Origin of the sequence: Archangium lipolyticum, from assembly GCF_024623785.1 — a bacterium.
Classification (GTDB): Bacteria; Myxococcota; Myxococcia; order Myxococcales; family Myxococcaceae; genus Archangium; species Archangium lipolyticum.
On sequence record NZ_JANKBZ010000026.1, the window covers coordinates 1 to 113666 of the forward strand.

Annotated in this window: 103 protein-coding genes and 1 other RNA gene (1 of these 104 running past the window's edge); 40 read left to right on the forward strand and 64 right to left on the reverse strand. The window is 69.3% G+C overall.

Annotated features, from left to right (window positions below):
• The 14 genes from NR810_RS37755 to NR810_RS37820 form a co-directional block, all read right to left on the reverse strand.
• On the reverse strand, positions 1–774 hold a 774-nt coding region (locus NR810_RS37755), incomplete at its 3' end, for a serine/threonine protein kinase (RefSeq protein ID WP_257459698.1).
• Positions 775–859: 85 nt separating this feature from the next.
• Positions 860–1651, reverse strand: a complete 792-nt coding sequence (locus tag NR810_RS37760; protein WP_257459700.1) for a hypothetical protein — start codon at positions 1649–1651, stop codon at positions 860–862.
• On the reverse strand, positions 1648–2931 hold the full coding sequence (locus tag NR810_RS37765; protein ID WP_257459703.1) for an ABC transporter permease: 1284 nt from the start codon (positions 2929–2931) through the stop codon (positions 1648–1650). The genes NR810_RS37760 and NR810_RS37765 overlap by 4 nt, the downstream gene beginning before the upstream one ends.
• On the reverse strand, positions 2928–3623 hold the full coding sequence (locus NR810_RS37770; RefSeq protein ID WP_257459704.1) for an ABC transporter ATP-binding protein: 696 nt from the start codon (positions 3621–3623) through the stop codon (positions 2928–2930). Before NR810_RS37770 ends, NR810_RS37765 begins: the two co-directional genes overlap by 4 nt.
• On the reverse strand, positions 3620–5230 hold the full coding sequence (locus NR810_RS37775) for a hypothetical protein (protein ID WP_257459706.1): 1611 nt from the start codon (positions 5228–5230) through the stop codon (positions 3620–3622). Before NR810_RS37775 ends, NR810_RS37770 begins: the two co-directional genes overlap by 4 nt.
• Positions 5231–5424: 194 nt before the next feature.
• Positions 5425–6483 (reverse strand): YkgJ family cysteine cluster protein, encoded by a 1059-nt coding sequence (locus NR810_RS37780; protein WP_257459708.1) that lies wholly within the window; start codon positions 6481–6483, stop codon positions 5425–5427.
• 63 nt (positions 6484–6546) lie between these two features.
• A complete protein-coding gene (locus NR810_RS37785) occupies positions 6547–7125 on the reverse strand; it encodes a hypothetical protein (RefSeq protein WP_257459710.1) in 579 nt (192 codons plus the stop codon).
• A gap of 12 nt (positions 7126–7137) precedes the next feature.
• A complete protein-coding gene (locus NR810_RS37790) occupies positions 7138–7452 on the reverse strand; it encodes a hypothetical protein (RefSeq protein WP_257459711.1) in 315 nt (104 codons plus the stop codon).
• 330 nt (positions 7453–7782) lie between these two features.
• Positions 7783–8061 (reverse strand): hypothetical protein, encoded by a 279-nt coding sequence (locus NR810_RS37795; RefSeq protein ID WP_257459713.1) that lies wholly within the window; start codon positions 8059–8061, stop codon positions 7783–7785.
• 313 nt (positions 8062–8374) lie between these two features.
• On the reverse strand, positions 8375–8821 hold the full coding sequence (locus NR810_RS37800) for a hypothetical protein (RefSeq protein WP_257459715.1): 447 nt from the start codon (positions 8819–8821) through the stop codon (positions 8375–8377).
• Positions 8822–8930: 109 nt separating this feature from the next.
• A complete protein-coding gene (locus tag NR810_RS37805) occupies positions 8931–9740 on the reverse strand; it encodes a hypothetical protein (RefSeq protein WP_257459716.1) in 810 nt (269 codons plus the stop codon).
• Between the two features lie 40 nt (positions 9741–9780).
• Positions 9781–10968: an ABC transporter substrate-binding protein gene (locus NR810_RS37810; RefSeq protein WP_257459718.1), complete on the reverse strand. Its 1188-nt coding sequence runs from the start codon at positions 10966–10968 to the stop codon at positions 9781–9783.
• A 27-nt stretch (positions 10969–10995) separates the two neighbouring features.
• Positions 10996–11730 (reverse strand): PspA/IM30 family protein, encoded by a 735-nt coding sequence (locus NR810_RS37815; protein ID WP_257459720.1) that lies wholly within the window; start codon positions 11728–11730, stop codon positions 10996–10998.
• Positions 11731–11915: 185 nt separating this feature from the next.
• Positions 11916–13247, reverse strand: a complete 1332-nt coding sequence (locus NR810_RS37820) for a 5'-deoxyadenosine deaminase (protein WP_257459721.1) — start codon at positions 13245–13247, stop codon at positions 11916–11918.
• A gap of 187 nt (positions 13248–13434) precedes the next feature.
• Between NR810_RS37820 and NR810_RS37825 the strand changes: the two genes are divergently transcribed.
• Positions 13435–15039, forward strand: coding sequence for a carbohydrate-binding module family 20 domain-containing protein (locus tag NR810_RS37825; RefSeq protein WP_257459722.1), 1605 nt, complete (start codon positions 13435–13437; stop codon positions 15037–15039).
• A gap of 156 nt (positions 15040–15195) precedes the next feature.
• On the forward strand, positions 15196–16230 hold the full coding sequence (locus NR810_RS37830; protein WP_257459723.1) for an aldo/keto reductase: 1035 nt from the start codon (positions 15196–15198) through the stop codon (positions 16228–16230).
• A 2-nt stretch (positions 16231–16232) separates the two neighbouring features.
• On the opposite strand, the gene NR810_RS37835 is transcribed toward NR810_RS37830, so the two are convergent.
• From NR810_RS37835 to NR810_RS37850, 4 genes are read right to left on the reverse strand one after another with little or no spacing between them, the layout of a single operon-like run.
• Positions 16233–16637 (reverse strand): cytidine deaminase, encoded by a 405-nt coding sequence (locus NR810_RS37835; protein WP_257459724.1) that lies wholly within the window; start codon positions 16635–16637, stop codon positions 16233–16235.
• The gene (locus NR810_RS37840; RefSeq protein ID WP_257459725.1) at positions 16634–17014 is read right to left on the reverse strand and encodes a PilZ domain-containing protein; all 381 of its coding nucleotides are present in this window, start codon (positions 17012–17014) and stop codon (positions 16634–16636) included. Before NR810_RS37840 ends, NR810_RS37835 begins: the two co-directional genes overlap by 4 nt.
• Positions 17011–17856: a purine-nucleoside phosphorylase gene (locus tag NR810_RS37845; RefSeq protein ID WP_257459726.1), complete on the reverse strand. Its 846-nt coding sequence runs from the start codon at positions 17854–17856 to the stop codon at positions 17011–17013. The genes NR810_RS37840 and NR810_RS37845 overlap by 4 nt, the downstream gene beginning before the upstream one ends.
• A 14-nt stretch (positions 17857–17870) precedes the next feature.
• Positions 17871–19175 (reverse strand): thymidine phosphorylase, encoded by a 1305-nt coding sequence (locus NR810_RS37850; protein ID WP_257459727.1) that lies wholly within the window; start codon positions 19173–19175, stop codon positions 17871–17873.
• Positions 19176–19321: 146 nt separating this feature from the next.
• On the opposite strand from NR810_RS37850, the gene NR810_RS37855 reads away from it, so the two are divergent.
• The 4 genes from NR810_RS37855 to NR810_RS37870 all read left to right on the forward strand — a co-directional run bounded on the left by NR810_RS37855 (position 19322) and on the right by NR810_RS37870 (position 23810).
• Positions 19322–20788 (forward strand): ABC transporter ATP-binding protein, encoded by a 1467-nt coding sequence (locus NR810_RS37855; protein ID WP_257459926.1) that lies wholly within the window; start codon positions 19322–19324, stop codon positions 20786–20788.
• A complete protein-coding gene (locus NR810_RS37860) occupies positions 20781–21917 on the forward strand; it encodes an ABC transporter permease (protein ID WP_257459728.1) in 1137 nt (378 codons plus the stop codon). Before NR810_RS37855 ends, NR810_RS37860 begins: the two co-directional genes overlap by 8 nt.
• Positions 21910–22839 (forward strand): ABC transporter permease, encoded by a 930-nt coding sequence (locus tag NR810_RS37865; RefSeq protein WP_257459729.1) that lies wholly within the window; start codon positions 21910–21912, stop codon positions 22837–22839. The genes NR810_RS37860 and NR810_RS37865 overlap by 8 nt, the downstream gene beginning before the upstream one ends.
• A 374-nt stretch (positions 22840–23213) precedes the next feature.
• Positions 23214–23810: a sensor histidine kinase gene (locus NR810_RS37870; protein ID WP_257459730.1), complete on the forward strand. Its 597-nt coding sequence runs from the start codon at positions 23214–23216 to the stop codon at positions 23808–23810.
• Between the two features lie 24 nt (positions 23811–23834).
• Here NR810_RS37870 and NR810_RS37875 read toward each other — a convergent pair whose 3' ends face one another.
• The 4 genes from NR810_RS37875 to deoC all read right to left on the reverse strand — a co-directional run bounded on the left by NR810_RS37875 (position 23835) and on the right by deoC (position 27550).
• Positions 23835–24506 carry a hypothetical protein gene (locus tag NR810_RS37875; RefSeq protein ID WP_257459732.1) on the reverse strand — a complete coding sequence of 224 codons (672 nt, stop codon included), beginning with the start codon at positions 24504–24506 and terminating at the stop codon, positions 23835–23837.
• Entirely contained in the window at positions 24503–26239 is a 1737-nt protein-coding gene (locus NR810_RS37880; protein WP_257459733.1) for a phospho-sugar mutase, read from the reverse strand. The genes NR810_RS37875 and NR810_RS37880 overlap by 4 nt, the downstream gene beginning before the upstream one ends.
• Positions 26240–26324: 85 nt before the next feature.
• On the reverse strand, positions 26325–26717 hold the full coding sequence (locus tag NR810_RS37885) for a TraR/DksA family transcriptional regulator (protein ID WP_257459734.1): 393 nt from the start codon (positions 26715–26717) through the stop codon (positions 26325–26327).
• Between the two features lie 20 nt (positions 26718–26737).
• Complete coding sequence (gene deoC / locus NR810_RS37890; RefSeq protein ID WP_257459735.1) at positions 26738–27550, reverse strand: deoxyribose-phosphate aldolase; 813 nt, start codon at positions 27548–27550, stop codon at positions 26738–26740.
• Between the two features lie 103 nt (positions 27551–27653).
• On the opposite strand from deoC, the gene NR810_RS37895 reads away from it, so the two are divergent.
• Genes NR810_RS37895 through NR810_RS37905 form a run of 3 tightly spaced genes read left to right on the forward strand, consistent with a single transcriptional unit; the run spans position 27654 to position 30487 of the window.
• On the forward strand, positions 27654–28901 hold the full coding sequence (locus NR810_RS37895) for a ComEC/Rec2 family competence protein (RefSeq protein ID WP_257459736.1): 1248 nt from the start codon (positions 27654–27656) through the stop codon (positions 28899–28901).
• A complete protein-coding gene (locus NR810_RS37900) occupies positions 28898–30229 on the forward strand; it encodes a ComEC/Rec2 family competence protein (RefSeq protein ID WP_257459737.1) in 1332 nt (443 codons plus the stop codon). The genes NR810_RS37895 and NR810_RS37900 overlap by 4 nt, the downstream gene beginning before the upstream one ends.
• A gap of 18 nt (positions 30230–30247) precedes the next feature.
• Positions 30248–30487 (forward strand): DUF3006 domain-containing protein, encoded by a 240-nt coding sequence (locus tag NR810_RS37905; RefSeq protein WP_257459738.1) that lies wholly within the window; start codon positions 30248–30250, stop codon positions 30485–30487.
• A gap of 25 nt (positions 30488–30512) precedes the next feature.
• Here the strand turns inward: NR810_RS37905 and NR810_RS37910 are convergent, their stop codons facing one another.
• On the reverse strand, positions 30513–31367 hold the full coding sequence (locus NR810_RS37910; RefSeq protein WP_257459740.1) for an alpha/beta fold hydrolase: 855 nt from the start codon (positions 31365–31367) through the stop codon (positions 30513–30515).
• Between the two features lie 152 nt (positions 31368–31519).
• Positions 31520–32467 (reverse strand): NAD(P)-dependent oxidoreductase, encoded by a 948-nt coding sequence (locus NR810_RS37915; RefSeq protein WP_257459742.1) that lies wholly within the window; start codon positions 32465–32467, stop codon positions 31520–31522.
• A 167-nt stretch (positions 32468–32634) separates the two neighbouring features.
• Here NR810_RS37915 and NR810_RS37920 point away from each other — a divergent pair, with 167 nt between their 5' ends.
• Complete coding sequence (locus tag NR810_RS37920) at positions 32635–33483, forward strand: AraC family transcriptional regulator (protein ID WP_257459743.1); 849 nt, start codon at positions 32635–32637, stop codon at positions 33481–33483.
• 48 nt (positions 33484–33531) lie between these two features.
• Here NR810_RS37920 and NR810_RS37925 read toward each other — a convergent pair whose 3' ends face one another.
• The gene (locus tag NR810_RS37925) at positions 33532–34725 is read right to left on the reverse strand and encodes an MFS transporter (RefSeq protein ID WP_257459745.1); all 1194 of its coding nucleotides are present in this window, start codon (positions 34723–34725) and stop codon (positions 33532–33534) included.
• Between the two features lie 20 nt (positions 34726–34745).
• Positions 34746–36404, reverse strand: coding sequence for an AgmX/PglI C-terminal domain-containing protein (locus NR810_RS37930; protein ID WP_257459747.1), 1659 nt, complete (start codon positions 36402–36404; stop codon positions 34746–34748).
• 144 nt (positions 36405–36548) lie between these two features.
• On the opposite strand from NR810_RS37930, the gene NR810_RS37935 reads away from it, so the two are divergent.
• The gene (locus NR810_RS37935; protein WP_257459750.1) at positions 36549–36839 is read left to right on the forward strand and encodes an FYDLN acid domain-containing protein; all 291 of its coding nucleotides are present in this window, start codon (positions 36549–36551) and stop codon (positions 36837–36839) included.
• A gap of 49 nt (positions 36840–36888) precedes the next feature.
• Here the strand turns inward: NR810_RS37935 and NR810_RS37940 are convergent, their stop codons facing one another.
• Complete coding sequence (locus NR810_RS37940) at positions 36889–37053, reverse strand: hypothetical protein (protein ID WP_257459752.1); 165 nt, start codon at positions 37051–37053, stop codon at positions 36889–36891.
• A 108-nt stretch (positions 37054–37161) separates the two neighbouring features.
• On the reverse strand, positions 37162–37986 hold the full coding sequence (locus NR810_RS37945) for a carboxypeptidase regulatory-like domain-containing protein (RefSeq protein WP_257459753.1): 825 nt from the start codon (positions 37984–37986) through the stop codon (positions 37162–37164).
• A gap of 160 nt (positions 37987–38146) precedes the next feature.
• Here NR810_RS37945 and NR810_RS37950 point away from each other — a divergent pair, with 160 nt between their 5' ends.
• The 3 genes from NR810_RS37950 to rnpB all read left to right on the forward strand — a co-directional run bounded on the left by NR810_RS37950 (position 38147) and on the right by rnpB (position 39944).
• Positions 38147–38872 carry a zinc ribbon domain-containing protein gene (locus tag NR810_RS37950; protein WP_257459754.1) on the forward strand — a complete coding sequence of 242 codons (726 nt, stop codon included), beginning with the start codon at positions 38147–38149 and terminating at the stop codon, positions 38870–38872.
• A gap of 12 nt (positions 38873–38884) precedes the next feature.
• Positions 38885–39493 carry a ribonuclease HI family protein gene (locus tag NR810_RS37955; protein WP_257459755.1) on the forward strand — a complete coding sequence of 203 codons (609 nt, stop codon included), beginning with the start codon at positions 38885–38887 and terminating at the stop codon, positions 39491–39493.
• A gap of 59 nt (positions 39494–39552) precedes the next feature.
• An RNA gene (rnpB, locus tag NR810_RS37960) (RNase P RNA component class A) lies at positions 39553–39944 on the forward strand.
• A gap of 14 nt (positions 39945–39958) precedes the next feature.
• On the opposite strand, the gene NR810_RS37965 is transcribed toward rnpB, so the two are convergent.
• The 3 genes from NR810_RS37965 to NR810_RS37975 are packed head-to-tail and all read right to left on the reverse strand — an operon-like array spanning position 39959 to position 41817.
• The gene (locus tag NR810_RS37965) at positions 39959–40516 is read right to left on the reverse strand and encodes a hypothetical protein (RefSeq protein ID WP_257459757.1); all 558 of its coding nucleotides are present in this window, start codon (positions 40514–40516) and stop codon (positions 39959–39961) included.
• Between the two features lie 44 nt (positions 40517–40560).
• Positions 40561–41184, reverse strand: a complete 624-nt coding sequence (locus NR810_RS37970) for an ankyrin repeat domain-containing protein (RefSeq protein ID WP_257459758.1) — start codon at positions 41182–41184, stop codon at positions 40561–40563.
• Between the two features lie 3 nt (positions 41185–41187).
• Positions 41188–41817: a hypothetical protein gene (locus tag NR810_RS37975; RefSeq protein ID WP_257459760.1), complete on the reverse strand. Its 630-nt coding sequence runs from the start codon at positions 41815–41817 to the stop codon at positions 41188–41190.
• 298 nt (positions 41818–42115) lie between these two features.
• Between NR810_RS37975 and ftsY the strand changes: the two genes are divergently transcribed.
• Positions 42116–43696 (forward strand): signal recognition particle-docking protein FtsY, encoded by a 1581-nt coding sequence (ftsY, locus tag NR810_RS37980; RefSeq protein WP_257459761.1) that lies wholly within the window; start codon positions 42116–42118, stop codon positions 43694–43696.
• Positions 43697–43702: 6 nt separating this feature from the next.
• Here the strand turns inward: ftsY and NR810_RS37985 are convergent, their stop codons facing one another.
• Positions 43703–45475, reverse strand: a complete 1773-nt coding sequence (locus tag NR810_RS37985; protein ID WP_257459764.1) for a M1 family aminopeptidase — start codon at positions 45473–45475, stop codon at positions 43703–43705.
• 18 nt (positions 45476–45493) lie between these two features.
• Here NR810_RS37985 and NR810_RS37990 point away from each other — a divergent pair, with 18 nt between their 5' ends.
• Positions 45494–46078 (forward strand): hypothetical protein, encoded by a 585-nt coding sequence (locus NR810_RS37990; protein ID WP_257459765.1) that lies wholly within the window; start codon positions 45494–45496, stop codon positions 46076–46078.
• A 10-nt stretch (positions 46079–46088) separates the two neighbouring features.
• Here NR810_RS37990 and NR810_RS37995 read toward each other — a convergent pair whose 3' ends face one another.
• On the reverse strand, positions 46089–47054 hold the full coding sequence (locus NR810_RS37995; RefSeq protein ID WP_257459767.1) for a PEGA domain-containing protein: 966 nt from the start codon (positions 47052–47054) through the stop codon (positions 46089–46091).
• A gap of 83 nt (positions 47055–47137) precedes the next feature.
• On the opposite strand from NR810_RS37995, the gene NR810_RS38000 reads away from it, so the two are divergent.
• Positions 47138–47677 carry a hypothetical protein gene (locus NR810_RS38000; protein WP_257459768.1) on the forward strand — a complete coding sequence of 180 codons (540 nt, stop codon included), beginning with the start codon at positions 47138–47140 and terminating at the stop codon, positions 47675–47677.
• Positions 47678–47681: 4 nt separating this feature from the next.
• On the opposite strand, the gene NR810_RS38005 is transcribed toward NR810_RS38000, so the two are convergent.
• The 3 genes from NR810_RS38005 to NR810_RS38015 form a co-directional block, all read right to left on the reverse strand.
• Positions 47682–49199, reverse strand: a complete 1518-nt coding sequence (locus NR810_RS38005) for a cellulose synthase family protein (protein ID WP_257459771.1) — start codon at positions 49197–49199, stop codon at positions 47682–47684.
• 283 nt (positions 49200–49482) lie between these two features.
• Positions 49483–50457: a D-alanine--D-alanine ligase gene (locus NR810_RS38010; RefSeq protein ID WP_257459772.1), complete on the reverse strand. Its 975-nt coding sequence runs from the start codon at positions 50455–50457 to the stop codon at positions 49483–49485.
• A 261-nt stretch (positions 50458–50718) separates the two neighbouring features.
• Entirely contained in the window at positions 50719–51567 is an 849-nt protein-coding gene (locus NR810_RS38015; RefSeq protein WP_257459774.1) for an MBL fold metallo-hydrolase, read from the reverse strand.
• Between the two features lie 190 nt (positions 51568–51757).
• Here NR810_RS38015 and gspC point away from each other — a divergent pair, with 190 nt between their 5' ends.
• Complete coding sequence (gene gspC, locus NR810_RS38020) at positions 51758–52639, forward strand: type II secretion system protein GspC (RefSeq protein WP_257459775.1); 882 nt, start codon at positions 51758–51760, stop codon at positions 52637–52639.
• On the opposite strand, the gene NR810_RS38025 is transcribed toward gspC, so the two are convergent.
• Complete coding sequence (locus NR810_RS38025) at positions 52636–53565, reverse strand: LysR substrate-binding domain-containing protein (protein ID WP_257459776.1); 930 nt, start codon at positions 53563–53565, stop codon at positions 52636–52638. The genes gspC and NR810_RS38025 overlap by 4 nt on opposite strands.
• Before the next feature lie 126 nt (positions 53566–53691).
• Here NR810_RS38025 and NR810_RS38030 point away from each other — a divergent pair, with 126 nt between their 5' ends.
• The 4 genes from NR810_RS38030 to NR810_RS38045 all read left to right on the forward strand — a co-directional run bounded on the left by NR810_RS38030 (position 53692) and on the right by NR810_RS38045 (position 58349).
• Positions 53692–55164: a catalase gene (locus tag NR810_RS38030; RefSeq protein ID WP_257459777.1), complete on the forward strand. Its 1473-nt coding sequence runs from the start codon at positions 53692–53694 to the stop codon at positions 55162–55164.
• 36 nt (positions 55165–55200) lie between these two features.
• Complete coding sequence (locus NR810_RS38035) at positions 55201–55752, forward strand: ankyrin repeat domain-containing protein (RefSeq protein ID WP_257459778.1); 552 nt, start codon at positions 55201–55203, stop codon at positions 55750–55752.
• 281 nt (positions 55753–56033) lie between these two features.
• Positions 56034–57239, forward strand: coding sequence for a threonine--tRNA ligase (gene thrS / locus NR810_RS38040; RefSeq protein WP_257459780.1), 1206 nt, complete (start codon positions 56034–56036; stop codon positions 57237–57239).
• 159 nt (positions 57240–57398) lie between these two features.
• The gene (locus tag NR810_RS38045) at positions 57399–58349 is read left to right on the forward strand and encodes an L-lactate dehydrogenase (protein WP_257459781.1); all 951 of its coding nucleotides are present in this window, start codon (positions 57399–57401) and stop codon (positions 58347–58349) included.
• Between the two features lie 3 nt (positions 58350–58352).
• Here the strand turns inward: NR810_RS38045 and NR810_RS38050 are convergent, their stop codons facing one another.
• Positions 58353–59075: a hypothetical protein gene (locus NR810_RS38050; RefSeq protein ID WP_257459783.1), complete on the reverse strand. Its 723-nt coding sequence runs from the start codon at positions 59073–59075 to the stop codon at positions 58353–58355.
• Positions 59076–59195: 120 nt separating this feature from the next.
• Here NR810_RS38050 and NR810_RS38055 point away from each other — a divergent pair, with 120 nt between their 5' ends.
• Entirely contained in the window at positions 59196–59984 is a 789-nt protein-coding gene (locus tag NR810_RS38055; protein ID WP_257459785.1) for a glutaminyl-peptide cyclotransferase, read from the forward strand.
• Positions 59985–60002: 18 nt separating this feature from the next.
• Here the strand turns inward: NR810_RS38055 and NR810_RS38060 are convergent, their stop codons facing one another.
• From NR810_RS38060 to NR810_RS38105, 10 genes are all read right to left on the reverse strand, one after another.
• Complete coding sequence (locus NR810_RS38060; RefSeq protein ID WP_257459787.1) at positions 60003–61319, reverse strand: M24 family metallopeptidase; 1317 nt, start codon at positions 61317–61319, stop codon at positions 60003–60005.
• 48 nt (positions 61320–61367) lie between these two features.
• Complete coding sequence (gene trxA / locus NR810_RS38065) at positions 61368–61694, reverse strand: thioredoxin (protein WP_257459788.1); 327 nt, start codon at positions 61692–61694, stop codon at positions 61368–61370.
• 138 nt (positions 61695–61832) lie between these two features.
• A complete protein-coding gene (locus tag NR810_RS38070) occupies positions 61833–62789 on the reverse strand; it encodes a LysR family transcriptional regulator (RefSeq protein WP_257459789.1) in 957 nt (318 codons plus the stop codon).
• Between the two features lie 94 nt (positions 62790–62883).
• The gene (locus NR810_RS38075; RefSeq protein WP_257459791.1) at positions 62884–64236 is read right to left on the reverse strand and encodes a S41 family peptidase; all 1353 of its coding nucleotides are present in this window, start codon (positions 64234–64236) and stop codon (positions 62884–62886) included.
• A 38-nt stretch (positions 64237–64274) separates the two neighbouring features.
• Positions 64275–65135, reverse strand: a complete 861-nt coding sequence (locus NR810_RS38080; protein ID WP_257459930.1) for an alpha/beta fold hydrolase — start codon at positions 65133–65135, stop codon at positions 64275–64277.
• Between the two features lie 113 nt (positions 65136–65248).
• Positions 65249–66298, reverse strand: a complete 1050-nt coding sequence (locus NR810_RS38085) for an oxidoreductase (RefSeq protein WP_257459793.1) — start codon at positions 66296–66298, stop codon at positions 65249–65251.
• Positions 66299–66522: 224 nt separating this feature from the next.
• Entirely contained in the window at positions 66523–67656 is a 1134-nt protein-coding gene (locus NR810_RS38090) for a murein hydrolase activator EnvC family protein (RefSeq protein ID WP_257459796.1), read from the reverse strand.
• On the reverse strand, positions 67653–68555 hold the full coding sequence (locus NR810_RS38095; protein ID WP_257459799.1) for a cell division protein FtsX: 903 nt from the start codon (positions 68553–68555) through the stop codon (positions 67653–67655). The genes NR810_RS38090 and NR810_RS38095 overlap by 4 nt, the downstream gene beginning before the upstream one ends.
• Positions 68552–69247, reverse strand: a complete 696-nt coding sequence (ftsE, locus tag NR810_RS38100) for a cell division ATP-binding protein FtsE (protein WP_204228913.1) — start codon at positions 69245–69247, stop codon at positions 68552–68554. The genes NR810_RS38095 and ftsE overlap by 4 nt, the downstream gene beginning before the upstream one ends.
• A gap of 63 nt (positions 69248–69310) precedes the next feature.
• Positions 69311–69874: a hypothetical protein gene (locus NR810_RS38105; protein ID WP_257459800.1), complete on the reverse strand. Its 564-nt coding sequence runs from the start codon at positions 69872–69874 to the stop codon at positions 69311–69313.
• A 214-nt stretch (positions 69875–70088) separates the two neighbouring features.
• On the opposite strand from NR810_RS38105, the gene carF reads away from it, so the two are divergent.
• The 3 genes from carF (at position 70089) to NR810_RS38120 (ending at position 74036) form a co-directional block, all read left to right on the forward strand.
• Complete coding sequence (gene carF / locus NR810_RS38110) at positions 70089–70940, forward strand: plasmanylethanolamine desaturase (protein ID WP_257459803.1); 852 nt, start codon at positions 70089–70091, stop codon at positions 70938–70940.
• A gap of 123 nt (positions 70941–71063) precedes the next feature.
• On the forward strand, positions 71064–73241 hold the full coding sequence (locus tag NR810_RS38115) for a sensor histidine kinase (protein ID WP_257459804.1): 2178 nt from the start codon (positions 71064–71066) through the stop codon (positions 73239–73241).
• 30 nt (positions 73242–73271) lie between these two features.
• The gene (locus NR810_RS38120) at positions 73272–74036 is read left to right on the forward strand and encodes a hypothetical protein (RefSeq protein WP_257459806.1); all 765 of its coding nucleotides are present in this window, start codon (positions 73272–73274) and stop codon (positions 74034–74036) included.
• A gap of 21 nt (positions 74037–74057) precedes the next feature.
• On the opposite strand, the gene murI is transcribed toward NR810_RS38120, so the two are convergent.
• Positions 74058–74876 (reverse strand): glutamate racemase, encoded by an 819-nt coding sequence (murI, locus tag NR810_RS38125; protein WP_257459808.1) that lies wholly within the window; start codon positions 74874–74876, stop codon positions 74058–74060.
• Positions 74877–74986: 110 nt separating this feature from the next.
• Positions 74987–76039, reverse strand: a complete 1053-nt coding sequence (locus tag NR810_RS38130; protein WP_257459810.1) for a hypothetical protein — start codon at positions 76037–76039, stop codon at positions 74987–74989.
• A 181-nt stretch (positions 76040–76220) separates the two neighbouring features.
• Between NR810_RS38130 and NR810_RS38135 the strand changes: the two genes are divergently transcribed.
• From NR810_RS38135 to NR810_RS38190, 12 genes are all read left to right on the forward strand, one after another.
• Entirely contained in the window at positions 76221–76928 is a 708-nt protein-coding gene (locus NR810_RS38135) for a MotA/TolQ/ExbB proton channel family protein (protein WP_257459933.1), read from the forward strand.
• A gap of 12 nt (positions 76929–76940) precedes the next feature.
• Positions 76941–77396 carry a protein TolR gene (tolR, locus tag NR810_RS38140; protein ID WP_257459812.1) on the forward strand — a complete coding sequence of 152 codons (456 nt, stop codon included), beginning with the start codon at positions 76941–76943 and terminating at the stop codon, positions 77394–77396.
• A 3-nt stretch (positions 77397–77399) separates the two neighbouring features.
• Entirely contained in the window at positions 77400–78176 is a 777-nt protein-coding gene (locus NR810_RS38145) for an energy transducer TonB (protein ID WP_257459814.1), read from the forward strand.
• Positions 78177–78178: 2 nt separating this feature from the next.
• Complete coding sequence (locus NR810_RS38150; RefSeq protein ID WP_257459816.1) at positions 78179–79459, forward strand: DPP IV N-terminal domain-containing protein; 1281 nt, start codon at positions 78179–78181, stop codon at positions 79457–79459.
• A gap of 136 nt (positions 79460–79595) precedes the next feature.
• On the forward strand, positions 79596–79925 hold the full coding sequence (locus tag NR810_RS38155) for a hypothetical protein (RefSeq protein ID WP_257459819.1): 330 nt from the start codon (positions 79596–79598) through the stop codon (positions 79923–79925).
• A 144-nt stretch (positions 79926–80069) separates the two neighbouring features.
• A complete protein-coding gene (locus tag NR810_RS38160; RefSeq protein WP_257459820.1) occupies positions 80070–80402 on the forward strand; it encodes a hypothetical protein in 333 nt (110 codons plus the stop codon).
• 70 nt (positions 80403–80472) lie between these two features.
• A complete protein-coding gene (locus NR810_RS38165) occupies positions 80473–81657 on the forward strand; it encodes an aminotransferase class V-fold PLP-dependent enzyme (protein WP_257459935.1) in 1185 nt (394 codons plus the stop codon).
• A 220-nt stretch (positions 81658–81877) separates the two neighbouring features.
• Positions 81878–83662: a two-component system sensor histidine kinase NtrB gene (locus tag NR810_RS38170; protein WP_257459821.1), complete on the forward strand. Its 1785-nt coding sequence runs from the start codon at positions 81878–81880 to the stop codon at positions 83660–83662.
• A gap of 81 nt (positions 83663–83743) precedes the next feature.
• Entirely contained in the window at positions 83744–84673 is a 930-nt protein-coding gene (locus NR810_RS38175; protein WP_257459822.1) for a Ppx/GppA phosphatase family protein, read from the forward strand.
• Positions 84670–85929, forward strand: coding sequence for a spinster family MFS transporter (locus NR810_RS38180; RefSeq protein WP_257459824.1), 1260 nt, complete (start codon positions 84670–84672; stop codon positions 85927–85929). Before NR810_RS38175 ends, NR810_RS38180 begins: the two co-directional genes overlap by 4 nt.
• A gap of 128 nt (positions 85930–86057) precedes the next feature.
• Positions 86058–87128 (forward strand): NADH:flavin oxidoreductase/NADH oxidase, encoded by a 1071-nt coding sequence (locus tag NR810_RS38185; RefSeq protein ID WP_257459826.1) that lies wholly within the window; start codon positions 86058–86060, stop codon positions 87126–87128.
• 78 nt (positions 87129–87206) lie between these two features.
• Positions 87207–88307, forward strand: a complete 1101-nt coding sequence (locus NR810_RS38190) for a Kelch repeat-containing protein (protein WP_257459828.1) — start codon at positions 87207–87209, stop codon at positions 88305–88307.
• Here NR810_RS38190 and NR810_RS38195 read toward each other — a convergent pair.
• The 3 genes from NR810_RS38195 to NR810_RS38205 are packed head-to-tail and all read right to left on the reverse strand — an operon-like array spanning position 88260 to position 92698.
• Positions 88260–89072 carry an arylamine N-acetyltransferase family protein gene (locus NR810_RS38195; protein ID WP_257459830.1) on the reverse strand — a complete coding sequence of 271 codons (813 nt, stop codon included), beginning with the start codon at positions 89070–89072 and terminating at the stop codon, positions 88260–88262. The two genes, NR810_RS38190 and NR810_RS38195, sit on opposite strands and share 48 nt — an antisense overlap.
• The gene (locus NR810_RS38200; RefSeq protein WP_257459832.1) at positions 89072–91330 is read right to left on the reverse strand and encodes a hypothetical protein; all 2259 of its coding nucleotides are present in this window, start codon (positions 91328–91330) and stop codon (positions 89072–89074) included. The genes NR810_RS38195 and NR810_RS38200 overlap by 1 nt, the downstream gene beginning before the upstream one ends.
• 30 nt (positions 91331–91360) lie before the next feature.
• Entirely contained in the window at positions 91361–92698 is a 1338-nt protein-coding gene (locus NR810_RS38205) for a lysophospholipid acyltransferase family protein (protein ID WP_257459936.1), read from the reverse strand.
• A gap of 83 nt (positions 92699–92781) precedes the next feature.
• On the opposite strand from NR810_RS38205, the gene NR810_RS38210 reads away from it, so the two are divergent.
• The gene (locus NR810_RS38210) at positions 92782–94161 is read left to right on the forward strand and encodes an amidohydrolase family protein (RefSeq protein WP_257459834.1); all 1380 of its coding nucleotides are present in this window, start codon (positions 92782–92784) and stop codon (positions 94159–94161) included.
• A gap of 21 nt (positions 94162–94182) precedes the next feature.
• On the opposite strand, the gene NR810_RS38215 is transcribed toward NR810_RS38210, so the two are convergent.
• Both NR810_RS38215 and NR810_RS38220 read right to left on the reverse strand, forming a co-directional pair.
• Complete coding sequence (locus NR810_RS38215; RefSeq protein ID WP_257459836.1) at positions 94183–95277, reverse strand: glycoside hydrolase family 5 protein; 1095 nt, start codon at positions 95275–95277, stop codon at positions 94183–94185.
• A gap of 331 nt (positions 95278–95608) precedes the next feature.
• The gene (locus NR810_RS38220; protein WP_257459838.1) at positions 95609–96982 is read right to left on the reverse strand and encodes an alpha-amylase family glycosyl hydrolase; all 1374 of its coding nucleotides are present in this window, start codon (positions 96980–96982) and stop codon (positions 95609–95611) included.
• A gap of 315 nt (positions 96983–97297) precedes the next feature.
• On the opposite strand from NR810_RS38220, the gene NR810_RS38225 reads away from it, so the two are divergent.
• Positions 97298–98368 carry a glycerophosphodiester phosphodiesterase gene (locus tag NR810_RS38225; protein WP_257459840.1) on the forward strand — a complete coding sequence of 357 codons (1071 nt, stop codon included), beginning with the start codon at positions 97298–97300 and terminating at the stop codon, positions 98366–98368.
• 77 nt (positions 98369–98445) lie between these two features.
• On the opposite strand, the gene NR810_RS38230 is transcribed toward NR810_RS38225, so the two are convergent.
• The 9 genes from NR810_RS38230 to NR810_RS38270 all read right to left on the reverse strand — a co-directional run.
• Positions 98446–99045: a LysM peptidoglycan-binding domain-containing protein gene (locus tag NR810_RS38230; protein ID WP_257459841.1), complete on the reverse strand. Its 600-nt coding sequence runs from the start codon at positions 99043–99045 to the stop codon at positions 98446–98448.
• Between the two features lie 281 nt (positions 99046–99326).
• A complete protein-coding gene (locus NR810_RS38235) occupies positions 99327–102398 on the reverse strand; it encodes a POTRA domain-containing protein (RefSeq protein WP_257459845.1) in 3072 nt (1023 codons plus the stop codon).
• A gap of 59 nt (positions 102399–102457) precedes the next feature.
• On the reverse strand, positions 102458–106378 hold the full coding sequence (locus NR810_RS38240; RefSeq protein ID WP_257459847.1) for a translocation/assembly module TamB domain-containing protein: 3921 nt from the start codon (positions 106376–106378) through the stop codon (positions 102458–102460).
• Positions 106379–106383: 5 nt separating this feature from the next.
• Complete coding sequence (locus NR810_RS38245) at positions 106384–107334, reverse strand: ExeA family protein (RefSeq protein WP_257459850.1); 951 nt, start codon at positions 107332–107334, stop codon at positions 106384–106386.
• Between the two features lie 24 nt (positions 107335–107358).
• Positions 107359–110568, reverse strand: a complete 3210-nt coding sequence (locus NR810_RS38250) for a tetratricopeptide repeat protein (RefSeq protein ID WP_257459852.1) — start codon at positions 110566–110568, stop codon at positions 107359–107361.
• A gap of 179 nt (positions 110569–110747) precedes the next feature.
• Positions 110748–112133 (reverse strand): acetyl-CoA carboxylase biotin carboxylase subunit, encoded by a 1386-nt coding sequence (accC, locus tag NR810_RS38255; protein ID WP_257459854.1) that lies wholly within the window; start codon positions 112131–112133, stop codon positions 110748–110750.
• A 39-nt stretch (positions 112134–112172) separates the two neighbouring features.
• Positions 112173–112763, reverse strand: a complete 591-nt coding sequence (gene accB, locus NR810_RS38260) for an acetyl-CoA carboxylase biotin carboxyl carrier protein (protein WP_257459857.1) — start codon at positions 112761–112763, stop codon at positions 112173–112175.
• A 36-nt stretch (positions 112764–112799) separates the two neighbouring features.
• Complete coding sequence (efp, locus tag NR810_RS38265; protein ID WP_257459859.1) at positions 112800–113378, reverse strand: elongation factor P; 579 nt, start codon at positions 113376–113378, stop codon at positions 112800–112802.
• 105 nt (positions 113379–113483) lie between these two features.
• On the reverse strand, positions 113484–113666 hold the 3' portion of the coding sequence (locus NR810_RS38270) for a roadblock/LC7 domain-containing protein (RefSeq protein WP_257459860.1). Its footprint extends 180 nt past the window's final position; 183 of the gene's 363 nt are visible here — the last part of the coding sequence; its start codon lies off the right edge, out of view — the gene reads right to left on this strand; its stop codon occupies positions 113484–113486.

The window sequence follows — 113666 nt, forward strand, 5'->3', positions numbered from 1 at the left end:
GGGGATGCGCCGGTTGTAGGTGGAGGGCGGCGGCACCTCGGCCTTGCGCACCTTCTCCAGCACGCTGAAGTCGCTGTCGCCCACGAAGAGCCGCTCGCCGGTGAGCATCTCGTAGAGACACACGCCGATGGCGAAGATGTCGGAGCGGCGGTCCAGCGGCATGCCGCGGATCTGCTCCGGGCTCATGTAGCCGAACTTGCCCTTGAGGATGCCGGCCTGCGTCTTGGTCGCCTTGCCCGCCGCCTTGGCGATACCGAAGTCGATGACCTTGACCTCGCCCTCGAAGGAGATGAGGACGTTCTGGGGCGAGATGTCGCGGTGGACGATGTTCAGGTCCCTGCCCAGGTTGTCCTTCTTACGGTGGGCGTAGTCGAGGCCCTCGCACATCTTGGCCACCACGAAGGCCACCAGCGGCACGGGAGCGGGCTCACCCTTCTTCCGGCACCGGTCGAAGATGGCCCGCATGTCCTTGCCGGGGATGTACTCCATCGCGATGAAGTAGCTGTTGGAGATCTGCCCCAGCTCGTAGATCTGCGCGACGTTGGCGTGGTTCAGCTGGACGCTGATCTTCGCCTCGTCGATGAACATCGAGATGAACTCGTCGTCCTCGGCGATGTTGGGGAGGATGCGCTTGATGGCGACGAGGCGCTCGAAACCTCCCGCGCCGAACATCTTTCCGCGCCACACCTCCGCCATACCGCCGATGTTGATGCGGTCGAGGAGGAGGTATTTCCCAAACGGAATGGGCTGCCGCTTCGGTTGAGTGGTCGTCACGGGCGTACGTGGCTCGGTGTTTGGAGGCCGAGCCTATCGACCGCCCCTCCATAGGGTCAACCATGGGGTCGTTCCCCGGGGGTCCTCAGGGGCTGGGGGCCGGAGCCAACTCCCCAGCGTCCGTAGCCTGAGGAGCAACATCGGCGGCCGGTGCACCCGATGGCTCCCGGAAGGGCTCCGGCGCCTCCCCTTCCTCTGGCGGTATGGGTTGGACGATCGCCACGTGCGGCTCCCCCTCGCCGGACACCACCGAGGGAAGGCCGAAGCGCTCGCCCGCCGGCAAGCCGACCAGGGTGATCCAGGCCAGCTCGCCCCCGGGGGCCACGCAGTAGATGAACGTTCCCACCGCCAGACCCGGGGCCTCCCGGACGGGACCCTGGCACCCTTGACGAACCTGGAGAGACCAGGACGGCGCGCGAGTCCCCCGCACGAGGTAGGGAGGCTGGCCCATGTCGGCCACCAGGGGCCGCAGCACCTCCGGCTCCGAGGGCACGGTACGGCCATGGCTCAGGGCCTGGGCCTGCTCCTGGAGGTGACGCAGGGACAGGGTGGCCACGTCCTCGGAGCGCAGCGGGACCTGGCTCTCCATGAGCACCAGGTCGAGAAAGAGCGCGCCCACCAGGACGATGGGCAACAGCCGGTAGCCCTTGAAGCCCTCGCCCCGTCCACGCAGGACGCCCCAGACGACCACCCCGAGCACCACCCCCGTGGCGGCCAGCACCACGGCGGGCCACACCAGCGGAGGGGGCGCGAGGAAGGCGGAGACCTCGGCGCTCCGGGCGCGCAGGGCGTCGCTCAGGTCTCCCCCGTAGAGCCACGCGAGGACCAGCAGGCAGACGACGTTGGCGAGGAGCGTCCTGGTCTTGGGCAGCGTCATCCGGCGAGCGTGCGTGCGGGGTCGGTGGCGGCGGCGCGGTGACTGGGGAACCAGGCGCCGGCCACCGCGGCCAGCAGGCCGAGCACCACGCCTCCGACCACCACCGGCCAGGGGAAGGAGAAGAAGCTGTCGGGCTTGAAGGGGAACTGCGGGAGGTAGGAGGACGCGAGCCGATCCACGAGCACCGCCAGCAGGAGCGCGGCGAGCGTGCCCAGCAGGCCTCCGGCCAGCCCCACCACGCCCGCCTCGGCGAGGACGATGTTGCGCACGTCCGAGCGCGAGGCCCCCACCGCTTGCATGACACCGATCTCCTTGGCCCGGGCGCGTACCGAGGCACTCAACGCGTGGGCGATGTTCACCGCCGCGAGCACGCAGATGAGGATGGACAGCAGCGCCAGCGCGGACGTGGTGAGGGCCACCGCCGCGCCCACGTTCTCCGCGAGCCGCCGCTCCTGGTCGTCGATCTCCAGGCCCATCTCCTTCACCGCCTCGATCAGGCCCGGCACGGCACCGGGGCTGGAGGCCACCAGGGTGACACCGGAGTACGTCTCCGTGTCCTGGCCCAGCTCGCGGTTGAGGCGGATGGCCGAGTCCAGGGGAATGGTGACGCCCGCGAGCAGCGCCCGGTCGGAGGCGCCCACCACCTGCACCTGGGAGGAGATGACCGGGGCTCCCGGCAGTGGGGCGGACACGAAGGAGCGGTTGAAGTCCACCGGCAGGGTGAAGCCGACGAGCATGTCCGGCGCGAGCCTCGGCAGCTTGCGGGCCGGGGCGAAGGTGTTGTTGTAGATCTCCAACAGCCGCGTGGAGATGACGGCCGGGAGGGGCTGACCGGGCCCGGGGTCCACGAACTTGTTCATCCGCACATCGCCCTCGACGAGGCCGGGGTCCACCCCCATCGCGAGGACGTCCACGCCCATGCGCAGCTTGCGGCCGAAGAAGTCGCCGTCGTAGCGGCTCGCCGCGGGGGCGCGCACGTTCATCTTCCGGTACAGCTTCTCCACGTCGGGCAGTGCCTGGAGGCGCTCCACCATGACGGTGTCCAGCTTGCCACCCCCGAGGAACGAGCCGAGCGACACCGCCGGGGGCACCACGTCCACCAGCCGCGCGTCCGAGGGGAAGATGCGCTCGCGGATGACGCGGCCCACCCCCAGACCCAGGCCCAGGAAGAAGACGAGCGCCCCCACGCCCATGGCCACGCCGAAGGCGGAGAAGAACGCGCCCCGCCGCTCGCGCACGAGGCTCTGCCGTACCAGGTGGGACAGCGCCGCCAACCTCATGACGCACCTCCCGCGAGCGCCGCCTGGGGCTCCTCGACGAGCCGGCCCTCCTTGAGGCGGAGCACGCGCCTGGCCGCCGAGCTCATCCGCTCCTCGTGGGTGACGGCGAGCAGGGTGAGGCCCTCGCGGTGCAGCTCCTGGAAGAGCGAGATGACCCCAGCGCCCGTGGCGGCGTCGAGGTTGCCGGTGGGCTCGTCACACAGGAGGAGCCTGGGTCCGGTGAAGAGGGCACGGGCGATGGCCACGCGCTGGCGCTCGCCGCCGGAGAGCCGTATCGGAGCGCGATCCTTCTTGGCCAGCAGTCCCACCCTGTCGAGCAGGGCCTCGGCGCGCCTGCGGGCCTCGACGGTCACGGGGCCGAAGTGCGAGGGCATCAGCACGTTCTCCACCGCGGACAGGTTGGGGATGAGGTGGAAGGACTGGAAGACGAAGCCCACGTGCTGGTTGCGGAAGCGCGCGAGCTCCTTGTCCTCGAGGCCGGACAACTTCACGCCGGCCACCTCGGCCTCGCCCTGGTAGTGCACGTCCAGCCCGCCCAGCAGGTGCAGCAACGTGGACTTGCCACTGCCGGAAGGGCCGACGACCGCGACGAAGTCACCGTCCGCCACGTCGAGCGAGAGGCCATCGAGGACGCGCACCTCGGTGCCGTCCCCATCCCTGTACTGTTTGACGATGTCGCGTGCGCGTATCAATGGGGTGCCAACCAGAGGGTGAGCTCGGCTTGCAGGGCCTTCTCCTTCTCGGAGAGGCCCAGCGTCACCGCGCGTAGGTCATCCGTGGCGTCCAGCCAGCGCACCGTGGTCGCCTTGATGGCGAAGCCACCGATGCCCCAGGCCTCGGAGGGGAGCGCCTTCACCGCGTCGGCGAGGCGCCGCAGGTCCACCACCGCGCCCAGCACGGGACCCTGGAGCACACCGCGCAGGTCCTCGGCCACGGGGATGTTGCCGGCGGGGCCCTCGAGCTTCGTGAGCGCGGCCTCGAGGCGGGACTGGGGCGCGGCGAGCGTCAGCTTGTCCCCCACTGCGGCGAAGTGAGCGCCCTCCCCTTGCCGGTAGGACGTCAGGTAGACGCGCTGGCCGGCGAGGTCCGCGGACTTCACCTCGGCGCCGAAACGCGGGGCGATGGCGGGCAGCTTCTCCAGGGTGGCGGGGAAGCTGGTGGTGTCCTTGGCCTCGCCCACCGCCACGAGGTGCACGTAGCGGAAGGGGTTGGTGCGCCGCGGATCCAACGAGGGCAGGCCCCCGGTGAGTTGCACGGTGGGAGCCAGGGCCACGCCCGCGACGAGGCCCGGCTTCAGCTTGTCGAGCACCTCGCCCTTGACGTCGAAGCCGCTCTCCTGCACCGCGCGGGTGACGTAGGAGCCGGCGAGGTAGGGCCAGATGCCGTTGAGCTGCGAGGGGTCTCCCCGGTAGCGCGCCACGAGGAAGCTGTCCTCCGGCAGATAACCGAGCAGCTCCGGGGCCTGCTGCGGGACGAGCGCGGAGAGCGAGGCCTGGGTGTCCGGCCACGGCGAGTCCATGCGCAGCGTCACGGCGCGCTCGCCGAGCGAGCCCGTCACGGTGACGGACTGGGTGGTGCCAGCCGGGACGAGGAAGCCGACGCCTCCGGGGAGGAAGGCGTAGAAGTCGCGCTCGGCGGGAAGCCGCTCGAGGGAGGCGGAGAGGAGCGGCTCCTGCGCGAGCGACTTGTCCGCGGGCAGCGTGGCGTAGCCGGAGAGCTGGGCCACCATGGGGCCCGCGCCCAGCAGGGCATAACCCTCGGAGAAGAGGAGGCCCAGGGAGGGCTGCTGCGCGCCGGGCCGGCTGAAGCTGACGAGGGTACCACCGGGGCTCTTCTGCTCGGCGCGCTGAGAGGCCCCGAGACGGTCACGAGCGAGCTTGGAGAAGGTCTCGGTGAGGGTCTTCTCATCCTTCACGCCGAGCACGGAGAAGGCCTGGCCGCCGCTGAGCAGGGCCACACCGGCGCCGCGGGAGGGGTCGATGCCAGCGGCCTCCATGGCCTGACGGTTGCGCAGGTCCACCCCCACCTGACGCATGACGCTGGAGACATAGGCCTCGGCGGACTGGGCGTTCTGGAGCTGGGCGACGAAGTTGGCCAGCTTGAGGTTCTGGAAGCGGGCGAGCTTCTCACCGAGGGCGCCGAGATCGGGGACGACGAGGGCGGCCTGGGCAGCGCGAGGAAGGAAGCGGGCAGGGTCTCTCGTCTTGGTCCCGAGCGCGCCCTGCTTCTCGCCGCAACGGGAGCAGCCGGCGAACACGAGCAAGAGGAGCAGGAGCCAGGGTGAGGCGCGGCGGAGCATAGGAGCGGGAGTGCAGACGGCCCGGGGCCCGGAGTCAAATTCATTCGTGCGGAGGGCACGGGCAACCCGTCCAGGGGCCGACCAAGCCGCCACCCCACGCCCTTCGGGAGGGGAAAAGGGAGTCCTCGGGTTCAGCCCTCTCCCTCTGGGAGAGGGACGGGGTGAGGGTCTGGCGGATCCAGGGTTGAACCCCACTACTCGCCCTGAACATCCCGTCGCAGGTCCGGAGCCACGTCCTGTCCGGCCAGGGCGACCTGCACGGCGGCGCGCTCGTGCTCGGAACCCCGGGACATCTCCATGACGAACTCCTTGAGCGCGGCGTTCGGGCGGAGGTGCTTGCGGTGGAGGGAGAACCCCTTCACGAACCAGAGGGCCGCGTTGCTGGCGTCCCCCTGCTGACGAGCGACCTTCCCGAGCTGAGTCATGGCGCGAACCCGTGAGCCCTCGGGGAGACGGGGGAAGACGGCCTCGAGCCGATTCCGAGCCTCATCCAGACGGCCGTCGAGGCGGTCGAGCCAGGCCAACTCGAGCGAAGCATCCAGGAGCGGACTGGCCTCCAGCAGCCGGCGGGCCTCATCCCGCCTGCCCAGCTCGGCGAGAACGACGGCACGCTCCAGGCGCAGGTCCTCCCGGTCGGGAGTCTGCGCGATCAGCTCATCCAGGACGGCGAGGGCCTCCGCCCAGCGGGCGCGGTAGAGGAACGATTGCAGGAGGTACTCGCGCCGCCTGCGGGGCTCCAGGTCCGAGACGTAGCGGATGTCGAAGCGCCGCTCCGCGTAGTGGAAGGCGACGGAGTATCCCGCGCCACAAGCGATGCACACGGCGAGCCCATCACACGAGGCCGCGCACCCCATCACCAAGGTCAGCCCGGCCCCGCAGCATTCACAGGTGCGCGGCTCGTCGGAGACGAAGCGGGCCTCGGGCGGGTTGACATGGTCACGGACCATGGACGCTCGAAAACCATCATCGCGGCAGTCATAGGAGCGGCAGACGAGGGGACGCTTGTCCCAGGCTCCACAGGCGGTGGTCTTCTCGTCGAAGTAGAAGCAGTGGCCCGAGGGAGCCTTCTTGAGGACATCGAGGAAGGGAGGCTGGGGAAGGAGCCCCTCGTCGAGGTCCTCCTGGGCCATCATCACGAGGAAGTGGCGGCAGCACAGCTCGTTGCAGGCCACCTGCTGCTTGAGCGCCATGCACGGCGTGCACGAGTTCGTGTACTCGCGCTTCGGCTTGTCTCCCATATAGCGGCGCAGCATCGGGTCCCCTTCGACGAGACGGAAAGGCGCACAGCCTACCAGGAGAGCCCGCCGCGGGGAGGCTCACCAGATGTTATCGGTGAAGAGGCAGTGGAGGAGTTGCACCTTCCCGAAGTCGGTGTTGCCGACCTGGAGGTCCGGCACGGGGGTGAAAAGAATCTCGTTGGGCAACCGGACGGTCCCGAACGAGTCACGCACGAGCGCGTCCAGCTTCGCCTCGAGCGACTGGAACTCGGGAGGAAGCGGAGGGAACCAGGCATGAGATGTCGACCGTTCCTCGTCCAAATCCACCTCCTGAGAGGCGTGGAGGAGATGGACAGGGGCCAGGAGGCTCGTGCTCACCACGACGGCTTTGTGCTCGCCCGTCGGCACCAGGGAGTCCGGTAGATAAACGCGGACACGGCGGCTCGGATCATAGGGAGGACCAGGCAAATCCCACAGGATGCACTCGGGAACCAGCTCGTGAACACGCTGGAGAAAGCTCTTCCAATTCCTCGTGTCTTCCAACGCTGCCCGGCGCACTGCATCCAACCGCCGATACTCCTCACTCTGCCTGTGTCTCGGGTCATCCCCATGAATCCCGGATGGGTAGTAGTGACGCACGAGCTTGATGAGGGCCTCCGCGGAAAAACGCTCGTCCATGCCGTCTGACTCTCAATCCTCAGGGAAGGATTTTGGCTCGATTCCCTGCGTGATGAACTTCGTCACGGTGGCGCCCTTGATGGAAACCAATAGCACCCGCAGCATTTCCTCCCTGAAATGCTTGCAGGCGAGGGCCGAGATCGTCTCATTCCCGAGCAGAATCACCTGAGCAGCCTCGTCCGCGGCTTCTGATGACCGCTTCTGCGCAACAGTGTTGGAGATGGAGCGCTTTTTGTTGGTGATGGGAACTCCGACCTCGACATCACACCAGGCCTGCAACGGCCTGTACTCGGAAATCCGAGCCAACAAGATGTTCACCTGGGCCACCTTCCACCCTCCTGGCCCCGCTCCCTCCTTGGACACAACCTCGTGGAACTCGAAAGCAGACGGTGGAATGTGTCCGCCGGAAGCCGTCGCGCACGCCTCCAGGAGGAGCGCCATTGCCCCGGCGAGAAGCAATCGTCCCAGGACCCTCCCCTGCATGGTGCCTCCGTGAGCCGGAACTCCCGGAAGCCAGTATGCGGAGAACCGCCGAGGCTTTGAAACGGCCCATGTCGTGCGGTGTCCCCTACCGTACGCGCGTGCCGTGCGGCAGCGGGCCCGTCGCGCGTCAGCAGCATCAGGTCCTCCTACCAGGAGAGCCCGCCGCGGGGAGGCTCACCAGATGTTATCGGTGAAGAGACAGTGGAGGAGTTGCACCTTTCCGAAGTCGGTGTTGCCGACCTGGAGGTCCGGCACGGGGGTGAAGAGAATCTCGTTGGGCAACCGGACGGTCCCGAACGAGTCACGCACGAGCGCGTCCAGCTTCGCCTCGAGCGACTGGAACTCGGGTGGCAAAGGGGCAAAGAAAGCACGGGACTCCGAGGTCTCCTCGCCCGTGCTGACGGTATGAGAAGCGTAGATGAGATGCACCGGAGCAAGGATGCTCGTGAGCACAGCGACATCCTTATGCTCGCCCTCCGACACCTGGGAAAGCGGCAGGTGGACGCGGAGGCGGCGACTCGGGTCGTAGAGAAGGCCCGGCAACTCCCACTGTCTGCATTCGGGAAGCTGCTCGCGAACACGCCGCCGGAACTCCTTCCAAGCTCCGTCATCCTTCTGTGCCGCCAGACGCGCCGCGGTCAACCGTTTGTATTCTTCGCTCTCTCTGTGCCGGGGGTCATCTCCATGAATCCCCGCTGGGTAGTAACGGTGCACGAGATCGACGAGAGCCTTCGCGGAGAAACGCGCATCCATACCGTCCGACCTCTCAATCCTCTGGGAAGGATTTGGGCTTGATGCCCAGCGTCATGAACTTCGTCACCCTGACGCCCTTGATGCTCACATCCAGCAGACGCCTTGTTTCGTTTCTGAACTCCCGACAAGCAATGGCGGAGAACGTCACACTCCCGCGCAGGACGATTTGCGCCGCTTCGTCCGAGGCTTCCGCGGCCTGCGTCTGAGCAAGCGAATCCGAGATGGAGCGCTCCCAATTCGTGATGGGAATTCCCACCTCGACATCACACCAGGTATTCAAGGGCCTGAGCCTGGAGACACGAGCCAACAGGATGTTCACCTGGGCAATCTTCCACCCTCCCGCCTCCCGGCCCTCCTTGGACACAACCTCGTGGAACTCGAAAGCAGACGGTGGAATGTGCCCACCGGAAGCCGTCGCGCACGCCTCCAGGAGGAGCGCCATTGCCCCGGCGAGAAGCAATCGCCCCAGGACCCTCCCCTGCATGGTGCCTCAGTGAGCCGGAACTCCCGGAAGCCAGTATGCGGAGAACCACCGAGGCCCTGAAACGGCTCACGCCGCGCGGTGTCCCCTACCGCACGCGCGTGCCGTGCGGCATCGGGCCCGAGGTCTCCTCGGTGAAGTCGAGGAAGCGCTCCATCTCGCGCACCGTCTCGTCCGTGGCGTGCGCCTCGGCGCTGAGCGCATCCAGCTGCCGGTTGACGGTCTCCGGATCTCGAATGGCGATGGACTGCTCGTGCGTCAGCCGCATCAAATCCTCGATGCTCGCCAGCTGGTGGCTCACCACCTCGCGGCTCTCACTCGCCTGCTCGAAGCGCGCCAGCCTCCGCTTCAGGATGTCCAGCCGCTTCTCCTTCACATCCTTCAGCCGCGGGTTCGCCTCCTGCGCCACCTCCGCCTCCAGCAGGCGGACCTCCTTCTCCAGCGACTGCCGCTCCGCCGAGTTGAGATAGTTGCGGTACTGGTTCAGCGTGGAGATGAGCCGCAGGAACGACGTCAGCAGCGTGTCCAGCCGCTGCTCGCTGCTCGCCGACAGCACCCGCCCGCCGGGCAGCTTCGCGTAGTTGGCGAGGATCTTCTCCTTCAGCCCCACCAGCACCTGGTAGTGCTCGCGCTGCGAGGGGGCCAGCTCCGCCAGCAGCGCCTCCATCTGCTGCCGCGCCGCCGCCTCTTCCTTCGCTCCCGGCTGGCTCGCGCGCACCGCGCGCCGGAAGCGCTTCGAGGAGAGAGCCACCCCCAGGTACACCCCCTCCACCCCGAGCGCCACCAACGACGGCAGCAGCTCTCCCGTCATGGCCGAGGACGCTCCAGCGGTCAGCAGTCCCACCAGGTTGGCGGGCATCAAGAAGGCGGCCTTCAGGAAGTTCGGAGTGCGGGCCACGGAAGTCCTCGCCAGGGGAGGCGCCTCGCGGACAGAGGGCTCAGGGCCCTCGCGCCTCCGACACGTATTTCAGCGCTCCGAGGTCGCGGGTGTCCTCGGCCGGCGGAACCGCCGCCGTGCGCTTGATCTTCCGGTAGAGCGCCGAGGCACTCTGGAAAAGCTCGTCATAGGTGACGGGCGCCTCGCCGGAAAGCCCGAAGAAGGCCCGATTGTCCGCCAGTGTCGCCGGAGGCGCGCTGCGGATGGCCTCGGTGGGGTCTCCCAGGTAGGGCGCCACCTCTCCCAACAGCCGCGCGCCGGGCCCCGGCTCCTTCAGGACGGCGCCGCCCGTGTCCAGCAGCCCGCGGATGATCCGGCGCACCGCGTCCGGATAGCGCGCGGCGTAGTCGCCCCGCGTCACCAGCACCGTGGCCACCAGATGCGGCGCATCCGCCGTGGTGGCCAGCACCGCGCCGCCCCTGTCCCGCGCCGCCAGCTCCACGTCACCCCACAGCCCCGCCACCGCGTCCGCCCGGCCCTCGCGCAACGCCCGGCCCGCGTCCAGCGTGGAGGGCAGATCCACCCACCGCACGTCCGCCATGCGCAGGCCCGCGCGCGACAGCACCCACAGCGTGAAGTAGTACGAGGAGCTCGTGGGGTACACCCCCAGCCGCTTGCCTCGCAGCGAGGCCAGGTCGGGCACGCCCACCGCCGCCAGCGCCTCCTGCCCGCGGCTGCGTCCCAGCAACATCACCGTGCGTGGCGCCGCGTCCCGCAGCGACGGCATCCACGCCGCCAGCCGGTCCACCGAGATGGCCGCCATGTCCACGCCACCGTTCTCGGCACCCACCGACAGCGCCTGCCGCAGCTCCTCCTCGGTGGGGAAGATGACGGCGCGCGCGTCCATGGCGTACGCCGTCTTCAACACGCCCTGCGCCGCGCCCGGCGGTGGCCCGGGGTTGTCCAGCGTCGAGGCCCCTCCGGTGGCCAGCAGCAGCGCCGCCGACGAGCCACGCGCGGTGAAGCCGATGAGCGTGGGCCTCAGCGGCACCGAGGCCACGTCCGCCACCGGTGCCGCCACTCCCGCGGGGAAGTCTCCCGGAGACAGGCGCACGGCCTCCTTCGCCGCCGGGAAGAAGCGCGCCTGCAGCCGGTCCAGGTACCCCAGCCGCGAGGCCACCAGGTACCCCACCGCCAGGACACACAGGGCGATGAACGGGGTGAGGCCGGGTCCGCGTTGCACTGCCATCAGAGCGGCCTCCTCCGTCCCACGGGACTACTTGATCTCCACCTTCTTGCCGATCGTCTTCTCGGTGCCACCACCCACCTCGGACACCGGCGCGGGGCTGTCCAGGCCCATCTCCATCTTCATCTGCTTGACCAGATCCATGGCCTGGAGGCGCTCGGCGTCCTCCTCGATCTGCACGGCCTGGTGGTCCACCGACTCGAGCGCCATCTGCATGCGCGCCTCGTTGACGGCGGCCTTCTCCTGGACCTTGCGCAGCATCTCGTCGTGCGTCTGGTCGATGCCGGCGACGGTGAAGGACTCCATCGCGTCGGCCACCTTGGACTGCCACTGGGCGCGGCGCGCATCGCGGATGGCGTTCATCGCCTCCTGCGTCTTCTTCTCCTTCTCGCGCATGAAGACCTTCTTCAGGTTCAGCGCCTTCTCGTACGCCTGCTTCGCCGTGGCCAGCTGCTGCTCGTTGCGCTCCAGCGCCGCCTTCTCCGTCTGCAGCTTGGTGGCGTACTGCGCCGCCAGGTCGTCACGTCCCGCCTGGATGGCCGCCTTCACCTTGGCCGTCAGCTCCCGGATGTCCTGGTTGTACTTCGCGTTCTCCTTCTCCAGCAGCGTCACGTTCGCCCGCACCATGGCGATGGACTCGTTCATCTTCGGAACCTGATCGTTCAGGTCACGAACGTTCTGCTCGAGAATGAGCTCAGGGTCCTCGATGGAGGAGACGAAGAAACCGAAGAAGCTCCGCATTGCCCTTCTGAACCGATGCCACATGGCGGCTGACTACCTCCTCCCAAAACCGAGTCCCGACGACCTTACACCAACCCACCGTCTTTCCACGTATGGCGTGTGCCTCGGATCTACGCTCGGCGAACGGCGGTGATTGCCAGCCGACGCCCGGAGGCCCCCCAGGCTCGCTCGGAGTGCGAGCAACCCCCACCCACAAGGTGGCTACGGCCTCACCGGCGGGTCCGGGAGGCGATACGCCCGGCGTGCTGGCGGGCGCTGGAGGCCACGGAGGCCGCATCCAGGGTGCGCAGGACGCGGTCCTTGAGGACGAGCTTCCCGTCGATGACCACGTGCACCACGTCACGGGACTGGGCGGAGTAGACGAGCGGCGAGAGCACGTCCCGGGGATCTGACGGGGTGGTGTGGAGCTCGGAGAGGTCCACCACGGTGATGTCCGCGCGCTTGCCCTCCTCCAGCGAGCCCACCTCCGCCTCCAGGCCCAGCGCACGGGCGCCGCCGAGCGTGGCCATCTCCAGCACGCGCTCGGGAGGCATGCCCCGGGGCCCCACCCGTGGCTTGTGTAGCAGCGCCGCCAGCCGCATCTCCACGAACATGTCCAGGTTGTTGTTGCAGGGCGCGCCGTCCGCGCCGAGGCACACCGTCACCCCCGCGTCCAGCAGTTCGGGCACCGGGGCGATGCCCGAGGCCAGCTTGAGGTTGGAGCCGGGGCAGTGACACACCACCGTGCGCGAGTCCCGTAGCAGGCCCCGCTCCTCCTCGGTGGGCCACACGCAGTGGGCCAGCGTCACATGCGGGCCGGTGAGGCCCAGCTCGTGGAAGTACGCGATGTTGTCCCGGCCCACCCGCTCGCGCACCACGTCGCACTCGGTGCGGTTCTCGCTGGCGTGGGTGTGGATGCGCACGCCCTTCTCCCGGGACAGGCGCGCCACCTCCTTGAGCAGCTTCTCCGTGCAGGAGAGCACGAAGCGCGGCGCGAAGGCGTAGCGCAGCCGGCCCCCGTGGGTGCCGTGCCAGCGCTCCAGCAGCGCCAGACTCTCCGCCAGCGAGGCCTCCGTGGACTCGTGCAGGCCGGTGGGCACGTCGGGCGCGTCCATCATCGCCTTGCCGCCGGTGAGCCGGAAGCCGCAGTCCCGGGCGGACTCGAAGACGGCGTCGTAGTGGCGCACCGTGCCCATGTCGAGCGCGGCCGTGGCCCCGGAGCGGATGAGCTCCGCGAAGGTGAGGTCCGCCGAGGCCCTCAGGGAGTCCGCGTCGTGCCCGGCCTCGAAGGGCCAGATGCGCTCGCGCAGCCAGTCCAGCAGCTCCAGCCCGTCCGCGCGGTTGCGGAAGAGCGTCTGACAGGCGTGCAGGTGCCCATGGATGAAGCCGGGCAGCACCACCTTGCCGGTGACGTCCAGCACGCGCAGGCCCGCGCCTCGCGTGCGGATGTTCCGCCCCAACCGGGCGATCCGCCCATCCTGGATGAGGACATCGGCTTCCGCGAGCACCTCGCGCTCGCGGTTCATGGTCACGATCAGGCCGTTGGTCAGGAGCAGGTCCACGGTCCCCCGGGTCTTATCACGGACCGCCTCCCCCACCCGCCCGGGGCTTCGTTCTGCATCCGACAGGACATCTCCCAAAGGCCCGTCATATCCGTAAATAAATTACTTTCTGAAAAACTTGACAGACCGTTTCTCGCTCAGCAAAACGCACCCGCAGTAGTAAATCTTTACCCCGGGAGCAGTTTGCATGAAGAGAGTCATCCCCTGTCTTGTCACGGTTGCATGTACCGCGGTGCTGACGGAGGCCACCCCGGTCCAGGCCGCCACGCAGCAAGCCCAGGCCAGCACCGCCATCCTCGTGCAGGGCTTCCACTGGAACTCAGCCAGTGCCGCGAACCCCAACTGGTACGGCACCCTCTCCAGCAAGGCGTCGGACCTGGGCTCCATGGGCTTCACGCACGTGTGGTTCCCGCCACCGAGCGACTCGGCGGCCAAGGAAGGCTATCTGCCCCGGCAGCTCAACGTCCTCAACTCGAGCTATGGCAGCGAGACCGACCTGAAGAACGCCATCACCGCCTTCAACAACAGTGGGGTGAAGGCTGTCGCGGATGTCGTCATCAACCACCGGGTGGGCACCGCCAACTGGGCCGACTTCACCAACCCCAGCTGGGGCAGCTACGCGGTGACGTCCAACGATGAGTGGGGCCAGGGCACGGGCGCCCCGGACTCGGGGGATGGCTACGGCGCCGCGCGTGACCTGGATCACAGCAACCAGGTGGTGCAGGGAGACATCAAGAACTGGCTGACCAGCCGGCTCAAGGGCGTGGGCTTCAGCGGCATCCGCTACGACTACTCCAAGGGCTACGCGCCGGGCTACGCGAAGATCTACCACGACGCCATGGCGCCGGACTTCTGCGTGGGCGAGGTGTGGACCGACCTCAACTACGGCAACGTGGACGCCCACCGGCAGCTGCTGATCAACTACGTCGATGGGACGGGCGGGGCGTGCGGCGTGTTCGACTTCACGACCAAGGGCCTGCTCAACCAGGCGCTGTCCGCCAACGAGTACGGACGGCTGAGGGACGGCGCGGGCAAGCCGGCGGGTGGTATCGGCTGGTGGGCGCAGAAGATGGTGACGTTCGTGGACAACCACGACACGGGGCCGAGCGAGAACTGCACCGTCGGGCAGCGCCACTGGCCGGTGCCCTGCGACAAGGTGATGCAGGGCTACGCCTACGTGCTCACCCACCCCGGCATCCCCGCCGTGTACTACCCGCACATCTATAACTGGAACCTCAAGGCGGAGATCAAGGCGCTGATGGACGTGCGCAAGGCGCAGGGCATCACCTCGACGTCGGCGGTGTCCATCCAGCGGGCCGAGAACGGCCTGTACGCGGCCATCATCAACGGCAACACGGCGATGAAGATCGGCGGCACGGACTGGAACCCTGGCACCGGCTGGACGATCGCCGCGTCCGGGAGCGGCTACGCGGTGTGGACGAAGGGCAGTGGTGGCGGGACGTGCACCACGGTGCCGGTGACCTTCAGCATCGCCAACGCCAACACCACCCTCGGCCAGAATCTCTACGTGGTGGGCAACCAGACAGTGCTGGGCAACTGGACCCCGGCCAATGGCTTCAAGCTGACCATCCAGGGCACCGGCGCCAACGCCACCTGGAGCGGCACGGCGAACCTCCCGCCCTCCACCGCCACCCAGTACAAGTACGTGAAGTGGAATGGTTCCACCGCGGCCTGGGAGAGCAATCAGACCACCAGCAGTGGCAACCGCGAGTTCACCACTCCGGCCTGTGGCGGCACCGCCACGCGCAGCGACGGTAACTTCAAGTTCTGAACCACCGACGTGCCCCACGGCCACTCGTCCCCGGGTGGCCGTGAGCTCCTCCGCGCGCTCCCTCCTATACGCCACCCGACACAGGCGCATGCGAGGGGGTGCCGCGCCGCGCCACCCTGCACCAGCATGGGCCGCGGCTCGTCACCGGAGGAGAGAATGGATTCGTCGCGCAGGGAGTTCTTGCAGCTGGCCGGGATGGCGGCGCTCGCCGCGGGAGCTGGAGTCGCGGAGGAGGCCGAGGCCCAGCAGGGCAGCGCCGCCCCGGCGCCGGATGCCATCCCCATGCGGCCGTTCGGAAAGACGGGCGTGAAGGTCTCGGCGCTCGGCATCGGCGGCTTCCACATCGGCGCACCGAAGGACGAGCAGGTCGGCATCCGCATCATCCAGGAGGCGCTCGACGCGGGCATCAACTTCCTGGACAACGCCTGGGACTACAACAAGGGCCGCTCCGAGGAGATCATGGGCAAGGCCCTCCAGGGCGGCCGGCGCGACAAGGCGTTCCTGATGACCAAGGTCTGCACGCATGGCCGTGGCAAGGACGTGGCCATGAAGCAGCTGGAGGACTCGCTGCGGCGGCTCCAGACGGACCACCTGGACCTCTGGCAGATCCACGAGGTCGTCTACGCCAACGACCCGGAGCTCCACTTCAAGAAGGGCGGAGTGGTGGAGGCGCTGGAGCTGGCCAAGAAGCAGGGCAAGGTCCGCTTCGTGGGCTTCACCGGGCACAAGCACCCGGATCTGCACCTCGAGATGCTCAAGCACGGCTTCCCGTTCGACGCGGTGCAGATGCCGCTCAACGTGTTCGACGGCACCTTCCGCAGCTTCGAGCAGCGCGTCCTCCCCGAGGTCCTCCGGCGGAAGATGGCGCCCCTGGGGATGAAGAGCCTGAGCGGCAATGCCGAGCCGGTGAAGAAGGGCGTGGTGACCCCCCAGGAGGCCATCCGCTACGCCATGAGCCTGCCGGTGGCCGTCACCATCAGCGGAATCGACTCCCCCGAGGTGCTCCAGCAGAACCTGGCCATCGCGCGCGGCTTCAAGCCCATGACGAAGCAGGAGATGGCGGACCTGCGCAACCGGGTGGCGCCGCTCGCCGCCGACGGACGCTTCGAGCTGTTCAAGACGTCGATGCAGTACGACGGAAACGAGGGGCGGGAGCAGCACGGCTTCCCACCCCAGGGCCAGCTCGGGTAGCTTTAGAGGAAGTCGCTCGTGAAGGCGTGCGGCAGCAGCTCGCCCAGCGTGTAGCGCGCCTCGTCCCCCTTGAGGTTGCGGCTGCGCACCGGCATTTCCTTCGGGGCGAACTCCAGCATCACCTGCCGGCACATGCCACACGGTGGGCACGGGGTGGGCGTATCCACCACGATGGCCACCGCCACCGGCCGGCTACGCCCCTGCGCCACACCGGCCGCCAACGCACCACGCTCGGCGCACACGGAGAGCCCATAGGAGGAGTTCTCCACGTTGCAGCCCGTCACCACCGAGCCGTCCGCGTAGAGCACCGCCGCCCCCACCGGAAACCGGGAGTACGGCGCGTGCGCGCGCTCGCGCACCTTCGTGGCCGCCTCGAACAGCTGCTCCCAGGGAATCTCCGCGCTCATGCACCACCTCCTGGAGTGGACTCCGCCATTTCGAGGTCGTCGAGGTAGCGGGCAATGCGCATCTCCGTCTCCACCGGCAGCTCCAGGAAGCGCGCGTGCGCGGACGAGCCCTTCGAGCCATGCCCCACGTTCAGCACCTCGCCCCGGAGGTGGAACTCGTCGATGGAACCAGGCAACGTGAAGCGGACCTCCACCTTCGAGCCCACCGGCAGGGCCGCGCCGAACCAGGCGAAGCCCCCGAGCGACAGGTTGCCCTCCCGGGACTCGAACATGTCCGCCGTGTCCGCCCGCCTCACGAGGAAGCGCATGGACACGCGGGGAGATTCCCGCCGCTCGTCATCCGACACCCGGACTCTGTCATTGGACTGCTCGTTCATGTGTTGCTCGCTCCGGCGCGGGCCACCGTGGGAAGAAAGTCCTCGAGGAGCCGGGTGAAGAGATCCTTCACCCGGTGGGCCGTCTCGGCCACTTCTTCATGCGTCAGGGGCTTGCCGCCGATACCCGCCGCCAGGTTGGTGATGCAGCTCACGCCCGCCACGCGCACTCCCATGTGGTTGGCGGCGATGACCTCGGGCACGGTACTCATGCCCACCGCGTCCGCGCCCAGGTGGCGCAGCATGCGGATCTCGGCCGGCGTCTCGTAGGCCGGGCCGGCGAGGATGGCGTAGACCCCCTGCTTGAGCTCCACGCCCATGCGCCGCCCCGACTCGCGCAGCTGGGACTGGAGGACCACCGGGTAGGCCGTGGTCATGTCCGGGAAGCGGGGCCCCAGCCGATCGTCGTTGGGTCCGGTCAGCGGGTTGTATCCCGAGAGGTTGAGGTGGTCGGTGATGACCATCAGGTCCCCCGGCCTGAAGTCCAGGTTCACCCCGCCCGCGGCGTTGGTCACCACCAGCGTGTGGATGCCGAGCGCGCACAGCACCCGGGCGGGAAAGGCTACCTGGGCCGGGGTATAGCCCTCGTAGGCGTGCACGCGGCCCTGCATGGCGACGATCGGCTCACCGCGCACGCGGCCCAGCACGAGCCGGCCCGCGTGGCCCGGCACCGACGAGTGGGGGAAGTGCGGGAGGTCCACGTACGGGAGGACCACCTTGTCCTCGAGGCCATCGGCGAATCCACCCAGCCCGCTGCCGAGGATGATGCCCACCTTGGGCGAGAGGCCGCCGGCCCGCGCCCGGATGGCCCCTACCGTCTCCTGCACCTGTTCGTAGAGCCCCATCGTCGCTCCGGATCCTACTCCAACCGCTCCACCACCAGCGGCCGGGGCGCGGGGGCCTGGGGCCCGAAGTGATAGGCCGCGAGCAGTCGCTCCTTCACCTCCTTCACCGGGCCCTCCTCGTTGAAGTGGATGCGCACGAGCGGCTCTCCCGCCTTCACGGGCTCGCCCACCTTGCGCAGCAGGGTGAAGCCCACGGCCGGATCGATGATGCTGTCCACCCGCTGGCGCCCCGCCCCGAGCACCACCGCCGCCATGCCCACCGCCTCCGTGTCGATGGCGGTGACGAAGCCCCCCTGCGACGCCAACACGTCCACGGTGGAGCGCGCCCGGGGCAGCAGTCCGTAGTCGTCGATGGCCCGAGGGTCTCCCCCCTGCGCCTGGACGATCTCCTTGAGCTTGCGCACCGCGCTCCCATCCTGGATGGCCCGCGCCAGCTTTTGACGCGCCTCGTCGATGGAGGCCGCCTTGCGCCCCAGCACCAGCATCTCCGCGGTGAGGGCCAGCGTCACCTCCGTGTAGTCCTCCGGCGCCCGGCCGCGCAGCATCTCCACGGCCTCCACCACCTCCAGCGCGTTGCCCACCGCGCGGCCCAGCGGCTGATCCATGTCCGTGAGCAGCGCCGTCACCTTGCGGCCCATCTCCGCGCCAATGCCAATCATCGTCCGGGCCAGGGTGCGCGCGTCCTCCACCTTCTTCATGAAGGCCCCGCTGCCCACCTTCACGTCCAGCACCAGCGCGTCGATGCCCTCCGCCAGCTTCTTGCTCATGATGGAGCTGGCGATGAGCGGGATGCAGTCCACCGTGGCCGTCACGTCCCGCAGCGCGTAGAGCTTCTTGTCCGCCGGCGCGATGGAGGCCGTCTGGCTGATGAGGCAGCACCCCACCTCACGCACCAGCCGGCGGTACTCGGACACCGGCACGTCCATCCGGAAGCCGGGAATGGACTCCAGCTTGTCCACCGTCCCGCCCGTATGCCCCAGGCCCCGGCCCGAAATCATCGGCACCGGCACCCCGCAGGCCGCAGCCAGGGGCGCCAGGCTCAGGGACACCTTGTCCCCCACCCCACCCGTGGAGTGCTTGTCCACCTTCACACCCGGTGTGTCCGACAGGTCCACCACCTCGCCGGACTCGAGCATCGCCCGCGCCCAGGCGCCGAGCTCCACCGCGTCCAGTCCCCGGAAGAAGACCGCCATGCAGAGGGCGGACATCTGGTAGTCCGGTACCGCCCCCGAGGTGTACGCCTCGATGAACGCCCGGATGTCCTCGGGCGCCAGCCGCTTTCCATCCCGCTTGGCCTTGATGAGCTCGTAGGGTCTCACGGCCACAGGCCATAGCAGGAGGCGGCCGGGCATGCACCGGGAGAAAGGCACGCCGTCACCCACCTCCCATCTGATAAGGGTGGACTGTGTTGATCTCCCTCCAGCACATCCACAAGCGCTTCGGCGCCGTGACGGCCCTGGACGACGTGTCCCTGGACATCGGCGCCGGGGAGGTACTCGCCCTGGTCGGCGAGAACGGCGCCGGTAAGTCCACCCTGATGAACGTACTCTACGGGCTCTACCAGGCCGACTCCGGTGACATCCTCGTCAAAGGACAGCCGGTGCGCCTGCGCAGCCCCAGGGACGCCATCGCCCTGGGCATCGGCATGGTGCACCAGCACTTCATGCTCGTCCCCACCCTGACGGTGGCGGAGAACGTGGTGCTCGGCCGCGAGCCCTCGCGCTGGGGACGGATGGACATGGACCGCGCCTGCGCGGAGGTGGCCGCCACCTGCGAGCGCTTCGGCTTCAAGCTGGATCCGCGCGCCCGGGTGGACACCCTCACGGTGGGCTCGCAGCAGAAGGTGGAGATCGTCAAGGCGCTCCACCGGGGCGCCCAGGTGCTCATCCTCGACGAGCCCACCGCCGTGCTCACCCCCCAGGAGGCGGATGACCTCTTCCGGGTGGCGCGCGGTCTGGCGGCGGGCGGGCGCACGGTGGTCTTCATCAGCCACAAGCTGCGCGAGGTGCTGAGCGTGGCCGAGCGGGTGGCGGTGATGCGGCGCGGCAAGCTCGTGGCCGAGGTGCGCGCCGCCAACACCAACAGCCAGGAGCTGGCCGCCCTGATGGTGGGCGAGTCGCGCGTCCCGCCCACCGAGGCCCAGGCGTACCACCCGCCCCAGGGAGAGAAGTTGCTGGAGGCCAGGGAGCTCCAGGCACGAGGGGCCGACGGGCGGCAGGCGCTGCGCGGGGTGTCCCTGGAGGTGCACGCGGGGGAGATCGTGGGCATCGCCGGGGTGGACGGAAACGGCCAGCGCGAGCTCGCCGAGGTGCTCACGGGCCTGCGCCACCTGGACGAGGGGAGCGGCAACCTGTTGGGCGCGCCGCTCACGGGACTGACGCCCGCCGGGGCCCGGCACCGGGGCGTGGGGCACATCCCCGAGGACCGGCTGTGGCGCGCGGTGGTGAAGGCCATGACGGTGGAGGAGAACGTGGCCCTGGGGAGGCAGGACCGGGCCCCCTTCGCCCAGGGGCTCCGGGTGGACTTCGAGGGCCGGCGCGAGCGGACCCAGGCGCTGCTGAAGGCCTATGACGTGCGGCCCCCGGACCCGGAGGTGCCGCTGCAGGCGCTGTCCGGTGGCAACCAGCAGAAGGTGGTGGTGGCGCGCGAGCTGGACGCGGCGCCGAAGCTGCTGGTGGTGGTGCAGCCCACGCGCGGCCTGGACATCGGCGCCGTGGCACAGGTGCAGGCGAAGCTGCGCGAGGCGCGCGACCGGGGCGCGGGGGTCCTGCTCGTTTCGTTGGATCTGGAGGAGGTCCTGGCCCTGTCCGACCGCATCTACGTCTTCTTCGAGGGGCGCATCACCGGCACCTTCACCCGCCCCGAGTTCGATGAGCGGGAGATCGGCCGCCGCATGCTCGGCGGAAACGGCCAGGAGGTGGCCCATGGGTGACCGGCTGCGCGCGGTGCTCCCCTCCGTCCTCTCCGTGCTCCTGGCCCTGGCGGTGTGCTGGGTGTTCATCGCCCTCACGCGCGACGCGGAGACGGCCACCGGGGCCTACCTCCACATGCTCCGCGGCGGCCTGGGTGACTGGTCGGCGTACCTCGATGGGGGCCGCGTCACCCTGCTGACCCGGCCCCTGGGCGAGGCCGCCATCAAGGCCGCCCTGCTCCTCTTCACCGGGCTGTCCGTGGCGGTGGCCTTCAAGGTGGGCCTCTTCAACATCGGCGCCCAGGGGCAGATGCTGGTGGGCGCGCTCGCGGCGGCGGTGGTGGGCGCGCAACTGACGCTGCCCTCCGCGCTGCACATCCCGGCGGCGCTGCTCGCGGCCGGCCTGGCCGGTGGCCTGTGGGCCCTCATCGCGGCGGTGCTCAAGCTCACCCGCGGCGTCCACGAGGTCATCTCCACCATCATGCTCAACTGGGTGGCGGTGAGCCTGGTGGACAACTGGCTGGCGGTGGGCCCCCTGCGGGCCGGAGCCGGCACCAACCTCTCCACCACGGGCACCGAGCAGATCGCCCCCACCGCCCAGCTTCCCCGGCTGATGGAGGACCTGTCCCGCCTGCACCTGGGCTTCCCGCTGGCGCTGGCGGTGGCACTGGCCGTCTGGGTGTGGCTCGCGCGGCTGCGCCAGGGCTTCGAGACACGCGCGGTGGGTCTGGGGGCCGAGGCGGCCCGGGCCGCGGGGATTCCCGTGGGCCGCCGCACCCTCGAGGCCATGGGACTGGCGGGCGCGCTCGCGGGCCTGGCCGGCGCGGTGCTGGTGCTGGGCACCGAGTTCCGGTACCCGGGCTCGCTGGGCGCCCCCTACGGCTTCGACGGCATCGCCATCTCGCTCATCGGTGGCAACCACCCGCTGGGCGTGGCGCTGTCCGCCCTCTTCTTCGGAGTGCTGCGCGCGGGCGGCACGCGCATGCAGCTGCTGGGCGTGCACAAGAGCTACCCCGAGCTCATCCAGGGTCTGGCCCTGCTCTTCGTGGCGGGCCGGCTGATATGGCTCGCCCTGCTGCGCCGGCGGCGGCTGGCGCCCCCGGCTCCCCACAAACAGCCGGAGCCCAGCCCGGAGGTGCCCCGTGCTTGAAATCATCGAAGCCCTCCTGGCCTCGACGCTCGAGTACTTCCCCGCGCTCCTCTTCGGCGCCCTGGGGGCCACGCTCTCCGAGCGCTCCGGCGTGGTGAACGTGGGCGTGGAGGGGATGATGCGCGCGGGCGCCTTCTGCGCGGCCGTGGCGGCCATCACCGTCCCCACCCCCGTGGGCGTACTGGCCGGCATGGCCGCCGGTGGCGCCCTGGCCGCCGTGCACGGCTACCTGAGCATCCGCTGGCGCTCGGACCAGGTGGTGTCCGGAATGGCCCTCAACCTCGTGGCGCTCGCGGGCGGCACCTACCTCCTCGAGGCCCTCTTCGGGCCCAACGGCACGACCCCCATCCAGCAGCTCACCCGCTGGCACCTGCCCTTCCTGTCCCAGGTGCCCCTGCTGCGCGCCTTCTCCGGCCACTCGGCCCTCACGTGGCTCGCCCTGACGCTGCCCTTCGCCTTCCACCTGATGCTGTACCACACGCCGCTGGGCCTGCGGCTGCGCGCCGTGGGCGACAAGCCCCACGCGGTGGCCACCCTCGGGCTGTCCGTGCCGGGGCTGCGCTGGTTGGCCGTGGTGGGCGGCGGAATGTTCGCCGGGCTGGGCGGAGCCGCCCTCTCCACCGCCGTGCTGGACCGCTTCGAGCAGCACACCCCGGCCGGCCTCGGCTTCATGGCCCTGGCCGCCACGGTGTTCGGCCGGTGGACGCCCCTGGGCGCCTTCTTCGCCTCGCTCTTCTTCGCCGCCGGCAACGCACTGCGCATCGGCCTGGCCTCCAGCGCCCCGGGCCTCGCCGAGGTGGTACCCCAGGGCTTCCTCCTCGCCCTTCCCTACCTCCTGACGCTGGTGCTGCTCGCCTTCCAGGGCAAGCGCACCCACTCCCCCGCCGCCCTCGGCACCCCCTACGAGCAGGAGTCCCGCTGAGGACGGGACACGGCTCCCCGGTCCGGGTCCCACGGGACCCGGGTCACCCGAGCCTGGGAGTCAGCCCTCACCCACCCCCCTTCTCATGGGCTTGGATGGGTAGGTCGGGCGTTACGACGCGCGACGCCTCAAGCGCGTGAATTTCCAATCAAAGGCATCCAACCGTCTTCCGCCAGACGTACGAGGCGTGGAGACAATCCAGACGGCACGCGCATCGCATGAAATGTGTGGCACGCCAGGGGGGTGAGTTCGCGGCGAGGCCGAGGGGAGTCGTGAAGGGCCCTCGGCACGGCGACTGGCGTTGGGACGCTGGGTGGCGGGGACGGGGACGGAGGAGAGAGGTCGGCGTCCTGGGACGAGGGAGGGGGCCCGACGTGAAACCAGACACACACGAGACACGAGGTGACGCGATGAGCGCGGTGGCGATGGCCCATGGGCCGCGGCGGATGATGGCGACGAACGGCGAGAGCCACGGTCATCTCAGCGCGGCGGGCGCGCTGAACGGCACCGACGTGCAGCACCTGGATGTCTGCGCGCTGACGCGGCACGCGGTGGCCCTGCTCCAGGCCACCGGGCACGTGGAGACCCGCGAGGTGCAGTTGGAGCTGCCGGAGGAGCCGGTGTTCGCGCGGGTGAGCCGGCAGCGGCTGGAGCAGGTGCTGCTCCACCTCATCGCCGACGCCGTGGATGCACGCAGGAGCGGTGCGGACAACGCCCGCGCCGTCCGGCTGACGGTGGAGCCGCAGGACGACTTCGGGGACTACGGCCCCACCTTCCGCGTGCACTACCCGGCGAGGGAGCTGCCGGGGCCCGAGGCGACCGCACTCGCGCGGGAGGCTCCCCAGGCGGGCCTGAAGATGGCGCGCGAGCTGGTGGAGACCCTGGGCGGATGCTTCAGGGTGAGGAGCGTGGGGCTGACGAGCACCACCGTCACGGTGGAGCTGCCGGACCCGGGCACCGCGAGCTGGTAGCGCTCGCGGGCCCGGAGATGACGGCTACAGCCGGTAGGCGATGCCGAACATCGCCTCCATGGTGAAGCGGGCCCGGCCCCGGTAGCGGAAGTCGTCGTAGGGGAAGATGGACGGCCCCATCCGCACGTTGAAGGTGACGGCGAGGTTGCGGTCGACGAAGTACTCCAGCCCGACGCCCGCGAGGATGGGGACGACGGCGCCGCCACCCGAGCCGAAGATGACGTAGAACGGAATGTCCAGGCCCGCGTTGAGCATGAGCGCGCTGCCCACGGGGATGCCCAGGGTGAAGGCGATGGGCAGCGACAGGCCCACGTCGGTGTAGCGCTCGTAGAAGTAGAAGAAGGGACCGGGGGCGAAGCTCACGCCCAGGTTCACCCGCGACGACTCCAGCAGCATCAGCCGCAACCAGGCCTGCAGCTTCAGCCCCGGCACCACACTGGTGACGATGCCCTCGCGGCCGTAGTTGAAGCTGAGCTTGCCGCCGATGTCGAACTTGTTCGTGGCCCCGTGCAGCAGGCCCAGCGACAGGCCCGGCCAGCCCACCTGGCCCACCAGCGCGGTGCCATTGCCCAACGTCTGGCCCGACAGCACGGACCAGCCCTGCCCACGGCCGTACGACACACCCTCCTGCGCCACCGCGGCGCTCGAGACACACAGCAGGCCCAACAACACACCCATCGAAATACCGCGTTTCACGCACCCACCTCCGGCTGCCCCCGCTCGCGCGCCAGCGCGATGAAGGCGTCGATGAACTGTCGGAGCCGGGACTCTCCCCGGGCGCGCGCGGCTTCCACCGGCTCGCCGGAGCCCAGGGTCTCCTTCAGCTCGAAGTAGTATTTGATCTTCGGCTCCGTCCCGGACGGACGCGCCGTCACCCGGCCACCGCCCTCCAGCTCGAAGGCGAGCACGTTGGATGGAGGCAGCTTCTCGCCCTTCTTGTAGTCGAGCACGGAGCGCACCGGGAGCTCACCCACGCGCGTGGGAGGAGAGCGGCGGAAGCCCTCCATGATGCGCGAGATGACCTGGGCCCCCTCGGCGCCCGGGAAGGTGAAGTTGCGCTGGGCGCTGACGTAGAGGCCGAAGCGGCGTTGGATCTCCTCCAGGTAGCCGGGCACCGTCGTCCCGCGCGACTCGCACCACGCGGCCAGGTCCGCGAACACCAGCGCCGCGCCAATGCCGTCCTTGTCCCGCGTCACGGTGCCCACCGTGTAGCCGAGCGCCTCCTCGTAGCCGAAGACGAACTGCGTGCCCTCGGCCTTCTCGCGCTCCAGGGCCCGGTTGGCGATCCACTTGAAGCCGGTGAGCACCTCGTCGTACGCGACACCCAGCTCCTGGGCGATGGCGCCGAGCTGCGTCGAGGACACGATGGTGGTGATGACGTTCGGCCGGCCCCGCCGCGTGGGCCCCTGCACCAGGACGTAGTGGCCCAGCAGCACGCCCACCTCGTTGCCGGTGAGCATGCGCAGCTTGCCCGCCCCGTCTCGCACCATCACCGCCAGCCGGTCCGCGTCCGGGTCATTGGCCAGCACCAGCTCCGCCTTCACCCGCTCGGCGGTGGCCGTGGACAGGTCCATGGCCCCGGGCTCCTCGGGGTTGGGGAAGCGCACGGTGGGGAAGGCGCCGTCCGGCTGCTGCTGCTCGGCCACCACGTGGAAGTTCGTGAAGCCCGCCCGCTTCATGGCCCGCTCCATCCACACGCCACCCACGCCATGCATGGCCGTGTAGACGATAGAGAGCGACTCGGAGCCGCGCCCGTGCACGCGCAGCTTGAGGATGGCGTCCAGGTACGCGTCCCCCAGCGAGTCCGGCACGTCCCGCCACAGCCCGCGCGCGTGCGCCTCCGAGGCGGACAGCAGCTCCACCTGGTTGGCGGGCTCCACCTTCGAGATGAACGAGGCGATGCCCTTGTCTTGAGGCGGAATGATTTGAGCGCCGTTGCCCCAGTACACCTTGTAGCCGTTGTACTCGGGCGGGTTGTGGCTGGCCGTCACCATCACCGCCGCCGCGGCGTTGAGGTGCAGACAGGCGAAGGCGGTGAGCGGCGTGGGCGCCAGCTGGGGGAAGACGTGCGCGGGGATGCCCTCGGCGGCGAACACACAGGCGGTGTCCTCGGCGAGCTCGGCGCTCAGCCGGCGGCCATCGCGGCCCACCACCACGCCCCGGGTGGTGACGTCCGGAACGGTGGCCTTGAGGTAGCGCGCCAGGCCCGCCGTGGTGCGCCGCACCACCGCGCGGTTCATCCGGTTGGGCCCCGCGCCCAGCACGCCGCGCAGGCCCGCGGTGCCGAACTCCAGGTCGCCCGCGAAGCGGTCCGCCACGTCCGCCCAGTCACCGCGCGCGAGCACGCCCCGCAGCTCCTCCACGGTGGCCGGGTCCGGGTCCGCCCGCAGCCACGCCTCCGCCTTCTCCTTCAATCCCGTCACGTCCATGTGCACCCCTCCATAAGGCCGGTCACGCGTGGTTCCGTGTGCCGCCTTCCCCGTCTGTTCAGCGATGGTCAGACCCGGCGTGGCTTCAGGTGTAATCGGTGAGCTTGCGTCGGGTAGGACCCCCTTTGGGGGCATCCTTCTGACCCTGGCAGTTCACGCAGAACTCCACGTAGGGCATGGCCTCCATGCGGCCGGGGGGAATCTCGTCTCCGCACTCCTCGCACTCGCCGAAGGAGTCCGGGTCATCGCGCAGCTTGCCCAGCGCCTTCATCACGCGCTGCAACATGCCATCCAGGTTCCGGTTCCGGCTGGAGGCGATGGCCTGCATCATCTCGTTGAGCGGCTGCTCGTCCTCGTCCCCGCCCACGCGCGACTCGTCCGTGCGGTTGGGTTCGATCTTCGCTGGCGCCCTGCCCGTCAGCTCCGCGTGGAGCGCCAGCAGCTTCTGCTTGAACTTCTCGCGCTGTGCCTCGGTCACGAGCCCTCTCCACCCGGTGGCTAGTACTTCGCGGTGGACCTCTCGCCCGACACAATGGCCACGGACGCCGAGGCTCCCAGGCGGTTGGCCCCCGCCTGAATCATCTTCAGGGCGTCCTCCGCCGAGCGGATGCCGCCGGAGGCCTTCACCCCCACGTCCTCGCCCACCACCTGGCGCATGAGCGCCACGTCCTCCACGCTGGCCCCACCGGTGCTGAAGCCCGTGGACGTCTTCACGAACGCCGCGCCCGCCGCCTTGGACAACACACAGGCGGCGATCTTCTCGTCCCGGGAGAGCAGGCTCGTCTCGAGGATGACCTTCACCGGGTAGGGCCGGCTGGCCTCCACCACCTGGGAGATGTCCTCCAGCACGAGCGTGTAGTCCCGGGCCTTGAGGGCGCCGACATGGACGACCATGTCGATTTCCCGAGCCCCGGCGGCGATGGCCTCGCGGGCCTCGAAGGCCTTGGCGCTGGAGAGGGCCGCGCCCAGCGGGAAGCCCACCACGGCGATGGGCACCGAGCGCGAGCCGGCCAGGATGGCCGCCACCATGGCCACGTGGGACGAGTTCACGCACACCGTAGCGAAGCCGTGCTCCACCGCCTCGCGCGCCACCCGGGCCACGTCCTCGCGGGTGGCCTCGGGCTTGAGGAGCGTGTGGTCGATGTACGGCGCCAGGTCGGCGTTGCTCCGGATGGACTCGGGTGCGACGCGGGCGGTACGAACGGAGGGAGCCTCCCGAGCCTGCCTGCCCGCCTGGGAAGCCGGCGGGTTGCGGCGGACGTGGTCGGCGATCTCCTCGACGAGACGCTGGATGTCTTGAGCCTCGGCCATGGGGCGCGGTCTAACCCAGTCCGAGCCGCTCGGGAAGCGCCGAGACGGCCACGTGCAGGTCACGCAACGGATGTCCTCCCCATGGGGTAGAGTCCCGCCCACCATGGCCTTCGTGAGGCTCCTCCTCGCTCTCGTCGTCCTGCTCGGCGCCCTGCCGGGCCTGGCGGCCACCACCTCCGCGCCTCGAACCGGTCCCCTCACCGTCTATTTCTTCGACGTGGGCCAGGGGGACGCGGCGCTCGTCGTCTCCCCCACCGGAAAGACGGTCCTCATCGACGGCGGCACGCCCGAGTCCGATGACAGGCTGGTGGCCCGCGTGCGCGAGCTCGTCCAGGGGCCGCTGGACCTGGTCATCCTCACCCACCCCCACCTGGACCACCTGGGAGGCATGGCCAAGGTCATCCAGGCGGTGGGGGCGAAGCGCTACATGGACCCGGACTTCGTCCACCCGAGCGAGGCCTACGTCAAGCTGCTGAAGGTGGTGGAAGAGGAGGTGGGCAAGAGGGAGAAAAGGGAGAAGAGGGAGAAGGAGGGCAAGGTGATGAAGCCCGAGCCCAACCCGAACGCGCCCGAGACGCTCCTCACCATCGGCCTGGGCGAGGGCGCGACGCTCACCATCCTCTCGCCGCGCGCGCCGCAGGAGCCGTTCCTCACGCATACGCGCTCGGACGTCAACGCCAACTCCATCGTCGCCAAGCTGACGTACGGGAAGACGGCCTTCCTCTTCGTGGGGGACGCGGAGCCGGAGACGGAGGAGGACCTGCTGCGCAAGCCCATCGACTTCACCTCCACGGTGCTGAAGGTGGCGCACCACGGAGGGCGCTACTCGTCCACGGCGCCCTTCCTCGCGGCGGTGAAGCCCCAGGCGGCCGTCATCTCCTGCGGCGCGGGCAACGACTACGGGCACCCCGCCAACGAGACCCTCCAGCGGCTCGGTGCCACGGGCGCGCACATCTTCCGCACGGACCTCCAGGGCGAGGTGGTCGCGGTGAGCAACGGCACCACCGTCACCCTCACCCCGAGCAAGGGGAAGGTCTCGCCCACCGTCGTCCCCGGCCGGGTGGAAGGCCCCGTCGCCACCGGCCCCATGCCCACCAAAGCCTCGCGCGCCCCCGGGGCCCTCCAGCCCCAGGTGGTCCCCGCCCGGGGCACCCTCCCGGAGCGCTCGACCACGGTCGCGGCCTCGGCCCGGAGCTCGGGGCCGGGCTACGTGAGCCTCAAGGGCAGCAAGGTGTTCCACCGCGAGGACTGCTCCACGCTCAAGCGCGCGAAGACGAAGGAGCGCAAGGAGTACTCGACCCGCGAAGAAGCCATGCGTGAGCGCCGCGCCGCCGAGGATTGCGACCCATGAGCCGATACGTCCGTACCCTGGCGGCCCTGCTCGGGGTGCTGCTCGCGAGCGCCTGCGAGCAGCCGTCCGCTCCTTCCGCCGGAGCGAAGCCCCCGCCCCCCGTGGCCCGGCGCTACTTCGGCAGGCCCGCCGACGGAAAGCTGCACGTCTACTTCTTCGACGTGGGCCATGGAGACGCCACCCTCATCGTCTCGCCCACCGGGCGCACGGTGCTCGTCGACGCCGGCCCCGCCACCGCCGGCACGCACCTGGCCAACCGGCTGCCCGAGCTGCTCACCGACAAGCTGGACCTGGTCGTCCTCACCCACCCACGCTCGGAGCACTACAAGGGGCTCGCGGCGGCCGTGAGCGCGGTGGGGGCGCGCAAGCTGCTCGAGCCCCAGCTGCCCAACACCCCCTCGGACTACGACGCGCTGCTCACCTCGCTGGCGGGCAACGGGGTGGAGGTCTTCTCGCCCTCTCCGCCCTCCTCCGACGAGCCCCTGCGCCTGCCACTCGGGGGTGACACGGAGCTGACCGTCCTCTGGCCCCGCGCGCCCACCGAGCCGCTGCTCGTCGGGGAGCACGCCCAGGAGATCAACTCCATCGTCCTGCGGCTCACCTACAAGGACACCGCCGTCCTGCTGATGGGCGATGCGCGGGAGCAGACCGAGCGCCACCTGATCGAACGCAAGGCTCCGCTGCGCGCCACGCTGCTGAAGGTGGGCGCACATGGCGACGGCGCGGCCTCCAGCGCGCCCTTCCTCGATGCGGTGCACCCCGGGGCGGCCATCATCTCCGCGAACGTGAACTCACGGGGCACCCCGGCGAAGGCGATGCTGGATCGGATGGTGGTCCAGAAGATCCGCGTCTTCCGCACCGACCGGGATGGAGAGGTCCACGCCATCAGTGACGGCCAGCGCTTCACCCTCACCACGCAGCGGCATCCCGCGGGTACGCCCGCGGGCGCCAGCGAGGCCTTCGCGGGTCTCGATGACTCCGCGCCGGTGCCGCAGCCCGCCCTGGTGGCCCTGAAGCCCGCGACGGCGAAGGGCAAGGAGGCCGAGGCTCCACGCACGGCCGTGGAGCTCGTCAGGGGCAAGGGCAGCGTGGACATCGACCTGGACGATGGCTCCACACCGGCCCCGAAGCCGGTCCGGAATGAGCGCCCCGTCCCGGCGAAGAAGAGCGGGAAGACGCAGTACGTCGCCAGCCGCAACCGCAAGCTCTTCCACCTGCCGGAATGCCGCTCCGCCAAACGCATCAAGGAGAAGAACCTGGTCTCCTTCCCCTCCCGGGAGGAGGCCCTCGCCCAGCACTACGAGCCAGCCAAGGACTGCAATCCCTGAGGAGGAGCATCCCGCGCCATGCCCAAGGTCACCCTGGACCGATTCGAGGAAGAGCTCGCCGTGCTCATCGTGGACGGACGCGAGGTGACGCGCCCGCGCGAGGAGCTGCCGCCCGACGCCCGTGAAGGCGACGTGCTGGACCTGGACACGCTGAAGGTGGATCCAGCAGCCACGGAGCGCCTGCGCAACGAGGTGCGCCAGGCCCGCAAGCGCGCCACGAAGAAGAAGACGCCGCCGCCCGGGAATTTCGACCTGTAGCCCGGGGTCGCGGAGGGTGTTGCGCCTATCGCGGCTCCGCCGCCACGGAGGCTCTCACCGCGTCGGCAACCTGCCTCGGGTCCTGCAGCTGGAGCCCATGGCCGACACCCGTGAGGCGAATCGTGGTGACGTCCCCCAGGGCTCGCGCTGCCAGGTCGATGTCTTCCCGCGTCAGCAGCCCACCCGCGGCCGGGTCCGCCTGGAGCAACACGAGCCGGCACCGCAGTCTCGCGAGAAGAGACGCGCCCTCCAGGGCGGCATAGGTGTCGTCGAAACGGTCGAGGATCGCGTCCAGGAAGTCGCCATCATGGCAAGCCAGGGACCGGCTCAGCTCGAGGATGTAGGGGTGACCCGGGCCGAAGAGTTCCCTGAAGCGGACGCTCCGGTTCGGCTCCGGCCGGATTTCGAGCTCGAGCAGCCGTTCCGCGACCTGCTCCGGGGAGAGCCCCCTGCCCGTGAGCGCTCTCCAGGCAAGCGTGAGCTCTCGCGACTTCGCCTGATGTGCGCGCATACGTTCCCGGTCCAGCGGCGCATCTCCATTGATGACACCGGTGACCAGGCTCGGAGAATCCGCCGCGAGCACCAGGCTCACATGCGCGCCATGAGAGTGTCCGAACAGCCACGCCGGGCCGACGGCGACGTGGTCCAGGACTCTCTTCACGAACTCCGCGGTGTCCTGGAGGCGATAGGCCCCCGGCGTGTGGCGCGACTCACCATGCCCCGGAAGATCGATGAGCACGAGTCGATGGTCGTCCTGGAGCAGCGGAACCATGGAGGAGAACCACTGCCGTCGACCGGAACCTCCATGCAACAGGACGATGGGCTGTCCCTGTCCCACGACCTCGAAAGCAATGCCGTCACTGGTCCTGTTCGTTCCCACCGTTTCTTCATCTCCTACGGAAGCCACATGGAGGCAACTGAAGCCCGAGAGGGCTGACAGGATAACATCCGGGCATCTTCGAGCCCCTCGCCGATTGTGCACGGTCGTGGCGTGGACGTGACAAACACCTGCCACGCCCACGCCGTGCCCGCTCAGCGCATGAACCGGGTCAGCACGGCGAAGTCGTCCTGCCCGTGTCCCGCCTGGACGGCCTTCTGGAAGAGCCGGTCGAAGGCCTCCGGCACCTCGCGGTGCAGGCCGCGCGCCCTGCACAGCTCCAGCAGGTGCCGCAGCGCCCCGTGGTGGATTTCGAGCGTCGCGAGCGTCGTCGCATCGCCGCCGAATCGGCCCTGCTGCACGCGCGTCAGCACATCCATCACCGCGCCCTCCACCACGGGGGTGGTGGCCTTCACGTACCCCATGAAGGTCTCCAGCGGCACCTGCTCCGCCTCACAGACGGCCACGCCCTGGAGCGTCCCGAACAGCGCGCCCCACATATAGATGAGCAGCGCACTGTCCAACGCGGAGGCCAGCCCCACGTCGCTGCCCACGTACTGGGTATTGCCTCCGAGCACGAGGAGCACGGGCCTGCACAGCTCGAACAGCTCGGCGGGGCCCGAGTACAACACGGTGCACCCCGGCTGCCCGATGAAGTCCGGCGTCGCCATGATGGCCCCATCCAGGTATCGGACGTCGTGCTGCCGGGCCCACGCGGCCTGCTCCCGCGCCTGGCCTGGTGAGCCGGACGTCAGTTGCACCAGCAGCTTCCCGCGCAGCGCCCGCGTCACCTCGTCCGGCCGGAGCAGCCCGTCGCTCGTGCCGTAGTCATTCACGTTCACCACGACGATGTCCGCGGCCGCCACCGCGTCCCGTACCGTCGCCGCGATACGGGCCCCCTGAGCGGCCAAAGGCTCGCACTTCGCCCGCGTGCGATTCCAGATGTCGACACCGTACCCCTGCTTCAGAAAGGCACTCACGAGCGCGGAGCCCATACGGCCCACGCCCAGCACCGCGATGGCTGGCTTCTCCTTCACGGTGGCCAGTCCCATTCCCATCGTCCCGCCAGTGACGACTGCCTTCTTGCCTGCGTACCCGCTCATGGACTTCTCCTTGGTGACGCGGCAATGAATAGGGAGGAGGCCCCCTCGCGGTCGCACACGTTCGGACGCGCGGAGAGCACGTTCGGACGGTGGCGAGGACGGGCTCCCGGCGCTATGTCCCGGGTGGGCGGCGTGGCGCGGGTGGCCACGGGTGTGGAGGAGCAGGCATGGACAGGCAGAAGCAGGCGGTGGACTTCGGCGGCCCCCTGACGTTACCCGGCGGCGCGCCACGTCCAAGGATCGGTCTGCGGGTGGACCTCCAGACGGCCGCGCCCGGGTTGATGACGCTGGAGTCGCTGCCCGACCACCGCCTCAAGGTCCACGCCGGTCCGCCCGTCCGGGGAGCGTGCAGCTTCCAGCGCTTCGTCTATACGCATGGGGACGTGGACCTCATCCCGGCTGGCGTATCGGACTCATGGGAGAACGATGATGAGAGCTCCGCGGTCGTCGTGAGGCTCTCCCCGTCACTCCTGAGGCGCGCCGCGGAGGACATGGGGCTGGACCCCGACCGCGCGGGGCTGGAGCCCCGGCACCAGTTCAGGGACCCGCAGATCGAGCACATCGCCTGGGCGCTCGAAGCGGACCGCCGGGCCGGCCATCCGGGCGGGCTGCTCTACACGGAGAGTCTGGGCCTGGCGCTGTCGGTCCACCTGCTGGGCCACTACCCGGCGCCGCTCGGGCGCGGGCGCGGGCTGTCGAAGCCGCAGTTGCGCCGCGTGACGGAGTACATCGAGGACCACCTGGACCAGAACCTCTCCCTGACCCGGCTGGCCGTGGTCGCCGGCGTCAGCGCGTCGCACCTGAAGACGCTGTTCAAGCGCTCGACGGGGCTGCCGGTGCACGAGTACGTCGTGCAGCGCCGGGTGGAGCGAGCCAGGACGCTGCTGCAACGGGGCGGGCTGTCCGTGGGGGAGGTAGCGCTCGAAGCGGGCTTCTCGCACCAGAGCCATCTGGCGCGGTGCATGCGGCGCGTGCTCGGGGTGACGCCCACGGAGGTCGTGCGCGGCTCACGGTGAGCCTCGGAACCGTCCCCGCGGCCCGAAGCGGCTCCCCGGTGCGTGCTCTCAAACCACCTCGGGAGGACGCGCGCGCGGCAGCAGCACCACGAGCAGCGCCGCGCTCAGCCCGGCGAGCACTCCCGCGGTGATGAAGGCGGTGGTGCTCCCCAGCTTCGTCCACAACGCGCCGAAGAGCAGCCCCGCGGCGAGCGACGCGCCCCCAACCAGGCCGTTGTACAGGCCGAAGGCGCGCCCGCGAGCCTCCGCCGGTACCAGCGCGGTGAGCAGCGACTTCTCCGCCCCCTCCGCCATCGCGTGGTACAGCCCGTAGATGGCGATGACGATCATCGTGAGCGTCACCCCCCGGGCCCACGCCAGCGCGAGGTAGCTCAGCGCATAGAGGGACCAGCCCGTGAGCACGAGCCGCGAGGCCCCGAGCCGATCCGCGAGCCGGCCCGCCGGGAACGACACGGCCGACTTCACCGCCTGCAGCAGCAGCCACGCCAGGGGCAGGAACTCGGGCTTCGCGCCCTCCTCGGTCAGCTTCAGCAGGAGGAAGGCATCCGTCGAGTTGGCCACGCCGAACAGGGTGACGGGCACGAGGTAGTACGCGAGCCGCCGGGGCACCGGTGCGAGCGCGCGGGTAGCGCCCGGAGCCGAAGCTTGGGGAACCGGGCGCTCGGGCTCGCGCACGAGCAGCAGGGCCAGCACCCCGAGCAGCCCCGGCACCGCGGCGATGAAGAACACCTGCTCCACGCGCAGGCCCACGGCCACCAGCAACAGGGCGGCGAGTGAACCCACGGCGGCGCCCGCATGGTCCATGCCCCGGTGGAAGCCGAAGGCCCGGCCGCGCGAGCCCGCGTCCACGGAGTGGGCGATGAGCGCGTCACGCGGGCTGGAGCGCACCCCCTTGCCCACCCGGTCCAGCGCGCGAATGGCGATGGGGTGCCAGGCCGCGGTGACGACGGCCATCAACGGGCGCATCAGGCTGGACAGGCCATAGCCCAGCAACACCAGGGGCTTGAGGCGCCGGGCCCGGTCCGCCCATACCCCGGACTGGTACTTGAGGAGGGCGGAGACCAGGTCCGCCAGCCCCTCCATCGTCCCGAGCAGCAGGGGCGCCGCCGGCAACCTCGCGGCGAGGAAGGCCGGCAGCAGCGGGAAGATCATGTCGCTGCTGACGTCCGTGAGCAGGCTCACCACGCCGAGCACCACCACGGTGCGCGGCAGGCGGCCCGCGTGAGGAGGAGGGGCGTCCACGTCCTGCCCTCCTCGCACTCCTACATGGACTTCGTGAGGACGAGCGGAATCTCGACCTCGACGTCATCCCCCGCGAAGGCGGGGAACACCATGCGCCGGGCCCGGACCTTGATGCAGTCCCCCATGGGCGAGCCGTCGATGTCCTTGCGGTCGAACGACACCTTCTTCACCGTGCCGGACTTGCCCACGGTGGCGGTGAGCAGCAGCTTGCCGTCGCGCAGCCGCGGGTTCTTGCGCAGCGCCTGCTCGATGCAGGACTTGAAGGCGGACTGCGACTGCGCCACCACGCGGGCGATCTCCTCCTGGGGCGGGCCCCCCTGCTCGGACGAGTCCGCGGCGGCCACCTCGGTGTCCTCGGCCACTTCGGGGGCCACGTCCTTCTTGTCGCCCTCGGCGTAGAGGGCGGCCACGTCCTTCTGCTCCTCACCCAGCGGCTGGATGGCGGCCTCCTCCTGCGCCTCCGGCTTCGGCTCGCTGGGGCGCGCCGCCTTGGGCTCGGGCTTCGGCTCGGGCGTGGGCGCCGGAGGCGGCGGCGGGGGCGGCCTGGTCCGGCCGAGCATGAGATCCCTCAGCTCGCCCATGCCCTCGGCCGAGAAGACGGACACGGGCTGCTGCACCGCGTTGCCCCGCGCGTCCACACGGGTGACACGCAGGGGCACCACCTGCAGCTCGGTCAGCGCGTACAGCAGGCCCACTGGCACCGCCAGCAACAGGAAGATGAAGAGGGCGATCTTCCAGGGCGGGTTGCGCCGGTCCACCCCCGCCTTCTTCACGAAGTACTGGGTGTTCTCCGCCTTCGCGCGCGACTTCTCGGGCTCCTTGCCCAGCGAGGCGAGCGGATCCTCCTGCCGCCCTCCTTCGAGTCCGCCCATCCCCTCCAGGCCCACCTCGGCCTGCTGCTCGGACTGGGGCAGGTCCAGGTCGGAGAACAACTCACCCAGGGGCGCCGAGTTGGCCTCATTGCCACCGGAGGCCACCGGCTCGGGCTCGGGCATCCACGGGGTGGAGGCCTCTTCCTGGGGAGCGGGGGCGGCCTTGCGCGCCGCGCGCGGCTCGGGCTTGGGCTGCCACGTCGTCTGCGAGGGCGCGGGCGGCTCGGGCTGCCACGAGGTGGCGGAAGGCTCCGGCATCGCCTCGGGCTCCGCCATCATCACCGGGGGCGGCAGGGGGCGCGCCGGGGCGGGAGGAGGCGCGGGCTGCGGGGCGGCGGGGGCGAAGAGGTCGGCCAGCTCGGGGATGTCCTGGCCCCGCTTCCAGTCCGGCATTCCCTGCTGCCAGAAGTAGCTGCGCGCGGAAATGGAGCCCGCGGCCACCAGCTCGCGCAACGCCCCCTCGTCCAGGGGGCCCTCCTGCTTGCTCTTCACCATCACGAACCAGGGCGAGCGGGTGTCGCGCAGGGGCATGGTCCGCGTGGGCTCGTCCTCCCAGGACACCGTGGAGGGCGTGGCGGCGGCGACGGAGGCCGCTGCCTCCTCCTCGGCGAGCGAGCGATCCTGCTCCCGCAGGCGCTCCACGTCCGCCAGGGACACGACGCGCGTGCTCTCCTCCACCTCGGCGGGTGGGCCCTCCACCGAGATGACGTTCTGGCAGTTCTTACAGCGGACCTTGACGGTCTTTCCCCGGACCTTGTCGTCCGAAATGGAGTACCGCCGCTGACACTTGTTGCAGGAGAAGTTCAAGGGGGCTGTTCCCGCGCGCGCACACAAGGCGAGCGGCCGGAATGCTAGCGCCCTGGCGATGGAGTGCAAACCATCGGGTTGACTCCGCCTGCCGGCCCAACTAAGAGCCGCCTCCCCCTACCCTCTTGACACAGAAGGTGGCGCATGCCCGCGAAGGACCTCGGGACCAAGTACGTCTGCTTCAAGTGCTCCACGAAGTTCTACGATATGAAGAAGCCGGACCCCCTGTGCCCGAAGTGCGGCGCGGATCAGCGGGAGAGCCCGGCCCTCAAGCCACCCTCCGAGGGACGGCGTAGCCGCCTGTCCTCCATTCCCAAGGTCATCGAGCCCATCGAGCCCGAGGCGGAGCCCGAGGCCGAGGAATCCGACGAGGAGCTGGGCGAGTTCGGCGAGGAGGAGGCCGAGATCCCCGGCGAAGAGGACGAGGAGATCTGAGCCTCGAACAGAGGGGGCGCCGCCAGACGGCGGTGCCCTCTCGCCGTTTTCAGCGGCCCGCCGCTCCGCCCAGCAGCAGGAGCGCGCGGCGCAGTTGCTCGTAGCCCAGGGTCCCCATGGCCTGCATGCCCACCGGACGCCGGGGGCCCTGGCCCTTGCCCAACGTCGTGGAGCTCATCCCTCCCCGCGTGCCGGGTCGCTTCTTCTGCTGCATGGGTCGTCCCCCTGTTTCCATGGGTTCAACCTGTAGCAAGTTTTCCACCAGGGCCGCAACTTTTCGCCCGGACTCTCTTTTCTGGGGCTTGGAAACCGAGACCCAGAGTCAGGGCGGATGGGACTCCAGGAGTGAAGCGGCATCTGGCGCGGACAGGCCGCGCACCTCGCCCACGGCCCAGGTGTAGTCGAGGCGGACGGTCTGCCCGGCCCGCACGGACACGGTGCGGGAGACCCCCGGCAGGCGGGGGTGCCAGAGGATGACGGAGTGGGTTCCCGCGGGCACCTCCAGGCGGAAGTGGCCGGAGGCGTCGGTGGTGGTGAACCAGGGGTGCTCGAAGGTGCGCACGGCGGCGCTCATCCAGGGGTGGAGGTCGCACCGCACCTGGAGGATGCCCGGCGCGGTGGGCAACTGCCGGCGCACGCGGGAGCCCTCGAGGGGCAGGGCCACGTTGAGGACGGGCTGCTGCGAGCCCGCCAGGGCGTTGACGTTGTGCAGGAGGGGGTCCAGGTTGCGCACCTCCAGCGAGGTGCCCGCGCGGGCGGCGAGCACCGGCGGCTCGAAGGCGCACCGTCTCTGGTCCAGAAGGGCCGACGGTGCGTCCGGGTCTGGCTCCGGCCCCACGGTGCCATCGGCGAGCGCCACCACCACGTAGGACAAGGCGCCGCGCGGGTCCACGACGAGGGAGCGGTCTGGCATCGTCGCCCCACACAGGGCGGCCACGGAGGGGCTGGTGGGGAGGGCGGGAAGGGCCGGCACGGGACCCGAGAGGCGGATCTCCCCCTCGATGACGCCCGGAGGACCGGAGGGCGGGCGGGCGCTCGGGGCATTGCTCGGGGCCTTCGAGGAGGTGGGCGTACAGGCGACCTGCTGACAGCCCGGAGACAGGGCGAGGAGCGGGAGGACGAGCGAGGGGAGGACGGTACGGCGCACGGCGCCCGTCTAACTTGGACCGTGGAGATATTTCAAACCCCGCCTGCCCGTCCGCGATGCAAGGGATGACACTGGGTCCATTTGGACGTTGGACCGTGCAAATCCTTGTTGGTAGAAGGGCGCGGGCTCCGCGGTAGGGCCCCCATTGGAGGCAGCGAATTTGCGGGAGAAACTGAAGGCGCTGGCGGAGCTGCAGAAGGTGGACCTCGAGGTCGCCTCGCTCCGGAAGGCCGCGGACGTGCATCCCCGGCAGTTGGCGGAACTGGAGCGGGACCTGGGTGCCGCGCGCAGCGCCATCGAGGCGGAACGCAACCGGGTGGCCGACATCGAGCGGCAGAAGACGTCACTCGAGCAGAACATCACGGACGAGAAGGACAAGGTGAAGAAGTGGGAGGCGCGGCTGGCCGAGCAGCGCTCCACCCGCGAATACTCCGCCCTCGCCCGGGAAATCGACATCGCCAAGAAGGCCAACCAGACGATGTCGGACGAGCTGGTGGAGCTGTCCAAGACACTCGCGGCGGCTCGCGAGGCGGTGAAGGCGAAGGAGGCCGAGTTCGCCACGCGCCAGGAGCAGCTCACCAGCCGGATGACGGAGCTGAGGGGCAAGCAGAGCCAGGCCGAGGGCCAGGTGAAGGCGCTGGAGGGCAAGCGCACCCAGGTGGCCGCCGCCGTGGACTCCACCCTGCTGCGCCGCTACGAGACGGTGCGCAAGAAGAAGCTGCCGGCGATGGTGGGCGTGGTGGCTGGAACCTGCCAGGGCTGCAACATGAACGTGCCCCCGCAGCTCTACAACCAGCTGCGCGTGTCGCTGGGGACGGACGTGTGCCCGTCCTGCAACCGCATCATCTACGCCATCGAGGCGCTCGAAACGCCGGCGGCGAAGTAGTCCCCGCGCGACATGGCCCCGCCGAACCTCGTCGACATCCTCCGCCACATCGCGCGTGAGGAGCCGCTCACGGGGACGGTGCGGGCCTTCCCCGGCCTCACCCGCGAGGACGTGGGGCGTCTGTTGGAGACCGCCGCCGAGCGGCTCGCCCCCGCTGCGCCCCGGCCGGCCCCCACGCCCCCTCCCCTCGAAGAACCCGCGAGACAGGCGGAGACGCCCGCGCGCATGCGGCTCTTCTCGGATGGAGCGGCTCGGGGCAACCCCGGGCCCGCTGGCGCCGGCGCGGTGCTGATGGACACCGAGGGACGGGTGGTGGCCCGGCTCGGCAGGTTCCTCGGCATCCAGACGAACAACTACGCCGAGTACATGGGGCTGCTGCTGGGCTTGAAGCATGCCCGGAGCCTGGGCGTGAAGGAGCTTGAGGTCCTGGCCGACAGCGAGCTGCTCATCCGCCAGCTCCAGGGGCGCTACCAGGTGAAGAGCCCCACCCTCCGCCCGCTCTACGAGGAGGCGGCCGGACTGTTGAAGGAGTTCTCCCAGGTGAAGCTCGTCCACGTGCCGCGCGAGAAGAACAAGGCGGCCGATGAGATGAGCAACCGGGCCATCGATGAACGGATGTGAGCCCCGGCGCCTCGTCCGGAGTGACCTCGGCCCCCCGTCCGTTGTATGAGGCATGGGCCGGAGTGGTCCGGGTGAACGCTGGTCACTGCTGGAACGGGTGACGGGAGGAAAGTCCGAGCTCCACAGGGCAGGGTGCTGGCTAACGGCCAGTCGAGGTGACTCGCAGGAAAGTGCCACAGAAAACAAACCGCCGGTTCCGCGAGGGGCCGGTAAGGGTGAAACGGTGCGGTAAGAGCGCACCGCGCCCGGGGTGACTCGGGCGGCACGGCAAACCCCACCTGGAGCAAGAGCCAATAGGAGCGCGTCCCCGAAAGGGGACAGGGGTTGCCCGCCCCATGCGCTCGGGTTGCTCGCTGATGAGGCCCCTGGGCAACCAGGGCCCTAGATGAATGTTCACCGCCCATCCCGAAAGGGGTGGGGACAGGACTCGGCTTACAGGGCCACTCCGGTTTTTTTTCCCTGGGCCTACCGCTGCTCCACGGGCACCTGCACGAGCAGGATGCGGTTGCGCCCGTCGTTGCGCACCGCGTCCGGGTTCTTGAGCTGCAGGCGCGCGTCCGTCTCCGGGTGCCAGAAGCCCATCCACAGGTTGAGGGCACGGGAGGAGGCGCCGGAGGGGAGCAGGATGTTGAACTCGTCCTTCACGGTCTCGCCGGGCTTCCACTGCGTGGTGGGATAGAGGCCCCCGGCCGGCTTGTGGTCGGCGTTGAGGCGCTCCATGCGGCCCTCGGCGTCCTCGACGTGGACGAAGATCATGTAGTCCTCCTCCAGGGGCTTGAGCACCTTGAAGTAGGCGGTGACGCGGGCGGCCTCGCCGGGAGCGATGCGGCCCGGCTGCACGGTGGCGCCCACCAGCTCCACCTTGTCCTCGAAGTTGGCGCTGCTCTTGACCGAGAGCGGAGGCACCTGGGTCACGACGGCCTGGCGCCGCTCGTTGGGATTGGAGCCACCGGGCGCCTCGACGATGCAGGCACCGAGGAGGGACGCGGGGACGAGGAGGGCGAGGAGCAGGGGACGGCGCATGGCGCCCCGGTTCTACCGGCTTCCCGGCACGGCATCCAGCACGGTCACCCGTGCGAACGGCCAGCGAGCAGGGCCGCCGCGGCGTCCCACGCCTCCTGATTGTCGGGCCCACGGGGAGGGAGATGCTCCCGCGCGGTCTGCCGGTCGGTATCGAGCACCTCTGGATCCGCGCCGGCCCCCAGCAAGAGCTCGATCATGGGGATGTCGAGCCGGCTGGCCGCTCGCCCGAGTGCGGTCATCCCACTCATCCCGCCAGCATCGTCGAGGGACTGGGTGGCTCCGCAGCGCAGGAGCAGGGCCGCCATCTCGAGAGCCCCCTGCTCCACGCACACGCGGAGGGGCGAGTCGCCCTCGCCGCCCCTGAAGTTGGGGTCCGCCCCCGCGGCGAGGAGTATCCGTGCCGCCTCCGGTTGCTTGCGAAAGAGGGCCAAGAGCAACGGTGTCGCATCGCGGTCGGCGTCCAATCCGTCGACGTGGGCCCCATGCCTGAGGAGAAGGATCAGCGCTTCGATCGGTCCCCCGTCCTCGAGCTCATTGACGGCGGCATGTAGCGGGAGCCACCTCGGCCCGTCAGCCTTGACGGCATTCGGATCCGCACCGCCGTCCAACAGGGCCGCCAATCGCGCCAGGTCGTACGTCTCGATGGCTTCGAACAGTTCTGTCGACATGACTCAAAGGTCCGCCATGGGGTGACCGGGAGCGCAGTTCACCGCCTCCAGTGTCAGACAGTGCGTAAGCCCCTTCTCGTAATCCTCCCAGGCGCTCTGGTGCCGGGCGTCGGGCAAGCCGCCGAAACACTCTTCCTGGATGAACTGGCGGATGTTCATGCAGTTGCGCAACGCCTGGATGCGCAGCCGGATCGCGGAGCATGGCATCCTGGCGAGCCGCTTGGGGTTGGTCTTGCTACTGCCGCAGCTCTCTCCCGGAATGGAACCACATATCCGATTCTTCTCGGCCTGAAGGTGGTCGAGGACCGTGTCATCACACGTCTGATTCGGATGGCGCCGCGAGGCCGTCCGCGCGGGCACCCCAGGTCTGGAATCGGGTGAAGCTCCAGTGTTCGAGCCCGCCATGATGTTCCGGCGCTCCTGGATGAGCCGCTCACGCTCTAACTGGGGGAGTTGCCAGAACCGGTCGTACTCTTGCTGGCTACTCCACGGCAGGAGGGTCACCGGGTCGAGCGTGTTCTTCCAGTCCCTGGGGAAGGTGTCGCCCCCCAGGTCGCTCGGCCACAGAAGTATCGCCGCAATCGCCACGGGGATGTTCAACAGACGAGCGGCGGCTCCCGTGGGGATGCGCACGCCAGGGTCAGGCGCCGCGGGTGCTAGCGGCGCCGGGGGGTGCGCGAGAGGTAATGCCGAAGGGAGATTCGCGGGCTGGGAACTGGGTATGGACACCTGCCCGCTCCTGACGGCGTACTCGTCCGGGGAAGTTGTCGTAGCGCACCCGGAGAGCAGAACCAGGAGCATGAACCCCCCCAGACGCTGACTCATGTCAGTCGGCATGGGAACAAGCTCCCGTTTCAACCCTACGTTCCTGGCCATTTCAGGACAAGAGGGCTGGGACTCACGAAGCATCTTGAGGTATGCGGTGCGCGCCATGAAGACGCCCACCGCCCTCCCCTTCGTCCTCGCGCAGGCGCCCTCGCCGCAGCCCACGCCTCCGCCCCAGCAGCCGACGCAGCCCGGGGTACCGGAGACGGGCACGCCTCCGACAGCACCCGAGGCCGGTGGCCCCTATGGGCAGATCATTGGCGTCACCGCGCTGGTGCTGCTCGCGGCGTTGATGGTGGCCGCGGCACGCAAGCTCTTCTTCAAGCGCCGCCCCGAGCTGCCCGGCAAACCGCCGGCCGGCCCCCCCACCAAGGAGAAGCCCGCCCTCCCCGAGGAGCGTCCGGAGCTGCGCGTGGAGCTGCCGCCCACCGAGGCGGAGCTCGCCATGCGCCGCGAGGCGGAGGAGATCCACGCCCGCGCCGAGGCGCTCGCCCGCCAGCGCGAGGAGGCCACCCGCGCCGCGAAGACGGCCACGGATGCCACCGAGCGCGCCCGGCTGGAGGCCGAGGCCCGTGCCCTCAAGGAGCGCGAGGAGGAGGAGAAGCGCGCCGAGTACCGCGCGAAGAAGGCCGCCGAGGACGAGGCGAAGGAGCGGCGCAAGCGCGAGCGCGAGGAGGCCGAGCGCCTCGTGGCCGAGCAGAAGGCCCGTGAGGCGGCGGCCGCCGAGGAGGCCCGTCGCGCCGAGGAGGCGGCGGCACGCGCCAAGATCGAAGCCGAGGCCGGCCGGACGCTGGCGCAGGGCCTGGACAAGACGCGCAGCCAGGGCTTCATGGCGCGGCTCAACGGCCTCTTCGGCTCGAACCGCAAGGTGGACGAGTCCATCCTGGCGGAGATGGAGGAGATCCTCTTCACCGCGGACATCGGCGTGCGCACCGCGTCCAACCTGGTGGAGGTGGCGCGCGACAAGCTCAAGCGCAACGAGCTGAGCGACGCCGACCGCATCAAGGGCCTCATCCGCGAGGAGGTGACGCGCATCGTGGACCTGCCGGTGCCTCGCACGCTGGAGGGCGGAGGCCCTCCGCACGTGGTGATGGTGGTGGGCGTCAACGGCGCGGGCAAGACGACCACCATCGGCAAGCTGGCGGCGAAGCTCACCGGCCAGGGCAAGAAGGTGATGCTGGCCGCGGGCGACACCTTCCGCGCCGCCGCCACCGAGCAGCTCGACGTCTGGGCGGATCGCGCGAAGGCGGAGCTGGTGAAGGGGGCCGAGGGCGCCGACCCCAGCTCGGTCATCTTCGAGGCCATCAAGAAGGCGAAGGACTCGGGCGCCGACGTGGTCATCGCGGACACGGCGGGCCGGCTCCACACCAAGGTGAACCTGATGGACGAGCTCAAGAAGGTGAAGCGCGTCATCGACAAGGCGCTTCCCGGGGCTCCCCACGAGGTGCTGCTGGTGCTGGACTCCACCAACGGGCAGAACGCCATCCAGCAGGCCAAGCAGTTCCACGAGGCGGTGGGCGTCACCGCCATCGCGCTCACCAAGCTCGACGGCACCGCCAAGGGCGGCGTCATCATCGGCATCTGCGACGAGCTGAAGCTCCCCGTGGTGTGGGTGGGCGTCGGCGAGAAGGTCGCCGACCTGCGCCGCTTCGAGCCCCGCGAGTTCGTCCAGGCGCTGTTCGACTAGGCGGGCCTACTCCTCCCCGAGCAGGCCCGGCAGCAGCTCCTCCATGAGCTTCAGCGTCTCCGGGTCCAACGCCTTGCCATCCGCGCCGGCGCCCAGCAGGGCGCCCATGTTCGGCTTGCCGAGATCCTCGTCGCCGTGGGTCTCCTTCCACCACCGCACGCGCAGGCGCTCGAGCTCCTTGGCGTGCGGGGGGCTCGCCTTGGCCAGCTCGCGGGTGAGGCAGTCCGTGCACGTCCACTTGAAGCGGTACGTGTCCACGTAGGAGCGCAGGCCCTTGAAGAAGGCCTCGTCCCCGATGAGCTTGCGCGAGAAGTGGTGCAGCAGCGGCGCCTTGCCGTAGACGATCGCGCCGTACTGTAGCGAGTCCTGGAAGTCGTGGGTGGGCCGGTCCGCCGGGGCGTCCTTGCCGCCCGAGAGCCGGAGCATGTGGTAGGCGGAGACGAGCGCCTCCTGCCGCATCTGATCGGCCATCTCGCGCCCGTACTTCCACTCCATGTAGAGCAGCGCCGTGTATTGGGCGAGCGACTCGTCCACCACCGGCGAGTGGATGGGGTCCGAGCCCACCAGCCCCGCGAAGTACTGGTGCGCCACCTCGTGGGCCACGGTGAACTCGAGCGTGCGCTCCAGCGTCTTGCCGAGCTGCGCGAGCGGCGCGGTGTCCCCGCCCATGGCCTGGAGGAGCTGCTGCATCTGCTCCATGCCCGGCATGCCCTCGAGGGCACTGTTGGGGTCCGCCACGCCGCGGTAGAGCGACGTGCCCACGGTGATGAGGCCGGGGAACTCCATGCCTCCGGCGCCGCCCGACAGCGGGGCCTCCACCACGCGGAAGTACTTGAACGGCAGGGGCCCCAGGCGCCGCTCCATCTCCGTCAGGGAGTCACTGGCGTACTGCAGCACGCGCTTGCCCACCACGGCGTCGCGGGCGGCGAAGTGGCTCTCCACGGTGACACCCTTCACCGTCGTGGTGAGGCTCTGGTAGCCGCGCGAGGCGAACACGGGAAAGTCGCGCACCGCGCCCGCGGCGAAGCTGAAGCGCACGCGGCCATCGCGCTGGGGCACCTCGCCCATGGGGACGCCGGTGACGTGTACCTTCCAGCCCGCCGGGACGATGACGTTGGCGAGCACGTTCGAGGGATCGTACAGCGCCAGGTCGCCGACGCCCGAGGGCCCGGTCCAGGGGTCGCCGCTCGCGTCCTGGGGAGGCACCAGCGGCACCACGCCCACCAGGCTCATGAAGTCATCCGCCGCGGAGAAGGCGCCATAGTCCCCTCCTCCCCCGCCCGAGGCGCCGAGCGCGCCCAGCAACGAGTTGGCGCTGGGGCTCGCGCGAGGCACCTGGGCCTCCAGGTCGAGCTCCACCACCACCGAGCCGCCCGGGGCGACGGGAGTGGCCAGCGGCACGAAGTAGAGGCTGTTGTCCTCGAGGTGCTGGGGCTTCGCGGGCTTCCCGTTCGCCTTCACGTCCGAGAGCGTCACCCGGGGATCGAAGGCGTTGGGGGTGACGCGCAGGTGGACCCCCTCCATCGGGCGGTTGCGCACGCGCAGTTCCACCCGCAGGTGGCCCGTCACCCGCCGCGTCTTCGGATCCAACTCCAGCTGCACCTGGTAGCGCGGCAGCTCCTCCAGTGGCCCGAGCGCCTGCGCGGCGCGGGCCTTCTCCTCGGGCCGCAGGTGCTGCAGGGAGAACTGCACCTCCGGGGGAACGAAGTCTCCGGCGGGAGCGGCCCCGGGGACGAGCAGCAGGGCGAGCAGCGGCCAGCGGCGCAGGGATGCGGACATGGGGATATGTTACCGGCGATGACCCTTCGAAAGCTCGCCCTGGCCGCCGTGGCCACCACCGCGCTGTCGTGCGTGAAGCAGCTCGCACCCACGCCCCCGGGACAGCCCCGGCCCTACCCGCTGCTGAAGGAGACGGAGGAGCGGGAAACTTCCGAGCTCACTGTGAAGCGCGAGGACGTGGAGATCGACACGCGCGAATTCGAGCGGACGCCTCGGGTGGTGGCCACCGGAGAGACGCCGCTGGTGCAGCTGTCCGGGGCACGAGCCCGGCTCTACGGGGACGCGGCGGGCACCAAGGGCTTCAAGGTGGACAACTTCATCCTCCTCGAGGTGCTGGATGCCTCGGGCCGGGTGCTCAACCGGAGCGCGGTGGGCTTCTCCGAGAACGTGCACATGGGCCGCGAGGTGGTGGACAGCGTCGGCCCGCGCTCCTTCCACTTCGAGCCGGGCCAGGTGGACCTCACGACCCGGCTCCCGGAGAGCGAGCCCTTCCAGGTGCGCGCGACGGTGCTGGACTACTCGGGCGTGGGCCGGGTGACGGATGTCTTCCTGGTGCTCGAGCCGGGAGGCGAGCGCCAGGAAGACGACCTGCGGGGCCAGTGACCCCGGCGGCTCAGAACCGCACCAGGCCTCCGCTGGCGCTGGCACCCGAGGGGCCGTTGATGACGGCGTCACAACTGGGGGCGGGAGCGCAGACGTCGGCCGCATTCAGCGGCCTGGGCTGCGTGGCGACCACGGTGCCCACGGCGGCGCCGACGACCACGGCGCCCACGCCGGCCCAGAAGTACCAGCGCTTGGTGAGCGGCGTGTCGGTGGAGACCTCCGGCACCTCCTGGGTCAGCGGCGAGGTCTCCGTGGGGCCCGGCGTGAGGACCGGGTTGCGCGGCTCGTCGGCGGCGACGAGCGGACGCAGGTTGACCTCGACGTTGTACTCCTTGCCGGCGCGCACGGCGATGCGCTGCGTCTCGGGGCGGTAGCCGTCGCGCTGGACGACGATCTCATGGGAGCCCGCCGAGAGCATGATGCCCTCGAGCGGCGCCACGCCCTTGTCCTCGCCATCGATGAGGACGCGGGCCCCCTCGACGTCCGCCTTCACGGAGACGAAGCCCGTGACGGCCTCGAGCATCACGCTCACCTCGGTGAGCTCCCCCTCCTTGGCGGTGATGCGCCGGGAGAAGTCGCGGTAGCCGCTGCGCCGCACGGCGACGGTGTGCTCGCCGGGGGTCACCTCGATGGGGCCCTTGGGGATGGCGCCGATCTCCTTGTCATCGAGGAACAGGCGCGCGCCCCGGACGACGCCGGTCATCTTCACGGCCAGCTCGGTCTTCCGGATGAGGGGCGCGAGGATCTCCGAGTCCTGGACGGGAGCCGGCGCCGGTTCCGCGACCGGCTGCGACTTCGCGCCCTTCTTCGGGGGCTTCGCGGCCTTGGGCGGCCGGGTCTTCTTGGCCTTCCCCTTGCCCTTGGAGGGCTGGAGGGGCGCCAACGGGGCGAGATCATCGCTCAAGTCCTGCGCGAGCGCAGGAGGGGCGGCGAAGCAGAGGACCAACGCGATCAGGAAGGCGCGACGCAGGACCATGAGGGTCCAAAGGTTAAAGAGTCGCGGGGTATGGGTCAAACAGGAGTCCACCCGAGGAGCCCGTTGGGGGAAGATCGCCTCCCATGTCACGAAAGATTGCCTGGATCGCAGCGGGTGGCCTCGCCGCCACCCTCACGGCCTGTCCGGCCCGGACGCCCCCCCTCCCCAACAGCCCCGCTCCCATACATGTGCCCCCGGGGTGCGAGAAGAACCAGACGGGCGAGTACCACCACGCGGACAACCCCGCGTTCCGCTACTTCGGCGAGGACGACGGCGGCACGCTGACGCTGGGGGTGGCGCGCGCACGCGAGGGCCTGGAGGGCCCCGGGGACGCGGGGACGACGGTCAACATCGTGCTGCAACGCACGCCGGACGGCTTCGTGGGGGAGACCCGGTCCACGACGTTCACCCCCTCGGGCACGGCGTGTCCGGTGCGCTTCCCCACCGAGGCGACGGCCTGTGACGACAAGGGCCTGACCCTGCGCTCGGTGGCGGCGACGTCGATCGACGAGAACTGCCGCCCGGCCCCCACCGGCCCCAAGCCCCAGTGGAAGGAGCAGCGGCTGGTGAGGGGAGTGCCGGACACGGGCGCGCCCGATGCGGGCACGCCCGACGCGGGCTGAGCGGCTAGGCGGCGCGGCGGGTCTGCTCCTCGGCCACCTTCACGGGGGCGGGAGCGGACTCGCTGAACTTCAGGCGGCCCTGCAGCAGGCTGGACACGCCCACGTACAGGAAGCCACCGAGGAACAGCATGATGAAGGGCACCGAGGTGTAGATGCGCTTCTCGATGGCGAACCACAGCGCGCCGGCGAAGTAGAGCGCGAAGGACAGCTCGATGATGGGCATCAGCGTCTTGTCACCGCGGTAGCTCTTCTTCACGGCGGCGACCTTCTTGCCCTCGGCGCCGGTCTTCGGAGTACGGGTGAAGCCGGACTGCTGGCCCAGCAGCGCCTCGAGCACCGCACGGGCGTTGTTGATGGCCAGACCGATGCCCAGGCTCATCAGGAAGGGCAGGTACTTGACGCGCTCCCAGCCCTTGGCACCGCGCTCGCGCTGGGCGGCCACGTAGAAGGCGCAGACGCTGGCGGTGGCGCTCAGGAAGAAGGGCAGGTCCAGGAAGAGCGTGCCGTAGAGGCCGTGCTGGAAGCGCACCACCATGGACAGCGGCATGAGCGCGCTGAGCACCACCATCAACAGGTAGGCCATGTTGTTGGTGAGGTGGAAGAAGGCCTCGCGCTTGACGGCGAAGGGCAGGTCGCTCTTGAGGATCATCGGCAGCAGCTTGCGCGCCGTCTGGATGGAGCCCTTGGCCCAGCGGTGCTGCTGGCTCTTGAAGGCGTTCATCTCCACGGGCACCTCGGCCGGGGAGATGACCTCGGGCAGGAAGATGAACTGCCAGCCCTTCACCTGGGCGCGGTAGCTCAGGTCCAGGTCCTCGGTGAGCGTGTCGTGCTGCCAGCCGCCCGCGTCCGAGATGGTGACGCGCCGCCAGATGCCGGCCGTCCCGTTGAAGTTGAAGAAGCAGCCCGAGCGGTTGCGCGCGGTGTGCTCGATGATGAAGTGGCCGTCGAGGAAGATGCTCTGGGCCTGGGTGAGGATGGAGAACTCGCGGTTGAGGTGGCCCCAGCGCACCTGCACCATGCCCACCTTGGAGTCGGCGAAGAAGGGCACCGTGCGCAGCAGGAAGTCCGGGCTGGGCACGAAGTCCGCGTCGAACACCGCCACGAACTCGCCCTTGGCCGTCAGCAGGCCGTTCTCCAGCGCGCCCGCCTTGAAGCCCTGGCGGTTCTCGCGGTGGATGTAGACGATGTCGTGGCCCTGCTGCCGGTGGCGCTCCACGCACGCGCGGGCGATGCCACACGTCTCGTCCGTGGAGTCATCCAGGACCTGGATCTCCAGCAGCTCGCGCGGGTAGTCGATGCGGCACACCGACTCCACCAGGCGCTCGACCACGTACATCTCGTTGAAGATGGGCAGCTGGATGGTGACCCGCGGCAACGCCGGCAGCACGCCCTTGGGCGTGGGCAGCTTGAACTTGTGGCGGTAGTACAGGAACGCCATCCGGTAGCGGTGTGATCCGTAGACCGCCAGCACGCAGAGGACGCTGAAGTACACGCCCAAGAAAAGGATCTCGACGGTGGTCATCTGACCTGGCCCCTACCGCGGGTGAAGTCGCCGCGGTCTTTACCCTGCTCGGCGGAGATGAAAGACCGACCCTCGCCGACCGCCGCATCCGGTTCAGCGGAGCCCCCCCGCCTTGTATGTGCCCGGAATGACAAGGTTTTGTCTATTCCGGGCAGTAACGAGCGCCGGACAATAGGGACGCGTCAAGTGACTGTCAAATAGATACCCGGACCGGGACGTGCAGTGGAGCCCGGAGAGGGCGCGCAACCCCGCGACCTCTCAACGCCTTTCACGCGTTGGCGCCTCAGCCGGCCACGCGCTGGGCCACGGCGGGCGCGGGGACTGCAAGGGGCGCATCGGCCACATCCGCTTCGTCTCGGGCGGCGAGAGAAAGGATGCGCTCCACCAGCGCGGGGAAGTCGAGTCCGCGCGCGGCGGCGATTTTCGGCAGCAGGCTGACGGGGGTGAGGCCCGGGAGGGTGTTCACCTCGAGGATGACGTCGTTCTCATCCTCCGAGCAGATGAGATCCACCCGGCCGTAGCCGCGGCAGCCCAGGGCGCGGTAGGCGGCGAGCGCGAGGGACTCCACGTTGGCCAGGCGCGTGGGGGACAGGCGCGCGGGGAGGAAGTAGCGCGAGCCGCCCTTGTACTTGGCGTCATAGTCGAGACTCTCGCGCGGGGAGACGACCTCGCAGTTGCCGAGCACCTGCTCGTCGAGGATGCCGACGGTCACCTCGCGGCCGTGGGCCATGCGCTCCACGAGGGCCTCGCCCCCGAAGCGGCAGGCCAGGGCCACGGCGGAGGCGAGCGCCTCGGGCTGGCGCACCACGGAGAGGCCCACCGACGAGCCGCCACACGCGGGCTTCACCACACAGGGAAAACCCAGGTCACCGTGGAGCTCCAGGGCGCGAGGGGCATCGGCGCGGCCCACGCGGTAGCCCTGGGGCGTGGGGAGGTTGTGGAGCCGGAAGAGCTTCTTGGCCATGGGCTTGTTCATGGCGAGCGCGGAGGCCAGCACGCCCGAGCCCGTATAAGGAAGACCCATCAGCTCCAACAGACCTTGCACCTTGCCGTCCTCGCCCATGCGGCCGTGGAGGGCGAGGAAGGCGACATCGAGCTCGGCCGAGCGAAGGGCGCGGTCCAGACCGGGGCCGGCGAAGATGCGGCTGACCGAGTGACCCCGGGACTCCAGGGCCGCCACCACGGCCTCACCGGTCTTCAACGAAATCTCCCGCTCCTCACCCCAACCACCCATCAGCACACCGACGCGCTTGCCCATGACTTTGAATTCCTCCTTGTCAGGGGTCTAGAGCACACGGGATGCCAACCGGGGAGGTGCAGCCGAGATGGAATCCTGCCCACCGGCCCGCTTCAGAACCCCGTCTTTCCAGCACATCGGGACAAGGAGCGTGTGGTGCCACACGGAGCGAGCGTGTCCATCAAACCACGCCGTGGCCGAGTGGCCGCGCCGCGCCCACCTCCCCTCTCCCTCTGGGAGAGGGACGGGGTGAGGGTATCCGCGCCCGGCTTCCCCACTCCGTCACCCGAACCAGCGGCCCGAAGCGGGAGCGAAGATCCGGAGCCGGTCGCGCAGCCGTGCGGGGGCGCGAGCCTGGATGGTGGAATGAACCTCCTCCGGACCATAGGCCTGACTGAAGTGCATCAACACGAGAGCCTCGTTCTGGAAGAGCTCGGCGCGCGCGAAGATCTCATCGAGGTGGATGTGTGAGCGCTCCTGAGCATCCTGCACGGTGCGCTTCGAATCGATGAAGGTGCACTCGAGAATCAGCACCCGGCTGTCGAGCAGCGAGGGAGCGGTCTCCAGCACGCGCGAGAGGGTATCGGTGGCATAGGCCAGCTCGAGGTGTTCGACCTCGTCGAAGAGGTCCTCGCCCGCCTTGCGCCTGCGAGCGATCTCCTGGGGAGGCAGCGACTGATGCTCGGGCCTGAGCTTCGAGACGCGGCGGAGGAACTGGTAGCAGAGCGAGGGGACGGTGTGGTGCGTGCGGAAGGCGCGAACCCACAACCCATGTCCCAGGTGGTGCGTATCACCCGGGCGCATCGGGACGGTCTCGACATCGGTCTCGGTGCGGTGCAGCCGGCCTTGAACGGAGAGGGCCTCGCGCACGGGGGCTTCGATCTCCGCGGGCAGGAAGACCTGGGGAGGCGCCTTGCCGATGAGGGTGCGGATGCCGAGCAACGAGCCGAGCGCGCTGGCGTGATCGGAGTGGCCGTGGCTCAAGAAGATGCGATCGGTCCCGGCGAAGGAGCGGATGGGAACACCGGCATCGAGCACGACCCCCAGCTCTGGCACCTGGAGCGAGGTGTAGACGCCTCCGACCGAAATGCCTCGAACCGTATAGGGACCCGCGCTGACCTCGGTGAGCATCCGGAGAGGCTAGCGGAAGGGGACGCGCTGTCACGTCCCGCGAGACACCTCTGACAGCTTGTCGTGCCATGGGCGCGGTCCACGCGGTGGACAGAGACCGTCTTCCCTCTGAAGAGGCCCATGGCGCGGCCGTTGGTCCCGGCCTTGCTCAGGGAACCGGGCATCCACGACACCTCACAGGAGACGTCCGATGTCCACCCTCGTCCGCCCCTCGTTCCGCGCACTCACCCTGCTCTGCTCGGCCTGCCTGGGCCTGACGGCCGCGCACGCCGTGAACTCGGTGGTGGAGGTATGGCTCCTGCCATTCCCCTCCTTCGAGCAGACGGCACCGCCCCCGCCGAAGAAGGAGGAGCTGCCCACCCCGCTCGCCCTGGCGCCGCTCGCCCGGTACACAGGCTTGCCAGACAAGCTGCGTGATCAGGTCATCCCCACGGACACGGGAGACGGGCCCATGCCGACCGTGCTGGAGCTGAAGCTGCTGGGAACGATGATGGCGTCCCCTCCGGCCATCTCCCTCGCGTCCGTGTACGAGGGACCCGCGCGCCGCACGCGCTCGGTATGGACGGGTGGGGAGGTCCTCGGAGCGGAGGTGATCGCCATCGAGCGCACACGGGTGCTCATCCTGAACGCGGGGCGGCTGGAGTACATCGGCTCCGACTCCGGAAAGGACACCGGGAGCACGGAACCGCGTGCCTCCAGTCCTCCGGCCCCGGCGGAAGCGACGTCCGGCATCGCCATCCGGCAGGTGGGGCCACAGGTCTACGAGCTCTCACGCCAGGAAGTGGACACCCTGCTCGCCAACCCCAGCGACCTGCTGATGCAGGCGCGCATCGCCCCCGCCTTCAGGGACGGCAAGCCGCAAGGATTCAAGATGTTCGCCATCCGGCCCGGCTCGCTCTACGTCCGGCTGGGCCTCCAGAACGGGGACACACTGCGGCGCATCAACGGGCTCTCACTCGAGAGCGTGGAGCAGGGGCTCGAGGCCTTCCACCAGCTGCGCGATGCCTCGCGCATCGAGCTGGAAGTGGAGCGCAACGGACAACCCGTCCGCTACACCTATTCGATGCGTTAGGAACGCTTCGCCGGATTCTTGAGCCCGGGCCACACGGAGCGGAGCGTGCCGGCGAGTTCCCGGAGCGCATCGGCCCGGGGGTAGCCCGGCCGCCAGACGAGGACGAGGGTGCGGCTCGGCACCGGGTCCGAGAAGGGACGCACCACGAGCTGGCCCAGCCGGTTCTCGATGGGCACCGAGAGCGAGGGCAACAGCGTGATGCCGCTGACACCCGCCATCACCATCTGAGCCAGGGTGGTGAGGCTGGTGGCGCGGAAGTCCACCTCGCGAGCCCCCACCCGCGTGCACAGGGCGAGCGCCTGTCCCCGGAAGCAATGGCCATCCTCCAGCAGGAGCACGTTCTCCTCGTCCAGGTCCCGGAGCTGCACCTGCTTCTTCTTCGCCAACGGGTGCCCCGGGGGCGCGGCGACGACGAACGGGTCCTCCGCGATGACGGCGTGCTCCAGATCACCCAGGTCGGCCTCGAGCGCCAACAACGCCGCGTCCAGCCGCCCCTCTCCCAGGGCCCGCACGAGCAACTCCGTCTTCTCCTCGCGCAGCCGGAGCTGGAGCCGGGGGTATTGCTTCGTCAGCGCGGGCACCACCTCGGGCAGCACATAGGGCGCGATGGTGGGGATGACCCCCAGGTGCAGACTGCCCGCGAAGGGGTCGGACAGCCGGGCCGCCGCGGACAGGATGTCTCCCGCCTCGGTGAGCACCCGGCGCGCCCTCGCCACCAGGTCCTCCCCGGCGGCGGTCAGCATCACCCTGCGCTTGTCCCGCTCGAAGAGCTTCACCCCCAACACGTCCTCGAGCTGCTGGATCTGCGCACTCAGGGCCGGCTGGGAGACGTGGCAGTGCTCGGCCGCCCGCCGGAAACCGAGCAGGTCCGCGACGGCGACCACGTACTCCAACTGCCTCAGGGAGATGTCGTTGATGGAAGGCATGGGTCTGGAGAACCGATAGCCCCAGCCTATCAATCCCATCGGAACGATGTCTTGGGCAACTCAGCACGAACTCTCTACTTTTCTCCTCGTCACGAACGCCGTGACACCACCCAGGAGAGAGTTCACGTGTCCAATCGTCCCCATCTGACCACCGAGGCCGGCGCTCCCGTCGCCAACAACCAGCACTCGCAGACGGCCGGCGCCACGGGCCCGGTGCTGCTGCAGGACCACCACCTCCTGGAGAAGCTCGCCCGCTTCAACCGCGAGCGCATCCCGGAGCGCGTGGTGCACGCGGTGGGCTCGGGCGCCTACGGCTACTTCGAGGTCACCAACCCCGACATCTCGCGCTTCACGCGCATGAAGCTCTTCAACGCCCAGGGCAAGCGCACCGAGGTCTTCCTGCGCTTCTCCACCGTGGCCGGCTCCAAGGGCGCCCCCGACACCGCTCGCGACCCGCGCGGCTTCGCGGTCCGCTTCTACACCGAGGACGGCAACTGGGACCTGGTGGGCAACAACACCCCCGTCTTCTTCCTGCGCGACGGCATCAAGTTCCCGGACTTCATCCACTCGCAGAAGTACGACCCGTTCACCAACTGCCAGGAGCCCGACAACCAGTGGGACTTCTTCTCGCACTCGCCCGAGGCCACGCACCAGTTCACCTGGCTCTTCGGTGACCGCGGCATCCCCGCGACGCTGCGGCACATGGATGGCTTCGGCTCGCACACCTTCCAGTGGGTGAACGCCCAGGGCGAGCGCTTCTGGGTGAAGTTCCACTTCAAGACCAACCAGGGCATCCGCACCCTCTCCTCCGAGGAGGCCGCGGCCATCGGCGGGAGGGATCCGCAGTACCACCAGCGCGACCTCTACGCGGCGCTCGAGCGCGGCGACTTCCCCTCGTGGACGCTCAAGGTTCAGGTCATGCCCGAGGCCGACGCGCCCACCTACCGCTTCAACCCCTTCGACCTCACCAAGGTGTGGCCCTACAAGGACTACCCCCTCATCGAGGTGGGCCAGCTGGTGCTCAACCGGGCTCCGGACAACTACTTCGCCGACGTGGAGCAGGCGGCGCTCGACCCGTCCAACTTCGTGCCGGGCATCGGCCCCTCGCCAGACCGCATGCTCCAGGCGCGCCTCTTCGCCTACGGCGACGCGCACCGCTACCGGCTCGGCATCAACCACACCCGGCTGCCGGTGAACTCGCCCAGGGGCGTGCAGGGCGGCGCGCGCAACTACGGCCGTGACGGCGCCATGAGCTTCGACGGCAACGGTGGGCGCGCCAAGAACTACGAGCCGAACAGCTTCGACGGCCCCGCGCAGACGAACGAGGACCCGGGCCTCGGCGTCTCCCTTAGTGGCTCCACGGGCACCTACGTCCCCGTGCGGCACGCCGAGGACAACGACTTCGTGCAGGCCGGCGCCCTGTACCGGGTGATGAGCGAGGAGGAGCGCGTGCGGCTGGTGAACAACATCGCGGGCAGCCTCTCACAGGTGAGCCGCGAGGACATCATCGCGCGCAGCATCGCCCACTTCCGCAACGCCGACGAGGAGTACGGCTCGCGCATCGCGAAGGCCGTCCACGAGCGCCGCCGCTCGCGCTGAACCCACTTCCCTCCCCCACTCTTCGAGGACTTTCCCATGAAGGCACAGACCCCTGATTCGCGACCGATGGTGACGGACAACGACGTGTTGGAGCTGGCGCGCACGGCCTTCCAGCACGCGAGGGCCGGGGAGACGGCCCTCCTGGGGAGGCTCCTCGAGGCGGGGCTGCCCGCCAACCTCACCAACGAGCGGGGAGACACCCTGCTGATGCTCTCGAGCTACCTCGGCCACGAGGAGACCACCCGGCTCCTCCTGAAGCACGGGGCCGATCCGGAGCGGCTCAACGATCGTGGCCAGACGCCGCTGGCCGGTGCCGCCTTCAAGGGCAACCTCGACATCGCACGGCTGCTGCTGGACCACGGCGCGCGCGTCGACGGTACGGGGCCGGACGGCAAGACGGCCCTCATGTTCGCGGCGATGTTCGACCGGAAGAACGTGCTCGAGCTGCTGGTCGCGTACGGCGCGGATCCGGAGCGCAAGGACGCCGACGGGCGCACGGCACTCGATTACGCCCGTGCCATGGGCGCCCGGGGCACCGCGGAGCGGCTCGAGAAATTGCAGGGGACGCGCGAGCAACGCGCGTCCTGACAAAGCCTCACACGGGCCACCGTGCGCCGTACGGTGGCCAGACAGTCGCCGGAACCCGGCTTGACAAAAAACGCGTGCACACGCACCTTGCGTGACGTGAGCTTCGTTTCCGCCATCACCACCACGACCACCACCGCCACTCTCTTCGGCGGGAGTGGATTCGTGCGCGCGTGATGAGCTGACGAACGCACGGTTCCCTGCCCCGCCTCTCCGGCCGGGGCGTCCGTGCAAGCGCTCAGTGCTCCGACCGGAAGGCCTCTTTTCCTGATTCGGAGTCTGAAATGCTCGAAGAACACGATCACCGCTCCCTCGGCCAGCGCCTGGACCTCTTCCACATGCAGGAGGAGGCGCCCGGCATGGTCTTCTGGCACCCGCGCGGCTACCTGCTGTACCGCCTCATCGAGAACCGCGTCCGGCAACAGATGCAACGCGATGGCTTCCTCGAGGTGAGGACGCCTCAAATCCTCGCCCAGCCCCTCTGGGAGCGCAGCGGCCACTGGGACAACTTCCGCGAGAACATGTTCCTGCTCGCCGAGGACGGCGGGCGGCACATGGCGGTCAAGCCAGTGAACTGCCCCGGTCACATCCAGCTCGTCCAGCGCATGTCCCCCAGCTACCGGGACCTGCCCGTGAAGCTGGGGGAGTTCGGGCTCGTGCACCGCAACGAGCCGGGTGGAGCGCTCCACGGCCTGTTCCGCCTGCGCCAGTTCACGCAGGATGACGGCCACGTCTTCTGTGCCGAGGAGCAGATGCGAGAGGAGGTCTCCCGCTTCTGCCGCTCGCTCCACGCCTTCTACGCCGACTTCGGCTTCGAGGACGTGGAGGTGGCCTTCTCCAGCCGTCCCGCCCAGCGCGCCGGAAGTGACGAGATGTGGGATCTCGCCGAGTCGCTCCTGCTCGAATCCGCGAAACAGGCGGGGCTCGAGTGCGTCATGCAGCCCGGCCAGGGGGCCTTCTACGCGCCCAAGCTGGAGTTCGTCCTGAAGGACCGGCTTGGCCGCAGCTGGCAGTGCGGGACGATCCAACTCGACCTGGTGCTGCCGGAGCGGTTCGACATCCACTACGTGGACGCCTCGGGACAGAAGCGCCGGCCGATGATGCTCCACCGAGCGATTCTCGGAAGCCTGGAGCGCTTCATGGGCATGCTGCTGGAGCACCACGGAGGCGCCCTGCCCGCGTGGCTCGCACCGGAGCAGGTCGTCGTGGCGTCCGTGGCCGAGGCGGCCGCGGGCTACGCCGAGCGCTTCGCCGCGAAGCTGCGCGAGGTGGGCTGCCGCGCGAGCGTGGATGCGCGGGGTGAGTCGCTTTCACGGAAGATCGTCGACTCACACCAGGCTGGAGTGCCGTGGCTGGTGGTGGTGGGTAACCGGGAGGTGGAGAAGAACGCCGTCCGGCTGCGGCGGAGGGACGGCGAGCAGCGCGACCTGCCCTGGGACGAGGCGGTGGCGGCGCTCGTCGCTGAGTGCCGGCCGGCAGCCGCGGCGTGAGTGAAGACGGTGGAGGCGCCCACGCGCCCGTGTCGTGTCGGGCGTGTCACGACGCCTCCACCGTGGGTTCACATTCTTCGTCCACCCCGTTCGCGGCTTGACGGGCCGCGCTCATGAACCTGGAGCCCCCACGTGCGGGTGTGGTTGGCTGCGCCGCCTATGCCTGAGCGTGTAAGCAAGATCGCAATCATCGGAGCCGGTTCAGTAGGGGCCACCATCGCCTATGCCAGCATGATCCGGGGGGTGGCCAAGCAGCTCGCCCTCTACGACATCAGCCGGGACAAGGTGAACGCGGAGGTGCTGGACCTGAACCATGGGCTTCAATTCGTCCCCATGGCCACGCTGGAGGGATCGGACGACATCGGCGTGTGCGCGGGAGCGGATGTGATCGTCATCACCGCGGGGGCCAAGCAGAAGCCCGGTCAGACGCGGATGGAGCTGGCGGGTGCGAACGTGGAGCTGTGCCGCACGCTCGTGCCGAAGCTGCTGTCGGTGGCCCCCAACGCGCTGCTGCTCGTGGTGACCAACCCGGTGGATGTGCTGACGTACGTGGTGCAGAAGCTGAGCGGCCTGCCGTCGAAGCGGGTCTTCGGCAGTGGGACGGTGCTGGACTCCTCGCGCTTCCGCTTCCTGATCGCGCGCCAGCTGAACGTGGCGGTGCAGAACGTGCACGCCTTCATCGCCGGCGAGCACGGAGATTCGGAGCTCCCGCTGTGGAGCTCGGCCACGGTGGGCGGCGTGCCGCTGCTCCAGTGGTCGGCCCCGGGACACGCGAAGCTGACGGAGGAGGACCGCACCCACATCTTCGACAACGTGCGCAATGCCGCGTACCACATCATCCGGGGCAAGGGCGCCACCAACTACGCCATCGGTCTGGCCACGGCGCAAATCCTGGAGGCGGTGCTGTACGACGAGCAACGCGTGCTGCCCGTGAGCTCCCGGTTGGACGGGTACCTCGGCATCAGCGACGTGTGCATGAGCGTGCCGAGCATCGTCAACCGCACCGGCGTGGAGACGGCCCTGGAGATACCCATGAGCGAATCGGAGCGCGAGGGCCTGCGCCGGAGCGCGGATACCATCCGCCACGCCATCCGCACGCTGGGGTTCTGAGGCTCACCCGCCCAGCAGGCGCTGGTACTCCTTTTGACTCAGCCGGCGCAGCATACAGGCGTAGCGATCCCGCCGTCCCCAGGCGGCCTTGAGTTCCCCCTTCCGGCCGCCCAGGTTGAGGACATGTTTCCTCAAGACGATGTCATATGCGTCGCGCCTCTCCTGGATGGAGGCCGGCACGGGCGCGAACCGCACGAGGTGCCAGCTGCCGTTGATCTTCCGGACGTCGTGCCACTCGTCGAGCTCCCGGCCCGGGAACCTCGGCACCCAGGGCTTGCGCTCGTAGGCCCGGAGCAGACCGGTGCGCGGGCAGACGTACAGACGACCCCATCTGGAGCCCGGCTCGAGCTCGACCGGTCTGCCGTAGGAGTCGATCGCCTCGTAGATCCCGCCGTCGCTCTCCCGGACCTGCCGGTACACGAACTGGTCGAGGTGCTCGAGGATGTGTTTCTTGACGGCGCTGTCGAGGGAGACGTGCTCGCAGATCTCCGAGTACACGTCATTCCACGGACGGCCGACGCACGAGCGAAGGAAACGACGAAGCGGCGCCAGGTTCTCGTTGAGGTACTTGTAGCCGTAGCCCCGGCCCATGCCCTCGCGCTTCGGGGCCTCCTCGAAATCGCCCCGGTCAATCTTCAAGCGGCCTCGCGGGTAGTGGCTCCCATTGCGCTTCGGAATGCGCATCCGCGGCCGCTCGACGATGACCTTGAACATGTCCTCGCGCATGAAACCTCCCGTGAGCACGCCGCCAGGGACGATCGCGCGGCCTGGGCCTGACAAGCGCCCCCTCGCGGTCGGACACGGGCGGGTGCTAATCAAGTCCCCTCCTCCCAGGAGCCCTTCCTCGTGACGACCCGATGCACCGTGTTCGCGCGGCTCTGCTTCCTCGTACCCCTCACCGTGCTCGCCTGCGCGGGAGAGCGCCTCCCCTCGAAGCACGCGCCAACGTCTGGATTCGAGGTCGTCCACAGCTGGCCACATGACCCCCAGGCCTTCACGCAGGGACTCGTCTACCGGGATGGCAGGCTGTACGAGAGCACGGGCATCCGAGGGGAGTCCGACGTCCGCGAGGTGGAGCTCGACACGGGCCGCGTCCTGCGTGCACACGCGCTCGCGCGGCAGTATTTCGGCGAGGGGCTCGCGCTCCTCGATGGCAGGCTCTACCAACTCACCTGGGATTCGCGTGTGGGCTTCATCTACGACGCCGCGACGTTCCAGGAGTTGGGCCGGTTCAGCTACTCCACCGAGGGCTGGGGGCTCACCGACGACGGCACCTCCCTCATCCTGAGCGACGGCACCAGCACGCTGCGCTTCCTGGACCCCGCCACGTTCGAGGTGCGGCGCACCGTCAAGGTGACCGACGGCGGCGCCGAGGTCTGGCAGCTCAACGAGCTGGAGTACGTGAACGGCGAGGTCTACGCGAACGTGTGGAAGCGCGACGTCATCGCCCAGATCGACCCGGCCACGGGACACGTGACCGGGTGGATCGATCTCACGGGGCTCCTCCCGCCAGAAGACCAGGTCGGGCGCGAGGACGTGTTGAACGGCATTGCCTACGACGCGGCCAACGACCGGCTCCTCGTCACCGGGAAGCGCTGGCCGAAGCTGTTCCAGATTCGCGTCGTGCCCCGGTAGGACGCCCCGGCGGCGGGTCTACGGGGCCGGTGCCGGCGAGGGGATGAGGAGGAGCTCCTCCTGCGGTGGAATGAGGTACTCCGCGCCCTTCTCCGTCACCACCGCCATCTCCTCGACGGAGAGCGTCTTCGTCTCGCCGGGAGTCGCGAGCTTCCAGGCGAAGAAGCCATCGAAGGCGAAGACCTGCCCGGGACGGATGGGCCTCAAGGCCCACCCCTCGGGCGGCTTGCCCATCTGCGCCCCCGAGAGCGCCGGGCCCACGTCGTGCGCCCAGTAGCCCACCGGATGCCCCGTCCCCCAGGGCACCGGCTCCGAGCCCACCTCGCGCATCCAGTCCCGCTGGGCCTTGTCCACGTCGTAGCCACGCACTCCCGGCTTCAACGCCGCGAGCGCCACCCGGCTCCCCTTCTTGGACTTCTCCCACTTCTCCAGCGCCTCCTTCGGAGGCTGCTTCTCGCCCGGGGCGAGCACGTAGGCGAAGCGCTGGATGTCCGTCACCCACATGCCCTCGACTTGGATGCCGAAGTCCGTCTGGATGAAGTCGCCCGGCTGGATGACCCGGTCCGTGGCGTGCGAGTGGCCCCGGTCCGGGCCGGAGTTCACGTTGGGGTTCTGGTCCGGCTGCCAGCCGTCCTCCACGCCCAGCTCCGCCATGCGCTTCTTGAGGAAGCGCGCCACGTCCGAGTCCCGCGTCTTCCCCGGCACCACCGTGCGGTAGGCCTCCTCCTGGAGCGAGGCCGTCAGCGCCGCCGCCTTGCGCATGATCTCCACCTCCTCGGGCAGCTTCACGGACAACCACTCGAAGACGAGCTCCTCGGAGGAGGTGAGGCGGCCGCGCAGCGCGGCGGGCAGTGCCTCCACGAGCCGCTCGCGCTGCGTGGCCGACAGCCCGTCCGCCACCGTCAACTTGCGCGAGGAGTTCACCGCGATGCGCCGCGGCTTCGCCTCGGAGAGCCGCGCCGCGACCCGGGTGTAGAGGTCCACGCCCCGCTCCAGGGAGACCACCTCGTCGTGGGTGCCCACGTCCTGGAGCGCCCGGGCCTCGCCCGAGGGAGACAGCGCGATGGAGCGCACTCCCCCCTTCTGCTTCAGGAAGAGGAACGCGGCCGGCGAGCCCGCGTTCTCACAGCCGATGTGCGCGGCCAGGGGATCGTTGTCGTTCTCCCGGCACAGCACGACCCAGGCGTCCACCTGGGCGCGCTCCATCGCGGCCGGGAGCAGTTGCTGGATGCGGGCCTTGCGGATTCGCTGCCAGGCCCGTTGAGGCGATGGCTCGGCGGCGTTCGCGGGAAGGGTCGTCAGAAGAAGGAGGGCCGGAAGCAGGGCACGACGCATCAGGATGGGGGCCTCGGTGGAAGAAAGAGGCCCGCATCCTCCCACAGCTCAGACCACCTGTTGGAACGCGTTCTCCAGGCGCGCTCGCGGCACCGCCCCGACGATCTGTCCCACCACCTTGCCCTGCTTGAAGAAGAGCAGGGTGGGCACAGACCGGATGCCGTACTGCTGCGCCGTCGCCTGGTTGTCGTCGATGTCGAGCTTGGCCACCTTCACGCGGCCCTTGTACTCGGTGGCGAGCGCCTCCACCGTCGGTGAGATGGCCCGGCACGGTGCGCACCAGGACGCCGTGAAGTCGACCAGCACGGGCTCCTCCGCCTCCAGCACCTCGCGGCGGAAGTCCGAGTCGTTCAAGTGGATGATGTCCTTGGCCATGGTGTGCTCCTCGTCTCCTGGGGGTCGGGGGTGCGGCCTCCGTGACCGCCGCCCGGCCTCACACGGCAAGACTTAACGGCGGCACCCCATGCGGACGAGAGCCCGGGGCGCAATGGATTGTTCCGCGAAGAGCCCCATTCAGCGCGTGCGCCGCTCGGTGCGTCCTGGCACCGGAGCGGGCGCGGCGCTCTCCTCCCAGGGCAGCGCGGCGCTGCGCTGGGCGAGCATCTCGAGGAAGGCTCGCACCTTGGGGGGAAGCTGCCGGCTGCTCGGAAAGACGGCGTAGATGGGGAGGCCCGGCGGGGACACCTCCTCCAACACCGGGACGAGCACGCCGGCACGCACGTCGTCCGCCACGAGCACCGTGGGCAGGCGCACCAGGCCCAGCCCGGCACGGGCCGCCGCGTGGCCGGCGCGCACGCTCGGCACCTGCAAACGGCCGTGCACCGGCACCGTGCGCGCGCCGCGTGGGCCCGCGAAGAACCACACCTCGTCCGTCCCCGGGTCCGCGACCAGCACGCACTCGTGGTCCTCGAGGTCATCCGGGGTTCGGGGCGTTCCACGCCGGCTGAGATAGGCCGGGCTCGCGTAGTAGCCGGTACGCACGTGGCCCAGCCGACGCGCCACCAGAGAGGAGTCCGTCAGCGGCCCCGTACGCAGGGACAGGTCGTACTCCTCGGCCACGAGGTCCACGTGCGCCTGCGCCAGTGACACCTCCACGCGCACCTGCGGATGGCGCAGGAGGAACTCCGCGATGACCGGCGCGAGGAGCTCGCCCAGCAGCGAGAACGTGGCCACTCGCAGTGTTCCCCGGGGCGTGCCTCGTGATTCGCTCAACGCACGGTTCACCTCTCGTGCTTCGGCGACGAGCCGCGCACAGTGCGCGTGGTACTCGCGCCCTGATTCGGTGAGCCGCACCCGCCGCGTGTTGCGCTCCAGCAGCCTCGTGCCCAGCCTCTCTTCCAGGGCCGACAGGCGCCGGCTCACCGTGGACTTGCGCAGTCCCAGTCGTGTCGCCGCCGCGGTGATTCCTCCCGCGCTCACCACCTCGGCGAAGACGAGCATGTCATCGAGTAGTGGGGGCGTGGGGGACATGGACGGGGAACCTATGGGTTCTGCTCGGGTTCAACCTGGGAGGCGGATACCCTCACCCCGTCCCTCTCCCAGAGGGAGAGGGGAGATGGGGGAATCAGCGGGTCTCGGTGCTGGCCTTCGCTGGCGCGCGCGCTCCGCCGTTCACCACTCCGTTCAGGTACGTCAGCGCCATCTTCAACTGATGGTCCGCCAGCTTCGCCGCTACCTCCCAGTCCTTCATCTCGGGCAGCGACTTCGGCTTCGGCGTCCCCACGGGCTCGCTCACCACCGCCGGCTCCGCCTTGAAGTGCCTCTCCAGGTCCTTCTCCCTGGGCTGGTCCTTCTCCCCCTTCCCTCCCGGCTTTTCCGGCACCTGGTAGTCCGGGGTGATTCCCTTCTCCTGGATGCTCCGCCCCTTCGGCGTGTAGTAGCGCGCGATCGTCAGCTTCAGTCCCGAGCCGTCCTCCAGCTCGATCACCGTCTGCACGCTCCCCTTCCCGAACGTCTGTGTCCCCAGGATCGTCGCGCGCCCGTGGTCCTGCAGCGCCCCCGCCACGATCTCCGATGCCGACGCGCTCCCCGCGTTCACCAGCACCACCAGCGGGTAGTCCGGCTCCGTGTCCCGATCCTTGCTCCGCTCCTCGCTCCCCCCAGCCCCGTTGCGCCCCCGCGTGCTCACGATGGGCAGGTTCCCCGGCAGCCACAGGTCGCTCACCGCCACCGCCTGGTCCAGCAGCCCTCCCGGGTTGTTGCGCAGGTCCAACACCACCCCGCGCAACGGCTTGCCCCCATTCAGCCCTCGCAGCCGCTCCAGCTCCTTGCGCAGGTACTGCGCCGTGCGGTCCTGGAAGTTCTTCACCTTCAGGTGCGCGATGCCCCCGTGCAGCGCCCCCTCCACCGAGATGATGCGCACGTGGTCCCGGATGATGGCCAGCTCGCGCGGCGCGCTGAAGCCCTCGCGCATGATCGTCATCAGCACCCGCTTCCCCGCCGGACCCCTCATCCGCTGCAGCACATCCGCCAGGTCCATCCCCTGCGTGCTCTCGCCGTCGATGGCGACGATCTCATCCCCCGCCCGGATGCCCGCGCGCGCCGCTGGTGCGTCGTCGATGGGCGCCACCACCACGATGCCATCCCCCTTGCGCGCCACGTCGATGCCCAGCCCTCCGAACTCGCCGGAGGTGTCGATCTTCATCTCCTTGAAGACCTCGGGCGGCATGTAGAGGGTGTGCGGATCCAACGTCTCCAGCATCCCCCGGATGGCCCCGTGCATCAGCTTCTTGCCGTCCACCGGCTCCACGTAGTTGTTCTCCACGTACGAGAGCACCCGGGCGAACACCTCGAGCTGCTCGTACGTGGTGGTATGGGAGGTGGCGGTGGAGGGCTCGCGTCCGTCGGCCCGCGCCGCGGGAGCCAGGAGCAGCAGGCCCGCGGCGAGCGCCGCGCGCCAGGAGTGCAGGGAGCGCATGGTCCCCGACTCTAACACCCGGCCCGCTCCCGGGCCCTCTACAGCCCCGTGGCGTTGGCGAACTGGATCAGCTCCGACACCAGCTCGTCTGGCCGCTCCACCTGCGGGATGTGGCCGAAGCGCTCCACCACCCGGACCCTCGCGTGCGCCGGCAGGTGCGAGCGGAAGAAATCCAGGCTTTGGTGGGGCAGCAATTTCTCACTCCCACCCCATACGAACAGCACGGGCATGGGGAGCCCCTTGAGCACCTCGGGCTTGAGGTACTCGCCCGTGGCCAGCGCGTCCGCGCTCAGGGCCCGCACCGCCGGTGTGGAGTAGATGCCGCGCAGCATGTCCGCGAACAGCATCATCACCCACGGTGGACGGTGGAAGAGTCGTTTGGTGAGCGCACGCGACTGCTCGGCGGTGCGCACGTCCATGGACTCCAGCACCTCGCGGATGAGCTCGTGGCCCACGTCCGCGCCCGCCGGCGCCACCAGCCCCAGCGCGCACACCAGCTCCGGGTGCTCCGCCGCCAGCTGTACCGACATGGCCCCGCCCAGCGAGTTGCCCACCACGAACGACGGCCCGCCCACCACCTTCCGGAGGTACTCCACCAGCATGCCGTACTGTCCGCGCACGCACGTGGGGCCCAGGCAGTACTCCGGCGAGAAGCCGTGCCCCGGCAGATCCACCGCCAGCACCCGCTCGAAGCGCTTCGCCAGTCCGAAGAAGACGCGCGCGAAGCCGTTGGCCGTCCCGCCCAGCCCGTGCACCAGGACGATCGTCGGTCCCTTGCCGCTTCCCTTCAGCTCGTAGTGGTGGAGGCGCTGTCCGCCCACGTCCACCATCTCCGACCGCACCCCGCGCGCCACCAGCATGCGCCGGGTGACTTCCTGTAGTCCTGAAATGAGATCCACGGCCGGGAAACTAACCGCCCTCATGCCGCACCGCATCATCCAATGCTCGCCCACCCGCCAGGGCGCCGGGTCCAGGACAGGTTCCCTGGCGGATCGTGAACGAAGGGAGCCCCCTACCCCGGCGAGCCCCCGAGCGGGATGCGCCGCCCCTCCGCGTCGCTGCGCAACGCCGCCTCGATGACCCGGATGACCTGGCCGGCGCTCTCCGCCGTGACCGGCACCGGCCCCTCACCGGCGATGGCCCGGGCCAGCTGACGGTAGAAGTGCCCGTAATCGCCCGGGAGGGTGGGCACGGCTCCCCCGCGACCCAGCCGGCCGTACCGCTCCGCCGGCTCCAGGCCCCAGCCGGCGAGGCCCGGCCGCAGCCCCGCCTTGAGCTGCTCCTCCTGCGGGTCGAGCCCGTACTTGCTCCAGGCGTCCGCCTCGCCCTGCAACACGAAGCGTGGCCAGGGATCGTGCACCACCGAGCCCGAGTGCAAGAGGACGCGCAGCTCGCCATAGCGCAGCACCAGGTGGAACCAGTCCGTGGCCCGCGCGCCCGAGCGCTGCCGGCCCAGGTCGGCGCTGATGGACTCGGGCAGACCGAACAGCTGCAGGGTTTGATCGATCAGATGGGCACCCAGGTCCCACAGCGTGCCACCGCCGGGGACGTCGTCCTCCTTCCAGCGCTGCTTCACCTGGGGCCGGAAGCGATCGAAGTGGCTCTCGAAGCTGAACAACCGGCCGAGGCGCCCCTGCTCCAGTAACTGGCGCACGGTCAGGAAGTCGCCATCCCAGCGCCGGTTGTGGAAGACGGTCAGACACAGGCCGCGCTCGCGGGCCAGCGCATCCAGGCGCCAGGCCTCGGCCGAATCCAGTGTGAAGGGCTTCTCCACGACCACGTGCTTGCCCGCCAGGAGTGCCCGCTCCGCCAGCGCCCCGTGCGTGTCGTTGGGCGAGGCGATGATGATCAGCTCCAGCGCCGGGTCCGCCAGCAGCTCGTCCTGGGAGAGCACGCGCACGCCGGGCCAGTCGCGAGTCACGTCCTGGGCTCGGCGGGAGGCGACGGCGGCCAGGGTGAAGGCGGGTTCCGCGGCGAGCAGTGGCGCGTGGAACTGCGCACCGGACAGGCCATAGCCGATCAGCCCCGCCCGGATGGGGGAACGAGTGGAAGTCGCGGTCATGAGCCTCGTTCTACTGGAGTGTTCACGAAATTCGTGGATGGAGTCGTGTTGCGCATGCACCCTCTCCCTCTGGGAGAGGGCGGGGGGTGAGGGTCTTCACTCCTGTATTCCTCGCCCCGGATCATCTCGCGGCATCGAAATACCCTCACCCTAGCCCTCTCCCAGAGGGAGAGGGGACATCCACGGGCTCGCGGACCCTGGCCAGTGACTTCGTGGACCCTCCACTAGCGCGCGGAGGAGAGCCAGGGGGCGGGATCCACTGCCTGTCCGGCCCGGCGGATCTCGAAATAGAGGTAGGCACCCTTGAGCGAGCCCGTATCCCCCACCTCGCCCACTACGTCACCCGAGGCCACCCGGGCGCCCACCTGCGGCACCACCGTGCCCAGGTGCGCCATCAGCGAGTGGTAGCCGCCGCCGTGGTCCAGGATGAGCAGGTTGCCATAGCCGCGCATCCACCCCGCGTAGGCCACGGTGCCCTCGGCCACCGCCTTCACGGGCGTGCCCGAGGCGGCGCGGATGTCCACGCCCTTCTGCACGGTGACGGTGTTGAAGCGCGGGTTCACCACCTTGCCGAAGCCCACCTCGATGGTGCCCGAGGTGGGGAATGGCAGCTTCCCCTTGAGCGCCCCGAAACCGGAGGCGGCCGGCCCCTCGTTCATCTCCTGGATGACCCGGGTCAGGTCCGCGTCCGCCAGCTCCAGCTCGCGCACCATGCGCCGCGCCAGCTCGGCCTCGCCCTTGATGGCGCCCACCACCTCCTCCAGCGCCTCCTGCTGCGCCCTCGCCAGCGTCGCCTGCTCCCGGAGGAAGCCCAGCCGCACGTCCAGCGAGCCCTGCAACCGGCGCAGCTCGGCCGCCGCCTGCCGCCGCAGCCGAGCCACCCGCTGCACCGTGCGCAGCAGCTTCAGGTCCTCCTCCAACGTCGCCCGCAGCGCGCGCGAGCGCCACACCATGGCGGAGAAGTCCTTCGCGCTCAGCAACACCTCCAGCGGCCGGCGCCGCATCAGCCGGTACATCCCCCACAACCGGGGAGAGAGCCGGCGCATCTGCGCGCGCAGCATCTCCTGCGTCACCGCGTCCTCGTGCTCGGCCACGGCCAGCCGCCTGCGGAAGACGGCCACGTCCCGCTCCAGCGTCTTCACCCGCTGTGAGCTGGTGGCCGCCCGCTGCTCCACCATCTCCAACACGTCCAGCGCGGACACCTTGCGGGACTCGATGAGCGCGAGCGCCGCCCGCTGCGTGGCCAGCCTCTCGCGCACCGCTCCCCGCTGGGACTCCTCGTCCGCCGTGGCCGCCTCGTCCTGCGCGAGGGCCGCCGCACCGCACAGCAGCAGCGAGAGGAGGATGAGCCGGCTCATACGCGAAGGAAGCGCCCCACCGCGATGAAGCTTCCACCCAGCCCCAGTCCACAGCCCGCCGCCAGCAGTTGCAGCGCCGTGCGCGGATCCAACAGCGCCACCATGCCGCCGGGCCCCACCAGGAAGGAGAAGAGCGAGGCCAGCCCCGGTCCCACCAGCCGCTCGAAGGTGAGCAGTCCCGCCAGCGCCACCGCGGCCCCGAGCAGCCCCTGCAACAGCCCCTCGATGAGGAAGGGCGCCTTGACGAAGCGATCCGTCGCCCCCACCAGCTTCTGGATTTCGATCTCCCCGCGCCGCGCGTAGATGGCGAGCTGTAGCGTCGCGGACACGATGACCACCGTGGCCAGCAGCACCACCGCGAAGGCCACCCACCCGCCATAGCGCAGGGCCTTCGAGATGGCCGAGAGCCGCTCCACCGCCTCCTCGCCGTAGTCCACGCCGGTGACTCCGGGCAGCGCGCGCAGCTCCTGCGCCAGCGCCTTCAGCGCGCCGGGGGTGCGCCGCTCCTGGGGAACCTCCAGCTCCAGCGAGGGCGGCAGCGGATTCTCCGGCATCTGCGCCAGCGCCTCGCCCAGGTCGCCCAGTTCCCGGCTCAACCGCTCGAGCGCGGCCTGGGGCGGAACCAGCGTGGCCCGGCCTCCGCTGGAGGCCTCCATGCGCTCGCGCAGCACCGTGGCCCCCTCCTCGTCCAGCTCGGGGGACAGGTACACCGTCACCTGCACCTCTCCGCCCAGCGAGCCGATGAGCCCCTCCACCATCCGCCCCAGCGCCTGGGCCAGCCCCGCGGAGAAGAGGGCGATGGCGATGGTGATGACGGCGATGAAGTGGATGAAGGGCGCGTGCCGCAGGCCCGAGGCCGCCGAGCGCCAGAAGTAGGCCGCCTTCGCCAGCGCGCTCATCCCGCCGCCATCCTCCGGGCGGCCTTCACGCCATCCTCGTCCGACACGATGAAGCCCCCTTCCAGCCGCAGCGTGCGCTTCTGGTAGCGGGTGATGAGGCTCGTGTCGTGGGTGGCCACCATCACCGTGGTGCCCCGCACGTTCACGTCCATGAGCAGGTCCATGATCTCCAGCGTGAGCGCCGGGTCCAGGTTGCCGGTGGGCTCGTCGGCCAGGAGGATGGTGGGATCGTTGACGAGCGCCCGGGCGATGACCACGCGCTGCTGCTCACCACCGGAGAGCTTCAGCGGCATCGAGTCCGCCTTGTGCCGCAGGCCCACCAGCTTGAGCATCCGCTCCACGCGCTCGCGCGCCTGGGCCCGGGGCACGCCCAGCACGTCCAGGGCGAAGGCCACGTTGTCGGCCACCGTCCGGTGCGGCAGCAGCTTGAAGTCCTGGAACACCACGCCGATGTTGCGCCGCAGGTAGGGGATGGCCGACTCGCGGATGCGCGCGATGTTGCGCCCGCCCACGAGCACCTGCCCCTTGGTGGCTTTCTCCGCGCAGAAGATGAGCTTCATGAGCGTCGTCTTCCCGGCGCCCGAGGGCCCCGTGAGGAAGACGAACTCGCCCTTCTGCACGTGGAGGTTGATGTCCGAGAGGACCGGCGGGTCCCCGGGATACGCCTTGTAGACGTGGAACATCTGGATCATCGGCGGGGCGATCATGTCCCCCGGACTCACGGAGGGCAAACGCACGGCCACCGAAGTCCGGGACTACTGGTTGTTGTCCTCGCCCGCCAGGTAGCTGAGGATGACCTCGTCCAGGCTCTTCTCGGAGATGAGATCCTCTCCGAAGAGCGTCTCCACGCCCACCTCGTTGATCTTCGGCGCGACCTTCAAGGCGCGCGCGGCGGCGATCTCCGGGGGGACGTAGGCGGCGGGAGGCACGGCGGGAGCGGCGGGCTTGCTGACCGGCGGAACCTGGCCCGGCTGCAGCCGGGTGGCGGCGGCGTCCTCGGCCGAGCCGAGCTGGCCCGGCTGGTAGTGGCGAACCCCCGTCGTGTCGAAGCCGTCGTACACGCCGTTGATGAGGTTGCGCAGCATCTCCTTGTGCTGCTCCTCCATCAACTCGCGCACGACCTCGGCGAGGTTCTCCGCATTGAGGATGTCGGCGTACGACGTCTTCTTCGACGCGAGGATGTTACCGCCCACGAACAGATGGGTGATGATGTGGGGGTTGTTGACGCCCGAGTCCTCGGTCTGGACGTGGTAGACCTTCCCCTTGTACTTGATGTTGTGGTTGAAGCCTGTGACGGCTTTTTCGAAGGTTTTCGCCATGCCCGAGTGGGCGGAACCGTACCAGCGGGGGATGGGCGAGACAAGGAACGCGTCAGCCGGACGTGACTGAATGCCTGCTGGCCTCCCAGCTGGAAGGCCGGACACCTGCACAGTCCACCAGACGACTTCGTCGAAAATCCCACTGCGGGTACACTGCGCGCGCCACCGGGGGGAAGGCAGCCGCCGGAGCCAACAACCGCGACGGGAAACGACGATGAAGAACGAGCTCAAGAACCAGCTGCGCCAGCAGGACGCCACGGCGTTGGCCCAGGGCTATTCGCCCGCCATCCGCGCCATGGAGATCGCCAGCATCGTCACCTTCGTGGGCCTGGAGTCGGCCCTCGTCTGGCGGCTGTGGGGCGGCGCCCACACGGGTCCCTGGCTGGTGCTCAGCGCCCTGCTGCTGGGCTACCTGGCGGCCGACTTCGTCTCCGGCATCGTCCATTGGATGGGCGACACCTGGGGCTCCACGGAGATGCCCGTGCTGGGCAAGGCCTTCATCCGGCCCTTCCGTGAGCACCACGTGGACGAGAAGGCCATCACCCGCCACGACTTCGTGGAGACCAACGGGAACAACTGCCTGGTCTCCATCCCCGTGGCCATCCTCGCGGTGGTCCTCCCCCACTCCAATGCGGGCTGGGTGTTCGTCTCCACCTTCCTCGGGGCGATGATCTTCTGGGTGATGGCGACCAACCAGTTCCACAAGTGGTCGCACATGGACGAGCCGCCCGCGTTCATCGGCTTCCTGCAGCGCGTGCACCTCATCCTGCCGCCGGCCCACCATCAGGTCCACCACACGGCGCCCTACAACAAGTACTACTGCATCACCGTGGGCTGGATGAACAAGCCGCTGGCGATGATCGGCTTCTTCCCCACCATGGAGCGCCTCATCACGTGGGCCACCGGAGCCATCCCCCGCAAGGATGACATCGGCACGGAGGCCGCCCTGGAGCTCTTCGAGGCCACCGCCGCCGCCGAGCCCCCCGTCGTCCAGGCCGCCAAGGAGCTGCTCGAGGCCACCACGGCCGAGGAGCCCAAGCCGGTGTCTCCCGCGCGGCCGTCCTGACGCACCGCGTTTCCGGGGGGCCGGCCTGTCGAGCCCTCCACTACTCCGGGTTGCCCCGAGGAATTCCCGGAACGGGTTCCGTGTCGAGAGCGTCACCGCCGACCTCCCGGCCGGCACGCAGACATGCCTGAATCCCCCAGCTCTCGAGCCCCCCTGGCCCGTTCGACGCTCATCCACATGGGCGTGCGCATCGCGGTCATCATCGCGCTGACGACCTTCTTCAGCTACCTGCACATGTTCCACACACTGCGCACCGAGGCCCTCGGGCAGCTGGAGCGGCATGTCGCGGAGCGCGGCCAGCGCGAGCAGGCCATCTTCGTCCTGGCGGAGGACAATCACGTCGTCTTCAAGAACACCCTGGAGCGGAGGTTCCAGGAGCTCACGCCGGAGGAGGTGAGCTCGCGCTTCGAGCGGCTCTTCGTCCAGCTGCCCGATGGCTCGCTCCGCACCCGCGCCGAGGGCTTCGACAGCGCGACGATGACGGCCGTCTTCATCCCCCGGGGCGTGAACATGGATCCGGACATGCGCCGGCTGATCCTCGCCTCGTACGACGTGGTTTCCTGGTTCGGGCCCGCCTTCGGGACCCGCTTCACGAATACCTACGTCACACTGCCCGAGGGGCCACTCATCCTCTATTGGCCGAAGGGCTCCTCCTGGTGCCATGAAGCCCCGCCGGACTTCCAGATCACCGAATTCGGCCACTTCCCCATCAGCCTCCCCCAGAACAACCCGAAGAGGGTGACGAGCTGGTCCGGCGTCTACGAGGATCCGCTCAGCCACAAGCCGATGACCTCGATCTCCACGCCGCTGGACAAGGGGGGGCGCCACGTCGCGACCCTCAGCCACGACGTGCTCCTCGAGGAGTTGATGGCCCGCACCATCAACGACCACCTGCCCGGCGCGTACAACGTCATCTTCCGCCATGATGGAGAGCCCATCGCCGCCGGACAGACGCCCCTGCAACAGCCCGGCTCGTCCGAGGAGCGGGCCCACCTGCGGGACATCATCGAGCGGGTGAGGAACCGCCCCCCCGGCGAGACCGTGCTGGAGCTCCCGCGGCATGACGAGTACCTCGCCACGGCCCAGCTCGAGGGTCCCGGATGGAACTTCGTCACCGTACTGCCCGAGAGCGTGGTGACCCGGCCCGCCCTCCAGGCCGCCCGCACCGTCCTGCTCCTCGGCGTGCTCTCGCTCATCCTCGAGCTGGTCATCCTGTACTGGGTGCTCCAGCGGCAGGTCGCCCGTCCGCTGCTCACCTTCACCCAGGCGACCGACCGGGTGGCCTCCGGTGAGTTCCACGTCGAGCTGGACACCTCGCGTGGCGACGAGCTGGGACAGCTGGCCCGCTCCTTCCGGCTCATGGCCGACCAGGTGCAACGGCGCGAGGCGGAGCTGCGTCAGGCCAACGAGGGACTCGAGCAGCGCGTCGAGGAGCGCACCCGCGAGCTCAAGGACGTCCACATGCAGTTGGTGCAGACGGCCCGCCGCGCCGGCATGGCGGAGATCGCCACCAACGTGCTGCACAACGTGGGCAACGTGCTCAACAGCGTCTACACCTCCGCCCAGCTCGCCAAGGAGCGCATGGTGGGCATGCGCCTGGAGCACGTGGGCCGTGTCGCCCACATGCTCCAGGAGCGCCAGTCCGACGTCGGAACCTTCCTCACCCAGGACGAGCGCGGGCGCAACGTGATTCCCTTCCTGGGCAAGCTGGGACAGAACCTGCTCGATGAGCGCGAGGAGCTCGTCGAGCTGCTCGACGACGTGGGGCGCTACACCGAGCACGTCGGCGACATCGTCAAGGTGCAGCAGAACTACGCGCGCACGCCCCGGCTGCACGAGCCCGTCCAGCTGACGGAGCTGGTGGAGGACGCGCTGCGCATCAACGCGGCCGGACTCACCCGTCACCAGGTGAAGGTGGCGCGCAACCTGGAGGCCCTGCCTCCGGTGCTCACCGACAAGCACAAGACGCTGATGATCCTGGTCAACCTGGTGAGCAACGCCAAGTACGCCATGGATGGAGTTCCCCCCGCCGAGCGGCTCCTGTCCGTGAAGATGGAGCGCGCCGGCACCGACCGCGTCCGCATCGAGGTCCACGACAACGGCATGGGCATCGCGCCGGAGATGCTCACCCGCATCTTCCAGTACGGCTTCACCACCCGGGATGAGGGGCATGGCTTCGGTCTGCACTCCAGCGCCCTGGCGGCGCAGGAGCTGGGGGGCTCGCTGACCGTCCACAGCAAAGGACCCGGGCACGGAGCCACCTTCACGTTGGACCTCCCCTATGTGGAGTCGAACGGGTAGCGTGCCGGTCCCACCGCCCGGTCCGCGCCCATGCTCCACCACCTGCTGCGTCTCTCCAGACACACCCCCGCGGTCCAGATGGAGACCGTGCGGCGGGAGGCGCTCTCGGATGGGCTCACCCGGGAGCTGCACGCGGTCGCCAACGTCTTGATGGCCGAGGACCTGGAGCACTTCCGCGTGCACGCCCAGGCCAATGATCTCGTCCACGTCTTCCGCCGCGCGGATACGGGGAAGATCATCGGCTTCCAGTTCTGGCGGACGGCGCCCATCGCGCTGCCCGGGGGCCGCGTCATCCTCGGAGGCAAGCTGCGAATCCTGCCCGAGTTCCGCAATCGCGGCCTGCACCTGCTCTCCGGCCTGACGTTCTACCTGCAGGACAAGCTGCGGCATCCACGGAGCCGGCACTACCGCCTGTCCATCGCCAGCCTGTTCGGCTTCGTGTCCATCACCGAGGCCCTGGCCCGGTACCACCTCTTCGAGCCCCAAGCGCGGACCGGTGAGACGCGCGCCCTCCGGGAGGTCTTCCTCTCCCTGGCCGAGGAGAGCCACTTCCGTGTCGACGAGGAACGCGGGCTCTTCTTCGTGGACATCTTCATGACGCCCGAGACGCTGGGCCGCTACCCGGCGGACTACTTCGAGAGACCCGCGGCCAGGGCCTATGCCGCCGTCAATCCGGAGTTCCGGACCAACGGAAGCTACGTCGGCTTCTGGTTCCGGTTCACTCCCGACAACCTGGCGTCGCTGACACGCGCCACCCTGCGCAAGCTGCTGCGGAGCGGGTCCCCGGCGAAATGAAGCCAGGGCCCCAGGGCCGACTCAGAAGGACAGGTCCACCTGCTCCGCGGAGTGGATGGGACGCCCCAGGAAGCGCGCCCCCACCTCCACGAAGCGCTCCGGCACGTCCGTGACGAAGTAATGGTGCGTAGGCGGATCGCCCGCCGCCGCCAGCAGCCCCTGCTCCGTGAGCAGCTCCGTCACCACCTCGGCGGTGGCCTCGGCCGAGTCCACCAGGGACACCTGTGGCCCCACGGCCGCGGCGATGACGTCCCTGAGCAGCGGGTAGTGGGTGCAGCCCAACACCAGGGTGTCCACACCGCTCCGGGCGAAGTCCGCCAGGTACTCGCGCGCCACCAGTTGGGGCACGTCTCCCGCCAGCCAGCCCTCCTCCGCCAGCGGCACGAAGAGCGGGCACGCCCTCGCCTTCACCCGCACCCCTTCTGGCCCCGCCGCCGCCTCCAGCTCGCGCTGGTAGGCCCCGGAGCGGATGGTGCCCGGCGTCCCGATGACGCCCACCCCGCCCCCACGCGTCCGCCGCAGTGCGGCCCTCGCGCCCGGAGCAATCACCCCCACCACCGGTACCGGCAGCGCCGCCGACAGCGCCGGCAGCGCCACCGCCGAGGCCGTGTTGCACGCCACCACCAACAGCTTGATGCCGCGCTCCAGCAGGAACTCCGCGTTCTTCAAGGAGTAGCGCGTCACCACCTCGCCGGACTTCGTGCCGTAGGGCACCCGCGCGGTGTCGCCCAGGTACAGTGTGCTCTCGTGTGGGAGGTGGGACATCAGCGACTTGAGGACGGTGAGCCCTCCGACGCCTGAATCGAAAACCCCGATGGGACCGTGGCTGTTCTGCCGCATACCCGGCCTCCCTATCACGATTGATGCCAACGCCAGGCGCCCGCTCGAAAAGCAAGGAGGGCCGAGGCGGATGCCCCGGCCCTCCGGAAGGCAGTCGAGCTGCCCGCTGCTCAGTACCGGCGCGGCAGGAAGAGGGTGTAGGCCTCTCCCTCCGTCTCCTGCTCGAAGGCCGTCACCGTCCGCGTGGGCGGGCTGGTGTACCGGTTGGTGTAGACGATGCCTCCAGGACCCGTGCCATCCATGAAGATCGTGTAATTCCCGGGCCGCAGGAAGTGGTAGATGATGGGGGCTCCGTTGCACGGGTGCACGTCACCGACATCGCCGTAGACGTACTGCTGCCGCGTCTCGTCATAGAGGTGGATCGTCACCTGCGTGACGCCCGACTGGGCGCAGGTCTTGGAGACGGAGCCGTCGATGAGCTCCCACCGCAGCGACAGACCACCCACCGCCCAGAGGCCGTACGAGACCGAGATGGGGCTACCGGCCTGCGTGGTCAGCGTGCCCGTGCGATGGTAGAAAGGCTCCTCGCCCGCGTTGGTGACACGCACGCCGACGAACTCGATGGTGTGCAGGCCGGGCGCCAGGAAGGGCGACTGGACCTGTGCGCCGCCCATGCCTTCCGCGCACGAGAAGCGCTCCCACGGGCCATTGTCGATGCGCGCATCCACGTGCGTCACACCGGCCTGGTAGCAGGTGGGGTTCTGGCTGGAGATGTTGCCCTCGAAGGACCAGGAGATGTACGCGAAGGAGCCAGGGCTGCCATTCGGGGTGAGGTTGGTGTTGATCCGTACGTCCCCGTTCACCGTGAAGGAGCCATTGGACTGGTAGAGGACCTGGTCGGTGTAGCTGAGGGCCTCGATCCTGTAGCTGTAGTTGCCGGGCACGAAGTCGTGCAGGACGATGCCGTCCACGCCCGCGGTGTTGCACGCGTAGATGCCCCCGTTGATGAGCGTCTCGCCGGGGATGGAGATGCGGACCTTCTTGACGTCCGGCGTGTCCGCGCACCGGCCCGCGCCCGCGCTGGCGAAGGTCCACAGGAAGGTGACGTCACCCGGATGGCCCTGGGGGACGTTGCAGCAGTCGTCATCGTCGTGGTCGACGAAGACGCAGCCCGTACCGGCGACGGTGAGACAGAGGAATGCCGCGAGGAGTCTGGCGTTCATGGGGTGCCCTCGAAAGGGTGGGTTCGGGGTAGGGGGGACAGGCATGCGGCCCGTCACACAGACCCTCGGACGCCGCCTCTCGGGAATTATTCAATCCTCTGCGTCAGCAGCCAGACAACCCCCCTCCCCTCCGGGTTTGTTTGACCACCCCCAACCCAGGTGTTACGGCCAGACCCCCATGTTGATGCCCCGTTTCCCCCTGGCGCTCGGCGCCATGAACTACCTGCAGATCCTCCGTGACGCCTCCCTCCTGGAGCTGGGCGTGCTGGGCCTGCTGATGGTCGTCTCGGTGGCGTCCTGGGCGCTCATCGCACTCAAGCACACCCAGTTGTCGCGCGCCCGGACCCAGTCCCTGGCCTTCCTGGATACCTTCTGGAAGTCCTCCCGCCTGGAGGCCATCTACCAGGACGCCCAGAAGCTCGATGGCTCGCCCCTGTCCAAGGTGTTCTGCGCCGGTTACGAGGAGCTGAGCAAGCTGGCCCAGGCCAAGGAAGGGGCCGAGGGAGCGATGGCCGAGCGGCTCGGCGGTATCGAGAACGTGGAGCGGGCGCTCAACCGGGCGTCCACCACCCAGCTCACGGACCTGGAGTCCCGGGTGTCGTTCCTGGGCACGGTGGGCGCGGCGTCCCCGTTCGTGGGCCTGTTCGGCACGGTCATCGGCATCCTGAACGCCTTCAACTCCATTGCCGAGCAGGGCAACGCCACGCTGGCCACGGTGGCGGCGCCGGTGGGCAACGCGCTCTTCGCCACGGCGGCCGGCCTGTTCGCGGCCATTCCCGCGGTGGTCGCCTACAACTCGTTCATCAGCCGCATCAAGGTGTTCGACACGGAGATGGCCAACTTCTCCGCGGACTTCCTCAACATCATCAAGCGGCACTTCTTCCGCTAGGAGACGCACGCCATGGGCATGGGCTCCAATCGCGGGGGTGGCCGCGTCACCATGAGCGAGATCAACGTCACGCCCATGGTGGACGTGATGCTGGTGCTGCTCATCATCTTCATGGTGACGGCGCCCCTCATCCAGCAGGGCGTCAAGGTGAACCTGCCGGAGGCGAAGGCCGCCCCGGTGGAGGCCGCCGAGAAGAAGCTGGTGCTGTCCATCGACGCCCAGCGGCGCATCTACATCGGCGAGGCCGAGGTACCGGTGGACGAGCTGGAGAAGAAGCTGGCCAGCAACGCCAAGGCGCAGGCGGACAAGGAGCTGTACCTGCACGCGGACCGGGACGTGCCCTACGGCGTGGTGGTGGACGTCATGGCCGCCGCGCAGCGCGCCGGCATCACCAACGTGGGGATGATCACGGACCCCGGGGCCGGGGGACGAACGTCCAACAAGGGCAAGAAGGAGGCACGGCGCTAGCCCATGCACCCGGCCAATCAGTACAGCCTGCTCGTCCCGAGGCGCTCGCGCCTGGGACGTTTCATCGTCGTGTCGCTCGTGGCCCATGCGGTGGTGCTGCTCGCCATGGGGCTGTACGCCACCTTCTTCTCGGGCCCCCGGGTGCAGCTGGACCAGAAGCCCATCCGCGCCACGCTGGTGCGCCTGGGCAAGCCGCGTGACGAGAAGTTGCTGCCTCGCAAGGAGCAGCCGCGTCCGCCCCCACCCAAGAAGGTGGAGTCCCCCGCCGCGCCCACACCCGCCGCGCCCGAGCCGGCCAAGGTGGCAGTGCCCGTGCCCGGGATGAAGCCGGAGCCCGCCCCCAAGCCCGCGCCCCAGAAGGGGGAGACCCAGGGCGAGGACCGGCGCAACCGGCTCTTCGGCGCCTTCGACAAGCTCGCAAAGCCCTCGAAGCAGGAGGAGGATCCGGAGGGTGCCGAGGACGGCGATCCGAACGGCGACTCCGCCACCGCCGAGGGCGAGCGCTACTTCGGCCTGCTGACGTCTCAGGTGACCCGCAACTACAACGTTGCGGACACCATCCCCGAGGACGAGCGCATGCGCCTCAGGGCCCTGGTCTTCATGCGCCTGAGCCGCACCGGCGAGGTCATCGAGGCCCGGCTGACCAAGACCAGCGGCAACACCCTCTTCGACTCGGCCGTGGTGGCCGCGGTGAAGAAGGCCTCTCCCTTCTCCCCTCCTCCCGACCATCTGCGGGACTCGCTGCAGAAGAACGGCATCAACCTGGAGTTCAGCCCGTGAACGTGAAAGCCCTTCTCCTCTCGCTCGTCCTCCTGCCGCTGGCGGCGCTCGCCCAGGCGCCCGTCATCCAGATCTCCGGCGCCAACTTCCGGCCGCTGCCCCTGGCCGTCACCCCGCCACTGGTGCAGGGCGAAACGGGCAAAGAGCCCGCCCAGGACGTGGACGAGGCGCTCATGTACGACCTGCGCGCCTCCGGCCTCTTCCAGGTGCTGGACCGGGCCAGCTTCCTGGCGGACCCGAAGGAAGGCATGGTGGCGGGCAGCATCAACTTCTCGCGCTGGGCGGACGTGGGCGCCGAGTCGCTGGTGAAGTACTCGCTGGCCCGGGACGGCGGCGAGCTGAAGGCCGAGGCGCGCGTGTTCAGCGTGGGCAGCGGCCGCGAGGAGTTCAAGACGGCCCAGAGCGCGCCCGCCGCGCAGCCGAGCCTGCTGGCCCACAAGGTCGCGGACGCCATCTACCGCCACTACACCCGCGAGCCGAGCCCGTTCCTCTCGCGCATCACCTACGTGCGCAAGAGTGGCGCCAACCGGGACGTGTGGGTGGCGGACTGGGACGGGCGCAACGCGAAGCAGGTGACGCGCGGTGGCATCAACGTGCTGCCGACGCTCGGGCCGGACGGGTCGGTGGGCTACACCTCGTACCAGCAGGGCAAGCCGGACCTGTACATCCAGAAGCCGGACGGCGACACGGTGCGCATCAAGACGTCCGAGGGGCAGATGGCCACGGGCATCGCCTTCTCGCCGGACGGCAAGCGCATCGCGTACGCGCTGGCCGATGGGGAGAGCGCGCAGATCTGGGTGGCGGAGGCGGATGGGGACAACGCGAAGCAGCTCACCGACACGCGCTTCGGCATCAACACCAGCCCCGCGTGGTCACCGGACGGCAAGCGGCTGGCGTTCGTGTCCAACCGGGGCGGCTCGCCGCAGGTGTACGTGATGAACGCGGACGGCTCGGCGGTGCGCCGGCTCACCTTCCAGGGCAACTACAACCAGACGCCGGACTGGTCGCCCCGGGGAGATCTGATCACCTTCACGGCACGCGACGAGCGCAACGCCTTCGATCTCTTCACGGTCAACGTGGAGAACGGGAAGATCACCCGCCTCACGCAGGATCAGGCGAACAACGAGGAGCCGAGTTTCTCGCCCAATGGGAGGCTGATCCTGTTCACCTCCACGCGCAACGGAGGGTCGAAGCTCTTCGTCATGACGGCGGACGGAAACAACCAGGTGGCGCTGCCAGCGCAGGACAAGTCCGCGATCACCACGCCCGACTGGGGCCGCTGAGACCAAAATCCCTCCCTCTCCCTCTGGGAGAGGGTTGGGGTGAGGGTATTCGGAACCAAAGCTGGCTCCAGCCGTTTACCCTGAACTAACGTCACGCATGCTGTGCCCCCTTTCACCAGTCAGCGAAGGAGTCGGCATGAAGATGACGTCGAAGCTCGTGGTCTCCTGCGTGTCCGCCATGGCATTCGTTGCCGCGTGGCTCCCGGTCGCCGCGTCCGCGGCGGACGGTGAGCGAAACGCCACCCAGACCAACGTCTGCAGCGCCGCCAGTGTCGAGGAGGGCACCCGGACCGAAGCGAGGGAGGCCCATGTGGAGCAGGAAAGCGGAATCGGCCCGACGTCTGGCTTCTGCACCCTGGACTGTTCGCAGTGTTCGACAAGCAAGGACTGCTGGAGCCGCGGAGCCGGGAGTTGCGCCAGCATTCCGGCCTGCGTCCAGTCCGAGCCACTGGCCACCCTGAACTAGCGAGGACGCGGAAGTACCCCCCCCTCTCCCTCCGGGAGAGGGCTGGGGTGAGGGTATTCGGAAACCGTGCTGGCTCCGGCCGTTTGCCCTGCACTAACGTCACGCATGCTGTGCCCCCCTTTCACCAGTAGCGAAGGAGTCGGCATGAAGATGACGTCGAAGCTCGTGGTCTCCTGCGTGTCCGCCATGGCATTCGTTGCCGCGTGGCTCCCGGCCGCCGCATCCGCGGCGGACGATGAGCGCAATGCCTCTTCGGCCAATGTCTGCAGCGTCGCCAGTGTCGAGGAAGGAGAAGCGCAGGATTCCCATGCCGAGCAGTCGGAGAGCCAGAGCACCGGAAGCAGCCTGGCGGGAGGCTACTGCTACCTGGACTGCTCGCGTTGCGATACGAACCAGGACTGCTGGAGCCGCGGAGCCGGGAGTTGCACCAGCATCAAGCTCTGCGTCCAGTCCGAGCCGCTAGCCACCATGAAGTAGAGAAGCACCGGGTGCGCCCTCCCTCTCCCCCTGGGAGAGGGCCGGGGTGAGGGTCTACATTTCGCCCACCATGGACGCGCCCCTCTTCCGCACCCAGTGGTCGCTCGACCCCGAGGTGACCTTCCTCAACCACGGCTCCTTTGGCGCCTGCCCCACGGCGGTGCTGGAGGAGCAGTCCCGGCTGCGAGCCCGCATGGAGGCCGAGCCGGTGCGCTTCCTCCACCGGGAGCTCGAGGCCCTGTCGGACGCGGCCCGAGGGGCGCTCGGGACCTTCCTGGACGCGGACCCGGACGACCTGGCCTTCGTCAACAACGCCACCACGGGCGTCAACACCGTGCTGAAGTCGCTGCGCTTCGACCCTGGCGACGAGCTGCTCACCACGGACCACGAGTACAACGCCTCCAGGAACGCGCTCGACTTCGTGGCCAGCCGCTGGGGCGTGAAGGTGGTGGTGGCGAAGCTGCCCTGGCCCGTGACCTCGGCCCAGGCGGTGGTGGACACGGTGCTCGCCCACGTCACCGGGCGCACCCGGCTGCTGCTCATCGACCACATCACCAGCCAGACGGCACTGGTGCTCCCGGTGGCGGACCTCATCCGCGCGCTGCGCGAGCGAGGCGTGGAGACGCTCGTGGACGGAGCCCACGGGCCCGGGCAGGTGCCCCTCTCCCTGCGCCAGCTGGGCGCCGCGTACTACACGGGCAACTGCCACAAGTGGATGTGCGCGCCCAAGGGGGCGGCCTTCCTCTACGTGCGGAGAGATCTCCAGCCGGGCATCCGCCCCGTCGTCATCAGTCACGGGTACAACTCGCGGCGCGAGGACCGCTCACGGTTCCGCCTCGACTTCGACTGGCTCGGCACGGACGATCCCACCCCGTACCTCTGCGTGCCCAAGGCGCTGGAGGTGATGGGCGGGATGCTGCCCGGCGGCTGGCCCGAGGTGATGGCCTCCAACCGGGCCAAGGCGCTGGAGGCACGCGCCATCCTGTGCCAGCGGCTCGGGGTGGCCCCCCACTGCACCGAGGACATAGTGGGCGCCATGGCCACCGTGGGCCTGCCCGACGGCTTCCCGGCAGTGCCCTCGGCGCTCGGGTTGGACCCACTCCAGGACCGGCTCCTCTTCGAGTACGGCATCGAGGTGCCCATCACTCCCTGGCCCCGGCCACCCCACCGGCATGTGCGCGTGTCCGCCCAGCTCTACAACTCGCGGGCGGAGTACCAGCGGCTGGCCGACGCCCTGGAGGCGCTGCTGCGCTGACCGGCAACTGCTTCGGGCCGCACATCAGCGCCCCGGGTGCCATGGAACTCAAGGGCCGCAGGGGGATAAGGTTGTCACTCCAAGGATCCCCCGGCGGGCGCATTCACCCCACATGGCGAGAGAATCCATAAAGCGTGAGGGGCCACGCCGAGGGCTGTCCTCGTGGCTGGCGGCACGGCTGGACTCGCTCCTCTCGGAGGAACTGCAGGCGTCTCCCCCGGTGCATGCCCGTTCCCGGGTGATGACGGCGGCGACCTGCATCCTGACCCTGTTGACCCTGCTGTTCCTGCTGGTGACTCCCCACTCGGCGGCCAGCATCTCCATCGGTTCGGTGATGGTGCTGTTCTATCTGGGAACCCTGGTGGTGATACGCAGGGCCACCTCTCTGTCGCCCCCCGCGACGCTCCTGTGCCTGGGCATGTCGGCGGCGTTCATCGCCGGCGCCTTCAGCCTCGGCGGCGCGACCTACGCCAGCACGCACGCCGTGCACATGATGCTGGCCGCGCTCTCGGTGTACCTGCTCGGGCCTCGCCGAGGGCTGTTCATCACGCTCCTCCTCATCCTGGGAGTGGGGCTCCTCCGTCCGCTCCACCATGTGGAAGTCAGCCTCGGGGGTAGCTCGCCACCGGACCCGTTCTACTGGCCGATGCACATCCTCGCCTCCTTCTGCCTGCTGGGTGGCTGGGCGCTGAGCTCGCTCAACGGCACCGAGAGGGACGAGGCCCAGGCGAAGCTCGAGCGCACGATCGATGAGCTGCGCGACAGTGAAGGCAAGCTGTCCAGCGTCTTCGAGAGCACCGACGACATGATGTCCTCGATCGATCTGCAGGGGCGGCTGCTCACCGCCAACCCGGCCTTGAGGGAGATGTACCGCAAGCGCTACGGCCGGGATCTCGTCCTGGGGCAGCCCCTCGCCGTCCCCATGTCGCCGGAGAACGTCCAGTTCTGGGAGCAGCGCATCGCCCAGGCCTTTTCCGGTCAGCACATGAGGTTCGAAGAGACATACAGAGCGGGCCCCGAGCATTACGTGATGGACATCCGCCTCAGCCCCATCCGCGGCGCGGGCGGCCGGATCACCGGCGTGACGATCGTCTCCCGCGACATCACCGCCCGGAAGGAGGCCGAGTCGCGCATGGGCGAGATGCACCGCACCCTGATGGACGTCTCCCGCCAGGCGGGCATGGCGGAGCTCGCCACCGGGGTGCTCCACAATGTGGGCAACACCCTCAACAGCGTCAACGTCTCCACCGGAGTGCTGGCGGACCAGTTGCGCAAGTCGCATGTCGCCGGCCTGGCCAAGGCCACCAGCCTGATGCGCGAGCACGCCACGGAGCTGGGCACCTTCCTCACCACCGACCCCCAGGGACAGAAGCTGCCCGCCTACCTCTTCGCCCTGTCCCAGCAGTTGCAGGAAGAGCGCGACGCGATGAGCCAGGAGGTGCGCTCCTTGAGCCAGAGCATCGAGCACATCAAGTCCATCATCGGCATGCAGCAGAAGAACGCGCGCGTCGCCGGGAGCCAGGAGCAGCTCTCCATTCCCCAGCTCATCGACGAGGCGCTGCGCCTGCACGCCATCTCCTTCGAGCGACTGGGCATCGCCATCGAGCGCGACTACGCCCAGGTCGCCCCCATCCTCGTCGACCGGCACAAGCTCCTGCAGATCCTCGTCAACCTGCTGAGCAACGCCCGGCAAGCGCTGCTCGACAGCGGGCAGCGGGACAAGCGGCTCACCATCCGCGTCCAGCCCTCGCCCGAGGGCAGGAACCTGCTCATCCAGGTGGCGGACAACGGCCAGGGCATCGCTCCGGAGCACCTCCCGCGCATGTTCACCCTGGGCTTCACCACCAAGAAGACCGGCCACGGCTTCGGGCTGCACATCAGTGCCCTGACCGCCACGGAGATGAAGGGCCGGCTCACCTGCACCAGCCCAGGCCCGGGCCAGGGGGCCACGTTCACCCTGGAGTTGCCGGTGGAGGGGGCGGAGACAGGGTCCACGGGGGGATGACACCGGTCCGTGACCCGCACCCGGAGTCCCAGCGGCTGGCGGAGGCTTTGGAGGCGCCACCGCGCTGAGTAGACTCGGCGGATGCCTCGTTACGCCACCATCGACGTGGGGACCAATTCGGTCCTCCTGCTCGTCGCCGACCGCCTGCCCGATGGCCGCTTCCAAGCGGTGGAGGAGCGCGCGGAGATCACCCGCCTGGGCCGCGGCGTGGACAAGAGCCGCCGCCTGTCGCCCGAGGGCATGGAGACCACACTCCAGGTGCTGTCCGACTTCGCCAGCGAGGCGCGACGCCTGGGCGCGGAGGCCATCGCCGTGTCCGCCACCAGCGCGGCGCGCGACGCGGAGAACGGCGCCGAGTTCCTCGAGGCGGCGAAGAACCGCGCCGGGGTGACGGTGGACATCATCTCGGGCGAGTTGGAGGCGCAGCTGTCCTTCACCTCGGCGTACGCGGACTTCGGGCGCGAGGCGGCCGGGCCACTGGTGGTGGTGGACATCGGCGGCGGCTCCACCGAGTTCATCTACGGTGACGCGGAGGGCCGCGTGGCCTTCCGGCACAGCTTCGACGTGGGCTCGGTGCGCATGACCGAGCGCTACGTGCGCACGGATCCGCTGACGGCCGAGGACCGGGCCCGCGTGGAGGCGCACCTGCGCGAGACGTTCTCCGCGCTGCCCCCCTGCCCTCCGGGCGCACGGCTGGTGGGCATCGCCGGCACGGTGACGACGCTCTTCACCCTCCAGCACGCCATCGACCCGTATGACTCCGCGCGCGTGCACGGCGGCACCCTCACACGCGCCGAGCTGGAGGCCCTCGCGGACAAGCTGTGCCGGTTGCCCCTGGCCGAGCGCCAGGCCCTGCCCGGCCTTCAGCCCAAGCGCGCGGACGTGATTCCCGCCGGAGCCCTCATCCTGCTCGAGGGCGTGCGCGCGCTCGGGCTCGAGCGCTGCCTCGTGAGCGATCGCGGCCTGCGCTGGGGCCTGCTCGCGCACCGCTTCGGAGCCACCCGTTCATGAGCACCCCCTCCGCCGTGGCCGCGCCCAACGCTTCCGCCCCCACCGCCGCGCGCACGAGCTACTACGCGCTGCTCATCCTCTCCCTCATCAACCTGGTCAACTACCTCGACCGGTACATCGTCACGGTCGCCCTGCCGTACATCCAGAAGGACTTCCAGCTCAACAACACCCAGTCGGGCATGCTGGGCAGCTTCTTCATCATCGTCTTCATGCTGGCCTCGCCGCTGGGCGGGTTCCTGGGAGACCGGATCCAGCGCCGCTGGCTGGTGGCCGCGGGCGTGGTGCTGTGGAGCCTGGCCACGGGGGCCTCGGGGCTGGCGACCACCTTCGCCATGCTGATGGTGGCGCGGGCCTGCGTGGGCATCGGCGAGGCGGGGTACGGCGCGGTGGCCCCGTCCATCATCTCCGACCTCTTCCCGCGCGAGCAGCGCACGCGGGTGCTGTCCTTCTTCTACATCGCCATTCCCGTGGGAGCGGCGGCGGGCTACGGGCTGGGCGGGTGGCTGAGCGAGGCCTACTCGTGGCACGTGGCCTTCTTCGTGGGCGGTGCGCCGGGCCTGGTGCTGGGCGCGATGGCCTTCTTCATGCCCGAGCCCGAGCGCGGGGCCATGGATGGGCCCGAGGCCCAGGCGAAGCTGCCCTTCCTCGTGGGCCTGAAGGGACTGGCTCGCAATACCCCCTTCTGGTGGACCACGACGGGCTACACGCTGATGACGTTCGCCATCGGCGGGCTCGCGTTCTGGCTGCCCTCCTTCCTCGTCAATGAGCGCGGATTGGCCGCGGACAAGGCGGGCTTCCTCTCCGGTGCCGTCACCGCCCTGGCGGGCCTGCTCGGGACGATGGCCGGTGGCTGGCTGGGCGACAAGATGGACCGGCGGATGCAGGGCGGCGGCCTGCGCATGTCGGGGGTGGGGCTGGTGCTCGCCGCGCCGCTCATGTTCCTGGCGGTGAAGGTGCACGCGCTCGGGCCCATGTTCGCCATCATCTTCCTGGCGCAGTTCCTCATCTTCCTCAACAGCGGCCCCATCAACGCGGCCATCGTCAACGGCGTGCCGCCCGCCTTCCGCGCCTTCGCCATGGGATTGAACGTGCTGTTCATCCACATGCTGGGGGACGCCATCTCGCCCACCGCCATCGGCAAGCTGGCCGACCTGACCACCCTGGGCTTCGCCATCGAGCTCAATGCCATCCCGGTGCTGCTGGGCGGGCTGGCCCTCCTGATGGCGGGCAAGCTGTTCAAGCACGTCACGGCGTGAGCCTCCGCGCCGGGTGTCTCCGGCGATACGGAGCGCGAGAGAAACCAGGGACATGGCCCGGGCATCCCGGTATGTCGAAACCCGAGCCGGGTCATCCCGGTCCGACGTCGACCTGCTGGAGGATCTCCATGGCCAGTGTGCTGTTCACCCCGATACAACTGCGCGGGGTGACCCTGAAGAACCGCATCGTCGTGTCACCGATGTGCCAGTACTCGAGCGAAGACGGCTTCGCCAACGACTGGCACTTCGTCCACCTGGGCACCCGGGCCGTCGGAGGCGCGGGGCTCATCATCTTCGAGGCCACGGCGGTCGAGGCCATCGGCCGCATCTCGCCGCAGGACCTCGGGCTCTGGAAGGACGAGCACATCGCACCGCTCGAGCGGATCACCCGGTTCATCCACGAGCACGGGTCCGTGGCCGGCATCCAGCTCGCGCACGCGGGGCGCAAGGCGTCCACGGCGCGTCCCTGGGAGGGCGGTGCGCCCATCGCGCCCACCGCGAAGAACGGATGGAAGCCCGTCGGGCCGAGCCCCATCCCGTTCGACCCGGAGCACACGGTGCCGGAGGCGCTCGATGAAGCGGGCATCCAGCGCGTCATCCGCGCCTTCGTCGACGCCACCGAGCGCGCGCGGGCCGCGGGCTTCCGCCAGGTGGAGATCCACGCCGCGCACGGCTACCTGCTGCACGAGTTCCTCTCGCCGCTGTCCAATCAGCGCACGGACCGCTACGGCGGCTCGTTCGAGAACCGCGTGCGGCTCACCCGCGAGGTGGTGCAGGCGGTGCGCAAGAAGTGGCCCGAGGACCTGCCCCTCTTCGTGCGCATCTCCGCCACGGACTGGGCCGAGGGGGGCTGGAACCTCGATGAGTCCGTGGCCCTCGCGAAGCTGCTGAAGCAGGACGGCGCGGATCTCATCGACTGCTCCTCGGGAGCCCTGGTGCCCGGGGTGAAGATTCCCGCCGGGCCCGGCTATCAGACGCCCTTCGCCGAGCGCATCCGCAAGGAGGCCGGCATCGCCACGGGCGCCGTGGGCTTCATCCGCGCCGCGCTCCAGGCGGACCACATCGTGCGCACGGAGCAGGCGGACCTGGTCATCCTCGCGCGCGAGTTGCTACGAGACCCGTACTGGCCCCTGCACGCGGCACGCGAGCTCCACGCGAAGGTAGCGTGGCCGCCGCAGTACGAGCGCGCACAGGACTGAGGCACGCGCATCGGCGAGCACGGGCGCACGTCACCGCCCGTGTAGCCGAAAGACCCGTGGGTGATGGAGGATGGGGGAATGTCCCCATCCGAGTCCTCCTCTTCTGGAAGAGTCCCCCATCCAGGCATCTGGCTCGAGGACTTCAGCCTGGTGGCGGTTCCTGGCGGCGCGCTCCTCGCGGGCGGAGGGGCGTGGCATCCGGATGGGATCGGTGCCGTGAACCGGCCTTCCGCTTTCGCGGCGTTCTGGGACGCCTCGAAGCGGGAGTGGCTCGAGCTGCCGCCCCTGCCCCGGCCCATGACCGACCATGCCGCGGTCCGCCTTCCGGACGGGCGCGTGCTGCTCATGGGGGGACGCCAGGCCGAAGTCGTGGAGATGAAAACCACGCTCTTCTGGGAACCGGGAGACCGGCGTTTCCATGAGGGTCCTCCGCTCCTCGTGGCACGCAGCGGGCCCATCGCCCGTCTCCTCCCAGATGGCGCGGTGCTGGTGCTGGGCTCCGACTTCGACGACGACATGGAGCGAGGAACACGGGCGGAGCTGCTGCGGCCCGGTGCGAGCGCCTGGGAGCCCGCGGGTCAAACCGTGCGGCTCTTCCACACGGGACCCGTGTGCGTGAGTGGAAACCGCGTGGTCATCGCGGGAGGCCGGGACAACGGCTTCGGCTTCGCCATCATCGACGGAGTCCACTACGCCCCACCCCTCGACCAGGCGACGGAGATCTGGGAACGCGAAAGCCTCTCATGGCGGACGGCGAGCCCCCTGACGCAGTCACGGGATGAGGCTCAGGGAGTCACGCTCTCAGACGGGCGCATCCTCGTCGTGGGCGGGTGGCACGAAGGCCAGCCCCTGACCTCCGCCGAGGTGTGGGATCCCCGAACCGAGAGCTGGAGCCCGACCGGCGAGCTCGCGCTCCCGCGCTCCGGATTCACCCTGACAGCGCTCCCCGATGGGCGCGCCGCGGTCTCTGGAGGGCTCACCGGCTCGTTCGAGAACACGGGGTCGGTGGAGATCTGGGATCCCGTCCGAGGCGAGTGGGCCCCCGGCCCCTCACTTGCCGTGCCACGCTCGGGGCACCGGGTCGTGGAAGTGGGCGGCGGAACCTTCCTGGTGGTGAGTAGCACCCGGGACTCAGCTGGCGGCCTGGAGACCACCTGGGAGACCTGGCGGCCCGCCTGATGAAACGAGGGCTCCGCGAGGGATTCCGAAGTGCTCGAGCAGGGCCCGCTCGACATCCTCCGCCGTGCCGAGCATCCGCACCTCGCGCTGTCCCGCCTCCGTGAGGATGAGCCGACTTCCGCTCAGCGTCACCCGCCCCTTGGCGGTCTTGAGCGAGCAGAGCGTGTTCTTGAGGAAGAACGAGTCGGGTGAGGTCTGGTGGTACCGGCACATCTCCGAGAACTCCTCCAACCGCCTTGGCACGCGCGAGAACGCATAGAGGAGCTTCCGCGCCCCTCCTGGTTCTTCCTGCCAGAGCAGCCAATCGCTCCCGCGCTGCTCCAGGCGGAACATCTGTCCACCCGAGGCCCACTGCCCTGGAACGAGGGGAAGCGGCTCCGCGAAGCCATCACCGAAGCCCACGTCCACGAGCCACACTCCCTCATCGAGAGCGACCTCCAGGAGGAGGTGGTCGAACTCGGGACCGGAGCACTGGATCCCGTCCGGTGACACCCGCCCGGACAGGTACGTCACCCGGAAGCCGAGGGTGCGCAGGAGCACGGCGAACAGGCCGTTCAGCTCGTAGCAGAACCCGCCGCGACGGCCCCGGACGACCTTGTCGAAGAAGGCAGCTTCATCAAGGACGATGGGGCGCCGGCTATGAATATCGAGGTTCTCGAAGGGAACGGATTCGAGGTGCCTGACGTGCAGCCCCCGCAGGGTTTCCCGCGTGGGCGTCAGCGGCCCCTCGTACCCCAATCGCTGAAGGTACAGACTGATATCCATTACCGCCCCCCTTTGCGGATGGAGACCTCCACGATGAAATCCGGGCACCGCTCCGAGCGCCCCTCCGCGCGCTCCATCATGGCGGGCCGGTCGTCTCCGGTCCATAGGCCCAGCAGATCGTAGGTCATCCACTGCGCCAGGGAGCGCGCCACCCGCTGTGCGCCCTCCCGCGACACCGTCGAGAGCGAGTCCTGTGCATCCATCAGGCCCCGCACCAGCCGCGCGGGCACCATCCAGCACTCGGCTCGCAGCGAAGGCGGAACCAGGAACAGGCAGAACGAGGACTCGCTCTGGCCGAGCAGCTCGTCCACCTGCTCCCGCGCGAGCCGGATGTTCGGCGCCCACTGCCCCGCGCCTCGCTGCTCCAGCTTCCTCGTGTGAACCAACACCGCCCGCTTCGTCGTGAGGAAGGAGTCGACCTCCACCTTCAGCACGAAGGCCAGCTCCACTCCGGCCGGTCTCGGGCTCTCCGGTGCCGGCGCTCCTTCCACCGGCTCCCGCGTCCTCCGGTACTGGAGGTCCAGCGCCAGCGGCACCGGCTGCCCCTGAGAGAGCAGGATCGACAGGTCCGAGCGGATGCTCTCCAGCTCGCGCTTCAGGTCCTCGAGCAGCCTCGTGACCAGCTGCGCCTCGTCCTCCCGGAAGTGCTCCGGGTAGCGCGCGGAGAAGTCCCGCTCCACCCGGCTGAACGCGCCCAGCAGCAGTTCCTCCAGGTCCCTGTCCCGCAGCCACGTCCGGCCCCCGCCGAGCCCCACCGTCCCCGCGGCCCTCAGGTGCCGCAGGGCTCCCGTCAGCGTCGCGGGCGTCTCCGGCTCGGGTGCCGCCTCCGGCCCGGCCGCGAGCCAGGCATTGATGGCTCGCACCCGGAACCGCACGCGCGTGGAGGGGTGCTCGCCCAGACGGCGCAACACCCTCCGGTCCGTGGAGGTCTTCACCAGCGACAGCGTCACCAGCTCCGCCTCGGCGGCCGCCGCGTCCGGCGCGCACCACAGGAAGAACTCGATCGCCGCCTTGCGCAACACCGGCTTCCTCGCGAGCCGCCGGGTCACCTCCTGCCGCCAGGCCGCCAGCTCGTCCGCTCCGGGCCGGCGCTCCGACCCCACGCGCGGCCACAGGTCCGCGCACTCCTCGGCCAGCCAGTACAGGGGCTCCGCCACCGGCAGCACCCCTACCCGCTCTCGCGCCCGGTTCCGCCGCTCGAAGGCATCCGCCGCCCCCTGCCGCAGCGCCACCCGGAAGAAGCTCTCCTCCAACCACAGCAACACGAGCGCCAGGCCCGGCTCGGCCTTGGGCTCCACGCGCTCCCAGCACTTGTCCGCCACCAGCCGGTGCCGCTCGAGATCCTTGTCCTCGTGCATGCTGGCGACCAGCGCCTGCAGCGCGCCTCGCACGCCGTCCACGGGGGCCTCGAAGTACGCCAGCAGCTCACAGAGGCTCTCGGTCACCGCCAACGGGCCTTCCCCCTCGAGATTGCCCGTCAGCAGCAGGCTCGCCCTCGCGCACCAGCGTGCCTCGCGCCGCCCGTTCGCGTAGCACCCCAGGAAGCCGCGCAGCTCACTCCGACCCTCCGGCGAGGCCACCAACTGGAAGAGCTTTTCCTCCAGCAGGTCCCGGCACTCGCGCCAGGGCATCTTCGCCGCCCGCTCCCGGATGAAACCCACCAGCTTGTCGCGGCCCTCGCGCAGGTGCGGCAGCAGCGCCCGCAACTGGTCGAGCCTCCCGATGGCGCGCCGCTCCGAGCCGAGCAGGACCTTCAGGTCCAGCTCCACGGTCTCGTTGAACCGCAGCACCCTGCCGTCGAACGTGCAGCGCACCCCCTTCACGAGGTCCACCAGCCCCTCGGGGTGGCGCTTCAAATAGCGCGTCAGGACCTTGGACAGCTCGGCATCCACCTCACGCACGAGCGGCTCGACGGCCTCTTCCTGTCCTCCGCCCTTCAGCGCCTGGACGAGCTGTTCCTGCCGCGAGATCAACCGCTGGAGCAGCTCCTTCGGCGGCTCCGAGTAGGGCCACAGCAGCTCGCCGCAGTGGGCCAGCAGGAACAGCAGCTCGCCGGGGGAGCGGGAGCCCGAGTCCAACCGGGACCAGGCGGCCGCCTGCGCCGTCTCGCGCTCGTCCAGCGTGGCCGCACGCACCCACTCGGCGAGCTGCTCCGTCCACTGGGGACGCGAGGACAGCACCGCCTCGGGCGGGGCGCCAGCCACCTGCTCGTAGAGCGCCTGGAGCGAGTCAGGCCACTTGTCGTTGCCGGGGTCCATGTCGCGGTCGGTGCCCGCCAGAGCGTGGGCTCACCGCCCTGCTACCATAGCTAATGGCGCGACGGGCTGCTCCAATCGAGGCCGGTACTCCCCCGCCAGCTGCTCCACCTCCGCCGCCAGGCGCTCCCCCTCGTTGAGCAGCAGGGCCTTCAACCGCACCCGGCTGCCCAGCGTGAAGAACACGGACACGTCCCGCAGCACCACCAGCCACCGCTCGGACAGGTACAGGGTGAGGAGCGCCAGCGGCGGCACGCCCAGCAGCACCGGCACGCCCAGCGCGGGCCCGCGCCACAGCCACGCCCCCACCGTCAGCACCGCCCACCACGTCAGCGACGTCACCAGCGCCGTGAGGAACTTCACCGTGGCCTGCACGTCCAGCTCGGCCTTCCGGCTCGCCCACCTCGGCAACAGGTACGGCACGTAGAACAGCGCGAGCCCCGTGGCGAACAGCGGCAGCCCGAACACGAGCAGCGCCAGGTTCTTCAGCACGAACCGCGCCACCGGGCCGGTCCGGTACTCCAGCATCAGGTCCGTGGGGTCTCCCCGCACCAGGGCCAGCCGCCGATGGAAGGACATCAGGTGCCCGCGCATCCGCTCGAAACGCTCGGGCTGCTCGGAGCGGAAGATCTGCAGCCCCCGCGCCCAGTGCTTCAGCCGCTCGGGGTCCACCTGCTCCTTCTGCCGGAACGCGTAGAGCTGCTCGGACAGCTGGATGAGCGGCAGATCCTCCCACTGCTCCAGGTTGAGCGTGACCGACTTCAGCCCCCCGGCGATGCGCTCGGTGAGCTTGCGCACCGACTCCACCTCGCCCGCCGCGTCCGCCGGGAGGAAGTCCCGCACCTCGATGGGCGCGCCCATCTCGATGAGCACCTCGCTGCGGAACAGGTGCTTGTCCGCGTACGTGAGGCCCACCGGGACGATGCGCACCGGCGCTCCCTGCTTCGCCGCCCCGAGCGCGATGCGCGCCGCCCCCGTCTTCAGCTCCGCCAGCGAGGGCTCCGAGTGGCTCTTTCCCTCGGGGAACAAGGTGATGGCCCGCCCCTGCACCAGCGCCCCGCGCGCCGCGTCCAGCGTCCCCTCGTTCTTCCCCATCTGCGAGGGGTCGTCCTGCTTGCGGTACACCGGCAGTGCGCCCAGCCCCTTCAGCAGCCAGCCGATGACAGGAATCCGGAAGAGAGGCTCCTTGGCCAGGAACGTCACGTGCCGGCGCGTGAGGATGAAGACCAGCGCCGGGTCGATGAGTCCATTGGGGTGGTTGCCCACGAAGATGACCGGGCCCTCGGGCTCGGCCGAGGGGGCATTCACCTTCACCCGGTAGAAGAGCCGAAGCGCCAGGGCCACGACCGCACGCACGATGCCGTAGAACACGCGCGCAGTGTACACCGGGGCGGCATTCGAGCATTGCACGAGGAGTGCGAGGTGGACATCCTGGCCGCATGGTTGCTTCCCCGATGACCCCTCTCATCCGCGCCCGGGTGGGTGCCCTCGCGGCGCTCGTCCTCCACGCGGCCCTTGGTTGTGCCCATACACCGGCCCCGGTCTCACCTCCCTCCGTGTTCGTCCTGGATGGCGCCCGTGTCTTCGACGGCGAGGCCCTGAGCAGTGGCCCGGCAACGGTGGTGATCGAGGGCGAACGCATTCGTGCCGTCGGCCCGCGTGGCTCGATCCAGGTTCCAGCCAAAGCACAGGTGCTCGACTACTCCGGCAAGACGATCATCCCGGGGCTGATCTCGGCCCACTCCCACGTCGGCAACGTCTCGGGCGTGGAGACGGGGCGGCGCTTCTACACCCGCGAGAACGTCTCCCGGCAGTTGGCCCGGTATCTCGACTACGGCGTGACGACCATCAATTCACTGGGCCTCAACCCGCCCCTGTTCTACACGCTGCGGCGGGAGCTGAGCCGCAACACCAGCGGCGCGGACCTCCATGGCGCCGGGCCCGGTATTGGCGCTCCACTGGGCGCGCCACCGGCGCGCGGCATGGGTCTCGAGGACGACCAGGTCGCTCGTCCCGAGACGGCCGAGGCCGCCCGCGAGGCGGTGCGCGACATGGCCGCGCAAGGCGTGGACATGGTGAAGCTCTGGGTCGACAGCATGAATGGCGGGCTGCCCAAGCTGAGCCCCGAGATCTACCGCGCGGCGATCGACGAGGCCCATCGCCACGGCCTGCGGGCCGCCGCCCACATCCACGACCTGGAAGACGCCAAGGCGGTGGTCGAAGCGGGGGTGGATGTGATTGCCCACGGGGTGAGGGATCAGCCGGTGGACGACGCCTTCATCCAGGCCATGAAGGCACGCGGTGTCTGGTACATCCCCACCCTCAACCTGGACGAGGCGAACTACATCTACGCCGAGCACCCCGCCTGGATGGACGAGCCCTTCTTCCGCGCCGCGGTGGACCCGGCCCTGCGAAGCCGTTTCGATTCACCCGAGTGGCGGCGCGAGACGCTCGCCAGCCAGGCAGCGGAGAAAGCACGGAGGGCGGTGACGCTCAATCTGGAGAACCTGAGCACCCTGCACCGGGCGGGCGTGAAGCTCGGCTTCGGCACCGACTCTGGCGCGCTGCCCCAGCGCATTCCCGGCTTCGCCGAGCACCGCGAGCTCGAGCTGATGACCCAGGCCGGCCTGACACCGGCCCAGGCCCTGCGCGTGGCGACGCGCGACTCGGCCGAGCTGTTGGGCTTGAAGGACCAGGGCTCGATCGCCCCGGGCCAGGTGGCGGATCTGGTGGTGCTGGATTCCGACCCGACCCAGGACATCCGCAACACCCGGAGCATCTCCGCCGTCTGGCGGCGAGGCGTCCGGGTGCGCGGGCCGGTGACTCCCGAGTAGACCGTCCCCGGGAGCCCCGCCCTACTGAAGCAGCTTCTGCTTGATGAAGGCGCCCGACGGGGTCAGCGCCGAGTCCGGCCAGGGGCCGGTGGTGCTCGAGCCAGGCTTGAGCGCCGAGGCGGTCTCGGGCTTGTCGAAGAGCGACCAGTTGGCCCAGCTCAGCTTGCGGCTGTTCAGGAAATCCATCCAGAGCTGGGACTCGGCCAGGTCGAGCCCACCATTCCCAGACGCGTCGCAAGTGCCAAACTCGGTCACGAACAGGGCAATGCCCTTGTTCAAGGCATACGTGGCCTTGTCCCGCAAGAACTGCCTGTGCGTGCCCGCGTAGAAATGAAGGGTGTAGGCCACGTTGGAGTACTGCGTGATCGGGCTATCGGCGGCCACGTTCACGTCCTGCGACCAGGTCGGCGTGCCCACCACCACCACGTTGTTGGCACCCGTGGCCCGGATGGCACCGATGACCTCCAGGGCGTAGCTCTTTATCTCGCCCCAGGACTCGCCGTCCGGCTCATTGAAGATCTCGAAGATGACGTTGGGCTTGTTCCCGTAGAGCTGCGCCATCTCGGTGAAGAAGGCCTTGGCCTGCTGGGTGTGTTGGGTGGCGTTGTGATCATGCCAGTCGATGATCACATAGATGCCCTTGGCGATGGCCGCGTTGACGACAGTCTTCACCCGCTCCTTCTCGGCCGTCGGGTTGGTGAGATAGCCGCCGTTCTCCACCGCCATCGCGGCGCGGACGACAGAGACCTTCCAGCCATCCGCCAGTGAGTTGACGACGGACGCGTTGTAGAAGGCGCCGCCCCACTGGCTCCAGAAGAGGCTCATGCCCTTGAGCTGGACCTGTGCTCCGTGCTGGTCCTGAAGCTGGTTGCCCACGATCTTGAGTTGACCGTGCAGGCCCACGGGTGAAGCCTGATCGACCGCCCCGTCCCCCGGGTTCTGCGTCCCATTCCCTGGGTTCTGCGTCCCGTCTGCCGGGGTCTGGCGGTCCGGGTTCTCCACCGGCGGCTCGGGTTGGACCTGCGGGTCACCACACCCACTCAGCAGCGCCGCCAGGCACAGGCCACGCAACCACGCCAGCTCCGGCAACAACCCCAAAAATGAATTCCTTTTCACTTTGTCCTCCAGCGGAATGACAAACACATCCACCGAATCGCTACGGAAGAGCCACGCCCCCTGGGGATGCCTTGATTCCTAACATGGGCCACCAGAACCATCAACGACTGTTCAGGAAACCTTGACGTCGATCGCCGATGGATATTTTCGCTCGGGATTCAGCCTGGCGACGGTCACCGCATGTCTTTCTTTGAGTGCGAGAAGACAGGAGTCCCGCTCCGGGGTGTGGGAGCAGGACTCCTGTAGGGGCCACTGTCTGGAGATGAAACCGGGCGCTCAGACCCTGAGGGCCTCCATGACTTCGTCGTACTGCCCGCCGCTCCCGGTGGGCTCACGCCCGGCGCAGCACCCGGCCCCAAGCGGGAGGCAACGCCCCGAGCTGGAGACGCCCTCCGCGCAGCGGGAACCGGCGCCCGGGTTCCAGGAGATCGATCCACTCGCCATCCGGTGCGCCCGTCATGGGCACGTCCATCTCCGCGGGAGCCGGGGCGGCGTTCACCGCCACCACGAGGGACTCGCGCCCGCCCTCCCGTGCGAAGGCCAGTTGCTCGGAGCGGACCACCAGCTCGCGGTAGCTCCCGCGCCGCAGGAGCTCCTGCTGGTGCCGGAGCGTGGTGAGGCGGGTGAGCGTCTCGCGCAGGGGGCTCGCCGGGCCTGGCGGTTCGGGCAGGACGGGCCGGAGGGGCCGGTCGTCACCGCCCTCCTTGCGCCCGGTCTGCCCCCACTCACCGCCGTAATAGAGGGACGGCACGCCGGGGAGCGTGAAGAGCAGCAGGTAGAGCAGCGGGAGGTGGCGGGACTCCTTCAGCAGGCTCGCCGCCCGGTTCACGTCGTGGTTGTCCGCGAAGGTGTAGAGCGTCAGGTGCTCGTACATCCCGCTCGGGCCGACCTGCCGCTTCAGGGCATGGGCCAGCTCGAAGTAGTTCTTGTCGTTGTGACTCGACCACAGCGCCTTCCACAACGAGTAGTCCGTGGTGGAGTGCAGCCTCCCCGGCCGGGCCCACTGGCGGTAGTCGCCGTGGATGACCTCGCCCATCAGCCAGAGGTCTCGAGGGAGCCCCCGGCAGAAGGCGGCGAGCGCATCGAAGAACACGGGGTCCATGGCGTCCGCGGCATCGAGGCGCAGGCCGTCGATCTTGAAGCGCTCCACCCAGAAGGCCACGGCGTCGAAGAGGTGCTGGCGAACTCCCTCCTCACGGAGGTTCAGCTTCACCAGGTCCTCCACTCCGTGCCAGCCCTCGTACACGAAGGGGTCTCCGAAGCGGTTGCGTGCATCGAAGCGCAGGCCCGAGAACCACGCCTTGTACGCCGAGGAGGGCCCCTTCTCCCGCAGATCCTTGAAGGCCCAGAAGGCCCGGCCCACGTGGTTGAAGACCGCGTCGAGCACCACCCGCATCCCCCGCGCATGCAGCTCGTCCACCAGGCGAACGAGCGTGCCCTCCTCCCCCAGGCGCCGGTCCACCCGGAAGTAGTCCGCGGTGTCGTAGCCGTGTGAGGAGGACTCGAAGACCGGGCCCAGGTAGACGGCGGTGACGCCCAGGGCCTTCCAGGAGTCGAGCCAGGGCAGGAGCCGGTCCAGCCGGGCCACGGGCGCGCTCTGGAAGTCATTGGTGGCGGGCGCGCCACAGGCCCCCAGCGGGTACACGTGGTAGAAGATCGCGTCGCGCACCCAGGCGGGCGGAGGAGACTCGGGAGGTCCGTGCATTGTCCGAACGGATGTGCACTCCGAGTCCGGGTCTCAAGCTTGCCCGGTGTGCCCCATGCCCGGGTCCGGAGCGAGCGGGAAGGCAGCCGCCGGACAAGGCGTCAAGCCGCCTCCAGCGTCTTTTGACGCCGTGTTTCCCCAACGTTCACCGTTCCGCCATCTGCTAAGTGCTACCTGCCGCGCCCCAGGACGCATGCGTCCCCCCACAAGGAGACTCTCCTGTACCCGACCTTCGCCCAGCCGCTCCGCTCCTCCTTCCGTCGTGCCCTTCGACTGTCGTCCGTGCTGCCCCTCGCGGCGGCATGCGCCCTCGTCATGACCGGCTGTGAAGAGGAGCCCAAGCCCACCCCCGAGCCCGTCACCAAGGCGCTCGTGGTCGGCCACCGAGGCGCCAGCGCGCTGCGGCCCGAGCACACGCTGGAGGCCTACCGCAAGGCCGTCCAGGACGGCGCGGACATCATCGAGCCGGATCTCGTGTCCACGAAGGACGGCGTGCTCGTGGCCCGTCACGAGAACGAGATCTCCGGCACCACGAACGTGGAGCAGGTGGCGAAGTTCGCGGACCGCAAGAAGACGAAGATGATCGACGGCCAGCCGCTCACCGGCTGGTTCACCGAGGATTTCACGCTCGCCGAGCTCAAGGAGCTGCGTGCGCGTGAGCGCATCCCCGCCTCCCGCCCCGGCAACACGCAGTATGACGGTCAGTTCGAGGTCCCCACGCTGGCCGAGGTGATCGCGCTGGCCAAGGAGCTGTCGGCCCAGACCGGCCGCACGATCCACCTCTATCCGGAGACCAAGCACCCGACGTACTTCCAGTCCATTGGTCTCGCGCTGGAGGATCGGCTGATCACCGAGCTGAAGAAGGACGAGTTCACCGCGAGCAAGGCCACCGTCTACATCCAGTCCTTCGAGGTCGCGAACCTGAAGGAGATCCGCGAGAAGATCGGCAACTCGCAGCCGAACTGGAAGCTGGTGCAGCTGATGGAGGAGGAGACGCGGAAGCCCTACGACTTCGTCAAGTCGGGCGACTCGCGCACCTACGCCGATCTCATGACGGAGGCGGGCATGAAGGAGATCGCCACCTATGCCAACGGCGTCGGGCCCTACAAGCTGAGCATCATCAACGTGGACAGCTCGGGTGCGTTCCAGCAGCCGACGGCGCTCGTGCGCAACGCGCACGCGGCGGGCCTGGTGGTGTTCCCGTACACCTTCCGCCCGGAGAACGCCTTCCTGCCCACGCCGCTCAAGGTGGAGGGTCCGGCCAGCACGCATCATGCGGCCGGCTCCATCAAGGAGATCCAGGCGTATCTCGACGCCGGCATCGACGGCTTCTTCACCGACGATCCCGCGGTGGGCCGTCAGGCGGTGGATACGTACAAGCGCTGAGCCACGAAGAGCGTGGTGGGCTCTCGCGCACTGCTCGCGTGGGAGCCCTCCCCCGTCCGGTCCGCGGCATCGGCCGGTCAGTAGCCCACGTAGGCCCCGCCCTCGTTGAGCGACTTGATGCCGGGCACGTTGGACACCGAGCCGTAGCGATCCACCGCGTACCGCACGGCCGCGATGATGTTGTCCACGGGGTTGCGGATGTCGTCGTGGCCCGGGAGCTTGTGCGCGTCGAACGTCGGCTGGATGGTCTGCATCAGGCCGATGGACGGAGTGCCCTTCTTGGCGTTGTCGTCCCAGTTGTTCTGCGCGTTCGGGTCACCGCTGGACTCGTGGTGGATGATGGTGGCGATGTCCTTCGCGTTCATCTTGTCCGCCGGCACACCCGCCGCGCTCAGGGCCTGCGTGGCCTGCTTGATCCAGTCGCCCACCTGCCCCGGGGGCACATCGCCCACCGGCGCGCTGCCCTGGGTGCCCTTCGTCGACGAGGCGTTCTTGCTCCCGGTGGGCGACGGGATGAACTCGTCCTTGCTGCCCGGGATGTTGAGCTTCGCGCCCGCGTAGATGAGGTTGGCGTCCTTGATCTGAGAGTTCGCCTTCACCAACGAGTCGACGCTGGTGTTGTAGCGCTGCGCGATCTTGCTCAGCGTGTCTCCGGACTTGATGCTGTAGCTGCCCATGGACGGTTCCCTCGAATGTAAGTGCCGTGCGCAGGGCTAGAGCAGAAGGTGTGCCAGGGCCGCCATCCACCCACCTGTGCCCAGAAGCCCTTGATTTCACTCATCCCGCCCCGGTCCCAGCCGCATCCTGATGACGGCCGTCACCACTTCGCGCCGGTTGCCCCTGGTGACTGCTGTCCCCCTGGTGACTGATGTCACCACCCTTGGGAGGGTCGCCCGGGGGTTCAACCTGGGAGGCTCGATACCCTCACCCCGTCCCTCTCCCAGAGGGAGAGGGGTGGTTAGAACGCGCCGATGCTGAAGTGGAACTGCACCGTGGGCTCGTTGAGCGTCTCGTCCGGATCCAGGTTCACGCCCACGTCGAAGGACAGTGGACCCACCGGCGTCTGGTAGCGCATCCCCGCCCCCGTCGAGTAGCGCAGGGAGAGGAATTCGTACTTCTTCCGGTCCAGCCAGAGATTGCCCGCCTCCAGGAAGAGGCCCACGTCGAACGAGGACACCACCGGAATCCGCAGCTCCCCCTTCGCCAGGGTGAACAGCTCGCCACCCTCGCTCGTGGGCGCCTGGCCCGCGAGGATCGTCAGCAGATCCGTGTTGCAGCCCGCCGGATGCATGAGCGAGCGGCAGTCCGCCACCTGCTGCCGCAACTCCGTGCGCCGGTCCTCCCCCAGGATTCCGTCCTCCCGGAAGCCTCGCAGGCTCGAGGAGCCACCCAGGAAGAAGCGCTTGGAGCCGATGACCTGCGCTTCGTCCTCCAGCGGGATGACCGTGCCACCCCGCACCGACAGCGCCAGCACCGCCCTCGATGTCAGCGGCGCGTACACGCTCACGTTCCCAGACACCTTCAGCCCGTTGATGGGCAGGGGTGTCCGTGGCTCGCCCGTGATGGTGGTCGGCCGCGAGCTCAGGGCCCTCATCCACTCGGCGCTGGTGGACACCAGCAGGCCCTTGTGCGGATTGGCCGGATCGTCCCGCAGGTCCACCGCGGCCGACGAGCGCACCGAGTTCAAGATGAAGAAGCCATAGGGGAAGCGCAGCCGCTCCTGGTCCGCGCGGCTCGGCGCGGTGAGGGGCCGATCTCCCGCCTCCAGCAGGTTGCCCTCCAGCTCGTACTGCACCCCCAGGCTCAGCCAGCGCGTCACCGTCCAGTCCAGGCCCGTCACCGCCGCGGCTCGGGTGGACAGGTACGAGGGCCGGTGCACGCGCTCGCCGATCAGATCCACCCGCGCGCCCACCTCCAGGGGCCGCAGGCCGTAGAGCCGCGGCTGCACCGCCGACAGCACGGCGCGCCCACCGAAGTCACTCACCCAGTCGTAGGTACCGGGCGTCTGGCACTCCTCCGGCGCCGCCGCGCACCGGGCTCGCTCCAGGCTGGCCTTGTCCGCCCCCTGCGCGCTCCACCCCGCGTAGTTGAGCTTCAACCGGGCCGACAGGTTGAGGCCGCGCTTGTCCACGTTGGGCCGCGCCAGGTCCAGCACCAGGCGAGGGCCTTCCGCCAGGAAGTACCCACCCGCGACCTCGCCCTCCCACCGTGGGCGCTCGCGCACCTCCACCACCACGTCCTTGCTGGCCTCCGGCACGTCCGGCTTCTCCAGCCGCACCGTCACCTGCCGGAAGATGTTGAGGAGCGCGAGCCGGCGCTGGCTCTCGAAGAGCTTCTCCGGATCCAACACCTCGTCCTCCGCCAGGCGCACCGTGGCCCGCACCACTTCCTCGTGGGTGCGCTCCGCGCCGCGGATGAGGATGCGGCCCACCGTCACCCGGGGTCCCGGCTCCAGCTTGTAGACGATGTCCATGCCCTCGCCCGCGGGTCGCGGATCCGCGTCCACCCGGGCGAAGAGGTAGCCCTTGCGTCCCAGCTCCGTGGTGAGCGCCTGCCGCCCGCGCTCCACCTCATCCAGGTTCAGCGGCTCACCCCGCTTCACCGGCACCAGCTTCTGGCCGTCGAAGCCCTGGGGCCCACCCTCGATGCGCACCTCGGCCACGCGCCGCTGCGTGCCCTCGTCCACGTCGAACACGGCCACCGCCGTGCGCCGCTCCACGTTCACCCTCAGCCGGGTGAAGCTCACCCGCGCCGCCAGGAAGCCCCGCTCGCGGTACGCCTCCGTCATCGACTCCGCGGCGTCCCGCCAGGCCTCCTCGACGAAGACGGTGGCGGGATTGCTCACCCACTCGGGCGGCTTCGGGGAACGGCCGCGCAGCCCCGGTGGCCCCCGCTCCTCCGCCTGGAGCGGCGGCCCCTCGGGCTGGGGCGTGTTGGCGCGGATGCGCTCGGCGAGCATCTCGCGCAGCGTCTCGCTGGAGAGCACCTTGTTGCCCCGGAACCGCACCTGCCGCACGCGCAGCGGGTGGCCCTCCTCGATGTCGAAGGCGAGCACGGCCCGCTCCCCGTCCGGGCGGTGCACCTCGCGCGTCTCCACGTGCACGTCGTTGAAGCCCCGGTAGCGGTAGAAGGACTCGAGCTGCCGCGCCAGCCGGGCCACCGTCGCCGCGTCCAGCGGCTCCGAGCCGTCATAGGCCAGCATGCGCTCCAGCACGGCGTCCTCGAAGCGGTGGTTGCCGTGGAAGTGGAAGCGGAAGCGGGGCCCGGCGGAGATGGGCACCAGCACCGTCGCCACCTCGCCCTCCTCCTGGAGCACGGGAGCTCCCACGTTGGCCCGCCAGTAACCCCGCTCGCGCAGCAGCGTCCGCAGCCGCTCCAGTCCGGACTTCAGGCCTCCGCTGTCCAGCACGCCGCCCACCCGCAGCCCCAGCGTGGAGAGCAGCTCGGACAGCGGCAACCCGGGGCTCCCCGTCACCGTGACGGAGGCCACCCGCGTGGGCGTCCCCTCGAACACGGTGAACACCAACGACACGCCCCCGGGCACCGCCTCGCGCGTGAGCTGGATGCTCGCCTTGTTGTAGCCCTGGCCCTGGTACTCCTGCTCCAGGCCCTTCAGGGCCTCCCGCAGCGCATCCTCGTCGAGCCGCCGGCCCTTCGCGATGCCATTCTCGCGCAGCACCGCCAGCAGCGCCTCGTCGCTCAGGACGACGTTGCCCTCCACCGCGAGTTGGAGGATGGGCTGCATGGGCGTGAGCTCGAACACCACACGCACCCCGCCGGGCACGTCCACCGTGCGCACCACGATGTCGGCGAAGCGCCCGCTGATCCACAGCCGCTCCACCGAGCGCCGCACGGCGCGGGGCGACAGCGCCTGCCCCTTGCGCACCGCCACCAGCTCGACGAGCCCCGCCGAGTCCACGCCCGCGGGCAGGTGCAGCTCCACCGAGTCCACGATGGGCGCGCGCGGCGGCTGAGGGACCTCGGGCCGCACCACGAGCCCCGGCGCCTCGGCGGCCTTCGCCGGCTCCACCCGCTTCTCCGGTGGCTGGGCCAGCGCCGCGCCCGCCAACAACAGGGCGAGCGCGAACGCTACTGGGACTCCCAGCTCAGTTTGAGCTCGATCCCAGGGTTGCCCAACGCGGTCTCGCTGTTCTCGTTGTCCCACTGGCCCTGCAAGGAGAGGCGGTTGTCGAAATGGTACTCGGCACGCGCCCGAGTCCCGCGTCCGCTGACGGGTTGCGTCAATCCAATCTTAAGCCGCTCCGTGAGGAACTTCGACTCCAACCGAGCGGTCGGCTCCGCCTGCTGTGTGGCGTCGTTGTAGGTGGTGGAGATCTGCAGGGACAGGTCCTTGAGGACCGGGTTGTTGGGGATGAAGCGTTGTACCTGCCGGTCCAACCCGGACATGTTGAAGAAGGCCTCGGCGGCCAGACCGGCGCTGGCGGAGGCCGCGGTCTCCTTGTCCGTGCTCGTCAGACCCAGCGTGAGGAGCGACACCAGGTCACCCTCGGGCAGCGCCGGCTCCGAGGTGAGGAGCACCTGGGGAGCGGCCGGGCGGCCGAAGGCGTGCAGTTTCACCTGGTACTCGCGCACCTGGGCCTGGGCGCGCAGGTCGAAGACGGGGTCGATGCCGTAGCGGTCCTGGAATTCGATCTGCCCGCGGGTGACGGTGAACTGGTTGTTGCGGAAGAAGGCCTGGCTGCTCTCGGCGGTCTCCACCGTGCCGAGGACGCCCAGGCGCGCGTTGGTCCCGGTGACCCGCAGCGAGCCGATGAGCCGCGCGCGGGCCAGGTTGTTGTCCACGCGCACGTCGCCCAGGTGCACGCCGATGTCGAGGGTGAGGTACTCGCGGGGCTTCTCCGCGGGGGTGGGCAGCACGGTGCGCCGGGAGAGACGCTTGAGGATGTCATCCAGCTCCAGGCCCCGGCGGTAGCGCAGGTTGCGGATGTCCAGCGCGCCGCCCAGCCGCAGCGCGTCCGGGTGGCCGGTGAGCCACAGCTGCCCGGTGGTGTTGAAGGGCAGGTCTTCGTGGAAGCGCGTGGCCACGTCGGTGAGGGAGACATTCACCTGCACCTCCGCGGGCTGGAAGTCGTTCAGCGCCACCTGGCCGCCGACCTGCACCCGGCCATCGTTGAGCGTCCCCTGCAGCTCCTCCACGAGGATGCGCTGGGTGGTGAACTCCACCCGTCCGTTCAGCCCGCGAGCCGACACCGGCTGGTCCCTCAGGGACAGCTTCGCGTCCAGGAGGTGGAGCGTGCCCACGAGCGAGGGTTTGCGCGGGCTGCCATTGGCCACGGCGTTGAGCTCCAGGCGGCCACCGGTGCGTACCAGCATGGGCGAGAGGGACTCGAGCAGACCCAGGTCCATGGAGCCGCGCAGGTAGAGCTGCATCTGTTCGAGGCCCACCCAGCCCTGCGCGGACAGCTCGGTCTCCGGACCCCGGAAGGTGAAGGAGGGCACGTCCAGCCGCCCCTTCGCGAAGCTCAGCGTGATGGGTCCGTCGTTGGCCCCGGAGAGCTGCCCGCGAGACAGGGTGAGCCGCTCCACCGTGGCGTCCATCTGGATGGCCTGCGCATCGAGCAGCGCGCCCTGGGCCTTCACCACGGCCTTGACCGAACCGGACAGCTCCTGGGTGAAGGCATTGGCGGGCAGCAGCGGGCGGATCTCCGGCAGCTCCAGCGTCACGGCGGCCTCGAAGGGATACGGCTCCTTCACGCGCATGAAGAGGATGCCGCTCGTGTCGCGCGAGGGCCGGCCCGCCACCTGCAAGTCACGCCCCGACAGAAGCGCCTCGAGGCCCATGTTGCCCAGGTCGCGGTTGGCGAACGTCACCTTCGGGCCCCACACCCGGGCCCTCGTCACCGGCAGGTCCGTGTCGCCCGACACCGTGCCTTCCATCTCCAACAGGCCACTCACGCCCAGGCGCTCCGAGTCCGGGCCGACGAGCTCCGCCAGGGACAGGTTGTCGCCACCGAAGCGGTAGTCCAGCTTGCCCTTGTCGGGTCCGGAGAAGAAGAAGGAGCCATCCACCCAGGTGCGGCCCAGCCGGCCCTCCAGCACCGTGCGCTCCAGCACCATGGCCTTGCCATCGTCGAAGCGCAGCCGTGCCGAGCCGTCGCCCATGTGCCGCCCGTAGTAGGTGGTGTTCTTGAAGTCGAAGGCCACCAGCCCCTCGAACTGGTCGATGGGACTGTCGATCTCCACCCGCCCCGAGGCCTCGCCCACCAGCGGCCCCTGCATGACGGAGATGGTGGAGTGCAGACCGGCGATGATGTCGATCAGGTCCTCGGTGCGGCCCCTGGGCACCTCCACCTCGGCCCGCGCGTGCAGCGAGCGCCCGAAGGTGAGCGCCGCGTTGCCGAAGTACTGGGTGCGCCCCTTCTGCCCCGTGAGCGTGGGGAAGCCCAGCACCTTGTCCGCGTACGCCACCTTGCCCTGCACCACGCCCAGGTTGAAGCCCCAGAACTCGAAGTCGCGCAGCGACAGGCTCGCGCCGATCTTCACGTCCGTATACGGGCCCTCGATGGTGGTGCTCATCGAGCCGCGTCCCGCCCACTCGAGCTCCGCGATGTGGCCGAAGTCCGACAGGTCCACGTCGCCGCGAACGTCCGCCAGCAGGCCCCTTTGCACGTCGTAGAAGAGCGTCACCTCGCCACCGATGCGGGAGCGGCCCGAGTCGAGCTGCACATCGGAGAAGGAGACGCGGTCCCCCAGCAGCGACACGCGCGTCATCACGTGGCCCCGCTCGAAGGTGAGCAGGGTGCGCCCGCTGGCCGGAGGCGCGTCGAAGGCGCGCGTGGCCAGCACGAAGCGGCCGGTGCGCAAGTCCACGTTGCCCGATAGGTTGAGCTTCGGCAGCAGCGTGCCGCTCAGGTGCGCCTTCGCGTTGGCGGGGAAGTCCACCCAGGAGCCCGTCAGCCCGGCCTTCTCCAGGATGAGGCCGAAGGACGCGTCGTGGGTCTCCAGGTCCACCTCCACCGGCAGCCCCGGCCCCAGCCCGATGGTGCCGGAGACACGCGCGTCCCCCGAGCCGATGGGCAGCGTGAGCTCCTCCACCGTCACCACGTCCCCGGCATACGCCAGCCGCGCCGTGAGGGAGCCCGGGGTGAAGTTCCCGTAGGCGAGCCCGCTGCCGGACAGCTCCAGCGACACGCTGGGCGCCGCCGGGCGGCCATTCACCGTCAGGCGCGACCAGAGGTGCCCGTTGGCGGATTTGGGCAACAACCCCGACTGCGACAGCGTCCGCAGCGGCAGGAACACCTGGGCGTCCATGGCGAGCACCGGATCGCACAGCTGCTCCACCCGGCCGGAGATGTTCACCGTCACGTCGTCCAGCGACACCTCCGCGCGGTCCACCTCCAGCAGCTCCTCGTCCACGTCCAGCCCGCCCGAGAGCGCCAGCCGCCCGAGGGCGAGCTCCTGTCCCGGTCCCAGCCGCACCAGGCCGCGCCGGGCCTCCACCTCGAACTCCTCCTCGCCCCAGCGCTCGCGCACGCTCACGTCCAGCTCGGACACCTCCACCTGCCGGCCACCGGGCAGCAGCAGCCGCACCTCCGCGCCGGTGATGGCCAGCCGCGAGAGGATGAGCCGCCGCAGCGGTTGCAGCGGGCACACGCCCGGCTCGCCCGAGGGAGTCCTCGGACGGGACAGGTCCAGCGCGAGCCGCGGCCGGAGCACCCGCACCATGTCGATGGAGACCTTGCCGGAGATGGGATGGGGCAGACCGAGCTGCACCTCGGCCGAGTCCGCGGCGAGCAGCGGCGTGTCCGAGCCCTTCTCGAAGACGGACAGCCCGCGGAGGATGACGCGCTGGCCGAGCGGATCCACCTCACACTGGCCGATGCCCACCTCGAGTCCGAGCAGCGCGGGGAGCTGGCGCCGGGCCTGGGTGCACAACCCGTCCCAGACGGTGCGCGTACGGAAGGCCATCACCGTCCCCAGCACGAGGGCGAGGACGATGAGCCACAGCGGCGCCTTGCGCGCGCCCTGCTGCCTGTTCCGTGGAGCCAAAACCGCTACAGCTTACCGAGTCCCTCGAGATAACGGTCGATCTCCGCGAGATCGACCTTCGAGTTGCCGCCTGCCCGACTGCCCTGGTTGGCGGCGGCGGCGACCGGCTTGGGCTGGGGGGCCTCCTGCTGCTGGGGCACCGAGCCCACCAGGCCCAGATTGTCGGCGATGCGATGGACGAGCTTGTCGCCGATGGTCTGCTCGCGGGCCAGGAAGGTCTCGAAGAGCGCGTTATCGCAGATGCTGTTGATGACGCGGGGAGTGCCACCCGAGCGCTGGTGTACGGCCATCAGCGCCTCGGGGGTGAACGGCATGCGAGGGCAGCCGGCCAGCCGCAGGCGGTGCTTGATGTAGGCCTCGGTGGACTCGGCCGTGAAGGGCTCCAGCTTGTAGCGGAGCGCCACGCGCTGGGCCAACGGCGGGTCCAACTTGAGGTTCTTCTCGATTTCCGGCAGTCCGAAGAAGACGAAGGAGATGAGCTTGCGCTCGGGGACCTCCAGGTTGAGCAGACCCCGGAACTCCTCCATCAGCTCGCGCGTCTCCAGCATCTGGGCCTCGTCGATGAGGACGACGGCCTTCTTGCCGGACTCGTAGATCTGGAGCAGCCGCTGGTAGAGCTGGGACAGGAGGGCCAGCTTCTCCTGGGCCGGGTTCTCCACGCCCAGCTGCAGGGCGATGCGCCGCAGCAGCCAGTTGGCGGTGATGCCGGAGTGGATGATGACGAGCAGCGCGGCCTCGTACTCGGACTCGGGCAGCGAGTCGAGCATGCGGCGCGCGAGCGTCGTCTTTCCGGCCCCGATGTCACCCACCAGGATGGACAGACCCTTCATGTAGCTGACGGCGTGCATCAGCCGGGTCAGTGCCTGGGAGTGCTGAGCCGAGTTGTAATAGAACCGGCTCACCGGTGCGTTGGAGAAGGGCTCCTGGGTGAGCTCGAAATAGTCGAGGTAGGTCATGGGCTCGGCGGACCTCGGACAGCGCTAGACGTAGCCTACCTTGCGCGGATTGGCTGCGCTCGCCGCCGCGGGGGGAGCCGCTGCGACGGGCACTCGGGGACTGGTGGCCTTGGCCGCACCATTGGACCCATTCCTGGGTCCGCCGGTGGGCAGCGGATCCACCACCGGGGAGGTGGTGGCGGCCAACCGCTCCGCATGGCCGGCGGCGTCGCGGAACTTCGCGTCGAGCGCGGCCACGCGCTGGAAGTGATAGAGGGCCTTGCCCGCCTCGCCACGGGCCTCGTAGGCCATGGCCAGCTCGAACCCGAGCGCCTTGGACACCTCACCCGTGGCGTGCTCGCTGGCGAGCGCCTGCTTGAAGGTGTCCACGGCCGCGCCCGCATCGCCCTTCTGGGCCTGCAGCATGCCAATCATCGTGAGGCAGTCCACCTCACGCTTCTTGCCCATGCAACCCTCGCGAGCCACGGTGAACTCGTGGAGGGCGTCGTCGATGAGGCCCATCTCGCGGTAGGCGATGCCCAGGTCGTAGTGCGTGTCCACGTCCTCGGGCTTGACCACCTTGGCGAGGCCCTTCTTGAACTCGGCGAAGACCTCCTCCACCGAGTACTGGAAGTCCTCCTCGGCGGCGGGCGCCGCGGGCTGATCGCCGCCCAGGTCGCCGAACTCGCCGGCCAGCTCCGCCGCCAGGTCGAACGCATCGCGCTCGGCGGGGGACTCGCCCAGCGCGGGCACGGCGGGCACGGACACCGCGTCGGCCTCGGACTCCTCCTGGGCCGCCGGGGCTCCCCCGGACTCGAGCGCCTCGAGCCGCTCCATCAGCTCGGTGGCGCGCGCGTGGCCCGGGAAGGCGATCATCACCGTCTCGATGATCTCCCGCGCCTCCTCGAAGAGGCCCTGGTCGATGAAGAAGCTGGCCTCGTCGCACTCCTCGCCGGCCGGCTCCTCCTGGGGCTCCTCGACCTGGGCGACGGGCGCGGGCTGCGGCTTGACGGGAGCGGCCGGAGCCTTCGCGGCGGGCGCGGGCTGGGCCTTGGCGGGAGCGGCCGGAGCCTTCGCGGCGGGCGCCGCGGCCTGGGGCTGAGCCTTGGCGGGAGCGGCCGGAGCCTTGGCGGGAGCAGCCGGAGCCTTGGCCACCACGGGCGCGGGCTGGGCCTTGGCGGGAGCAGCCGGAGCCTTGGCCACCACGGGCGCGGGCTCTGGCTCCTCGAGCTCGTAGGAGGCGAGCGCCGGCGTATCCACCGGGGTGCCCTCGTCCTCGAGCTCGGGAGAGCCGAACGCGGTGGGCTCGTCGGCGAAGGTGTCCAGCTCCAGCGGGCGCGCCGACACCTGCGTGGGAATGTCCTGCGCCTGCCCGAGTACGGGCTCGTCCTCGAAGGAATCCTGGAGGAGCTGCGCCGAGGGAGCCGACACCTGCGTGGGAGACGGCTCGTCGTCGCCGAGCGCCAGCTCCGTCCCCGAGTCCGCCAGCAGCGGCTCGTCGTCGGAGGCGGCCTCCAGGGCGGCGTCGTCGGCGCCGACCGGCTCCATGAAGACGGTCGTCGCCTCCTCGGGCTCGTCGTCGGCGCCGAAGAGGGGCTCATCGCCCGACACCACCGCGCCAGGCTCGTCGTCCGCGAGCACCACCCCATCCTCCGCGTCGGCGGGGATGGCGAACTCGGCGGAGACGATCTGCTCCTCTTCATCCGCGCTGCTCGCGGAGACGAGGGCCAGCTCGTCACCCGGCGGATGCTCCAGGGCGTCCGCGGGCGCGTCGGCGACGACGATCTCATCGTCGCTCGAGTCCACCAGGATGGCGTCCTCGCCCACCGACTCCACCTGCGCGCCCACCGTGGCGCCCGCCTCGTCGGTGCGCAGCACGGCCAGGAAGGCCGGTACCTCGGGGTGGCCGGGGTTCTGCTGGAGGATGACGGCCAGGTACGGCTGGGCGCGCGGCACCTCCACGCGGCGCGTGCACAGGCGCAGCACGTTCAGCAGCTGCTCGCTGGCCTGGGCCGCGTTCCCGGAGGCGACGTAGATGTGGTACGCCTTCTCGTGCGCGTCGAGGTTCTCCGGGTCCACCGCGAAGATCTTCCGCAGGTGCTCGAGCGCCTTATCGTGCAGGCCGTACTTGACGTAGACGTCCGTCTCCGTCAGCAGCTTGGAGAACTGATCCTTGCCGGACTGGGCCGCGGGAGCCTGGGCGGGCTCGGGTTCCACCGGGGCGGGAGCGGGAGCGGGCTGAGCGACGGCCACCGGGGCCCTGGCGGCCGGGGCGGGCTGCGCGGCCGGAGCGCGCGCGGGGGCAGCGACCGGAGCGGGCGCCGGAGCTGGCGCGGCTGGAGCGGGCGCTGGAGCCGCGGCGGCGGGACCCGAGGCCCTGTACGCCTCCAGCTCCGGATCAGCCGGATCCAACTCGGCGACGCGGTCCCAGATCTCGTTCGCGTCCTTGGTGCGGCCGCGCTCCTGGTAGACCTTGGCCAGCTCCTTGTAGACGGAGATGGTCTTGGCGGTCTGGCCGAGCCCGTGGAAGGCCTGGGCCAGCATGTTGAGCGTCTCGACGTCGCGCCCGTCCGCCTTGAAGCACACCTGGAGCTTGGCCAGGGCGCGCTTCTGATCCGCGCGCACCAGGTACTGCTGGGCCAGCTCCTTGGCCAGCGCGACGTTGTCCGGCTCGAGGGTGGAGAGCCGCTCGGCCACGCGCAGCCAGTCGTCCATCCGGCTGTTGCGCTTGAGGTACTCGGCGGCGCGCTTGAACTCCTGGGCGGCCTCGCGCGGCAGGTTCTCGCGCGCGTACAGCTCGGCGAGCTTGATCTTCGACGCCACGTTCTCGGGGTCGAGATCCACCATCTTCTTGAGCGTATCCAGGGAGTTCTTGACGTCGCCGGCCTTCTCGTAGTGGTTGGCGACGATCTGGAAATACGCCATGGCCTCGGACATCAGTCCGAGCTGCTGATGGAGCTCCGCCAGCTTGAGGTTGACGTCCAGCAGGTTGGGGTTGAGCTTGAGGACCTGCTTGTAGAGGGCAACGGCCTTGAGGAAGAACCCATCGGCCGAGTAGCCCTCGGCGACCTTGGAGAAGTAGTGGGCCGCCTGGGCGTTGTCGTTCTTCTTCTGGTACAGCTCCCCCATCTTCTGGAGGACCCGGCCGTCCTTCGGGTCCACGTCCAGAACCTTCTGATACTCCTTGATGGCCTTGTCGTAGGCGCCCTTCGCGACGAGCTTGGCGGCGGCTTCGATGATCTTGTTCTTGTCCATCGAGCGTGGGCTTCCTGCCGAGCGAAACCCCTGGAAAATCTTGGGTTTCTGCTTCCTTCAAGGAGACAACGAGGGAGAACCGAGGCTAGCGGAATCTTCCCTGGCGGGTCAAGGAATCCACCCGCCGCAACCCCCCGCAGGATCAGGGGGTTGCGTGAAGGGCAACCGAGGAAGCCCGATCAGGGCGTCTCCTCGATGGCCTTGCGCAGCCGGTGGGAGCCCGTCTCGGACGCCAGCAGCCGCTCCACGAAGCGCGTGTCGTAGTTGCCCTCGATGAAGGCGTCCTCCGCCATGGCCGCCCGGTGGAACGGGATGTTGGTGCGGATGCCCTGCACCACGTACTCGCCCAGCGCCCGCTGCATGCGGCGGATGGCCGTGGGCCGGTCCTCCGCGTAGACGATCAGCTTGGCCAGCAGGCTGTCGTAGTACGGCAGCACGGTGTAGTTCTCGTACGCACTGGAGTCCACACGCACGCCATAGCCGCCGGGGACGCTGTAGGCGGTGATCTTCCCCGGCCAGGGGGCGAAGGTGATGGGGTCCTCGGCGTTGACGCGGCACTCGATGGCGTGGCCGCGCATCTGGATGTCCTCCTGCTTGCGCTTGAGCGGCTCGCCGGAGGAGAGGGTGATCTGCTCGCGGACCAGGTCGATGCCGGTGACGAGCTCGGTCACCGGGTGCTCCACCTGGATGCGGGTGTTCATCTCCATGAAGTAGAACCGCCCGTTCTCGTCGAGCAGGTACTCGATAGTGCCCACGTTGTTGTAGCCGAGCTTCTGCATCGCGCGGATGGAGACCTCGCCCATCTCGCGGCGCAGCTCCGGGGTGAGCGCCGGCGAGGGGCTCTCCTCGATGAGCTTCTGGTGGCGCCGCTGCACGGAGCACTCGCGCTCACCCAGGTGGATGATGTTGCCGTGCTCGTCGGCCACGACCTGGATTTCGATGTGGCGCGGCTTCTCCACGTACCGCTCGATGTAGAGGTCGCCGTTGTTGAAGGAGGCCACCGCCTCCGCGGCCGCCGTGGCGAAGGCCTGGGCCAGCGCGCCCGGCTCACGGACGATCTTCATGCCCTTGCCGCCACCGCCGGCCGCCGCCTTGAGGATGACCGGGAAGCCGATCTCCCTGGCGAAGGCCTCGGCCTCGCGGGCATCCTTCACCGTGCCGGTGCTGCCGGGCAGCAGGGGCAGGCCCGCCTCGCGTGCCGCGTTGCGCGCGCGCACCTTGTTGCCCATCAGCGAGATCATCTCCGGCCGGGGGCCGATGAAATGAATCTTGCAGTCCCGGCACACCTTGGCGAACTCGGAGTTCTCCGAGAGGAAGCCGTAGCCCGGGTGGATGGCGTCCGCGCGAGTGATTTCGGCCGCGGAGAGCAGCTGTGGAATGTTGAGGTAGCTCTCCTTGGACGGCGGCGGGCCGATGCACACCGACTCATCGGCGAACCGGACATGGAGCGCGTTGGCGTCTGCCGTGGAGTGCACCGCCACAGTGGCGATGCCCAGCTCGCGGCAGGCGCGAATGACCCGCAGGGCAATCTCCCCGCGGTTGGCGATCAGCACCTTCTTGAACACGATGTCGTGCCTCCGCGGGGCGTCGACCGCCCGCGTATGTCAGACCGGCTCGATGCGGAACAGCGCCTGGCCGAACTCGACCGGCTGCCCATTCTCCACGAGAATCTCAGCCACCCTACCCGCCACGTCGGCCTCGATCTCGTTCATCAGCTTCATGGCCTCGATGATGCAGAGCACCTGGCCCTTCTTCACCACGGTGCCCACCTCCACGAAGGCGGGCTGCTCCGGCGCGGGCGTCCGGTAGAACGTTCCCACGAACGGGCTGGTGACGACATGACCGGGCTTCTCCGCGGCCGGAGCCGCGGCGGCCGCCGGGGCGTGCACCACGGCCGGAGCGGACACCGCGGGAGCGGCGGACACCGGCGCGGCCATCACCGGCGCAGGGCTCACCGACGGCGATACGGGAGCCGCGTGAACGATGGTGGGCGCGGGCACGGGGCCCCGGCGGATGAACAGCCGCTCCTCACCCCGCTGCCACACCAGCCGCGTTACCTCGGAAGCCTCGAGGATCTCCACGATCTGCCGGAGCGCCTCCACGTCCAGGGAGGTGGTGTTGCCCTCCACGCGGACATTGCCCGCCTGCTCGGCGGACGCCGACTCCGTTCGCGTTACCTTGCGCTTGGTTGCCAATTCCGTCCCCTCCCTGAACCGCTGTGGGCCTGCTAACTAACCCGCGGTGGCCACGCGCGTGAGGTACTTGCCGTCGCGCGTGTCGATCTTGAGGATGTCACCCTCGTTGATGAAGAGCGGCACGTTGACGGTGTAGCCCGTCTCCAGCGTGGCCGGCTTCAACGCGCCAGACACCGTGTCGCCACGGATGCCCGGATCGCACTTCGTCACCTTCAGGTCCACCGAGTTCGGCAGGGTCACACCAATGGCCTTGCCGTTGTAGAACAGGATGGCCGCGTTGATGTTCTCCTTGAGGAAGTTCTTCGCCTCGCCGAGCACGTCCGCGCTGATGAAGGTCTGCTCGTAGTTGCGCGTGTCCATGAAGTAGAAGTCGCCGCCCTGCTCGTACAGGAACTGCATGTCCTTCTCTTCGATGTCGGGCTTGCCCACCTTGTCGCCGGACTTGAAGGTCGGCTGAAGGACGCGGCCGGACAGCAGGCTGCGGATGGACGTGCGCACGAACGCCGAGCCCTTGCCCGGCTTGACGTGCTGGAACTCGACGATTTCGAACGGCTCACCGTCGACTTCGATCTTCATGCCCTTGCGGAACTCGGACGTATCAATGACACCAGCCATGGACAGGCTCCTTCGGACAGCTTGAAAAGTCCGGGGTGTCTAGCCGATGGGGCCGCGCCTTGCAAAGTGGAAAGGCGCGGCGCGCTGCGCCGTCCGCCCGGCAGGCTACAGCTCGGCGAGGATCTTGGGGGCGGTCACCCGGAGGACGTATCTGCCCTTTCCGTAGTTACCGTCCGCCCGAAGCGCCAGGACCAGGAAGTATTCCGGAGACACCAGGCGCATCAACGTGAGCACCCGCTCGCTGTTGACGCTGACCTCCTGGACGGCGCCCGTCTTGAGGGTCTCGGC

What these genes read in the sequence shown, in the direction of transcription:
- NR810_RS37760 (WP_257459700.1), bottom strand. Translation starts at nt 1,651, where the DNA reads ATGACGCTGCCCAAGACCAGGACGCTCCTCGCCAACGTCGTCTGCCTG.
- NR810_RS37765 (WP_257459703.1), bottom strand. Translation starts at nt 2,931, where the DNA reads ATGAGGTTGGCGGCGCTGTCCCACCTGGTACGGCAGAGCCTCGTGCGC.
- NR810_RS37775 (WP_257459706.1), bottom strand. Translation starts at nt 5,230, where the DNA reads ATGCTCCGCCGCGCCTCACCCTGGCTCCTGCTCCTCTTGCTCGTGTTC.
- NR810_RS37780 (WP_257459708.1), bottom strand. Translation starts at nt 6,483, where the DNA reads ATGCTGCGCCGCTATATGGGAGACAAGCCGAAGCGCGAGTACACGAAC.
- NR810_RS37785 (WP_257459710.1), bottom strand. Translation starts at nt 7,125, where the DNA reads ATGGACGAGCGTTTTTCCGCGGAGGCCCTCATCAAGCTCGTGCGTCAC.
- NR810_RS37810 (WP_257459718.1), bottom strand. Translation starts at nt 10,968, where the DNA reads ATGGCAGTGCAACGCGGACCCGGCCTCACCCCGTTCATCGCCCTGTGT.
- NR810_RS37815 (WP_257459720.1), bottom strand. Translation starts at nt 11,730, where the DNA reads ATGTGGCATCGGTTCAGAAGGGCAATGCGGAGCTTCTTCGGTTTCTTC.
- NR810_RS37825 (WP_257459722.1), top strand. Translation starts at nt 13,435, where the DNA reads ATGAAGAGAGTCATCCCCTGTCTTGTCACGGTTGCATGTACCGCGGTG.
- NR810_RS37830 (WP_257459723.1), top strand. Translation starts at nt 15,196, where the DNA reads ATGGATTCGTCGCGCAGGGAGTTCTTGCAGCTGGCCGGGATGGCGGCG.
- NR810_RS37835 (WP_257459724.1), bottom strand. Translation starts at nt 16,637, where the DNA reads ATGAGCGCGGAGATTCCCTGGGAGCAGCTGTTCGAGGCGGCCACGAAG.
- NR810_RS37840 (WP_257459725.1), bottom strand. Translation starts at nt 17,014, where the DNA reads ATGAACGAGCAGTCCAATGACAGAGTCCGGGTGTCGGATGACGAGCGG.
- NR810_RS37845 (WP_257459726.1), bottom strand. Translation starts at nt 17,856, where the DNA reads ATGGGGCTCTACGAACAGGTGCAGGAGACGGTAGGGGCCATCCGGGCG.
- NR810_RS37860 (WP_257459728.1), top strand. Translation starts at nt 20,781, where the DNA reads ATGGGTGACCGGCTGCGCGCGGTGCTCCCCTCCGTCCTCTCCGTGCTC.
- NR810_RS37880 (WP_257459733.1), bottom strand. Translation starts at nt 26,239, where the DNA reads ATGGACGTGACGGGATTGAAGGAGAAGGCGGAGGCGTGGCTGCGGGCG.
- deoC (WP_257459735.1), bottom strand. Translation starts at nt 27,550, where the DNA reads ATGGCCGAGGCTCAAGACATCCAGCGTCTCGTCGAGGAGATCGCCGAC.
- NR810_RS37895 (WP_257459736.1), top strand. Translation starts at nt 27,654, where the DNA reads ATGGCCTTCGTGAGGCTCCTCCTCGCTCTCGTCGTCCTGCTCGGCGCC.
- NR810_RS37900 (WP_257459737.1), top strand. Translation starts at nt 28,898, where the DNA reads ATGAGCCGATACGTCCGTACCCTGGCGGCCCTGCTCGGGGTGCTGCTC.
- NR810_RS37905 (WP_257459738.1), top strand. Translation starts at nt 30,248, where the DNA reads ATGCCCAAGGTCACCCTGGACCGATTCGAGGAAGAGCTCGCCGTGCTC.
- NR810_RS37915 (WP_257459742.1), bottom strand. Translation starts at nt 32,467, where the DNA reads ATGAGCGGGTACGCAGGCAAGAAGGCAGTCGTCACTGGCGGGACGATG.
- NR810_RS37920 (WP_257459743.1), top strand. Translation starts at nt 32,635, where the DNA reads ATGGACAGGCAGAAGCAGGCGGTGGACTTCGGCGGCCCCCTGACGTTA.
- NR810_RS37935 (WP_257459750.1), top strand. Translation starts at nt 36,549, where the DNA reads ATGCCCGCGAAGGACCTCGGGACCAAGTACGTCTGCTTCAAGTGCTCC.
- NR810_RS37940 (WP_257459752.1), bottom strand. Translation starts at nt 37,053, where the DNA reads ATGCAGCAGAAGAAGCGACCCGGCACGCGGGGAGGGATGAGCTCCACG.
- NR810_RS37955 (WP_257459755.1), top strand. Translation starts at nt 38,885, where the DNA reads ATGGCCCCGCCGAACCTCGTCGACATCCTCCGCCACATCGCGCGTGAG.
- NR810_RS37965 (WP_257459757.1), bottom strand. Translation starts at nt 40,516, where the DNA reads ATGCGCCGTCCCCTGCTCCTCGCCCTCCTCGTCCCCGCGTCCCTCCTC.
- NR810_RS37970 (WP_257459758.1), bottom strand. Translation starts at nt 41,184, where the DNA reads ATGTCGACAGAACTGTTCGAAGCCATCGAGACGTACGACCTGGCGCGA.
- ftsY (WP_257459761.1), top strand. Translation starts at nt 42,116, where the DNA reads ATGAAGACGCCCACCGCCCTCCCCTTCGTCCTCGCGCAGGCGCCCTCG.
- NR810_RS37985 (WP_257459764.1), bottom strand. Translation starts at nt 45,475, where the DNA reads ATGTCCGCATCCCTGCGCCGCTGGCCGCTGCTCGCCCTGCTGCTCGTC.
- NR810_RS37990 (WP_257459765.1), top strand. Translation starts at nt 45,494, where the DNA reads ATGACCCTTCGAAAGCTCGCCCTGGCCGCCGTGGCCACCACCGCGCTG.
- NR810_RS37995 (WP_257459767.1), bottom strand. Translation starts at nt 47,054, where the DNA reads ATGGTCCTGCGTCGCGCCTTCCTGATCGCGTTGGTCCTCTGCTTCGCC.
- NR810_RS38000 (WP_257459768.1), top strand. Translation starts at nt 47,138, where the DNA reads ATGTCACGAAAGATTGCCTGGATCGCAGCGGGTGGCCTCGCCGCCACC.
- NR810_RS38005 (WP_257459771.1), bottom strand. Translation starts at nt 49,199, where the DNA reads ATGACCACCGTCGAGATCCTTTTCTTGGGCGTGTACTTCAGCGTCCTC.
- NR810_RS38010 (WP_257459772.1), bottom strand. Translation starts at nt 50,457, where the DNA reads ATGGGCAAGCGCGTCGGTGTGCTGATGGGTGGTTGGGGTGAGGAGCGG.
- NR810_RS38015 (WP_257459774.1), bottom strand. Translation starts at nt 51,567, where the DNA reads ATGCTCACCGAGGTCAGCGCGGGTCCCTATACGGTTCGAGGCATTTCG.
- gspC (WP_257459775.1), top strand. Translation starts at nt 51,758, where the DNA reads ATGTCCACCCTCGTCCGCCCCTCGTTCCGCGCACTCACCCTGCTCTGC.
- NR810_RS38025 (WP_257459776.1), bottom strand. Translation starts at nt 53,565, where the DNA reads ATGCCTTCCATCAACGACATCTCCCTGAGGCAGTTGGAGTACGTGGTC.
- NR810_RS38035 (WP_257459778.1), top strand. Translation starts at nt 55,201, where the DNA reads ATGAAGGCACAGACCCCTGATTCGCGACCGATGGTGACGGACAACGAC.
- thrS (WP_257459780.1), top strand. Translation starts at nt 56,034, where the DNA reads ATGCTCGAAGAACACGATCACCGCTCCCTCGGCCAGCGCCTGGACCTC.
- NR810_RS38045 (WP_257459781.1), top strand. Translation starts at nt 57,399, where the DNA reads ATGCCTGAGCGTGTAAGCAAGATCGCAATCATCGGAGCCGGTTCAGTA.
- NR810_RS38050 (WP_257459783.1), bottom strand. Translation starts at nt 59,075, where the DNA reads ATGCGCGAGGACATGTTCAAGGTCATCGTCGAGCGGCCGCGGATGCGC.
- NR810_RS38060 (WP_257459787.1), bottom strand. Translation starts at nt 61,319, where the DNA reads ATGCGTCGTGCCCTGCTTCCGGCCCTCCTTCTTCTGACGACCCTTCCC.
- trxA (WP_257459788.1), bottom strand. Translation starts at nt 61,694, where the DNA reads ATGGCCAAGGACATCATCCACTTGAACGACTCGGACTTCCGCCGCGAG.
- NR810_RS38070 (WP_257459789.1), bottom strand. Translation starts at nt 62,789, where the DNA reads ATGTCCCCCACGCCCCCACTACTCGATGACATGCTCGTCTTCGCCGAG.
- NR810_RS38075 (WP_257459791.1), bottom strand. Translation starts at nt 64,236, where the DNA reads ATGCGCTCCCTGCACTCCTGGCGCGCGGCGCTCGCCGCGGGCCTGCTG.
- NR810_RS38085 (WP_257459793.1), bottom strand. Translation starts at nt 66,298, where the DNA reads ATGACCGCGACTTCCACTCGTTCCCCCATCCGGGCGGGGCTGATCGGC.
- NR810_RS38090 (WP_257459796.1), bottom strand. Translation starts at nt 67,656, where the DNA reads ATGAGCCGGCTCATCCTCCTCTCGCTGCTGCTGTGCGGTGCGGCGGCC.
- NR810_RS38095 (WP_257459799.1), bottom strand. Translation starts at nt 68,555, where the DNA reads ATGAGCGCGCTGGCGAAGGCGGCCTACTTCTGGCGCTCGGCGGCCTCG.
- ftsE (WP_204228913.1), bottom strand. Translation starts at nt 69,247, where the DNA reads ATGATCCAGATGTTCCACGTCTACAAGGCGTATCCCGGGGACCCGCCG.
- NR810_RS38105 (WP_257459800.1), bottom strand. Translation starts at nt 69,874, where the DNA reads ATGGCGAAAACCTTCGAAAAAGCCGTCACAGGCTTCAACCACAACATC.
- carF (WP_257459803.1), top strand. Translation starts at nt 70,089, where the DNA reads ATGAAGAACGAGCTCAAGAACCAGCTGCGCCAGCAGGACGCCACGGCG.
- NR810_RS38115 (WP_257459804.1), top strand. Translation starts at nt 71,064, where the DNA reads ATGCCTGAATCCCCCAGCTCTCGAGCCCCCCTGGCCCGTTCGACGCTC.
- NR810_RS38120 (WP_257459806.1), top strand. Translation starts at nt 73,272, where the DNA reads ATGCTCCACCACCTGCTGCGTCTCTCCAGACACACCCCCGCGGTCCAG.
- murI (WP_257459808.1), bottom strand. Translation starts at nt 74,876, where the DNA reads ATGCGGCAGAACAGCCACGGTCCCATCGGGGTTTTCGATTCAGGCGTC.
- NR810_RS38130 (WP_257459810.1), bottom strand. Translation starts at nt 76,039, where the DNA reads ATGAACGCCAGACTCCTCGCGGCATTCCTCTGTCTCACCGTCGCCGGT.
- tolR (WP_257459812.1), top strand. Translation starts at nt 76,941, where the DNA reads ATGGGCATGGGCTCCAATCGCGGGGGTGGCCGCGTCACCATGAGCGAG.
- NR810_RS38145 (WP_257459814.1), top strand. Translation starts at nt 77,400, where the DNA reads ATGCACCCGGCCAATCAGTACAGCCTGCTCGTCCCGAGGCGCTCGCGC.
- NR810_RS38155 (WP_257459819.1), top strand. Translation starts at nt 79,596, where the DNA reads ATGAAGATGACGTCGAAGCTCGTGGTCTCCTGCGTGTCCGCCATGGCA.
- NR810_RS38160 (WP_257459820.1), top strand. Translation starts at nt 80,070, where the DNA reads ATGAAGATGACGTCGAAGCTCGTGGTCTCCTGCGTGTCCGCCATGGCA.
- NR810_RS38165 (WP_257459935.1), top strand. Translation starts at nt 80,473, where the DNA reads ATGGACGCGCCCCTCTTCCGCACCCAGTGGTCGCTCGACCCCGAGGTG.
- NR810_RS38175 (WP_257459822.1), top strand. Translation starts at nt 83,744, where the DNA reads ATGCCTCGTTACGCCACCATCGACGTGGGGACCAATTCGGTCCTCCTG.
- NR810_RS38180 (WP_257459824.1), top strand. Translation starts at nt 84,670, where the DNA reads ATGAGCACCCCCTCCGCCGTGGCCGCGCCCAACGCTTCCGCCCCCACC.
- NR810_RS38185 (WP_257459826.1), top strand. Translation starts at nt 86,058, where the DNA reads ATGGCCAGTGTGCTGTTCACCCCGATACAACTGCGCGGGGTGACCCTG.
- NR810_RS38190 (WP_257459828.1), top strand. Translation starts at nt 87,207, where the DNA reads ATGTCCCCATCCGAGTCCTCCTCTTCTGGAAGAGTCCCCCATCCAGGC.
- NR810_RS38195 (WP_257459830.1), bottom strand. Translation starts at nt 89,072, where the DNA reads ATGGATATCAGTCTGTACCTTCAGCGATTGGGGTACGAGGGGCCGCTG.
- NR810_RS38200 (WP_257459832.1), bottom strand. Translation starts at nt 91,330, where the DNA reads ATGGACCCCGGCAACGACAAGTGGCCTGACTCGCTCCAGGCGCTCTAC.
- NR810_RS38210 (WP_257459834.1), top strand. Translation starts at nt 92,782, where the DNA reads ATGACCCCTCTCATCCGCGCCCGGGTGGGTGCCCTCGCGGCGCTCGTC.
- NR810_RS38220 (WP_257459838.1), bottom strand. Translation starts at nt 96,982, where the DNA reads ATGCACGGACCTCCCGAGTCTCCTCCGCCCGCCTGGGTGCGCGACGCG.
- NR810_RS38225 (WP_257459840.1), top strand. Translation starts at nt 97,298, where the DNA reads ATGACCGGCTGTGAAGAGGAGCCCAAGCCCACCCCCGAGCCCGTCACC.
- NR810_RS38230 (WP_257459841.1), bottom strand. Translation starts at nt 99,045, where the DNA reads ATGGGCAGCTACAGCATCAAGTCCGGAGACACGCTGAGCAAGATCGCG.
- NR810_RS38245 (WP_257459850.1), bottom strand. Translation starts at nt 107,334, where the DNA reads ATGACCTACCTCGACTATTTCGAGCTCACCCAGGAGCCCTTCTCCAAC.
- NR810_RS38250 (WP_257459852.1), bottom strand. Translation starts at nt 110,568, where the DNA reads ATGGACAAGAACAAGATCATCGAAGCCGCCGCCAAGCTCGTCGCGAAG.
- efp (WP_257459859.1), bottom strand. Translation starts at nt 113,378, where the DNA reads ATGGCTGGTGTCATTGATACGTCCGAGTTCCGCAAGGGCATGAAGATC.